Here is a 113,327-nt window from a genome sequence, read left to right on the forward strand (position 1 = left end):
TGGGGTGCTGCTGCGGTCGGTGCTGCTGCGGTCGTCCGTCAGGTGTAACGCCCTCGCCCCGGCCGGGATTCCGGCCGCAGGGTGCCGCCGGTCACCACCCCGACCCCGGTCTGACCCGGCCCACCCCCGGCCCGCACCACACACCCCGCCCCACGCCACCCCGCCGGGTCGGACAATTCGCTCATTCCGGTGGAGGGGTGACGGGATGCCGGGCAGGTGGGGGTATCCCGGCGCGGTGACGCCGCCATGTCGCCGACACGGAGTCGATCAACCTATCGCCGCGTCCCGGTCCGTACCGCCTAGGGTGGGCAGCGTGGCGACTCTTCTCCTCCTGCGGCACGGCCGCACCACCGCGAACGCCGACGGCGGTCTCGCCGGACGGCAGCCCGTCGAGCTGGACGACACGGGCCGGGCCCAGGCGAGCGCGGTGGGTGAGCGGCTGCGCGGGCTGCCCCTCGCGGCGGTGGTGACCAGCCCGCTGGTCCGGTGCCGGCAGACCCTGGAACTGGCCCTGCCGCAGGCCGCGCCGACGGTGGACGAGGGGCTGATCGAGTGCGGGTACGGCAGTTGGGAGGGACAGCCGCTCAAGAAGCTCGCCAAGGAACCGCTCTGGCCGGTGGTCCAGCAGCACCCGAGCGCCGTCGTCTTCCCCGACGGGGAGGCCATGGCGGCGATGGCGGCCCGAGCTGTCGCCACGGTGCGTTCCTGGGACGCCCGGATCACCGCCGAGCACGGGCCCGAGGCGGTCTGGTTGGCGTGCAGCCACGGCGATGTGATCAAGGCCATCGTCGCGGACGCGCTCGGCGTACACCTTGATCTTTTTCAGCGCATCGTCGCGGACCCGGCGTCGGTCACGGCGATCCGGTACACGCCGCTGCGGCCCTTCCTGCTGCGGCTCAACGACACCGGCGGTGACCTGGCCGGGTTGGTGCCGCCGTCGCGCCGGCGTCGGCGGCGGGCCACGCGGCCGGCGGAGTCCGACGCGGCGGTCGGCGGAGGAGCGGGGGCCGGGCGGTGAGGCCGACGGCGGGCGTCCTCCCGGTCGGTCGGCCCGGGTGGCAGGACGGGTGCGGCGCGGGCGCGCGATTCCGGGTCGGTGGGGTGCGCGACGCTGTGGCACGCCGGATAGGGTCGTGGGTATGACCCACCAGGTGCACGCCTTCGAGCCGCCGGAGCGGTTCGTCGCCGGGACCGTCGGGGCGCCCGGGGAGCGCACGTTCTTCTTGCAGGCCCGCGGCGGAGGCCGGCTGGTCAGCGTCGCGCTGGAGAAGGTCCAGGTGTCGTTGCTCGCCGAGAAGCTGGAGGAGTTGCTCACCGAGGCGCAGCGCCGCTTCGGCGTGCAGTTGCCCGAAGCGGTGACGTCGGTGGGCGACAACGACCCGCTGGACACGCCGGTCGACGAGGAGTTCCGCGTCGGCACCCTCGGCCTGGCCTTCGACGTCGACACCGCGACCGTCGTGATCGAGGCGATCGCCGCCGGCGAGGCGGAGACCGAGGTCGAGCTGGGCGGCGACGAGGACGAGGACGACGACGATGAGGACGACGAGGAGCCGGACGAGGACCTGGACCGGCTGCGCGTCCGGTTGACCCCCGAGGCGACCCGCGAGTTCATCGAGCGGGCCCGCCGGGTGGTCAATGCCGGTCGCCCGCCCTGCCCGCTCTGCGGCCAGCCGCTGGATCCCGCCGGGCATCTCTGCCCGCGGCACAACGGTTATCACCGGTGACCTCGTCCGAACTCGAACGTCGGCAGGACGACGTGGCGACGCTACGGCTGCTCCGCGACGGTGAGCTGACCGTCGAAGGCCGCCTGGTCGACGCGTCGAACGCGACGCTGCTCGGTGCGCTCACCCTCGACGGGGTGAGCGCCCGCTGCGTCTACAAGCCGGTGCGCGGCGAGCGTCCCCTCTGGGACTTCCCGGACGGCACCCTCGCCGGCCGGGAGGTCTCGGCGTACCTGGTCTCCCGCGCCACCGGCTGGGACCTGGTCCCGCCGACGGTGCTGCGCGACGGCCCGTTCGGGCCGGGCTCCTGTCAACTGTGGATCGACGAGCCCGACGACGCCGAGCCGCTGGTCGGCTTCGTGCCGGCGGAGGCGGTGCCGCCGCGTTGGTTCCCGGTCGCGGCGGCCCGGGACGACGACGGTGCCGCGTACGCACTGGCGCACGCCGACGATCCGCGCCTGGCCCGGCTGGCGGTGCTCGACGCGGTCATCAACAACGCGGACCGCAAGGGCGGCCACGTGCTGCTCGGCGCGGACGACCGGCTCTACGGCGTCGACCACGGGGTGAGCTTCCACGTGGAGGACAAGCTGCGCACCGTGCTCTGGGGTTGGGCCGGCCGGGAGCTGCCGCCGGACGCCCTGGAGATGCTCGCCGACCTGACCGTCCGGCTCGGCGGGGAGCTGGGCGAGGAGCTGGCCGAGCACCTGACGATCCGCGAGGTCGCCGAGCTGGCGGCCCGGGTGGGCCGGCTGCGCGACGGGGGCCGGTTCCCCCAGCCGCCGCAGGACTGGCCGGCGATGCCCTGGCCGCCGATGTAGCCGTCGGTCCACGCCGCCGACGTAGCCGGGTCAGTGCGAGCCGCCGATGCAGCCGTCGGTCCGGCAGGCCCGCCAGGGCGGTCACCAGGGGCGCGAGCGGTTGTCGCGTTGGTCACCCGTGGCGTGGGTCCGGCGCGCGGGGCGGCTGGCTAGGCTGACGGTCATGGAGTCTTGGACGGGACATGAGGTGCCACGGCTGCCCGGCAGGGGCGGCCCGCTGACATTGTTCGACTCGGCGCGACGCGGTGCCCATCCCAGTCGACCTGGCGACGTGGCCACCATGTACGTCTGCGGCATCACCCCGTACGACGCCACGCACCTCGGCCACGCCGCCACCATGATCACCTTTGACCTGGTGCAGCGGATGTGGCTCGACGCCGGCCTGACGGTGCGCTACGTGCAGAACGTCACCGACATCGACGATCCGCTGCTGGAGCGGGCCGAGCGCGACGGCGAGGACTGGAAGGTCCTGGCCATGCGGGAGACCGCGCTGTTCCGCGAGGACATGGAGGCGCTGCGGATGATCCCGCCGGCGCACTACGTCGGCGCGGTCGAGTCGATCCCCGACATCGCCGACAAGGTTCTCACCCTGCTCAAGGACGGGGCCGCGTACCGGCTCGACGACGGCACCGGGGACGTCTACTTCGACATCGCCGCCGCGCCCGAGTTCGGCTACGAGTCCAACCTGTCCCGGGCCGAGATGCTGGAGATTTTCCCCGAGCGCGGGGGCGACCCGGAGCGGGCCGGCAAGCGCGACCCCCTCGATCCGCTGCTGTGGCGCGGCGCCCGCGAGGGCGAGCCGTCCTGGCCCGGCGGCGACCTCGGCCCGGGCCGGCCCGGCTGGCACATCGAGTGCGCGGTGATCGCGCTGAACCTGCTCGGCGAGTCGATCGACGTGCAGGGCGGCGGCAACGACCTGCTCTTCCCGCACCACGAGTGTTCCGCCGCGCACGCCGAGCGGCTCACCGGCCGGTCGCCGTTCGCGACCCACTACGTGCACGCCGGCATGATCGGCCTGAACGGCGAGAAGATGTCGAAGTCCAAGGGCAACCTGGTCTTCGTCTCCCGGCTGCGGGCTGACCGGGTGGATCCGATGGCGGTGCGGCTCGGGCTGATGGCCGGCCACTACCGCGCCGACCGCACCTGGACCGACGAGCTGCTCGTGGCCGCGCAGGAGCGCCTGGCCCGCTGGCGGCGGGCCGCCGCCGCGCCGTCCGGGCCGTCCGGCGACGACTTCCTGGCGGGGGTACGCGAGCGCCTCGGCGACGACCTGGACACCCCGGGCGCGCTCGCGCTCGCCGACGACTGGGCAGAGCGTGCCCTCGCCGGCGAGGGGACGGACCCCGAGGCCCCGGCCCTCTTTGCCACGACCGTCGACGCCCTCCTCGGCCTCCGCCTCTAACCCCTCACTCACCCCGTGACCCCGCCATCTCGACGATGACGCAAACCTCCTGATCACCGGGGCGGGCGGCGGGGGCGGGGGGAGTAGAGGGCACGGGGGCAGGGCCGGGTCAGCCCAGGATCAGGCCCGGGTCCGGGTCGGGGTCCGGGGTGGGGGACGGGATCTTGTATTCCTCGGTGAGCGTCGTCATCGGGCCGGGCCAGGTGGCCTGGGCGACCTCGATGGGCTTGCGCCGGGCGTCGTAGGCGACGTGCAGCAGGTGCAGCACGGGGGTGTCGGGGCGGATCTGGAGGGTCTCCGCCTCCTCCCGGCTGGGCTGGCGGGCGGTGATGGTGTCGGTGGCGGTGACGTACTGCCGGCCGGTGGCCTCCTCCGCCTCCTGGTAGAGGGGCCGGCCGAACGCCTCGCCCCGCTCCAGGGTGGTGCCGGCGGTGTCGGCCGGCAGGAACCAGGAGGCGCCCACCTCGACGGGGGAGTCCTCGGTGCGTACGAGGTGGCGGCGGCAGAGCAGCTCGGTGCCGTCGGCGACGCCGAACGCGTCGGCCACCTCGGGCGGGGCGGGGGCGCGGCCGACCGAGACGAGCTGTTGACGGTAGCGGGCGGCCAGGTCGGTGTGGTAGCCGCGGAAGCCGCCGTACCGGCCCCGGGAGAGGCGGTTGAGCCGGCGCCGGGTGCCTCTGACGTACGTACCGGAGCCGGGTTTGGTGATCAGGATGCCCTCGACCCGCAGCTGGTCGACGGCGCGCTGCACGGTCTGCTTGGCGACGCCGAACATCTCGGCGATGGCCGGGATGGACGGCAGTCGCTCGCCCGGCCCCCAGTCGCCGCGGCGCACCTGGGCCTTGAGCTGCGCGGCGATCTGCCGGTGCGGGAACTCGGCCGCACCCGGGTTGATCTGCATGGCTCCTCCTGGAGATCACAGCTAGGTTCCTAGGATGCCCTAGGGGATGTGAGCGCGCCACCCCGGACACGCGAAAGCCCCCGGACCGGTCCGGCCCGGGGGCTTTCGGAAGGAGCGTGGCTGCCCGAAGGAGCCGGCTACCAGGAGCCGGCCGTCGGGCCGGCCGAGCCGCCGCGCCGGCGCAGGTACTTCTCGAACTCCTGGGCGATCTCGTCGCCGGTCAGCGGGGTGATGCCCGCGTCGCCGACGCGTTCCTCCAGCTCGCGCACGTATTCCCCCAGCTCGGCGTCCTGCTCGGCGGCTCCGCGCACCCGCTGCTCCCACTCCGCCGCCTCCTCCGCCAGGTCGGCCATCGGCACCGGCAGGTCGAGCACCTCCTCGACCCGGTGCAGCAGCGCGAGGGTGGCCTTGGGGCAGGGCGGGTTGTTGGCGTAGTGCGGCACGTGCACCCAGAACGACACCGCGTCGACCTCGGCGCGCGTGCAGGCGTCGTGCAGCACCCCGACGATGCCCGTGGGGCCGTCGTAGCGGGTGGGGGTGAGCTGGTAGCGCCGCGCCGCCTCCGCGTCGGAGGCGCTGCCGCTGATCGGCAACGGCCGGGTGTACGGCACGTCGGCCAGCAGCGCGCCGAGCAGCACCACCCGTTCGACCTCCAGGCTGTGGCAGATCTCCAGCACCTGCTCGCAGAACGTGCGCCAGCGCATGCTCGGCTCGATGCCCCGGATCAGCACCACGTCCCGCTCGGTGCCCTCCGGGCTGGCCACCATGAACCGGGTGGTGGGCCACTCGACGCGGCGGGTCTCGCCGTCGGCCATCGTGATCGTCGGCCGGCTGACCTGGAAGTCGTAGAAGTCCTCCGGGTCCAGCTCGGTGACCTGCCGCGCCTGCCAGACCTGTTCCAGGTGCTCGACCGCCGCGGTGGAGGCGTCCGCGGCGTCGTTCCAGCCCTCGAAAGCGGCGATGGCCACGGGGGACCGCAGCACCGGCAGTCCGTCGAACTCGGTCATGCCGTCACCTCACCCTGTCGTCGGCGGGCGGTCCCGGGCTGCGGCCCGGTCGTCCGCCTGCCGGGCCCGGTGACGTCCCTGATGTCCTTCACGTCCGTCAGCCTACGTGTCGGGGCCGGATGCGGCCCGTCGGCCGCGCCGGTCCGGCCCGCGGGCTGCCGGTGCGTCGCGGCCCGCCCCCACCGCCGGATCCTCGCACTACCCTGAGTGGGGTGGGGACTTCGCTGCTGGACGTGCTGGCGGAGCGGGTTCTCGTCGCCGACGGCGCGATGGGGACGATGCTCCAGGCGGCCGAGCTGACCCTGGACGACTTCGAGGGACACGAGGGTTGCAACGAGATCCTCAACGTCACCCGCCCGGACGTCGTCCGCGGGGTGCACGACGCCTACCTCGCGGCGGGCGCGGACTGCGTCGAGACGAACACCTTCGGCGCCAACCTGGCCAACCTCGGCGAATACGGCATCGAGCACCGGATCGGGGAGCTGTCCGAGGCCGGCGCGCGGCTCGCCCGGGAGGCCGCCGACGCGTGGGGCACCGCCGAGCGGCCCCGGTTCGTGCTCGGTGCGATCGGCCCCGGCACGAAGCTGCCCACCCTCGGGCACGCCGCGTACGCGACGCTGCGCGACGCGTACCAGCAGAACGCGGCGGGCCTGCTCGCCGGTGGCGTGGACGCGTTGATCGTCGAGACCTGCCAGGACCTGCTGCAGGTGAAGGCGGCGGTGGTCGGGTCCCGGCGGGCGATGGCCGAGGCCGGGCGGCGCGTGCCGCTGATCTGCCACGTCACGGTGGAGACCACCGGCACGATGCTGCTGGGCAGCGAGATCGGCGCGGCGCTGACCGCGCTGGAGCCGCTGGGCATCGACCTGATCGGGCTGAACTGCGCGACGGGCCCGGCGGAGATGACCGAGCACCTGCGCTATTTGTCCCAGCACGCGCGGGTGCCGCTGTCGGTGATGCCGAACGCCGGCCTGCCGCAGCTCACCGCCGACGGCGCGGTCTACCCGTTGACCCCGGTGGAGCTGGCCGACGCGCTGGAGCGGTTCGTCGCCGAGTACGGGGTGTCGGTGGTCGGCGGCTGCTGCGGGACGACGCCGGAGCACATCCGGCTGGTCGCCGAGCGGCTGCGCGGGGCGCGGCCGGGTGCCCGCGAGCCGCGCGCCGAGGCCGGGGTCTCCTCGATCTACCACCATGTGCCGTTCGCGCAGGACGCCAGCGTCCTGATGGTGGGGGAGCGCACCAACGCCAACGGGTCGAAGGCGTTCCGGGAGGCGATGCTCGCCGGCGACTGGCAGGCGTGCGTGGAGATCGCCCGCAGCCAGGCCCGGGACGGCTCGCACCTGCTGGACCTGTGCGTGGACTACGTGGGCCGAGACGGCACCCGGGACATGCGGGAGCTGGCCGGGCGGTTCGCCACCGCGTCCACGCTGCCGATCATGCTGGACTCGACCGAGCCGGCGGTGATCGAGGCCGGGCTGGAGATGCTCGGCGGGCGGTGCGTGGTCAACTCGGTCAACTTCGAGGACGGCGACGGGCCGGGTTCCCGCTACGCCCGGGTGATGCCGGTCGTCGTCGAGCACGGGGCGGCGGTGGTGGCGCTGCTCATCGACGAGGAGGGGCAGGCCCGCACGGCCGAGTGGAAGGTGCGGGTCGCGCAGCGGCTTATCGAGGACCTGACCGGGCGGTGGGGGCTGCGCCGGTCCGACATCCTGATCGACGCGTTGACGTTCCCGATCGCCACCGGCCAGGAGGAGACCCGCCGCGACGGCGTCGAGACGATCGAGGCGATCCGGGAGATCGCGCGGCGCTGGCCGGGGGTCAACTTCACCCTCGGCGTGTCGAACGTGTCGTTCGGGCTGAACCCGGCGGCCCGGCAGGTGCTCAACTCGGTCTTCCTGCACGAGTGCGTGCGGGCGGGGCTGACGTCCGCGATCGTGCACGCCAGCAAGATCCTGCCGATGTCGAGGATCCCCGACGAGCAGCGGGAGGCCGCGCTGGATCTGGTGTACGACCGCCGGCGCGCCGGCCACGACCCGGTGCAGCGGTTCATCGAGGTCTTCGAGGGGGTGGACGCGTCGTCGGCGCGGGCCACCCGGGCGGAGGAACTGGCGGCGCTGCCGCTGGACGAGCGGCTGCGGCGGCGGATCGTCGACGGCGAGCGCAACGGCCTGGAGGCCGACCTCGACGCGGCGATGGCCGGGGGCCGGTCGCCGCTGTCGATCATCAACGACCTGCTGCTGGACGGCATGCGGGTGGTCGGGGAGCTGTTCGGCTCGGGCCAGATGCAGCTTCCGTTCGTGCTGCAGTCGGCTGAGGTGATGAAGACGGCGGTGGCCTACCTGGAGCCGCACATGGAGAAGGCCGACGACGGCGGCAAGGGCCGGATCGTGCTGGCCACCGTCAAGGGCGACGTGCACGACATCGGCAAGAACCTGGTGGACATCATCCTGTCCAACAACGGCTACGAGGTGGTCAACATCGGCATCAAGCAGCCGATCTCGGTGATCCTCGACGCGGCCGAGCAGCACCGGGCCGACGCGATCGGCATGTCGGGGCTGCTGGTCAAGAGCACGGTGATCATGAAGGAGAACCTGGCCGAGATGGCCGAGCGCGGGGTGGCGCAGCGCTGGCCGGTGCTGCTCGGTGGGGCGGCGCTGACCCGGGCGTACGTGGAGGACGACCTGCGGGCGGCGTTCCCCGGTCAGGTGCACTACGCCCGGGACGCGTTCGAGGGGCTGTCGCTGATGGACCGGGTGATGACGGCCAAGCGGGGCGGCGCGCCGGTGGTGGACCCGCAGCGGGAGGCGGCCCTGGCGGCGCGGCGGCAGCGCCGGGAGCGGCAGCGGGCGACGGTCGGGCAGGCGCTGCCGGGGCTGGACGACGCGTCGGTGCGCTCGGACGTGGCGGTCGACGTGGAGGTGCCGACGCCGCCGTTCTTCGGCACGCGGGTGGTGCGGGGGGTGCCGCTGGCGGATTATGCGGCGCTGCTGGACGAGCGGGCGACGTTCCTGGGGCAGTGGGGGCTGCGGGGCGCGCGGGGCGGCAAGGGCCCGTCGTACGAGGAGCTGGTGGAGACCGAGGGGCGGCCCCGGCTGCGGTACTGGCTGGACCGGCTGACCGCCGACAAGGTCCTCGAGGCGGCCGTGGTGTACGGGTACTTCCCGGCGTACTCCGAGGGCAACGACCTGGTGGTGCTCGACGAGGACGGGCGCGCCGAGCGGGCCCGGTTCTCGTTTCCGAGGCAGCGGCAGGAGCGGCGGCTGTGCCTGGCGGACTTCTTCCGGCCGCGCGGGGACGGCCTGGACGTGGTGGCGTTGCAGCTGGTGACGGTCGGGCAGCCGATCAGCGACTACACGGCGAAGATGTTCGCCGGGAACTCCTACCGGGACTATCTGGAGGTGCACGGCCTGTCGGTGCAGCTCACCGAGGCCCTGGCGGAGTACTGGCACCGGCGGATCCGCGCGGAGCTGACGCTGCCGGGCGGCCGTACGGTGGCCGACGACGACCCGGCGGACCTGGCGGGCCTGCTGCGCACCGACTACCGGGGCTGCCGGTACGCGTTCGGCTACCCGGCCTGCCCGGACCTGGAGGACCGGGCGAAGATCGTGGACCTGCTGGGCGCGGAGCGGATCGGGGTGCAGTTGTCGGAGGAGTTCCAGCTGGTGCCGGAGCAGGCGACGGACGCGATCGTGGTGCACCACCCGGAGGCGAGCTACTTCAACGCCCGGTGACTGTCGGTGAAGTAGGGCTCGGCTGCCTCCAGCCGGGGCACCTTGACCCCCAGCCGCCGTGCCTCCGCCAGCGTGTCGCGGCAGATCGCGCGCAGCTCCTCGGGGTTGGCGTGGGCCGTCGTCACCCGGCGCATCGGCGGGAACCGGGCGAGGAGCCAGGCGACTGCCGGTGCGGCCAGCCAGACGGGCGCGGTGAACGGCAGCAGGTCGGCCCGATGCCGCCGCAGCTCGACGCCGCGGGCCTCGACCAGCGGCAGCAGCTCGCGGACGGCGAGGATCGCCTCGCGTACGTCGCCGCGCGTCATCGTGGACAGGGAACCAAGCCGCAGGCTCTGCGTGTGCAGGCCCGCGTTCTGGACGAAGTGGATCGCCAGCCAGCCCCGGAAGTCGGAGTTTTCCCGGACCCTGAGCCCCGCCGCGCGGAACAGCCCGCGTACGGCCTGCTCGCGCTCGGTCGGCGGCCGGTCGAGCGTGCCGAGGAAGACGGCGGGCAGCAGCGCCGCGCGCAGCACACCGTCGTCGCCGAAGCCGCCACCGGCCCCGGGGAAGCCCCAGGCCACCTGCTCCGTGGGGAGGTGGTCGATCGCGGTCAGCGGATCGACCCACAGGTTGTTGAAGACGAGCACCGTGGCCCCGCCGACCCGCGGCCCCAGGAAGGCTGCGGCCTCCGCGAAGTTGTAGTGCTGCACGCTCAGCACGATGAGGTCGAAGTCGTGGTCCGGCTCCAGCGACTCGCGGTAGCGTACCGGCCACTTCTCGGTGACCCGCTTCCCCCACGGCCGGCGTCGCGCGTCGAGCAGATCGAGGTCGATCGTATCCCCGTACGCCGCCGCCCGCCCCGGCCGGACGTAGAACTCGACGTGGTGCCCGGCCCGTTCCAGGGTCCACCCGTAGACCGCGCCGATCACGCCCCGGCCGAACATCAAGATCTTCACGCGCCGCCCCGTAGGCTATAATTGGAGACCGTCTCCACTTCCAAAATATGGAGACGGCCTCCACTTGTCAACATGGGATCCCACGTGACCGACGCCAAGCCGCTGCGCGCCGACGCCCGCCGCAACCGCGACGCCCTGCTCGCCAAGGCGCGCGAACTCTTCGCCAACAACTGCTTCGACCTGCGCTTCGACGACTTCGCCAAGCTGGCCGGCGTGGGCACCGGCACGCTCTACCGGCACTTCCCGACCCGGGAGGCCCTGGCCGAGGCGGTCTACCGCGAAGAACTCACCGCACTGTGCGATCGCGCCCGCGCCCTGCACGCCGCCCTCCCCGCCGACGAGGCGCTGGAGTCCTTCCTGCGTGGCCTCGTCGCCCACCTGCACGCCCACCAGGGCCTCGCCCGCACTCTCGCGGCGCTCATGGCCACCCGCCCGGACACGATGGCCGAGGGCGCCCAGGCCCTGCATCAGGTCGTCGCCGACCTGCTGACCTCCGCCGCCGAGGCGGGAACCGTCCGCGACGACGTGCGCGCCGGCGCCATCATGATCGCCCTCCAGGGCATCTGCGCGGCGTACGACCACCCGGACTTCCGCGCCGACGCGGACCAGGTCGTCACCCTCGTCCTCGCGGGCCTCCGCCACGCCGCGCCCGCGCCATGAGCGACGCCGCCCGGCACCGCCCCTGATTGACCGCGACGGGAGCGACAGTGGCGGTTGGCCGCCGACGTGAAGCTCCGCCGGGTAACGCTGCGGTCAGTGCGTTCGAGTGTACCGTCCGAAATGGCCGCTGGTTGATGCCAGCGGGCATGCCGGTCAGCCCTCGACCTGGGAGTGTCGCTGATGCCCCGTCGTCCCATACCCGTCGATCCGTCGATCGGTGATCGCATCCGGATCCGTCGCGAGCTGCGCGGTTGGAGCATCCGGCATGCCGCCAGCCGTGCCGGCATCTCCCATACATCGTGGTCGCGGATCGAGCGTGGCCAGCAGCGCACCGATCGGTACATGGTGGTAGACCTTGCTGCGGCGCTGGAGTGCTCGGTGGTCGATCTGACCGGGCAGGCGTACACGCCGGCCGATCGGCAGCTCGATGCGGCGCGGATCGATGCCGAACGGGTGTGGCGGATCATGATGGACACGCCGATGGCGGGCAGGCGGGAGCTGCCAGCCACCGTCGAGCAGGTGCGTCGGGAGGCAGGGCTCGTGCGCGCTCTGTACGGGCGGTGTGACTACGCGGGTGCCCTGCGCAGGCTTGTCGACTTGGTGCCGGCGATGCATGGCCTGACCGATCGGCGGGCGGCGTTGGCGGAGATGGTGCCGGTCTACGGGGTTGCGATGGGTTCCCTGCTCAACGTCGGCTATCCGGCTCACGCGTGGCTCGCGGCGGAACGCTGTGCGGAGGCGGCGGGACTGCTGGACGATCCGGTGGCGGCAGGGGTGGCGGCGGCCAACCGGGCGCGGGTGTCGGCCTACTCCGGCGCGTACGGGCCGGCGCGGGCGTGGTGCGACGCGGCGGGTGCCGGCCTGGCGGGCAGCGGGGCGGACGGGGCCCTGGACGTGCTCGGGTTCCTGCATCTCGCGCGGGCCCATCACCTTGCCGGCCTGCGTGACCGGGCGGGCGCGGAGGAGCACCTCGCCGAGGCGGCGCGGATCGCCGCGCACACGGGGGAGACCGAGAGCTGGGATCTTGCCTGGGGCCCACGCAACGTGGCGCTGTGGCGGATGGCGTTTCAGCTCGACACGGGCCGACCGGAGGAGGCGATTCGGACGGTCGCCGGTGTGGACGTGAGCGGCCTGCCGGCGATACGGCAGGTGTACTTCTGGCTGGACATGAGCCGGGCCGCAGAGGCGGTCGGGCGGGGCCGGGACGCGGTGCGGATGCTGCTCGCGGCGGAACGAGTCGGTCTGCAGCACGCGCGTTCGTCGACGTCGGCGCGGGAGACGGCCCGGGCGTTGCTGCGCCGGAGCGCTGCCTCGCCGGAACTGCGGGGCCTGTGTGAGCGGATGAGCATGACCGTGCAGTAGTGGTGCGTAGGCGTTCCAGCGGCCGCATGTGCTGTCCGTAGCGTTCTGATCACGGTTGCGGCTGCTTCGATCTGACTGCCGCCGTGGCCTTGAGCCGGCGCGGCGGTGGCGGTCCTTCCCGGAAACCCCGCCGCGCCCCTTCCCGAAGGGTTGCAGATGGGCGGCACGCAGCGCGATGCAGGGCCGAGCCGGGGCGAGCAGGCGGAGGCGGACGAACGGGAGGCGGCAAGACAGCGGATCCTCGCACAGGCCGAGGCCGAACGGATGCCGGTCGAGGAGACGACCCGAGCGGTGCCGGACCGGCGGTGGCGTCGTGGGAAGCGGTGAGCCGGCGATAGGTCGGCGGGTGGTGCAGTGGCGGGTGCTGCGGCGGATGACGCAGCAGATGCTCGCCGATCGGTTGGGTAAGTCCAAGAGTTGGGTGGACAAGGTCGAACGTGGCGTTCGTGCCTTGGACCGGTTCTCCGTCATCCAGGACGTCGCCGAGGTGCTGCGGGTGGACGCGGCGGTCCTGCTGGGCGATGACGTGCGGCTGGCGAGGACCATCGGGACCGAGGGCGTGCGGGGGGTCCGGGCGGCGCTCGCCTGCTACGACATCCCCGCGGCCGAGCCGGACGCGCGGCCTGGGGGATCGACGGGCGAGCTGCACCGGCGGGTGGAGCACGCGTGGCTGACGTATCAGCACGCGCATTACCCACAGTTGACGCGGCTGGTACCTACCCTGCTCGCCGATGCGCGATCCGCGCACGCCACCGTCGCCGGGGGCGACGTGGCGGGTCTGCTGAGGCAGGTCTACCGGATCGTCGCCTCCCTGCTGGTGAAGCTCGGTGAGCCGGACGTGGCGTGGCTGGCGGCCGACCGGGCGACGGCCCTGTCCGCCGGTGACCCGGTGTGGGCGGCGGTGGCGGCGGTGCCGCTCGGGCAGGCGCTGCGCGCGGCGGGGCAGGGCCGGCTGGCCATGGCGGCGTCGATCACAGCCGCACACCGGATCGCGCCGAGCGTGTTGCACGACGCCCCGCCGCAGGACCTGGCGGTGTGCGGGACGTTGCTGGTCGAGGCGGCTCTCGCCGCCGCCACGTGCGGCGACCACCGCAGCGTGACGGAACTGCTCGACCAGGCCGCCGAGATCGCCGAGCGCGTCGACGGCGGCCAGGACCATCACCGCACCGGGTTCGGGGCGGCGGCGGTGCGGGTGGCGCGGGTTGCGGCGGCCGTGGAGCTGGGCGACGGCGGCGAGGCGGTCGCCCAGCACACGGAGACGGTCAGGCTGCCCGGGTGGCGGCGGCTGCCCGTCGAACACCGGGCCGCGCATCTGGTCGACGCCGCGCGGGCGTACCTCCAGGTCGGTGACCTGCTGGGGGCGGGCCGCGCCCTGGTCGAGGCGGACCGGATCGCGCCGGCCGAGGTCCGGGTGCGGCCGTTGGCGCGTACGGTGATCGCCGAGGTGGCCCGGGGCGGCCCGGCGCCGGCCGGCGTCGCGCACCTGGCCGCGGCGATCGGCCTCATTCGGTGACCGCGCCGTTCCTGTCCCTGGCCCAGATCCGCAACCGGCTCATCCTCACCGCCCGTTGGATCCTGCGCGAGCACCGACCCGCCCCCGACGGCCGCTGCCCGATCTGCCGCACGGTGGGCTGCCCGGCGGCCGCAGCCGCCCGCGACGTCCTCCACGCGGCCACGGAGGTGCAGTTGTGGAATGCGCCGGCCCGTCCGGCCGACGACCGAGGGGTTATGTGAAACGAAAATCACTTCCGTTAAGATGGCGTCGACCTCTCGACGAAGGAGAACCCATGGCCGTACCGAAGCGGAAGATGTCGCGGTCGAACACCCGGCACCGGCGGGCGCAGTGGAAGGCGGCGGTGCCGCAGCTGACCCCCTGCCCGTGCCCGCGCAAGGAGATGGTGGTGCCGCACCGGGCCTGCGCCCACTGCGGGCTGTACAAGGGGCGTCAGGTGGCGGAGCGGCCGTGACCGGACGGCTCCCGGTGACGGTGCTGTCCGGGTTTCTCGGTGCCGGCAAGACGAGCCTGCTCAATCACGTGCTGGCCAACCGGGACGGGCTGCGGGTGGCGGTGATCGTCAACGACATGAGCGAGGTGAACGTCGACGCCGCGCTGGTCCGTGGTGGCGGCGCGTTGTCGCGGACGCAGGAGCGGCTGGTCGAGCTGACCAACGGCTGCATCTGCTGCACCCTGCGCGACGACCTGCTCGCCGAGGTGGCCCGGCTGGCCCGGCTGGGCCGCTTCGACTACCTGCTGATCGAGTCCAGCGGCATCTCCGAGCCGATGCCGGTCGCCGCGACGTTCGCCTTCGGCGTGGAGGGCGGGCAGGTGCTCGACGATCTGGCCAGGCTGGACACCACGGTCACCGTGGTCGACGCGGCGGGCCTGCTGGCCATGATCGAGGCGGGGGAGAGCCTGGAAGCGCGGGGGCTGGCCGCGTACGAGGGTGACGACCGTGGCATCGCGGATCTGCTCGTCGACCAGATCGAGTTCGCCGACGTGCTGGTGGTCAACAAGACCGACCTGGTCGGCGCGGCGGACCTGAAGGTGGTCGAGGCGTTGTTGACCCGGCTGAACCCGGCCGCCCGGCAGGTCCGTGCCGTGCACGGTCGGGTCCCGCCGGCGGAGGTCCTCGACACCGGCCGGTTCGACCTGGAGCGGGCGGAGACCGCGCCCGGCTGGGTCGCCGAACTCAACGGAGGGCACGTGCCGGAGACGGAGGAGTACGGCATCTCCAGCATCGTGTTCCGTGACCACCGGCCGTTTCACCCGCAGCGGCTGTGGCGCCTGTTCGCCGAGGGCGTGGACGGCTACGGGGTCGTGCGGTCGAAGGGCTTCCTGTGGCTGGCCAGCCGCCCCGACGTCCAGGCCTTGTGGTCGCAGGCCGGCCCGACGGGGCGGTGCGACCCGCTCGGCGTCCCGGTGGTGGCGTCGGGACAGTGGCCGCAGGACCCCGACGAGCGGGCCGAGCTGGAGTCCCGCTGGCATCCGGTCTTCGGCGACCGGCAGCAGGAACTCGTCCTCATCGGCGTGCACCTCGACGGCGACGGCCTGCGGGCGGCCCTGGCGGCCTGCCTGCTCACCGACACCGAGATCGCCGCCGGGGAGGACGCGTGGCGGGCGTTGCCCGACCCGTTCCCCCGGTGGGACCTCGGGGACCTGCCCGGCCACGCGGACCCGGTCCCGGCCTGACGAGGGCCGCCACCGGGCAGTCGGGGCTCGTCGAGCAGCAGCGGGGCGGGGTCGGACATCGCCCGGTGGCGGCGCGAGTGGGCTCACCATTCGCGCCGCCACCGGGAGGCGGGCGGCCCGGTGTTCACCCGCCCCGTGGCCCGCGGCGGGCGTACTTCTGGCGGAACTTCTCCACCCGGCCGGCGGTGTCGAGCAGGCGTTGCCTACCGGTCCAGAACGGGTGGCTCGCCGACGAGATCTGCACGTCGATGACGGGATAGGTGTTGCCGTCGTTCCACTCGACCGTCTGGTCGCTGGTGGCGGTGGAGCGGGTGAGGAAGGCGAAGTCGGCGCCCTTGTCGCGGTAGACGACGGGCCGGTACTCGGGGTGGATGCCGGGCTTCATGCGGGTCGTTCCCCTTCGGTGTCGGTGTCGGTGTCGGTGTCGGTGTCGGTGTCGTCGGTCGGCTCCTCCGCCCCGAGGGGGAAGCAGCCGGCGAACGGGTCGGGGTAGGTGCGCCAGGCGTCCTCGCCGTCGGCGAGTTCGGCATCGGTGAGCAGGCAGCCGGCGAGGGTGCGGTGCAGCTCGACGGGGTCGATGTCGACGCCGATGAAGACGAGGTGCTGGTGCCGGTCGCCGTAGTAGGGGTCCCAGTCCAGGGCGGCGGCGATGCGGCGCTGGTCGTCGACGTGTTCCCAGCGGTCCTCGGGCAGGCTGACCAGCCAGTGCCCGAGGGACCCCATGGCCAGGCCGCCGCCGGCGAACTCCCAGGCCACCACCGTGTCGGGCTGGCTGGCCAGCCAGAGGTGCCCGCGGGAGCGGATCACCTCGGCCTTCACGTCCTCCAGCACGTCGTGCAGGCGCTGGGGGTGGAACGGCCGGCGGGCGCGGAAGACGGCGGAGACCACTCCGCAGTCGGGGTCCGGCTCGTGTGCGCCGAGGGCGTAGCCCTGCAGGCCGCGGGCGAGTATCCCCGGGGTTCCCGGACGGTGCCGACGCGTGTGGCGCAGCTGGCTGGTCAACGCGCCGGCGTCGACGAGGTCGCCGTCGACGCGGAGGTGGGTCGCCCACGGGGCCATCCGCCGCAGCAGGACCGACAGCCTGCTGGTGTCGAAGGCGCCGTCCCGCGACTGTCCCCAGAGCACCAGCGTGTCGGCGTACTCGATCTGCCGCACCACGACGTCGGCGAGCGCGCGGTGGTCGTCCTCGGCGGCCTGGATGCCGAGCGTGGTGAGGTCGTCGGTGCTGGACAGGCCGTCGAGCAGGTGTTCGGCGTCGAGGACGGTCACGTAGGAGTCGACGCGGACGAGATCGGTGATCGGCTTGCCGTCGACGAGGCAGTGGGCGCAGGCGGCGGCGACGGCCTCGGGCTCCACCACCTCCGGCAACATGAGCACCAGGTCCCGGCCGGGACGGGTGCGGGCGAGGCGGGCGATGGTGGGCAGCACGTCCTCGCGAAGTGTGCAGGAGACGCAGCCGTGCCGCAGGGCGATCCGTTCGTCCTCGACGATGCCGGCGGCGGAGCGGACCACCCGACGGACGACGCCGTCGCGGATCCGGGCGAGGTCGTGCCGCACCAGCAGCAGCGACTCGTCGGCGGCGAGCAGCGTGCGGGCGACGGCGAAGGTTGCCGCCGGCCAGAACCCGGACAGGACGGTCAGCGACGGGCGGGTATCGGCGTCGGTTGGCGCGGCATGCGGCGGGGCCTGCGGTGACGACGACATCGGACTCCTCTCGACGTAGTTGAAAACGATTGTCATTCTAAGCACACGGCGCGGCCGGGGTGTGCATCGGCCTGTGGGCCCGACGTGGTCGGGGTGCCGAGGTCGAGTCGGGGCGCGACCCGCCGCCCCGGGATCCGGGTCGGGTCCTCGCCCGGTGGCGAGTCGACGGTGGCGGCCCGGTGTGGATGCGGCCGCGCGGCTGGTGTAGAACTGAAAATCATTGTCGTTATTGTTACGGCTCCCACGAAGGAGTGAGCACCGTGTCCCGACGCTGTGACGTCACCGGCGCGAAGCCGAGCTTCGGCAACGCCGTGTCCCACTCCCACCGGCGCACCCGCCGCCGGTGGAACCCCAACCTGCAGCACCACCGCTACTGGCTTCCGTCGGAGCGGCGCTGGGTCAGCCTCACCCTGACGGCCAGGGCCCTGCGGACCGTGGACCGCAAGGGCATCGAGAAGGTCGTCGCCGAGCTGCGTAACCGGGGGGTGAAGGTCTGATGGCCCGCCAGAGCGACGCCCGTCCGATCGTGCGGCTGCGCAGCACCGCCGGCACCGGCTTCACGTACGTGACCCGCAAGAACCGTCGAAACGACCCGGACCGTCTGGTCCTGCGCAAGTACGACCCCGTCGTGCGCCGGCACGTCGAGTTCCGCGAGGCGCGCTGATGGCGAAGAAGAGCATGGTCGACCGGCAGGCGCGCCGACAGGAGCTGGTGGCCCGACACGCCCAGGCGCGAGCGGAGCTGAAGCGGCTGGTCGCCCACCCGGGGACCGACCCCGACGTACGGGCCGAGGCGGTCCGCCGGCTCAGCCGGCTTCCGCGCGACTCCAGCCCCGTGCGGCTGCGCTCCCGCGACCAGATCGACGGCCGCCCCCGAGGAGTGCTGACCCGGTTCGGGCTCTCCCGGGTGCGGTTCCGCGAGCTTGCCCTGCGCGGCGAGCTGCCCGGGGTGCGCAAGTCGTCGTGGTGAGGCCGCCACGTGCGATCCGGTGAGCGTACCGCTGGTGGTCTCGGCGGCCGGTAGGGTGCGGCCGTGACGGACCGGTGGACGTGGGACGAGTCGCTGTTCGCGGGCGCCGCCGCGCACTACGAGCGGGGCCGCCTGCCCTACGCGGCGGGATTCGTGGCGGCGCTGGCCGACGAGCTGGGTCTCGACGGGTCGGGGCGGCTGCTGGACGTGGGGTGCGGCCCGGGGACGGTGACCGTGCCGCTGGCGGGCTGCTTCGCCGGGGCGGTGGGCGTGGACCCCGACGCCGGGATGCTGGCCCGGGCGCGGCTGCGGGCCGCGCGCGACGGCGTGGGCACCATCCAATGGGTACGGGCGCGGGCCGAGGACCTGCCCGCAGGGCTGGGCGTGTTCCGGGTGGTGGTGTTCGCGCAGTCGTTCCACTGGACGGTGCAGGACGCCGTCGCCGCGACGGTGCGGGGGATGCTGCCGCCGGGCGGGGCGTTCGTGCACGTCGCCGACGCCAGGGAGCCGCTGTCGACGGAGGGGCTGCCGGATCCGGTGCCCCCGTACGAGGCGGTCGCCGAGCTGGTGCGCCGCTGGCTCGGGCCGGTGCGGCGGGCCGGTCGGGGGTTCCTGCCGGACGGGACGCCGGGCGGCGAGGAACGGGTCCTGGCCGGGGCGGGGTTCGCGGGCCCCACGCGGCTGCGGGTGCCCTCCGGCGTGGTGGTGCGGCGGTCGGTCGACGACGTGGTGGCGTGGGTGCACTCGCGCTCGGACGGGGCCCCGCACCTGTTCGGGCCGCGGCTGGCGGAGTTCGACGCCGACCTGCGGGCCCTGCTCTCGGCGGCGTCGTCCGGGGGATGGTTCGCCGAGCGGGCGCCGGACACGGAACTGCGGATCTGGCGTACGCCCCTGGGCTGAGGGCCGGCCAGTGGCCGGGTGACGTGCCGCCGGCCGGCGCGGGGGCCGGCCGGCGGCACGCGGTGGGACGGGCCGGTCAGCCGGCCGCGATGGACGCGGCGGCGGCCACCTGCACCAGCGGCCCCTGCACCAGTGGGCCCTGCACGGAGCCGCCGATGCGGCGGGCCTCGGCGAGGAGGTGGGCGCGCCAGCGCCGCCACAGCGGGGTCATCCGGGAGGTCAGCCAGACGACGTCGACGGCGTCGTCGGGCAGGACGGTGCGGATGCCGAGGGCGTGATGGGCGGGGCGCATCGGATCGTCGGGGAGCTTGGCGATCAGCGTCTCGTCGTAGTCGAACAGGTGGGCGGGCGGGAACCCGGGTGGTAGTTCGCCCCCGCAGCCGAACACGGCGATGCGGGTGCCGGGCGGCACGGTGTCGCGCAGCCGGGCCAGTTCGGCGGTGACGTCGAGGGCGCGGACCCGGTTGACGGCCCGGCGGATGGCGGGCAGTTCCTGGCGCAGGTGCCAGGCGCGGGTGTCCTCCAGTTGGGGCAGGTGCCGGGCGAACCAGGCCCAGAGCAGCTCCAGCACCGGTTCGGGGTGCTTGCGCAGGATGGTCAGGACGTTGCTGGGGTCGTCGCCGGTGTCGACGGCGGCCTCCCGGGGGTGGGGGCTGTCCACCGCCCACGCCTCGCGGCTGACCTCGAAGGCGAGCCCGTGGCGGTCCAGGCGCAGCCCGAGTTCGATGTCCTCGCCGCCCCAGGAACGGAAGTCCTCGTCGAAGCCGCCGACGGCGTGGAAGTCGGCGGCCGGCACGGAGCAGTTGAGCGACCAGAACAGCTGCCAGGCCAGGGGGACGCGGGACAGGTCGAAGGCGGTGCTGGCGAAGGTGGCGTGCCGACCGTCCTGGAAGGAGGGCAGCGCGCCGAACGTGCGGACGATCTCCTCGGGGGTGCGGTCGCGGGTCGCGGCCTCCAGCCCGGGGACGGGGTCGCCGGGCTGGTAGCCGAAGGTGTAGCCGAGGACGGCGCGGGGCGGCCCGGGGCGGGCGTGGGCGGCGAGGTGGGCGGTGAGGAAGTCGGGGCCGGGCAGCACGCCGGTGTCGACGAACGCGAGGACGGCGCCGGTGGCCAGCCGGGCGCCGGCGTTGCGGGCGGCGGCGGCTCGGAAGCCGAGGTCGGGCTGGAAGTGGTAGCGCAGGCGGAGCCGGTCGGCGAACGCGTCGACGGCCTGCCGGGTGTCGTCGGTGGAGCCGTCGTCGGCGACGACGACCTCGTATCGCTCGGCGGGCATCCGCTGGCCGGCGAGCGCGGTCAGGGTGCCGCGCAGCAGGGGCGAACGGTTGTAGGTGGGGACGATGACGGAGATCAGTGGCGTTGCGGCGCCAGATGACATGGTGTGACTCCGGTACTCGGGGGCGTCACAACCTATCGACCGATGGCGGTGCCGCACATCAGTCGTGAGGCTTGTTCATTTCCTGCTTCCGGAATGCGGGAAGCCCTGGCCGGCGGGGCATTCCCGCATTGCCGGGCATCATTGCCGGGTATCCACGGTGACCGAAACGGCCCAGTCGCAGGCGGCGCGGCACGGGGCCGGGCCGCGTCCCGAACTGTGGGCGATGATCGCGATTTCTGGCAGGGTTGACCCCATGCTCGCCGTCCTGCGCTCCCGCGTCACCGACTGGACCCTCACCGTGCCCGTGCTGGCCGTGGTGATCCTGGCTCTGACCTGGGGCAGGGAACTGCCCCCGCTGGTCGTGGGGGTGGTCGCGACGTTCCTCGCCGGGGCGGTGCTCGCCGCCGTGCACCACGCGGAGGTGGTCGCCCACAAGGTGGGGGAGCCGTTCGGCTCGCTGGTCCTCGCCGTCGCGGTCACGGTGATCGAGGTGGCCCTGATCGTCACCCTGATGATCAGCGGCGGGGACAAGACGGTGTCGCTGGCCCGGGACACGGTCTTCGCCGCCGTCATGATCACCTGCAACGGCATCCTCGGCCTGTCGCTGCTGCTCGGGGCGCTGCGCCGCCGGGTGGCGGTGTTCAACCCCGAGGGCACCGGCGGTGCCCTGGCCACCGTGGCCACCCTGGCCACCCTCAGCCTGGTCGTGCCGACCTTCACCACCAGCCGGCCCGGCCCCGAGTTCTCCACCCCGCAGCTCGTCTTCGCCGCCGTGGCCTCGCTCGCCCTGTACGGGCTGTTCGTGCTCGTGCAGACCGGCCGGCACCGCGACTACTTCCTGCCGGTCACCTCCGACGGGACCGTCGCCGACGCCGACGGGGACGGGCACGCCGACCCGCCCTCGGCCGGCGCCGCCCTGGCCAGCCTGATCATGCTGCTGGTGGCGCTGATCGCCGTGGTGGGCCTGGCGAAGATGGTGTCCCCGGCGATCGAGGCCGGGGTGTCGGCGGCGAACCTGCCGCAGGCCTTCGTCGGTGTGGTGATCGCGCTGCTGGTGCTGCTGCCCGAGACCCTCGCCGCCGCCCGCGCCGCGCGCCGCGACCGGGTGCAGATCAGCCTCAACCTGGCCCTCGGCTCGGCCATGGCCAGCATCGGCCTGACCATCCCCGCCATCGCGATCGCCTCCATCTGGCTCGACGGGCCGCTGCTGCTCGGGCTCGGCGGCACCCAGCTGACCCTGCTGGCGCTGACCGTCGTCACCGGCGTGCTGACCGTGGTGCCGGGCCGGGCCACCCTGCTGCAGGGCGGCGTGCACCTGGTCCTGCTGGCCGCGTTCGTCTTCCTCGCCGCCAGCCCCTGATCCCTCGCCGCCACCCCTGAGGGCCGCGCGCCGGCCCGGCCCACGCGTGCGGCCCACGGGTGCGGGCCGGTCGACCGCGATCGGGGATGGTCACCGTGTCGCCGGCCGGGCATGATCGACAGGGAGCCGGGGTAGTGGACCGGTCGGACGAGCCGGGGAGGCACTGTGACGGCACGGTCGGGACGTCGGCCCGGCGGCCCGCTGGCCGGGCTGCTGGCCGCGTTGGTGCTGGCCAGCGGCTGCGTGGTCGGCGGGGTGAACGAAGGCGCGCCGCAGCAACCCCTGCCCCGGTCGACCCGCCAGCCCAGCTCGCCGCAGGGGGAGCAGACCCGCGCCGACGGCACCACCAGCGTGGCCGAGTTCCAGGAGGACATGGCCGTCGCGGTGGACAAGGCCGAGATCTACTGGACCGCGCAGTTCCGGGCGTCGGGCCGGCGGTTCCAGCCGGTGCGGCGGGTCGTGCCCTACCAGCGGGAGGGCGAGGTCTCCTGCGCCGGGCAGGCCCTGCCCCGCAACAACGCCGTGTACTGCTCGGCGGGCGACTTCATCGCCTACGACGTCCGCTGGTCCGTGGCGGCGTTCCGGCAGGTCGGCGACGCGTTCCTCTACTACCTGCTCGGCCACGAGTACGCCCACGGCATCCAGGTGCGCCTCGGCATCCGCGCCCAGTTCACCATTCAGCAGGAGCTGCAGGCCGACTGCATGGCCGGGGCGTACATCGGCGGCTCGATCGAGGCCGGTCACCTGCGACTGGAGGACGGCGACCTCGACGAGTTCCGGGAGGGGCTGCTCGCCGTCGGCGACGACCCCGACCAGCCGTGGTTCGCCGAGGGGGCGCACGGCACCGCCGAGCAACGCACCGACCACTTCTTCCGCGGGTACGAACAGGGCCTCGCGGCCTGCAACCTGGGCTGACGGCGCACCCGGCGGGCCGGCCGCCGGGCGGCGGCGGGACCGCCGGGCGTGGACAGGGGCGGGGACCGGGTCCCGGCCGGGGCGGGCCGGCTGCGAGGATCGGGTCGACCCCGCGACGCCTGGAGGACCCCCTGAGCAGCCACCACCCCGCCGCCGTGCTCTTCGACATGGACGGCACCCTGGTCGACAGCGAGAAACTGTGGGACGTCGCGCTGCGCGAGCTCGCCGCCGAATACGGCGCCACCCTCTCCGACGCCGGCCGCAAGGCGCTCATCGGCAACAGCATGGCCGACGCGATGCGGATCCTGCACGACGACCTCGGCCAGCCGCACCGCGACCCGCAGGTCAGCGCGGCGTGGATCGACGCCCGGATCCTGGAGCTGTTCCGCACCGGGCTGCGCTGGCGGCCCGGCGCGCTGGCGCTGCTGCGCGCGGTCCGCGCGGCGGGCATCCCCACCGCCCTGGTCACCTCCAGCGGCCGCCCGCTCGTGGAGGTGGCGCTGGACACCCTGGGCCGGGACAGCTTCGACGTGGTGGTCTGCGGCGACGAGGTGGACGCGGCGAAGCCGCACCCGGAGCCGTACCTGACGGCCGCCCGGCTGCTCGGCGTGCCGATCGCCCGGTGCGTGGCGATCGAGGACTCCCCGCCCGGGGTGGCCAGCGCCCTCGCCGCCGGCGCGGCCGTGCTGGCGGTGCCGGCGGAGGTGCCGATCACGCCGACCGACGGCGTACACCAGCTCGACAGCCTGACCGGCGCGGACCTGGAACTGCTCGCCGCTCTGCTCGGCGAGCCGCCCGCCTGACCGCCGGCCTCCCCGCGCCTGCGTCGATCTCCGTTGACGGTGCTCCGCGTGGCAACTAGGCTCCGCTGCGTGTCCGGCCCCGAGGCATCCAGACGCTAGCCACCGCTGCGCGGTGGCTGGCCCCGACAAGGGCGCGGTGAAGCTCGGCCCAGGCTGAGCCAGCGCGCCTCGTCGCCGTGCCGTCACCCACGCCGCCGCTGTTGCCCGGGATGCCGTAGCCGCCGCCCTGACCTGATCGGGCCCGTGCTGCCGTGGCTCCCGGTCGCCTCGCGCGGCGGTGCCCGGGTTCCCGGCTGGACCGATCCGCCGCGCCGTGGCCCGCCGCGTCCCCGCCCCGCCATCCACCCACGACGCGGTTGTGGAGTCGTCATGCCAATTGTGATCTACATCCTCGGGCTCGCCGTCTTCGCCCAGGGAACCTCCGAGTTCATGCTGGCCGGCCTGATCCCGGACATCGCCGCCGACCTGCGGGTCTCCGTCCCGGCAGCCGGCACGCTCACCTCGACCTTTGCCGCCGGAATGATCATCGGGGCGCCGTTGATGGCCGTGCTCAGCCTGCGCTGGCCCAGACGATGGGCGCTGCTGGTCTTCCTGACCGCCTTCATCGCCGCCCACGTCGTCGGGGCGGTCACCGGCAGCTTCGGTGTCCTGTTGGCCACCCGCGTCGTCGGTGCCGTGGCCAACGCCGGGTTCCTGGCCGTGGGGCTCGCCACGGCGGTCGGCCTGGCCGGGCCACACGCCAAGGGCCGGGCCGCCTCCGTGCTGCTCGGTGGCGTCACCCTCGCCTGCGTCGCGGGGGTGCCCGCCGGCGCCGTGCTCGGAAACCTGTGGGGCTGGCGTACGGCGTTCTGGGCGGTGGCCGCCGTCTCGGTGCCCGCCGCCGTCGCGATCCTGCGCTCCGTGCCGCCCACGCCCCCGGGCGCCCCCCTGCCCGACGCGCGGCGGGAACTGCGCGCGCTGCGCCGTCCCCGACTGGCCGTGACCCTGGCCCTGGCCGCGCTGGTCAACGGCGCGACCTTCTGCACCTTCACCTACCTGGCCCCGCTGGCCACCGAGGTCAGCGGGTACGGCAGGGCGTGGGTGCCGGCGCTGTTCGCGGTCTTCGGCCTGGGATCCTTCGTCGGAGTCACCGTCGCCGGCCGGCTGTCGGACACCCGGCCGATGCGCATCCTGGTGCCCGGCGGCCTGGCCCTGCTCGCCGGCTGGCTGCTGTTCGCGGCGACCGCCGCGATCGCCCCGGTGGCGTTGCTGCTCGTCCTCGTGCAGGGGGCGCTGTCGTTCGCCGTCGGGGCCACGCTGATCACGCTGGTGCTCTACCGTGCCGCCGACGCGCCGTCGCTGGGTGGCTCCTTCGCCACCGCCGCCCTCAACGTGGGCGCGGCCGTCGGTCCCCTGCTGGGCGGCGCCGCGATCGGCGCGGGCCTGGGCTACCGGTCCCCGCTGTGGGTCAGCGCGCTGCTGGTGGCGCTGGCCCTCACGGTGGGACTGGTCCCGGCTGCCCGGAGCCGGGCCCGGACGAGCCCGCCGGGGCAGCCGATCCCGTCGTAGCCCCGGCGGGCCCGGCCGCCCGCCCGCCGCGGTGGGCGCCCGGCCCGGCGCCCGCTGTGGGCACCCGGCCCGGCGCCCGCCGTGGGCGCCCGCCCGGCGCCCGGCGTTAAGAAGGGCCCCCTGCTATGCAGAATGCGTTAACAGGGGGCCCTTCCTTGCACGTCAGTCGTGGGCGATCGCGCCCAGGACGTTGATCCGGGCGGCGCGGACCGCCGGCAGCGCCGCCGCGACGACCCCGATCACCGCGGCCAGGCCGAGGAAGATCCCCATCTGCGACCACGGCAGCACCAGGTCGGTGATCCCCTCGTCCTTCAGCGCGCGGACCACCGCCGCGCCGAGGCCGGTGCCGACGGCGACGCCGAGCAGCGCGCCGAACACGGAGATCACCACGGCCTCCACGGTGATCATCCGCATGGTCTGCGCCCGGCGCAGCCCGATCGCCCGCAGCAGCCCCAGCTCCCGGGTGCGTTCCAGCACCGACAGCGCCAGGGTGTTGATGATGCCCAGCACCGCGATCACGATGGCCAGCGCCAACAGGATCTGGATCATCGTGAGCAGGGTGTCGAAACCGCTGGTCTGCTGCTCGATGTAGCTGGCCCGGTCGGCCACCGACACCTCCGGGTTGTCGGCCACCAGCGCGTCGAGCTGCGGCTGCACCTGCGACACCGGCGTGCCCGGGGTCAGCCGCACCAGCGCCGTGAACGGCTCCGGGTTGGTGAACTCCGGCCCCGCCTGCCCGGGCAGGATGATCGACCCGATGGACTGCTCGTCGGGCAGCACCGCCGCCACCGTGTACGTGTGCGGCCCCTCGCCCCGGGCGAACTGCGCGGTCAGCCGGTCACCGACCGACTTGCCCAGCTCCTTCGCCCCGGACACGCTCAGCGCCACCTGGTCCGGCTTGAGGGTGGCGGCCGTGCCCGACTGCGGCACGGTGCCGTAGATGCGGGCCATCGCGGCCAGGTCGGTCAGCGCCACCACGTACGTCCGGTCGCCGTCGACGATCGCGTTGTCGTTGTAGACGCCCAGCACCGCGTCCACCCCCGGCAGCGCGGCGGCCTTGTCCACCACCGACGCGTCGAACGTGGGCGGCCGGGGCCCCGTCTGCTCCCCGGAGATCACCAACTGCGCGTCGACGGTGCGCTCCGCCGAGGCGGAGATGCTCGACTTCGCCGAGTCCAGGATCACCGTCACCCCGGTCACCAGGGCGATGCCGACCATCAGCGCGGCGGCGGTGATCGCCGTGCGGCGCGGGTTGCGCCCCGAGTTGAGCCGGCCCAGCCTGCCCGGCACCGACCAGGCGAACAACGCCCCGAGCAGCGACACCACCGGGCGGCTGATCAGCGGGGTCAGCAGCGCCACCCCGATGAACGTGAACAGCACCCCGGCCAGGATCACCGTCAGCGTGGCCCCGCCCGCGTTGCCGGTCAGGCCGACGGCCAGCAGCCCGCCGCCGAGGGCGGTGACCACCGCCCCGGACACCGTGACCTTCGTCAGCGGCCGGTCCGGGGTGGCCACGTCCTGCATCGCCGCGATCGGCGGGATGCGCGCCGCCCGCAGCGCCGGCAGCAGCGCCGCGACGACCGTGATCAGCATGCCGACGGTGAACGCGCCGACCACCGCCTGCGGCGGAACGCCGATCCCGGCCAGCTCCAGCCCGCCGGCGAACCGGCCGAACGCCCAGGCCAGCAGCGCGCCCACCCCGACGCCCGCGCCCAGCCCGAGGACCGAGGCGATCAGGCCGACCGCGAGGGCCTCCAGCACCACCGAACCGATGATCTGCCGCCCGCTCGCGCCGATGGCCCGCATCAGCGCCAACTCCCGGGTCCGCTGCGCCACGATGATCGAGAACGTGTTGAGGATCAGGAACGTGCCCACCAGCAGCGCCACCGCGGCGAAGCCGAGCAGCACCTTGTTGAAGAACGACAGCCCCTCCTTGAGGCTGGCCGACGAGGCGGCGGAGAGCTCCTCGCCGGTCTTCACGTCAAAGCCGGCGCCCAGCGTGCGGGCCACGTCGTCGCGCACCGTCTCGGCGCGCACCCCGTCGGCGACCCGCACGGTGACGTTGTTGAACGTGCCGGGCTTGCCGAGCATCAGCCGCTGGGCGGCGGGCGTGGTGAACGCGACCTCGTTCGCGCCGCCGATGGTGTCCCGGCCGCTGCTGTAGCCGAAGACCCCCACCAGGGTGAACTCGCGCCGCTTCGACTCGAACGCGGTCATCGCGCCGACCCGGTCACCCACCTTCACCTTCGCTGCCTTCGCCAGCGCCGCGTTGACCGCGATCTCGTCGTCGGCCTGCGGGCCGCGCCCCTCGCGCAGCCGCACCAGGTCGCTCTCGCCCGCCCAGTTCACGCCGAGCTGCGGCGGACCGAACGAGGTGACCACCTTGCCGTTGCTGCCGATCAGCCGGGCCCCGTCGGCGTTGACCCGACCCGTGGCCGACGCCACCCCCGGCACCGCCCGCACCCGGTCCACCACGTCCGCGGCGAACGGCGTGGACACCTGCTCGCCCTCGCCCTCGCCCACCTCCAGCTTCGGCTTCGCGGCCACGTTGACGTCGACGCCCGCGAACGCGTCGGCGAACACCGCGTCGAAGGACCGGCCGAGGGTGTCGGTGAGCACGAACGCCCCGGAGACGAACATGACGCCGAGCACCACCGCCAGGCCGGACAGGACCAGGCGCACCTTGCGCGCCAACAGGCTCTTCATGGTCGCCCGGAACATCAGTTGCCCACCTCGGTCGCGGCGGGGACGTCCAGCTTCTTCATCGTGTCCAGCACCGTGTCGGCCGTCGGCTCGATCAGCTCCGACACGATCTCCCCGTCGGCGAGGAACACCACCCGGTCGGCGTACGCGGCGGCCGTCGGGTCGTGGGTCACCATGACGATCGTCTGGCCGTGCTCGCGCACCGAGTTGCGCAGGAAGCTCAGCACCTCCGCGCCGGAGCGGGAGTCCAGGTTGCCCGTCGGCTCGTCGGCGAAGATCACCTCGGGGCGGGCGACCAGCGCCCGCGCGCACGCCACCCGCTGCTGCTGACCGCCGGAGAGCTGCGCCGGGCGGTGGTCGAGCCGGTCGCGCAACCCCACCGTCGCGATCACCACGTCGTACCAGGCCGGATCCGGCTTGCGCCCGGCGATCGACAACGGCAGCAGGATGTTCTCCTTCGCCGTCAGCGTCGGCAGCAGGTTGAACTGCTGGAAGATGAAGCCCACCTTGTCGCGGCGCAGCTTCGTCAGCCCCGCGTCGCCGAGCCCCGTCACCGTCGTGTCGCCGATCGCCACCGTGCCCCGGGTCACCGAGTCCAGGCCCGCCAGGCAGTGCATCAGCGTCGACTTGCCCGACCCCGACGGGCCCATGATCGCGGTGAACCTGCCCCGCTCGAACTCGGCGCTCACCCCCCGCAGCGCGACGACCTGCGCCTCGCCGCTGCCGTACACCTTCCACACGTCGCTTGCGCGGGCCGCGGCCTGCGCCTGGCGGCCTGTCGTCGCGGTCACGTCATCTACCTCTTCCGTCGGGTGGGCCGCACCGGCCCCCGCTGGCCCGGTGCGGGCATGTGCCCATCCTCAGGCCCCCGCGGCGCCGAACCCTCCGACTTCGGGCGGACCCACGGCGGATTTCCCGCTGCGGGTGGGCCCCGATTCCGGCTCAGGGTTGCCCCTGACCGCTACGCCCCCGCCTCACCAGGTCAACGGCTACCCCCGGGGCCGCACCAGACCCGACTCGTACGCGAGCACCACGGCCTGCACCCGGTCACGCAGCCCCAACTTCGTCAGCACGTGCCCGACGTGGGTCTTCACCGTCGTCTCGCTGACCGTCAACTCCCGGGCGATCTCCGCGTTGGACAGCCCCCGCGCCACCTGCACCAGCACCTCCCGCTCGCGCTCGGTGAGCGTGCTGAGCGCCCGCGGCGGCGTCGCCGCCGGATCGGGCAGCGAGTCGGCGAAGCGGTCCAGCAGCCGCTTGAGGATCCGCGGGGCGACCACCGCCTCCCCGGCGGCGACCGTGCGGATCGCGGTCACCAGGTCCTCCGCCGGCACGTCCTTGGCCAGGAAACCACTGGCCCCGGCGCGCAGCGCCCCCACCACGTACTCGTCGAGGTCGAACGTCGTCAGGATCAGCACCCGCACCGGCAGCCGGGCATCGACGATGGCCCGGGTCGCGGCCACCCCGTCCATCCGGGGCATCCGGATGTCCATCAGCACCACGTCCGGCAGCAGCCGGCGGGACAGGTCCACCGCCTCCACGCCGTCGCCGGCCTCGGCCACGATGTCCAGCCCCTCCTCGGAGCCCAACACCATCCGGAACCCGGTGCGCAGCAGCGGCTGGTCGTCGGCGAGCAGGATCCGCACCGGCCGCGGCGGCGTCGCGCCCTCTTCGGTCATCTGGGGTCCCCCCGTCGCGCCGGCCCGGCCGGCTGGTCGTGACGCGGCCCGGTCACACCGGCACCGCCCCGAGCTGCTCCACCGGAATCCTCGCGTACACCCGGTAGCCGCCGCCGGGCCGGGCCCCGGTGCGCAGCGTCCCGCCGTAGAGACCCACCCGCTCCCGCATGCCCACCAGCCCGTGCCCGACCCGGACCGCGCCCGGCGCCGGCCCCCGACCGGTGTCGGTGACCTCCACCGCCAGGTACGCCGCGCCGAACGTCAACCGCACCACCGCCGTCGCCTCCCCGGCGTGCTTGAGGGCGTTGGTCAGGGCCTCCTGCACGATCCGGTAGACCGTCAACGCCACCCCCTCCTCCAACGACCCCGGCTCGCCCTCGACCCGCAACGTCACCGGCAGCCCCGCCTCGCGCACCTGCTCCACCAGCGGCTCGATGCCCGCCAGCCCCGGCTGCGGGGCCAGGTCGGCCGCCGGCTCCGCGTCGGTGCGCAGCACGTCCAACAGCCGGCGCAGCTCCCGCAGCGTCGCCCGGCCGGTGTCCTCGATCGTGGCGATCGCCTCGTCGGCGGCGTCCGGGTCGCGGCGCAGCACCCGCCGCGCCCCGGTGGCGAGGACCCCCATCACGCTCACGTGGTGGGCCACCACGTCGTGCAGCTCCCGGGCGATGCGCCGCCGCTCGTCGGCCACCGCCTGCTCGGCCAGGGACCGCTGGTTCTGCTCGGCCACCCGGGCCCGCTCCCGCAGCGCCTCGGTGGAGGCGCGGCGGGCGTGCACCGCCCGGCCCACCGCGTACGCCACCACGGCGACGAGCAGGTTGTTGAGCACCAGGTAGGCCGGACCCACCTCGAAGACCGTGTCGGCGATCGGGTCGAGGACGTTGACCGCCGCCACCGGCACCCACAGCGCCACGGCGGCCAGCGCCGCCGGGTGCGCCCGGTGGTGCGCTGCCATCGTGTACGTCAACGCGACGAAGGTGAGGCTCTGCGTGTTCGGGGCGTGCCCGAACAACACCGGCACCGCCAGGGTCGCCACGGCGGCGGCCACCGCCGGCCACGGCGCCGCCCGGCGCAGCGCCACCGGGGCGGCACACAGCACGCTCCAGCCCAGCGCCGCAGGCAGCGGGCCGGGCCGGAAGTCGACCGGGGTGAGCAGGACGAAGAGGGCGTCCACCAGCACCACGGCGACGGCGAGCAGCGCGTCGGCGGCCAGCCGGTGGCGGCGCAGCCACGCCCTCAACCCTGCGGTCATAGGGGAACGCTAGCCGCCGCCACGCGGGATCGATCGTCGCCGACGGTGAACCCGGTCTCCTCCTCAGGGAGGAGCCTCACTCGTCCGCGCCGGGCGGGCTGGGCCGCGACCGGGCGTCGACCAGCGGATCCGCCGAGGCGGCCGCCGCCGGGAACGGCGGCGGGGTCCCGCCGAAACTCGGGCACAGCGCCCGGTGGTTGCACCAGTCGCACAGCCGGCTCGGCCGGGGCCGGAAATCCTGCCGGGCCGTCGCCGCCTCGATCGCCTGCCACAACGCCACCACGGTGCGCTCGAACCGCGCCAGCTCCTCCGCGTCGGGGGCGTAGTCGCAGACCTCCGCGTCCTTGAGGTAGAGCAGCCGCAACACCCGCGGCACCACCCCGCGGGTGCGCCACAGCACCAGCGCGTAGAACTTCAGCTGGAACAACGCCCGCGCCTCGAACGCCTCCCGGGGCGCGCCGCCGGTCTTGTAGTCGACCACCCGCAGCGCCCCGTCGGGGGCCACGTCCAGACGGTCGAGATAGCCCCGGATCAGCAGCTCGTCGTCGACCACCGCCGAGATCAACGCCTCCCGCTCGGCCGGCTCCAACCGGCGCGGGTCCTCCACCGCGAAGTAGCCCCCCAGCAGCCCGGACGCCGACCGCAGGAACTCCGCCGTGCCGTCGGGATCGGCGGCGTCGAACAGGGCCGCCAGCTCCGGCTGCTCGGTGACCAGCCGGTCCCACTGCGGGGCCACCAGGTCACCGGCCGCCTCCGGGGTGCGCCCGGCCGCCGGCAGGTCGAACAGCCGCTCCAGCACCGCGTGCACCAGCGTGCCCCGGGCCTGCTCCACGCTCGGCCGCTCGGGCAGCCGGTCGATGCTGCGGAACCGGTAGAGCAGCGGACACGTCTTGAAGTCGGCCGCCCGCGACGGCGACAGCGACGCCCGGACCGTCGCCGGCACCTCCGCCGTGGCCCGCGCCTGCTGCTGGTCGATCACCGGTTCCGCCGTCATGCCCGGAAGGTTAGGCCACCGGTCCGACAAGCCCACCGCGCCGCTCCGGCAGGTGCCCGTCGGCGTCGGGTCCGTAGCATCGGGGCGATGGAGCCGCCGCAGACCGACCGACCGCCGCGCCGTCCCACCCGCCCCGGCCTCACCGTCGGCCGGATCCTCGGCGTGCCGCTGCACCTCAACGGGTCGATGCTGCTGCTGGCCCTGCTGGTCACCGTGACCTACGCCGAGTTCGCCCGCCGCCAGCTCGACCTGTCCCAGCTCGGCGCGTACCTGATCGGCGTCGGGTTCGTCGTGTCGCTGCTCGGCTCCGTGCTGCTGCACGAACTCGGCCACGCCCTCACCGCCCGCCGCTACGGCATCGGCGTGCGGGGCATCACCCTGGAACTGCTCGGCGGATACACGGAGATGGACCGCGATGCCCCCAGCCCTCGCGTCGACCTGCTGGTCTCGCTGGCCGGCCCGGCCGTCTCCGCGGTGCTCGGCGCCGCCGCCGTCGCCGCCACGTTGGCGCTGCCCGACGGCACCCTGACCAACCAGCTCGCCTTCCAGCTCGCGGTCAGCAACGTCATCGTCGCGCTGTTCAACCTGCTGCCCGGACTGCCGCTCGACGGCGGCCGCGCCCTGCGGGCCGCCGTGTGGGCGGTCACCCGCGACCGGCACACCGGCACCGAGGTCGCCGGCTGGGTCGGCCGGGTCGTCGCCGTCGGCACCGTCGCGGCGACGCTCGTGCTGACCGTCAACCGGCTGCTGGCGCCCCTCGCCCTGCCGCTGATGCTGCTCGTCGCGGTCACCCTGTGGCGCGGGGCGGGCCAGTCCATCCGGCTGGCCCGGATCAGCCGCCGCTTCCCGCTGATCGACCTGCGCCGACTGGCCCGCCCCGTCCTCGCCGTACCCACCGGCACCCCGCTGGCCGAGGCGCAGCGCCGCCGCGCCGAGGGCGACCGCCCCGACGCCGCGCTCGCCGTCACCGACGGCGCCGGCCGGCCCGTCGCGCTCGTCGACCCCGTCGCCGCCGACGCCGTGCCGCCGGCCCGCCGGCCCTGGATCGCCGTCGACGCCGTCGCCCGCGCCCTCGCCGGCCTGCCCGTCCTGCCGGCCGGCCTCGACGGGGAACGGGTCATGGAGGCCGTGCGGACCCACCCGGGCGCACAGTACGTCGTGACGGCAGGCGAAGATGTCGTCGGCGTTCTGCACATCGCGGACCTGGCGCAGCTCCTGGAACCCAAACGGAAGATGAACACGTGACCGCACATCCCCCCACCCTCCCGGCCGACCCCGACGCGCCGGCGTCCGCCGACACCCCGGCGTCGCCGCCCGTGCCGGCGGCCCACGGCAGCGCCGCGCCGGGCCTCCGCCACGCCAGGGGCCCCTTCCGCCCCGGCGACCGGGTGCAGCTGACCGACCCGAAGGGGCGGATGCACACGGTCACCCTGGAGCCCGGCAAGGAGTTCCACACCCACCGCGGGATCCTCGCCCACGACGCGCTCATCGGGCTGCCCGACGGCAGCGTGGTCACCACCTCCGGCGGCGGCACCGCGTTCCTCGCGCTGCGCCCCCTGCTGTCGGACTACGTCCTGTCCATGCCGCGCGGCGCCCAGGTGATCTACCCGAAGGACTCGGCGCAGATCGTCGCCATGGGCGACATCTTCCCCGGCGCGAAGGTCCTCGAGGCCGGCGCCGGCTCCGGCGCGCTGAGCTGCTCCCTGCTGCGGGCCGTCGGCACCACCGGCGAACTGCACTCCTACGAACTGCGCGACGACTTCGCCCAGATCGCCCGCCGCAACGTCGAGGCGTTCTTCCACGGCCCGCACCCGGCGTGGCGGCTGCACGTCGGCGACGTCGCCGACTGCGCGGAGACCGGCTTCGACCGGATCATCCTGGACATGCTCACCCCCTGGGAGGCCCTCGACATGGTCGAGCGGGCCCTCGTGCCCGGCGGGGTGTTCATCGGCTACGTCGCCACCACCCCCCAGCTGTCGGAGCTGGTGGAAGCGCTGCGCGAGCGCGGCGGCTGGACCGAGCCGCGCGCCTGGGAGTCCCTGGTGCGCGACTGGCACGCCGAAGGGCTCGCCGTGCGCCCCGACCACCGGATGATCGCGCACACCGCGTTCCTCGTCTCCGCCCGCCGCCTCGCCCCCGGCGTCACCGCCCCGCCGCGGCGGCGCAAACCCAGCAAGGGCGCCGAGGCGTACGCGGAACGCAAGCAGGCGCTGCGCGCGGCCGCCGAGGCCCGCCAGGCCGCCGCCGCCCAGGCCGCCGGGGCGCTGCCCGACACGGCGGAGGAGCGTGGGGTGGCCGGATGAGCCAGCCGGGCTTCGGCGGTCAGGACGTGCCGGCGGTCTTCCCCGACTGGTCGCCCTACCCGGATCTCGAATCGGCGGCGCGGGCCTACCTGCGGGACCCGGACGTCGCCCTGGAGGCCCTGGGCGGGGTGCTGCGCGGCGCGTCCGTGCTCGGCTTCACCCTCGAACGGTTCGTCAACGAGGTCAACGGCGTGTGGCAGGAGGTCGTGGTCTGCGACGGCAGCCGCCTCGTGCTCTGGCACGGCGAGGACGTGCCGCCGGGGGAGGGGCCGCCCGGCTCGATGACCTCGTCGCTGCGGGTGGTGCCGGTCTCCACCGTCACCGAGGTCGGCTGCCGGCGGCGGCTCACCCGCACCGACGACGGCCGGATCCGGGTCGACAGCATCGACGTCTACCTGCTGCTCACCTCGCTCGACGAGGCACCGCCCGGCGACGAGATCGGCGGGGTGCCCCGGCACGACGCACTGCGCTTCGGCAAGACCCTCGACGACGGCGGGGCGGGGCAGATCGCCCGGCTGGAGGAGTTCGCCCGGACGGTCGCCGCCGTGGTGGGCCGGCCGCTGCTCTGAGCCCGGCCCGCCGGGCGACGCCGCCCGGGTCGCCCCGCCCGGGGCGACCCGGCGGGTGCCCGGTCGACGCTCAGTCGTCCGCGGCGTCCGGGCTCAGTCGTCCTCGGCGTCCGGGCCGGCGACCTCGACGCCGTCGCCCCGCACCACGTGGATGCACTCGCCCGGGCACTCCTTCGCCGAGTCGATCACCTCAAGGCGCAGGTGCTCGGGCACCCCCACCCGGCTGCCCGGGGCGAGCTGCAACTCGCCGTCGGCACCCTTGACGTAGGCCAGCCCGTCGACGTCGAACTCGAAGACCTCCGGCGCGTACTGCACGCACAGGCCGTCGCCCGTGCACAGATCCTGGTCCACCCAGACCTGCAACTGGTCGGTCGCGACCTCGCTCACCGGCGTACCCCCATGTTCTCCCGTCCCACGACACGACGGTACCCGAACGCCCCGACCTGCCCCCGTGGCCACCCTTGGCGATCAAGGTTCAGTGACGAGGGCGTTGCGTGGGACCGAATCGGCCTCATAGCGGCTAGTGTTAGGGCAGAACGTTCAAGCCCCCCGGGGAGGTGGGACGTGGCACGCAGCGACGACGCGGACTCGCGCGCCGCACGGTGGGAGAAGGAGGCCCACGATCTCTCCACGCAGGTCGCGTTCCTTCAAGAGGAACTCGCTCTGGTGCGGCGCAAGTTGACCGAAAGCCCCCGACACGTCCGGCAGCTCGAAGAGCGGCTGGCGGCCACCCAGGCACAGTTGGCGCGGCTGACCGAGAACAACGAACGGCTCGTGAGCACTCTCAAGGAGGCCCGAGCGCAGATCGTGACGCTCAAGGAGGAGATCGACCGCCTCGCGCAACCGCCGAGTGGCTACGGTGTCTTCCTGGCAGCGCACGAGGACGGCACGGTGGACGTGTTCACCGGTGGGCGCAAGCTCCGGGTGGCCGTCTCACCCTCGCTGGACGTCGCGGAGCTGCGACGTGGCCAGGAGGTCCTGCTCAACGACGCGCTCAACATCGTCGACGCGTTCGGTTTCGAGCGGGTCGGCGAGGTGGTGATGCTCAAGGAGATCCTCGCGGGTCCCGAGGGCGCTCCGGGCGACCGGGCGCTGGTGGTCTCGCACTCCGACGAGGAGCGCATCGTGCACCTCGCCGAGACCCTGATCGGCTCGCCGATCCGGGCCGGCGACTCGCTCATGATCGAGCCCCGCTCGGCGTACGCGTACGAGCGGATCCCGAAGAGCGAGGTCGAGGAGCTGGTCCTGGAGGAGGTGCCCGACGTCGACTACACCGACATCGGTGGCCTCCAGTCGCAGATCGAGCAGATCCGCGACGCGGTGGAGCTGCCCTTCCTGCACGCGGACCTGTTCCGTGAGCACCAGCTCCGCCCGCCCAAGGGCATCCTGCTCTACGGCCCGCCCGGCTGCGGCAAGACGCTCATCGCCAAGGCGGTGGCGAACTCGCTGGCCAAGAAGATCGCCGAGCGGCTGGGCAAGGAGAGGCACACCAGCTTCTTCCTCAACATCAAGGGCCCCGAGCTGCTCAACAAGTACGTCGGCGAGACCGAGCGGCACATCCGGTTGATCTTCCAGCGCGCCCGGGAGAAGGCCGGCGAGGGCACGCCGGTGATCGTGTTCTTCGACGAGATGGACTCCATCTTCCGCACCCGCGGCTCCGGCGTCTCCTCCGACGTGGAGAACACGATCGTCCCCCAGCTGCTCAGCGAGATCGACGGCGTGGAGGGGCTGGAGAACGTCATCGTCATCGGCGCCTCCAACCGGGAGGACATGATCGACCCGGCTATCCTGCGCCCCGGCCGGCTCGACGTGAAGATTAAGATCGAGCGGCCGGACGCCGAGGCGGCCAAGGACATCTTCTCCAAGTACATCCTCTCCGGGCTGCCGCTGCACCCGGACGACCTGGCCGAACACGGAGGCGACGCCCAGGCCACCGTCGCCGCCATGATCGACGCGGTCGTGCTGCGGATGTACTCCGAAACCGAGGAGAACCGCTTCCTCGAGGTCACCTACGCCAACGGCGACAAGGAAGTCCTCTACTTCAAGGACTTCAACTCCGGCGCGATGATCCAGAACATCGTCGACCGGGGCAAGAAGATGGCGATCAAGGAATTCCTCACCTCCGGACGCAAGGGCCTGCGCCTGCAGCACCTCCTCGACGCCTGCGTCGACGAGTTCCGCGAGAACGAGGACCTCCCCAACACCACCAACCCCGACGACTGGGCCCGCATCTCCGGCAAGAAGGGCGAACGGATCGTCTACATCCGCACGCTCGTCTCCGGCGGCAAGGGCACCGAGGCCGGCCGGTCGATCGAGACCGCCAGCAACACCGGCCAATACCTGTAACCACCCCCGACGACACGACCGGGGCCCGCGACAGCGACGTCGCGGGCCCCGTCGCGTCCCCGCACCGGCACGACACCCGCCCCGACGTGGCCGCCCGCCGCGCCCCCGCACCGCGCGACGCGGACTACGCTCGACGTGACGGGGGACCGGGTCGGCGAGCGAAGCGGGTAGGTTGATGAGCGTAAGACGGATCATGGGCACCGAGGTCGAGTACGGCATCTCCGTGCCCGGCCAGGCGGGGGCCAACCCGATGGTCACCTCCTCCCAGGTGGTCAACGCCTACGGGGCACGCCCCGAACTCAACCGGGGCGGCCGGGCCCGCTGGGACTACGAAGAGGAGTCGCCGCTGCGCGACGCCCGCGGCTTCACCTACTCCGGCGCCGCGTACGACCCCGCCGAGGCCCTCGCCGACGAGGACCTCGGGCTGGCCAACGTCATACTCACCAACGGCGCCCGTCTCTACGTCGACCACGCCCACCCCGAATACTCCACCCCCGAGGTCACCAACCCCCTCGACGTGGTCCGGTGGGACAAGGCCGGCGAACGGGTGATGGCCGAGGCCGCCCGCCGGGCCGCCACCATCCCGGGCACCCAGCCCATCCACCTCTACAAGAACAACACCGACAACAAGGGCGCCAGCTACGGCGCCCACGAGAACTACCTGATGCGCCGGCAGACGCCGTTCGCCGACATCGTCGCCTACCTGACGCCGTTCTTCGTCACCCGGCAGATCGTCTGCGGCGCCGGCCGCGTCGGCATCGGCCAGGACGGCGGCGCCAGCGGCTTCCAGATCTCCCAGCGCGCCGACTTCTTCGAGGTCGAGGTCGGCCTGGAGACGACGCTCAAGCGGCCCATCATCAACACCCGCGACGAGCCGCACGCCGACGCCGACAAGTACCGCCGGCTGCACGTCATCATCGGCGACGCCAACCTGTCGGAGATCTCCACGTACCTCAAGGTCGGCACCACCGCCCTGATCCTCACCATGATCGAGCAGAAGGCCCTCGGGCCGGACCTGGGCATCGCCGACCCGGTGAGCGAGCTGCGCGCCGTCAGCCACGACCCGTCGCTGAAGCACCTGATGCGGCTGCGCGACGGGCGTCGGCTGACCGCCCTGGACGTGCAGTGGGCCTACTTCGAGCGGGTCAGCTCCTTCGTGGACGACCGGTACGGCACCGACGTCGACGAGCAGACCGCCGACGTGCTCGACCGCTGGGAGAGCGTGCTCGACCGGCTCGGCCGCGACGCGTTCGAGTGCGCCGACGAGCTGGACTGGGTGGCGAAGCTGCGGCTGCTGGAGGGCTACCGGGAGCGGGAGAAGCTCGGCTGGGGCTCGCACAAGCTCCAACTGGTCGACCTCCAGTACTCCGACGTGCGGCCGGAGAAGGGCCTCTACCACCGGCTCGTGCAGCGCGGGTCGATGAAGACGCTGCTGACCGACGAGCAGACCCGCACGGCGATGACCGAGCCGCCGGAGGACACCCGTGCCTACTTCCGGGGCCGCTGCCTGGCCCAGTACGCCTCCGAGGTGGTCGCCGCGAGCTGGGACTCGGTGATCTTCGACGTGGGCCGGGAGTCGCTGGTGCGGGTGCCGATGATGGAGCCGGAGCGGGGCACCCGCAAGCACGTCGGCGCCCTGTTCGACCGGTGCGTCAGCGCGAAGGACCTGCTGGAGACGCTGACCGGCGGCTGACCCTGCGTGGGCCCGAAAGCCCGCCCCGCGCCAAGCCGGCGCGCGGCGGGCTTTTCGTCGCCTCCGCGAGGTAAGTTCATCGGAGACGATCGTGGAGGAGGCAGCAATGGCCACTCGTGACAGCGGCGGGCAGTCGCAGTCGGGCAAGGCCCGGCAGGGCGAGGAGATCGAGGACGTCACCACCGAGGCGAACCCGGAGGTCGCCGAGCGGCACGCCGAGATCACCGAGGACGTCGACGACCTGCTCGACGAGATCGACTCCGTCCTGGAGGAGAACGCAGAAGAATTCGTGAGGGGATACGTCCAGAAAGGGGGTGAATGATACTATATGTCCGATTTGCCCAGCGCATCGGACAAGAGGTGTCCCCAGTGTGAGCGCCTGCTGCCCACGACCGAGTTCCACCGCAACCGGCGGCGCGCGGACGGGCTGGCTTTTTACTGCAAGAGCTGCGCGGCGGCCCGCTCGGAGGCGAGCCGCCGCAAGCGCGGGATCAGCGCGCCGAAGAGGGCTCCGGTTCCGGTCCCCGTCGGGCTGAAATGGTGTCCCGACTGCGGAGACATCAAGCCGCTTGAGGACTTTCCGCGCACCAGGAAGGCCGGCGGGCGGCACACGTACTGCAAACCGTGCCACAACGCCCGTGGCAGGGAAACGGTGCAGCGGCTCTACGGTGGCACCCGCGAATACCACCTCCGTCGCCGCTACGGGGTGGGGCAGAAGGAGTTCGACGAACTCCTCGCCGAGCAGGGCGGGGTCTGCGCGATCTGTGGTGGCGCGGACCCGCAACATCTGGACCACGATCATCGCACCGGCTGGGTGCGCGGGATACTCTGCTTCAACTGCAACGGCGGTCTTGGCCAGTTCCGTGACAGTCCTACGAGACTGGCCAGGGCGATCACGTACCTGAGAGGAACCACGTGGCAGCGGGCTTTGATCCATCCGGGCGTCTACCAGATGCGTTCACCAACGCGGGGACGTCGTCCTTCACGTCTTTCCTGAGCAGGGTGGCCCCCGAGATGCTGCCCGGCCGTCGGCCGTTGCCGCCCGGCATGGCCGCCGACCTGGCGCCGCACGCGACCACCATCGTGGCCATCTCGGCCGCCGGTGGCGTGGTGATGGCGGGCGACCGACGGGCCACCATGGGCAATCTGATCGCCCAGCGGGACATCGAGAAGGTGCACCCGGCCGACGCGTACTCGCTGGTCGGCATCGCGGGCACCGCGGGCATCGGCATCGAGCTGATGCGACTGTTCCAGGTGGAGCTGGAGCACTACGAGAAGATCGAGGGCGCGATGCTCTCGCTCGACGGCAAGGCCAACCGGCTGGCGTCGATGATCCGGGGCAACCTGGGCGCGGCCATGCAGGGCCTCGCGGTGATCCCGCTGTTCGCCGGGTTCGACCTGGCCGCCGCCGACCCGGCGCGGGCGGGGCGCATCTTCAGCTTCGACGTCACCGGTGGCCCCTACGAGGAGACCGGTTACGACGCGATCGGCTCCGGTTCGATCTTCGCGCGGTCGGCGTTGAAGAAGCGGTTCCGGGCGGGCCTGTCGGTCGATGACGCGGTGCGGCTCGCGGTGGAGGCGCTCTACGACGCGGCCGACGACGACACGGCCACCGGTGGCCCGGACCTCACCCGCCGGATCTACCCGGTGGTGATGACGGCGACGGCGGAGGGCACCCACCGGCTCACCGACGCCGAGACGGCCGCGATCGCCGAGGCCGTGGTGGCCGGCCGGATGGAGAACCCGGGCGGCTGAGCCCCGCCTCCGCCTTAGTCAGCAGTCGTCGTCAGCACAGCGCCCAAAGGAGAACCGCCGCCGTGGCCATGCAGTTCTACGCCTCGCCCGAGCAGATCATGCGCGACCGCTCCGAGCTGGCCCGCAAGGGCATCGCCCGGGGCCGCAGCGCGGTGGTCGTGAGCTACTCCGGCGGGGTGCTCTTCGTCGCGGAGAACCTCTCCAGCACCCTGCACAAGGTCAGTGAGATCTACGACCGGATCGGCTTCGCCGCCGTGGGCCGGTACAACGAGTTCGAGAATCTGCGTCGCGCCGGGGTCCGGATGGCCGACCTCAACGGCCTGAGCTACGACCGGCGGGACGTGACGGGTCTGGCGTTGGCCAACGCGTACGCGCAGACCCTCGGCGCCATCTTCACCGAGCAGTCGAAGCCGTTCGAGGTGGAGATCTGCGTGGCGGAGGTGGGGGCGACGCCGGAGGCCGACGCGCTCTACCGGTTGACGTACGACGGTTCGGTCAACGACGAGCCGGGCCGGATGGCGATGGGTGGGCAGGCCGAGGCGATCTCCGGTGTGCTCAAGTCGCAGCACCGGCCGGACATGTCGCTCGGTGAGGCGGTCCGGGTGGCCGTGGCGGCGTTGGGCAGCGTCGGCGGTGAGGGCGGGGCGGCGCGGACGATCGCGGCCCACCAGTTGGAGGTGGCGGTCCTGGACCGGCACCGCAAGGGCCGGACGTTCCGGCGGATCACCGGTGCGGCCCTGACCGCGCTGCTGGACGCCGAGGCGGAGGAGTCGAAGGAGCCGGCGACCGAGGAGCGTCCGGAGACCCCGGCGACGCCGACGCAGGAGGCGGGGAAGCCGACGACGTCGGCGGGTTCGGCGGACCTGGAGGGGTAGCGCGGGTCCGACACGCCCGGGGCGTGACCGTTCGGCAACAGTGATCACCTGGCCGGCCACCCAGATGGGTGGCCGGTCGCGTGTGTCCGGGTGGTCAGCCCTGCCCATTCGGGGCCGGAGAGGACTAATGTCAACTCATGGAGCGGCGAATCTTCGGCCTTGAGACCGAGTACGGCGTCACCTGTACCTACCGTGGGCAGCGGCGGCTGTCCCCCGACGAGGTCGCGCGGTACCTGTTCCGTCGGGTGGTGTCGTGGGGCCGGTCGAGCAACGTGTTCCTGCGCAACGGTGCCCGGCTCTATCTGGACGTGGGGTCCCACCCGGAGTACGCGACGCCCGAGTGTGACTCGGTGGTGGACCTGGTGGCCCACGACCGGGCGGGGGAGCGGATCCTGGAGGGGCTGCTCATCGACGCGGAGAAGCGGCTGCACGACGAGGGCATCGCGGGTGAGATCTACCTGTTCAAGAACAACACGGACTCGGCGGGGAACTCGTACGGCTGTCACGAGAACTACCTGGTCTCCCGGCACGGCGAGTTCGGCCGGCTGGCGGACGTGCTGATTCCGTTCCTGGTGACCCGGCAGTTGATCTGCGGGGCGGGCAAGGTGTTGCAGACGCCCCGGGGTGCGGTCTACTGCCTGTCGCAGCGGGCGGAGCACATCTGGGAGGGGGTGTCGTCGGCGACGACGCGGAGCCGGCCGATCATCAACACCCGCGACGAGCCGCACGCGGACGCGGAGCGGTACCGGCGGCTGCACGTCATCGTGGGTGACTCGAACATGAACGAGGTCACCACGCTGCTGAAGGTCGGTTCCGCGGACATCGTGCTGCGGATGATCGAGGCGGGGGTGGTGATGCGGGACCTGTCGCTGGAGAACCCGATCCGGGCGATCCGCGAGGTGTCGCATGACATCACGGGCCGGCGGAAGGTGCGGCTTGCCTCCGGCAAGGAGGTCAGCGCGCTGGAGATCCAGCAGGAATACCTGGCGAAGGCGACGGAGTTCGTGGAGCGCCGGGGCGGGGACCAGACGGCCAAGCGGGTGGTGGAGCTGTGGGGCCGGGTGCTGCGGGCGGTGGAGACCGGTGACCTGGAGCCGGTGTCGCGGGAGATCGACTGGGTGTCGAAGCTGCGGCTGATCGAGCGGTATCAGCGCAAGCACGACCTGCCGTTGTCGCATCCCCGGGTGGCGCAGATGGACCTGGCGTATCACGACCTGCGGCGTGGGCGGGGCCTGTACGGGCTGTTGGAGCGGCGCGGGGAGGTGGACCGGGTGGCGACGGATCCGGAGATCTTCGAGGCGAAGGAGACGCCGCCGCAGACGACGCGGGCGCGGCTGCGGGGGGAGTTCATCCGGCACGCGCAGGAGAAGCGGCGTGACTTCACGGTCGACTGGGTGCACCTGAAGCTCAACGACCAGGCGCAGCGCACCGTGCTGTGCAAGGACCCGTTCCGGGCGTACGACGAGCGGGTGGAGCGGTTGATCGCGAGCATGTGATCCGGTGGGCCCCCTCGTGCGGCGCTGGTCGTGGCGGGAGGGGGCCGTCCGGGTAGGCTGGCGCTGCCATGATGTCTGAACCTCCGGGGCGCGAGCGCGGCGCCGAGAAGTTGAATTGGATCGACCGCCGCCGGGAGAAGATCCGCGCGGAGGTGGAGCGGAACCGGCGCGGCGAGTACACGGTGCCGACGTGGGTGTTGGCCGCGGCGTTGGTGGTGATCGTCGGCGGCTGGCTGGCGTTGATCTTCCTGGCCTGAGGTCTCCCGCGCCGCCTGGCCACAGCCGCACAGAGCCAGGCCGTAGCCGCGCCCGGCCGCCGCGCTGCCCGGCCGTAGCCGGGACGACGGCGAATCAGCGGGCGAGGGCGGCGGCGCGCCGGCCGGCGGCTGCGGCGGCGAGGAAGTAGGCGTGGTCGGCGTCGAGGCCGCGGCCCATGGTGGACAGGGGCACGGGGCTGGCGCGCAGCGCGGCGTCGAGCCCGTCGGTGGGGACCCGGACGATGCGGTGCCGCCCGGCGAGGGGGGCGAGCGCGGCGTCGATGTCGTCGGCCAGGGCGGCGGGCAGGTCGTCGGGCACGACGAGGTCGGCGGGGGCGAGGGCGACGCGACCGTACGCGGTGAGGCTGTGGTGGGACACGCCACGGTGCCGGGGGCGGGGGTCGGCGTCGGAGATGCGCAGGGAGCCGACGGGTTTCCCGCCGAGGGCGGCGACGGCGTTGACGGCCTCGCCGACGGCCACGCCGGAGTAGCCCCAGCGGGTGCCGGTGCCGAGGTTGCCGGGACCCTGGGCGCAGATGACCACGTCGGCGGCGAGCACGTGCCGGGCGGCGAGCAGGCCGCTGTGTACGGTGGTGGCCTCCAGGTCGCCGCCGAACGCCTGCCCGACGCTGACGGTGCCGGCGAGCCGGCCGCGCAGCCCGTCGAGGGCGCGGGAGAACCAGGCGGGCAGCGCGCCGCCGTCGGTGAGCAGGTAGGCGACGCGGGCGTCGGGGGCGTCGGCGTGGATGCCGGCGAGGATGGCGGGCAGGGCGGAGTGCAGGTCGGCGGTGACGACGGGCAGGCCGGCGATGTCCTCGGCGGCGGCGAGCACCTCGCGGTGGGGGCTGGCCTCCTCGTCGACGCCGAGCAGGATGGGTTGCAGGGGCGTGTAGCGGGCCTTGACGAGGTGCCCGGCGTCGCGGGTGTCGCCGGCCTGCGGCGGGTCGGGCGGCAGCCGGTCGGGCAGGGCCACGACGAGCGCGTACCCGCCGGTGCCGAGGCCCATGAGCAGCGCCCCGGCGTTGAGGAGCACCCGGTCGCCGGGCGCGGGGCGGCCGACGAGGTGCGGGTAGGCCAGGGCCCGCATGGTGGTGCCGTCGGCGAGTGTGACGTCCAGTTCGATCGCGCCGGTCCACTCCCGCCGCAGCGCCGTCACGGTTCCCGCCCGCCATCGCACCATGCGGTGCACGCTAGCGGTTGCCGGGCGCGGGTTGCGGCGGCGGGGTCAGCGTGGCGGCTCGTCCTGGATGTGCCGGGTGCGCCGGTTGCGGGTCTCGGGGCGCGACGGGGTGGGGTCGAGGAAGACGTACCCGATCTCGGGGTAGCGGGCGGTGAGGCGGCGCTCGGCCTCGTCGGCGGCGGCCTCGATGTCGGCGCCGGTGGCGTCGTCGCGGAAGTCGACCTTGGCGGCGACCAGCATGTCCTCGGGGCCGAGCTGCATGGTGAGCAGCGTGTCGATGCGTTCGACGGCGGGCAGCCCGTCGAGTTCCGCCGCGATCTCGTGGCGCAGCCGCTCGGGCACGGAGCGTCCGACGAGCAGCGAGATGTTGGCCTTGGCGAGGGTGATCGCGACGACGAGCAGCAGCAGGCCGATGGCGATGGAGGCGAGGCCGTCGTAGAGTTCGTCGCCGGTGAGGTGGGACAGGCCGAGGCCGACGGCGGCGAGCAGCAGGCCGATCAGGGCGGCGCTGTCCTCCAGGAAGACGGCCTTGACGGTGGTGTCGGCGGTGAGCCGCAGGAAGCGCCGCGGCGTGGTGTTCCAGCGGCGTGACTCGGCGCGGATCTGCCGGGTCGCCCGGGCCAGGGAGACCGACTCGACGGCGAACGAGACGGCCAGCACGACGTACGCGACGAGGTAGTTGCCGCTGTGTTCGTGCACGAGGATGGTGGTGACGCCGTGGGTGATGGCGAAGCCGGCCCCGGCGACGAAGGTGAACAGCGCGGCGAGGAACGCCCAGACGTAGCTCTCCTTGCCGTACCCGAAGGGGTGGCGGACGTCGGCGGGCCGTGCGCCGCGGCGCAGCGCGAGGTAGAGCAGCGCCTCGGTGGTGGTGTCGGCGACGGAGTGCGCGGCCTCGGAGAGCATCGCCGCGGAGCCGGAGATCAGCCCGGCGACGAGCTTGGCCACGGCGATGGCGAGGTTGGCCGCGCCGGCCACGACGACGGTGCCCACGCTCTCGGTCTTGACGTCCGCTTCGGGCATGGGGCCACCCTATGGCCGCCCGGCGGGGCCCGCAGCGGTGCCGTTGCGGTCACCCAGGGTGAGTGTTGTGGCGTTGCCGCGACGCGCCCGGATTGGGTGCACGCCCGCGCGGCGCGGGCTGCTAGCGTGCACACGTGTCGCGGACCCGCACCGAACGCCTGGTCAACCTGGTGATCTGCCTGTTGTCGACGCGACGGTTCCTGACCGCCGCGCAGATCGCCGCGACCGTGCCCGGTTACGAGCACGATCCGGACGACGCGAAGGATCACGAAGCGTTCCAGCGCAAGTTCGAGCGGGACAAGGCCGAGCTGCGTGAGCTGGGGGTGCCGCTGGAGACGGGCACGGCGAGCGTCTTCGACTCGGAGCCGGGTTACCGCATCGCCCACCGGGAGTACGCGCTGCCGGACATCCCGCTGGAGCCGGACGAGGCCGCGGCGGTCGGCATCGCCGCCCGGTTGTGGCAGCACGCGGGGCTGGCGGCCGCCGCGTCGTCGGGGCTGGCGAAGCTGCGCGCCGCCGGGGTGGATGTGGACCCGCAGGCGACCCTGGGCCTGGAGCCGATGGTGACGGTCGATCCGGCGTTCGCGCCGTTGACGGCCGCCGCGCGGGACCGCCGCGAGGTGAGCTTCGACTACCGGGCGCCCGACCGTGACGACCCGACCCGCCGCCGTGTGCAGCCGTGGGGCGTGGTCTGCTGGCGGGGCCGGTGGTATGTGGTGGGGCACGACCTGGACCGGGCGGCGACCCGCTGTTTCCGGCTGTCGCGGGTGGTGGGCGCGGTCCGGGTGGCCGGCGCCCCGGGCGGCTTCGAGCCGCCGCCGGGGCTGGATCTGATCAGCCACGTGGCGCGCTGGTCGGGGCCGGTGGAGCGCACGGGCCGGGCGACGGTCCTGGTCCGTCCGGGCCGCGCGGCGGGGCTGCGTCGCTGGGCGGTCGACAGCGGTTCCGGGCCCGCGGGGGACCGGCTGGTCCTGCCGTACGCGGACGCGGAGTCCCTGGCCGCCAAGTTGGTGGGGTACGGCCCGGACGTGCGGGTGCTCGACCCGCCGGAGGTGCGCGAGGCGGTGATCCAGCGGCTCAAGGAGATCGCCGCCCGGCACGACGAGCTGACCGTGACCGGAGGTGCCCGATGACCCGCCCGGCGACCCGTCCGGCCGCCCGCCCGACCGGCCCGCGTGCCGGCGGCAACCGGGCGTCGGCCGACCGGCTGGCCCGGCTGCTCAACCTGGTGCCCTATCTGCTGGCCCGGCCGGGGATCGAGATCGCCGAGGCGGCTGGCGACCTGGGGGTGACCGAGCGGCAGCTGCGGGAGGACCTGGAGCTGCTGTGGGTGTGCGGGCTGCCCGGTTACGGCCCGGGTGACCTGATTGACATGGCGTTCGACGGCGACCGGGTGACCATCACCTACGACGCGGGGATCGACCGGCCGCTGCGGTTGACCCCCGACGAGGCGCTGGCGCTGGTGGTGGCGTTGCGGATGCTCGCCGAGACGCCGGGGGTGGCCAACCGGGAGGCGGTGGAGCGGGCCCTCGCGAAGATCGAGAACGCGGCGGGTGACCTGGTCGGCGCCCCGGTGGAGGTGCGCCTGCAGGCGGACAGCCGGCGGGTGGAGCAGCTGCGGGCCGCCGTGGGGCGGGCCCGGGCGCTGCGGATCACCTACTACACGCCGGCCCGGGACGAGACGACCGAGCGGGTCATCGACCCGCTGCGGATGCTGATGGTGGGCGGCCGGGCGTACGTGGAGGCGTGGTGTCGCCGCGCGGAGGAGGTCCGGCTGTTCCGGGCCGACCGGATCGACGCGGTCGTCGAGCTGGACGAGCCGGCGGTGGTGCCGCCGCAGGCCCGGCCGCACGACCTCACCGAGGGGGTGTTCCGCCCGTCGCCGGACCTGCCGTTGATCACGTTGCGGATCGGTCGGGGCGAGCGGTGGATCACCGAATATTATCCGTGCGAGCGGGTCGAGCGCGGCGACGGCGACCAGTGGCTGGTGTCGCTGCGGGTGACCGACCTGGGCTGGGCCCGCCGGTTCGTGCTGGGCCTGGGCCCCGGGGTCGCCGTGGTCGCCCCGGCGGAGCTGGCCGATCAGGTCCGGGCGCAGGCGGTCGCGGCGCTGGAGGCGTACGCCAGCCCGGACGGCGCGCCGTCGGGTGACCCGGCGGGGTCCGCGTCGCCCCGGTAGGCTGGCCGCCGTGGTGAAGTGGATCGTGGTCGCGGTGGTGCTGTTCGCGTTCGTGGTGCTGGCGCTGGCCGTGCGGCCGGTACTGGTCCGGCTGCCCCGGCTGCGGCGGGCGGCGATGGCGTTGCAGGGCCGCCAGGCGGAGGCGGAGGCGCTGCGGGTGTCGGCCGAGGCGCTGCAGGAGCGCGCGGAGGCGATGCAGGGGCAGGTGGAGCTCACCCAGCGCCGCCTGGCCGTGATCAAGGCGAAGCGCGGCCACTAGATCGACCCGGGCCGCTGCGCGTGCGCCCGGCGGCCGGCGCGGGGGCGGGTATCCGCAGGTGGGATCCGGGTCCGGGTGGTTGACGGGACGCGCGGAGTTGGTCAACACTTCACCAGCCGGTCGAAACCACCAGCGTCCGGCGGGTGGCAACGGCCCTCAACGGACGTACGATGGGCTCCGGTAACACCCCCACGACGACACAGAGCGACTGGAGCTTCCCATGGGTGCCCTCAAGCCGTGGCACATCGCCGTACTCGTGGTCGTGATGATCCTGCTCTTCGGCGCGAAGCGGCTTCCCGACGCGGCCCGCTCGCTGGGCCGTTCGCTGCGGATCATCAAGGCCGAGACGAAGAGCCTGCACGACGACGACCGCGATCTGGCCGAGAAGGCCGACGCCCAGGCCGGCTACCAGCCGCTGCCGCCGAACGCCGCGCAGCCGCAGCCGCAGCAGCAGTATGCGCAGCAGCCGTACGCGCAGCCGCAGCAGCAGCCGTACGCCCCGCCGCAGGCTCCGCAGCAGCCGGTCATCGACCCGGTGCAGCGCGTCCGCGACCACTGACCGAGGGGCCCGACCACCGTGGCCTTCGCCCTTCGTAAACGCGGACCGAGCAAGTTCGAGCAGGCCGCCGACGGTTCCATGACGCTCATGGACCACATCCGTGAGCTGCGCTCCCGGTTGTTCCGGGCGTCGCTGGCGATCATGGTCGGCTTCGGCTTTGGCATCTGGCTGGCGACTCCGGTGCGGCTGCTGTTGTCGAAGCCGTACTGCGACCTGCCGGCCTCGATCGACCCCGACACGGGCAAGTGCAACTTCGTCCAGCTCGGTGTCGCCGACGTCTTCCTGCTCAACCTGAAGATCGGCCTCTGGGTCGGGTTGGTCATCGCCGCCCCGGTCTGGCTCTACCAGCTGTGGGCGTTCATCGCGCCGGGTCTGCACCGGCACGAGCGGCGGTACGCCTACGTCTTCACATCGCTGGCGGCGCCGCTTTTCGCCGCAGGCGCGGTACTGGCCTTCTTCGTCACCACCAAGGGGCTGGAGTTCCTGCTCAACGTCTCCGGTGACGACATCTCGACCAACCTCGAGGTGACCCGCTACATCTCGTTCGTCACCAACCTGATCCTGTTGTTCGGGGTGGCGTTCGAGTTCCCGCTGATCGTGCTGATGCTCAACTTCGTGGGGCTGGCCAGCGCGAAGCGGCTGCTCAGCTGGTGGCGGGTCGCGATCTTCGTGTTCTTCGCCTTCTCGGCGGTGGTCACCCCGACGCCGGATCCGTTCGGTATGACGGCTCTGGCAGTCTGCCTGTCCGCCCTGTACTTCGCTGCCGTGGGTGTCGCGTTCCTCAACGACAGGCGGCGCGGGCGGGGCAAGGAGATCTACGCGGGGATCGCCGACGACGAGGTGTCGCCGTTGGAGCTCAATGACGACCGGGTGCCGCCCAGCCAGCGAATCGAGGCCTCGGACCCGATCGGGGCTCCGGAGCCGGTGGCCGCGCCGGCGCCGATCGACCGGCGCTACGACGACATGACCTGACGAGGCTGACGACGCGAAGGCCCGCCCCGGAAGTTCGGGGCGGGCCTTCGTCGTGCCGGGGGTGCGACCCGTCGGGCCGGCAGTGGCGTCGTGAGGCGTCGTGAGGCGCCGTCAGGCGAGCAGGACCTGGCCGTCGCGGACCGACACCGCGACCGGCGGCAGCGGCGAGCCGGCCGGCCCGCCGCGCACCGACCCGTCGGCGATGTCGAATGTGCTGTTGTGGCAGCCGCAGACGATGGTGCCGTCGGCGACGCGGGTGACGGTGCAGCCGGCGTGGGTGCAGGTGGCGGAGTACGCCTTGACGGTCTCCTGCGTCGGCCGGGTCAGCACCACGCCCCGGTCGGCGAGGATCCGACCGCCGCCGACGGGCAGGTCGGCCACGGCGGCCAGCGCCGCCGCCTGCCCACCGGCGGGGGGATCGGCGTCGGCGTCGGCCGGGTCGCCGCTGCCGGCGGGCTCGGCCACCGGGTCCCCGCTGGCCGGCGCGTCGCCGACGGGCGGGTCGGCCGCCACCGGGGCGGCGACGGGCTCCCCGTACGTCTGGCAGCCGGTCAGCAGGGCGGTGACGCCCGCCGCGCCGGTGGCGCACAGGACGGCCCGGCGGGACGGGCACGGCCGGTACTCGTAGGTCATCGCGCTGCTCTCCTCGCTGCGTTCGGTGCCGACCGGCGGCCTGCTGGCGGTGCCGACGAACGACCCTCTGCCGGTGCCGGCGGGCGGCGTCACCGGGTGATCCCGAAGGTGGTGAAGTACCACAGCGACGAGGTCAGCCAGATCGCCGTGAGGGCGACGAAGACCGCCCCGCCGGTGACGGGCAGGACCCAGCCGGCCAGTCCCGGCTTCGGCAGGGCCAGCATCTTCGTGGTGAACATGCCGAAGAAGAAGCAGCCGAACAGGGAGTGCGCCAGGGTGCGCAGGTCGTAGGCGGCGAAGCCGAGGGCGTACAGGCAGTGCACGGCCACGGGCACGGCGAGCAGGAACGCCACCCGGCCGGACCAACGGTGGGCGACGCCCGCCCAGGACGGGCGGAAGCCGCCGAGCCGCCCCCACATCGCCAGCGCCGACAGCACCTGCACCACGGCGAGCGCCATCGCGCCGCTGCCCAGCCACACCTTGACCTGCATCGGCCCGGTGAAGCCGGCGACGTTGACGGCGATGCCGGTGGGCTGGTGCAGTTTGGCGTAGACGCCGGTGGCCACGGCGACCGCCGCGCCGGCGAGCACCGGCAGCAGCAGCGAGGCCGTCCGGGCCGGCTCGGTCTCGGCGGCGAGCCGCGCCGCGAACGCGGCGGGATCGGGCAGCACCCGCAGGCCCCGATCGTCGTCGGGGCCCCGGTCGTCGCGGGACCGGTCGGCGTCCGGCCCGCCGTCGCGGCCGGCGCGCCAGGTGTCGACCTCGGGCCGGGCCTTCTTGCGGCCGGCGTCCCACCGGTCGCCACCGGGGCGGGCACCCGTCCCGGTGCCCCACACGTCGACCTCCGGCCCGGTGTCCGGGCCGGCGTCCCACGCCCCGGCGCGGGGGGCGTCGTCGCGGCCCGGCCTGCCGGCGCGGGGCGCGTCGCCGGCGTCGCCGATCCACCCGCCGGCCCGTGGGCCGTCGTCGTTCCCGCCGTCCCAGGCGCCGGCCCGGGGCGCGTTGTCCGCGTCGCCGCCCCACACGTCGACCTCGGGCGGGGTGTCCCAGTCGACGCGGGGCGGGGCCTTCGTGCCGCTGTCCCAGGCGTCGCCGGCCGGGGCGACGTCCGTGCCGGCGCGCCAGTCGCCGCTGGTCACCGGCCGGGCTCCGGCGCGGGGATCACCGGCCGGGCGGTGACGGTCAGCCCCTCGACGATCGTGGTGCCGAACGCGGGGTCCAGCGGCGGCGCCGGGATCGGCCGGCCGTTCCAGGTGAGCACGCCGATCTGGGTGCCGTCGGGCCGCAGGATCCAGCCGCCGTCGACCCCGGCGTCCCGCAGCTGCGGGGTCGCCCGGTAGACCACGGGGGCGGTTCCCGCCGTGGCCTTCGCGGTGAACGTGGTCGTGTCGCCGCCGATGGTCAGCTTGCCGGTCGCCTCGGAGCCGTCGAACGTCCCGGTGAGCGTGGCGTCCTTGCCGTCGAGGGCGAGTTTGCCGTCGGTGGCCGTGCCACGCAGCCACAGCTCCATGTCCTTGCCGTCGCACACGTACGCCTCGGCGGCGCCGTCGCGGGAGGTGATGGCGATGGTGGCGCCGTTGTTCAGGCGGCCGGTCCAGCTCGCGTCCACCTTCTGTTCGGGCGTCCCGGCGGCCGGGACGTCCGTCGCGCCGGGGGCCGCCGCCGGGGGCACCGGGGCACCCGGGGACAGCTCGGGCGGTTGGCTCCCGGACGGCGCCGGCGGCGCGTCGGCGGCGCTGGCCGGGGGCGCGGCGTCCACCTTCGGCGGTGCGGCCGTCGGTGCCGCCTGCGCGCTCATCGCGAACAGCACGGCCGCCATTCCGGCTCCGGTCACCAGCGTCAGCAGCGGGGTCATGCGCTTCATGGGGCAGCTCCCTTCACCGGAACGTACGGGGTTGGCCCGCCGGTCGTTCAACGCGACGGCAGATTGCTTCGGCGACGATTCCCGCCGGCCCGACGCGGGGGCCGTCCCGCGCGGGCCGGCAGGCCGGTGCCGGGGCGGGCGAGCGGGCGGTACGGTGCTCGCCGTGACCGCAGCCGACCACCCTGCCCCCGGGCCGCGTCCCGACGGTCCCGTCGCCGTGCTCGCCAACCCCACGGCCGGGCGCGGGCGGCACCGGGGCCTGCTGCCGCGCCTGCTGGACCGGCTGGCGACGGCCGGCCGTCCGGTGCGGCTGCTGGAGGCGGGCACGGGCGCGCAGGCCGAGGCGGCGTGCCGGGCCGCCGTCGCCGCCGGGGCCGCCGCCCTGGTCACCGTCGGCGGCGACGGCACGGTGCACCGGGGCCTGCAGGCGGTGGCCGGCACGGGTGTGCCGTTCGCTGCGGTGCCGGCCGGCACCGGCAACGACTTCGCCGCCGACACCGGCTTCCCCGCCGATCCGCTCGCCGCCGCCGAGACCGTCGCCGCCGCGCTGCGCGAGGGCCGGACCCGACCGGTGGACCTGGCCCGGCTGACCGGCCCCGGCGGCGAAACCCGGTGGTACGGGGCGGTGCTCGCCGCCGGCTTCGACGCGATCGTCAACGAGCGGGCCAACCGGATGCGCCGCCCGCGCGGCCCCCGCCGCTACGACCTGGCGATCCTGGTGGAGCTGGCCCGGCTGCGCCCGCGCCGCTACACCCTGCGGCTCGACGGCGAGCCCCTGGAGTGCGACGCGGTGCTGGTGGCGGTCGGCAACTGCGCCAGCTACGGCGGCGGCATGCGGATCTGCCCCGACGCGGACCCGACGGACGGCCTGCTGGACGTGGTGGTCGGCGGCCGGTTCGACCGGCGCACCCTGATCCGGGTGAAGCCGCGCATCTACCGGGGCACCCACGTGCGGCATCCGCTGGTGAGCAGCCACCGGGCCCGCACCGTGGAGCTGGCCGCCGAGGGGATCACCACGTACGCCGACGGGGAGCGGTGCCTCGACCTGCCGGTGACGGTGACCGCCGTGCCGGGCGCGGTGCGCCTGCTGCGCTGAACGGGACGTGGGCGCGGTGTGGGGCAGGCGCGGCTACCAGCGGTTGCGGGCCTCCTCGGCCCAGCCGACGAGCCCGTCGAGGTCGACCCGCTCGCCGTCGTCGGTGGCCGCCCAGCCGGTGAAGTGCCCGAAGCACTGGTGCGTCTCGTTGGCCACCACGCCGAGGTTGGTGCGGGCGGCCCGCTCGTGGAACGGGTGCAGCGTCACGTCCACCCGGTCGCCGGTGATCCGCCACGGGCGCAGCCAGTCGGACCGGTCGTACGTCCAGCGCAGCTCGTCGCCGATTTTGTGCAGCCGACCGGCGACGAACAGCCCGTTCTCGGTGCTGCCGGTCCCGTCGGTCCACTTTCCGCCGAGCTGGACGGCCCGGCCGGGCCCGCTGCCCGCCGCCCAGTTCCAGGCGACCGAGTACGGCCACCGGCCGCGGCCGTGGTCGAGCACGGCGAACGAGTCGTCGGCGGGGACGTCGTGCCACGCGCCGCCGACGCGCAGCCGGCCGTGCACGGGCCGCCCGACGTCCTTGACCGTGTACTGGAACCGCCGCTTGCCCCACGGCACGACCACCCCGAGCGACTCGTGGCCGGCGGGCAGCGGCATGGCCAGGTCGACCTCGACGTCGCCGGCGGTGGCGCGCAGGGTGGTCCCGTCGGGGCGCTGGTCGACGGCGACGGTCACCGGCCCGCGCGCGGTGACGGCGCCGACGCCGCTGCGCTCGGGCAGCGTCACCCCGCGCGCCAGCGGCACCACCGCCTCGGTGTTGACCTCCTCGCCGGTGGCCCGGTCGAGCACGTAGACGCTGTGCACGCCGGCGTAGTCCAGCGACGACACGACGACCCCGATCACGTGGGCGGGGGTGACGACGCCCCAGTACTCCCAGCGCTTGGTCCGCCCCCAGCCCCGCAGGTTCGCCCGGTGCAGGGGGCGGCGGGTCCAGCCGACCGCCGCCGGGTCGAGCCGGCCGTCGGGCAGGCAGAGGTCGACGGGGGCGGTGATCTCGCGTTCGTGCGTCATGGCGGGAGGTTACCCGCCGGTACGCGGGGGTGGTGCGTGGTCCCGCCGCCCCCGCGTACCGGGGCCGGTCAGTGGATCGGGTTCCAGCCGTCCGAGCCGGCCAGGTAGCGCTGCGCCGTGTAGGTGGGCGCCTGGGCGTCGGTGAGCTGCGGGCGGTCGGCGGTGACCGTCGCGCCGGGGCCGCTGTTGCGGTACTCGAAGAACCGGGCGTCGCGCCACGAGAACCCGGACATGTCCGTCCACGGGGAGTCCTTGACGTGTGCCCCGAGGACGCTGTCGCGGAACACGACCTGGCCGATCGCGTTGACGTCGCCGCTGGGGTGCCACGGCCGGCCGAGGTGCACGCTCTGGGCGGCGGCCGAGTCGGTGGTCAGGGTGCAGCCGACGAACAGGAAGCCGTACGGGTTGCTGATCATCGTGGACGGCGCGGTGACGTACCCGTTGTTGCTCGACGACCCGCGGTCGAGCGACCTGATCTCGCAGCGGTCGAAGACGCCGGTGCCCCGGCCGAAGATGAAGTCGACGTCGCCCTCGACGTAGCAGTTGCGGAAGTACGCGCGGCCGATGGTGCTGCTGTTGGCGCTGTTGTGGTAGAGGGTGTCCTGGTTGCCGAGGAACCGGACGTTGTCGAAGACCAGCCGGTCGGCGCGGGTGAGCACGGCGACGGCCTGCTCGGCGCTGTAGTCGTGCGCGGCCTCGTCGAAGCTGTTGGCGAAGGTCAGGTGCCGGGCGGTGAAGTCGCTGCCGTCGATGGTCACCGAGGCGCTGCCCGAGGTGCCGTAGGTGCCGCCGTCCGGCTTCGGGGTTCCCGAGGCGTTGTCGTAGGTGATGACCACGTCGCGGGCGTCGCCGGTGGAGCCGACGAGGGTGAGGTGGGGCTTGTCGGCGGGGATGGTGACCAGTTCCCGGTAGGTGCCGGGCCGGATGACGATGGTGCGTCCGATGGTGTTGCCGGCGGGCACGGCGTTCACCGCCGCCTGCACGCTGGTGTAGGTGCCGCTGCCGTCCTTGGCGACGACCACCGTGCCGGTGGCCGGCGGGGTGCCGGTGGGCGTCGGGGTCGGCGAGGCGGGGGGTGTGGTCGTCGGCGTCGCGGTGGGGGTGGCCGTCGGTGGCGTGCCGGTCGGTGGCGTGGTGGGGGTGGTGGTGCCGCTGGTGACCGTCACGTCGTCGTAGCGGGCGGTGGCGTAGCGGGTCTGCACGCCGATGCGGCCGGTGGCGATGCTGCCGGTGCCGGAGCCGACCTGGACGCCGTCGACCCACCCGCGCACGGTCGACCCGGTGGCCTCGATGCGCAGGGTGTACCAGGTGCCGGTGGCGACGGTCCGGGAGAGCGTGCCCAGGGTGGTCGCCGCGCCGCTGCGTACCGCCTCCAGCCGGACCTGGTTGCCGGGCAGCAGGGCCAGCCGGTAGTAGGTGGTCGAGCCGGAGGCCCGGGCGAGCAGGGCCACGGCCCCGTCGGCCGGCAGGGTCAGGGCCTTGACCCGGGCCTGGACGGCGTAGTCGGCCCAGGACGACGTGCCGGCGAACAGGCGCGCGTTGTCGGTGTCGGCCTTGGCCTGGTGCAGGGCGGGGCTGTCGTCGGCGACGACCGACCAGGTCCCGCCGGACTTCGACCAGCCGGCGGTGTCGCCGTCGGCGAAGTCGTCGCTGAACAGCGTGGCGGCGTACGCGGACTGGGCGCCGCCGAGCTGGGTCAGGCCGAGCAGGACGGTGGTGAGTGCTGCGGTGGCGACGGCGAGCAGGGACCGTCGGCGGCGTCTGCGCATGGTGGAGGAACCTCCGGGGGACGGGGTGGGGAGGTCGGCGGATGCCGTGCGTGAAAGCGCTTTCCTGGCGCACCGTAGCCCGGGTTCTCATGCCTGTCAATGAACGCGTCGCCCCGCGCGCGGACCTGAAGCGAACCGTAAGTGGGATCCGGCAGGGTGTCGGTGTCACCACGAGCGCCACCGACACGGGAGCCCCGATGCGCAAGCTGATCAACTCGACCTACGTCACCCTCGACGGCGTGATCGAGAATCCCATGTGGACCATGCCGTACTTCGACGACGAGGCCAGCGCCTTCGCCGGGGCGCAGACCGACGCCGCCGACGCGGTGCTGATGGGCCGCGTCACGTACGACGGCATGTCCGTCGCCTGGCCGGCCCAGGACGAGAGCGACCCGACCACCGGCGCCGCCTACTTCAACAACGTCCGCAAGTATGTCGCCTCGACCACGCTGACCGACCCCACCTGGAACAACACCCGGGTGCTCCGGGGCGACCTGGTGGCGGAGGTCCGCAAGCTCAAGGCCCAGGAGGGCAGGGACATCATCCAGTACGGCTTCGGCTCGGTCACCGCGCAGCTGGTCAGGGCGGGCCTGGTGGACGAGGTGCGGTTCTGGATCCACCCCGTCCTCACCGGCGGCGCCAGCATGACGACGCCCCTGGCCGACTTCACGACGTCGTTCGAGCTGATCGACACCAGGGTCATGAAGAGCGGCGTGGTCATCGCCTCGTACCGGCCAGGGCCGGTCGGGTGACGACCGCCCCGGCCCCGGCCCGGGCTCGGGCCTCGTCCGGGCCCAGCCGCCCACCCTCGGCGAACAGCGCGTCGAAGCGCTCCCGCCCGAGCGTGGCGGCGAGGCGCCCGGCCACCCGGTCGGTCTCGGCGCGCTCCGCCGGCGCGGCCGGGGCCTGCGCGGCCAGCCGGGCAGCGGCGGCGGCCCCCAGCAGCGCGGCGGCGACCTCGGGCGGCCCCGCCGCCGACGCCATCCCCTCCAGGGCGGCGGCGGCATCCCGGGGCGAACCCATCGCCCGCGCGGCGTCGAACGCCTCCAGGTGCAGGGCCAGCCCGGCGGCCCGGTCACCGCCCTGCTCGGCGGCGTAGCCCAGCTCGACGAGCACCATCGGCAGGTAGAGCGCGGGCCGCGCCTCGCGGCGACCCCGCTCGGCGACGCGCGTCAGGTGACCGGTGGCCGCGTCCAGGTCGCCCGCCCTGCGGGCGGCGATGCCGAGGCTGGTCTCCGCGAAGACCAGCGCGGCCGGGGCGTCCTGCTCCGCCGCCAGCGCGTATGCGCGCCCGGCCAGCTCCCGGGCGCGCCCGTGGTCGCCGGTCTGCACCGCGAGCCACGCGAGCCAGGACAGCTTGCTGCCCACCTCCGGCCGCAGGGACAGCTCCTCGGCCCAACGCAGCCCCTCCCGGTGCAGGGCAGCCGCGCGCTCGTGCTCGCCGCGCATCTCGGCCAGGCCGCCCACCCAGTCGGTGGCCTGCAACCGGCCCCACCGGTCGCCGATCGCGGCGAACAGCGCCGCGCTGCGGCCCCCGGCGCGTTCCAGCGCGGCGAGATCACCGGTGGCGTGCGCCAGCTTGGCCCGGGAGCAGAGCACCGCGGCCTCGACCCAGGCGTCGGCGCAGGCGACGGGCAGCAGCTCCGCCGCCAACGCCAGCTCGCTGCGGTCGATCAGCGCGTGCGCGACGAACCACGCCGCCCGGCCGTCGACCGCGCCGGCCAGCGCGGCGCGGACCTCGCCCGGCACGATCGGCTCGCCCCGCAACAGCGCGAAGCCGACCCGCCACGGCGCGGCGCGGGCCTCCTCCGCCGGCTCGCCGCGCGCCGCCAGCGCCCGTCCCGCCTCGGTCAGCCTGCCCCGCAGGAACCAGTACCAGCTCAGGGCCGTGGCCAGGCGCAGCCCGCCGCCGTGCGTCAGCGCCGCGGCCAGGTTGCCCGCCTCGGCGTCGAGCCGGGACAGCCACCGCCGCTGGTCGGCGCCGCGCAGCTGCGGGTCCGCGCGTTCGGCCAGCTCCGTGTAGTAAGCCGCGTGCCGGGCCCGGACGTCGTCGGCGTCCGTGAGCCGCTCGGCGCAGAACGCGGCGACGGACTCGAGCAGCCGGTAGCGCGGGCCGTCGGGCCTCTCGTCCAGCACCACCAGCGAACGGTCCACCAGCCGGGTCAGCGCGTCGACGTCGGCCCCGCACACCCGTTCGGCCGCCTCCGCCGGGCAGCCGTCGCGGAACACGACGAGCCGGGCCAGCACGCGCCGGTCGGCCTCGGCCAGCAGGTCCCAGCTCCAGCCGATCACCGCCGCCAGCGTGCGCTGCCGTGCCGGCACGTCGCGCTGCTGCGTGGTGAGCAGCCGGAACCGGTCGTCGAGGCGGTCCACGACGCCCCACAGGCCGAGTGCGCGCACCCGGGTCGCGGCCAGTTCGAGGGCCAACGGCAGGCCGTCCAGCCGACGACAGAGCTGAGCGACGGCGGGTGCGGTCCGCTCGTCGAGGCGGAATCCGCGCTGCCGCGCGGCGGCCCGGACGGCGAACAGCCGGGCCGCCGCCGAGCGCCGGACCGCGTCGACGTCGCCGTCGTCCTCGGGCAGGGCCAACGGCGGCACCTCCCACAGCAGCTCGCCGGTCAGGCCGAGGGGTTCCCTGCTGGTGGCCAGCACGGTGACCGCGGGCGCGTCCCGCAGCAGCCGGGCCACCAGCGTGGCGACCGCGTCGACCACGTGCTCACAGTTGTCGAGCACGAGCAGCACCCGCCGGTGCCGCAGCGCGGCGCAGAGCCGGTCGGCGGCGGGAACGGCGGCGCCCGGCGGCTCCCGCAGGCCCAGCGCGTCGAGCACCCGGTCGGCGACGCGCGGGTCACCGGCCGGCAGCGGGGCCAGCTCGACCAGGCAGCCGCCGTCGGGCCCGGCCGGCTCGCGGGCCACCTCGGTGGCCAGCCGGGTCTTGCCGACGCCACCCGGCCCGACCAGCGTGACCAGGCGCCGCCCCGGCAGCACGGCGCGCAGCTCCGCCAGGGCCCCGGCCCGCCCGACCAGCTCGTCGAGCCGAGCCGGCAGGCTGTGGCGCACGATCGCGGCGCGCGGCGGCGCGCTGAGCCCGGAATCCTGGGCGAGGATCCGGCGGTGCAGGGCGACCAGCTCCGGCCCCGGGTCGAGCCCCAGCTCCGTGGCGAGCCGGTCGCGCAGGGCGGCGTAGCTGTCCAGGGCTTCGGACTGCCGGCCCGCCGCGTACAACGCGCGCAGCTGCAACGCCCGCAGGCCCTCCCGCAGCGGATGCCGGGTCACCAGCTCCGCGAGGTCGGCGGCGACGAGGTCGTGCTCGCCCCGGGCCAGGCGGGCGGCGGCGAGCCGCTCGTGCACGGCGAGGCGCTGCTCGGCCAGCCGGGTCGCCTCGGCGTGGACGAACCCGGCGTCGGCCACGTCGGCGTACGCGTCGCCGCGCCACAGCGCGAGCGCGGCGGCCAGCCGTTCGACGTCGGTCGACGCGGCCAGCTCGGCGAACCGGTCGGCGTCCACCGCCCGGGTGCGCAGCAGGTAGCCGGGCGGACGGGACTCGACCAGGCCGCGGGCGCCCGGCTCGGCGTCGTCGAGCGCCCGGCGCAACTGGGACACCCGCACCTGCAGCGCGCCGCCCGGGTTGGCCGGCGCGTGCGAGCCCCAGATGTCGTCGATCAGGCGGTCCGCCGACACCACCTGGTTGCGGTTGGTCAGCAGGACGGCCAGCAGCACCCGGACCTTCGCGCCGGGCACCAGGACCGGCTCGCCGGCGTCGGTGGTGACGGCGAGCGGCCCGAGCACCCCGAACTGCACGGCGGCCATCGTAGTGGCGCAGGCCGACAGGAAGCGGACCGTCAGCGCCGGGGCGTATCTCCGGGCCGGAGAGGCCCGATCAGCCCGCACCGCGCGTGGGGGAGCGGGCCACGCCGGCGACGACGCCACCGGCGCGACCCGCTCACGATCCGCGGGCGGGACCTAGCCGTTGGCGACGAGCCGCCAGCGGTTGTCGGCGCTGCCGTTGTCGGAATCCTGTACGGCCTGCGCGCCCTGGGCCGTGGAGCCGTTGAGGATGCCGAGCAGCTTGCCGCTGTTGACGTTGCGGATCTTGTAGGTGCCGTCGCCCTGGCTCAGCAGGGTCCAGAGGTGGTCGGCGGTGCCGTTGTCGGCCCACTGCAGGACGCGGGCGTTGTCGGCGGTGGACATGTTCTCGACGCCGAGGACCTTGCCGCTGTTGACGTTGCGGAACTTGACGTTGCCGCCCTCGGTCACGACGACCCAGTTGTGGTCGGCGGTGCCGGTGTCGCCCCACTGGAGGGCGAGCCCGCCGTCGGCGGTGGACATGTTCTGGATGCCGAGCACCAGGCCGCTGCCGACGTTGACCAGCTTGTGGGTGGTGGTGCCGGTGCCGCCGCTGACGCTCCAGTAGACGGTGTAGTTGTAGCCGTGCGCGTCCTGGAACGGCGCGAGGTTGACCGTGGCGCCGTTGGCGGTCGCGGTGAACGCGAGCGAGCTGGTGCTCGTCCGGGTGACCGACGTGGCGTTGAGCGAGGGCAGGGCGTTCAGGGTGGTGTTGCCGTAGTTGCCGGCCAGCACCATCGGGCCGTAGGTGACGGCGGCCACCGCGGCGTTGTCGTTGGCGGGCGAGAGCACGACCCGCATCGGCAGCCGTACGGTGACGGTGTCGCCCGCGGCCCAGGTGCGGGTGACCGTGGCGTAGCCGCCGGGCGTGGTGTCCACGCTCTGCGTCGCGCCGTTGACGGCGATCGTCGCGCCGGTGGCCCACGCCGGGATGCGCACCCGGATGCTCCACGAGCCGCTCATGGTGCCGGAAAGGCTCAGGGTGGTGGTGTCGCCGACCGGGTAGTTGGTGCTCTGGGTGACCGTGATGCCGCGCTGGGACCAGTTCAGCGTCGACGGCGCGAACAGGTTCACGGTGAGCGTGGTGCCGTTGTAGAAGTAGATCGAGTCCATCAGCCTGGTGTTGACCTCCAGGCCGGTGCCCTGGCAGCACCAGAACGAGTTGTAGTCGGTGCTCCAGGTGCCGCCGCCCCACGCGGGGCCCACGCCCCGCCGGCCACCGGGCTTGAGCGGGGTGAAGTAGGTGACGTGGCCGTGGCCGTCGGCCGGGTTCTGGGCGCCGATGACGTGGTTGGCCAGCGCGCGCTCGAAGAAGTCGAAGTACGCCGCCCGGTTGGGGTCGATCAGCCACAGCTCCCGGGTCAGCTTCAGCATGTTGACGGTGTTGCAGTGCTCGCACGTGTCGTTGGTGAGATAGCCGGAGATCGCATTGGGCGGGCGGAAGTGCTCCGCCTGGCTGTTGCCGCCGATGACGTACGTGTGCGCGTTGACGGTCATGTTCCACGCGTTGCTGGCGATGTCACGGTACCGCGTGGTGCCGGTCGCCTTGAACTCGCGCGCCGCGCCGATCCACTTCGGCACCTGCGTGTTGGCGTGCAGCCCGTTGAGCTGGTCGGAGTTGCTGGCGAGCGGGTTGAACACGGCGGCGTGGTCGAACCGCTGGGCGACGGTGAGCCAGCGGCCGTCGCCGGTGTACTGGTAGAGATCGGCCAGCGCCTCGTTCATGCCGCCGAACTCGGTGCCCAGCATGTTCTGCATCTGGCTGGAGCTCAGCCGGGACGTGCGGGTGTCGACCCAGCCGGCCAGGGCCAGCAGAACGGTGCGGGCCTGGGTGTTGCCGATGTAGCGCCAGACGTCCAGCAGGCCGATGAGGGTCTTGTGGATGCAGTAGTAGGGCACGTTGCCGTTGGACAGCGTGCGCGCCTCCAGAGCCGCGAAGTCCGACTCGGGGAAGCCGGACAGGTAGCCCGCCGTGAACCCGGCCGCGCCGTTGTTCGCCTGGCACTTGGCCAGCTCGGCGACCATGTAGTTCGCCTTGTCCCGGCAGGTGGTGTCGCCGAGGACCGCGTACGCCTGGGCCCAGGCGGTCAGGAAGTGCCCCTGCATGTGCGTGCGGAACGGGAACGACGGAGCGTCCCAGCCGCCGTTGGACGCGGCGCCGTTGGTGGACAGCCGGTGGTTGGCGCGGAAGTTGTAGAGCAGCCGGTCGACGTCGACGAACCGCAGGTAGCTCAGCGTCCGGTTCTGGTTGTCCAGCCAGCGGCCGGCGGTCAGCCGCACCTGGCCCAGCTCGAACGGGTACGCCGAGACGCCGGTGTCCGGTCGTGCCGGCGGCACCACCAGCGCCGCGGCGGCCGGTTGCGCGCCGGCGAACGTGGTGCCGGCCGCGGAGGCGACGGCGGTCGCGCCGGCGGCCTGCAACAGCCGTCGTCGGTTGATGGACAGGGACATCGGACCTCCAAGGGGTGCCGGGCCAGGGACGGGGAACTGCGGCCCGAGGACAGGTCGTCGAGCCCGGCACGCCGCCGGGCCCGACCGGAACAGCTCGCGTTAACGTTCACATGTGACGACAGACATATTACGTTCGACGCCTGGATTGATTCAAGGTGATGACTATACCGAGGTTCTTACGGCCACGATGTGGGCGCGTTTGCGCGGGTAGACGGCCACCGTGCGTGGCTGTGAGGGTTGATGCCGCCGACGCGGGCCAGGCCACTGGGGGCTCGCCGTCGGGCGGGCCGGGATGTTACCGCTATCAACCCATGGTGGAGGGGCGCCGCCGCGGCACGGCCGGCACCGGGCTCACTCGGGGGGCGGGGCCACGCTGCTGCGCGTGATCAGCGTCGGGGAGACGGTCTGCCGCAGCGTGCGGTCGACGCCGGACTCGATCTGTGCCAGCAGCAGGGTGAGGCTGGCCTTCGCCACGGTGTCGAAGTCGGGCCGGACGGTGGTCAGGGGCGGGATGAAGTAGGCCGCGTCCGGCACGTCGTCGAAGCCGACGACGCTGACCTCCTCCGGCACCCGTCGGCCGTGCTCGTGCAGCGCGTGCAGCACGCCCAGGGCGAGATCGTCGTTGGCGGTGAAGATGGCGGTCACTCCCGGCGTCCGCGCCAGCATCTGCCCGCAGCGGTACCCCGACGCCGCCGACCAGTCCGCCTGCAACACGGGGGGCGCCTCCGCCCCCGCCGCCCGCAACGTCTCCCGCCACCCCGCGATCCGGCCGGCGCTGTCGAACCAGTCGCCCGGACCGGAGACGTGCCAGACCGTCCGGTGGCCCGCGTCGAGCAGATGCTGGGTGGCCAGCCGGCCCCCCTCCACCTGGTCGATGGTGACCAGCGGCTCCGGCCGGCGGGGGTCGCCGTCGACGGTGACCAGCGGGATGTCGGTGGGCAGGCAGTCCAACGCCTCGGCGGCGGACTCCACGGGCGCGATCACCACGATCCCGGCGACCCGGTGCGCCAGGTGTCGTTCGACGACAGCGGTGATGGAATCGCGGTCCAGGTTGCGCACGCTGCCCACGCTGACGGCGAAGCCCGCCTCGGCCGCGGCGAGCTCGAAGGCCGACAGCAGGGACGCCGGGCCGTAGAGCGTGGTGTTGAGCGCCACGACGCCCAGCACCTGGGACCGCCCGGTGACCAGCGCGCGGGCCGCCCGGTTGGGGCGGTAGCCGAGCTGGCTGATCGCGGCCTGCACCCGCAGCCGGGTCTGTTCCCGGACGTTGGGGTGCCCGTTGAGGACGCGCGACACGGTCTGGTGCGACACCCCGGCGAGGCGGGCCACGTCCCTCATCGCAGGACCGCGTGCGGTCATCCCACCCACCTCTCCGTGCGCCCGTCCGGCCCGTGGGGGGCCGGTTGGCCGGACCGATGCTTCGTCGGGCATCGACCTCGGGGCACGCAGACATACCGCCGTGGACAACGCCAAATCAGCGAGAGTCTACGCGGCGGTGGTGTCGGGTGGGCTGGAGAAAACGGCCGGACTGCGGCGGCAAACCGTGATGTTCGTCATCACGGATCGCGGACGGGCGCCGAGCCGGTGGCGGGTGGCCTGGAGGGGCACCTTCCTTCTTCGCCGTGCCGCCGTGCTCGGCGGCCTGTGCGCATGGGACGGGTGGTATCGATCGGTTCGGATGCTACCGAAACAAGTCGGCGACGACAAGGAGAGGTTTCCGAGGAACCCCGGGGCGTCGGTCACCAGGTGCCGGGAGCGGCGGTGCTGTCGCGTACGACGAGCGTGGTCGCCAGCTCGACGCGGGTCTGGGGGAGGCGCTGGTTGGTGGCCAGGGCCAGCACCATCCGGGCCGCGGCGGCCCCCATGTCCGTCAGCGGCTGCTGCACCGACGTCATCGTCGGGCCGCACAGCCTGGTGTGCGGGATGTCGTCGAAGCCCACGACGCTGAGATCCTGCGGGATGCGTCGGCCGGTCAGGCGGGCGGCCTCGTAGACCCCCAGCGCCTGCAGGTCGTTGCCGCACAGCACCGCCGTCGGGGTCGGGTTGAGGCGCAGCAGGTCCTGGCCGAGGCTGAGACCGTCCTCGAAGGAGAACCAGGTGCCCGTGCGCAGCAGCCTCGGCTCCAGCCCGACCCCGGCGGCCTCCATCGCCGCCCGGGCACCGTCCAGCCTCGCCCGGGCGCAGAGCCGCTCGGTCGGGCCGGTGATCACGGCGATCCGGCGATGGCCCAGGTCGAGCAGGTGCCGGGCGGCCTCGAAGCCGCCGCTCCAGTTCGTCGCCGTCACCGAGGGGACGGTGTGCAGGGGCAGCTCGTCCGTCGGATCCAGCACCACCAACGGGATCGCGCTCGCCCGCAGCAGGGCGTGCTGCTCGGAGGTGAAGCCGAGGTGCACCGCGATCACCCCGGTCGGTCGTCGCGCCAGCAGGTCGCGGGACCAGAAGCGCCCCTGCGACAGCTGCCGCCGGGCGTCGGTGAAGCCGACGGCCAGCCGGTGCTCGCCGGCGACCTGCTCCACCCCGTGCATGATCGCCACCGCCAGGTTGCTCTGCATCCCGTAGAAGACCACGTCCACGATTGCGCTCGGGGTGCCCAGCTCCGGCCGGCGGTAGCCGTGCTCCCGCAGCAGCGCCTCCACCCGGGACCGGGTCTGGGCGGCGACCCCCGGCCGCCCGTTGAGCACCTTCGACACCGTCGGCACCGACACGTCGGCGAGGCGGGCGATGGTGGTGAGCGTGTGTTCCCCCCGCCTGCGCCCGCGCCGCTCGGCGCCCGCCGTGCCGTCCGTCCGCTGCGGCACGGGCGCGGCGGCCGGCGGGCGGGCGGCCGGCGAACCGACCGCCGCCGGGCCGGCCTGCGCGCGGACGCTCGGCCGGCGCTGCCGGCCTGCCGTGTCGAGCAGCTCGGCCCGCACCGCCTCGGCCGCCTCGGCCGCGCCCGGCCCGGCCGGCACGGTCCGGGTGAGATAGCGGCGTCGCTTCGACACGGGGTCGATCCCGGCGTACACCCGGACCCGCAGTGACCCGCTGGGTAGCTCCTCGATCTCGCCGCGCGCTCGGCGGTGGCGCCCGGGTTCGTCCGACATGGAGCCAGGCTACTCCGTGCTGTCTCCACGTCGATGCCATGGCTCCATGGCTCCATGCGGGCGGCCATGCCCGCCCTCTCGACCCGCCGCCGCGCAGCCCCGTCCCGACTCAGGCGGGACTGCGCACGAACGACTCCTCGCTCCACGCCCCGTCGTCGTACTCCAGGCGGACGGTCAGCCGGTCGTCGTCGCAGCGGTAGGTGCCCGTGTTCTCCTCCGGCCCCACAGGCAGGTCCGCCTCGCGGTCACCGACCCTTACCACCGTCTCGACGCCCGGGTCGACCTGGTCGTACTGGCGGTACCGCCCGCCGGCGGTCGACCAGCGGTAGGTCTGCACGCCCCGCTGCGTGTATCGCACGGGCTTTCCGCCGAGCGTGCCGCGGGCGGCGGTCAGGTCGTAGAGGTCCGTCGCCGTGCCGTCGGCACGGTAGGCGGTGGCGGAGCCGTCCTCGGCCCCGCTGGCGAGGTCGAGGGTGGCGTCGCGGGTGAGGCCGGCCATACCGCCGAGCAGCGAGTCGGCCGCGACGAGCAGGTGGTAGCGGCCGTCCGCGAGCCGCCACACCCCGACCAGACAGGGGTCCCGGCTCACGGTCGCGGTGGCCGTCGGGCGGAGGAGCACCGGCACGACCGTGCCGGCGGCGAGCCCGGCGGCGAGCCCGGCCGCCGTCCAGCGCCGGCGGCGCGCGGAGCCGGCCAGCCCGGCGGCCAGGACGGCCCCGACGGTGGCGGCGAGCACCGCCACCGTCGGGGCGACGACGAGGGCGTGGGTGAGGACCCGGTCGACGGCGACCCGGTCGACGACCGGGCCGCAGCCGATCGCGGCGTCGGTCACGCAGTACACCAGGGTGTCGGCGGTCAGGATGGCCGGGGCCAGCAGCAGCCCCGCCGTGAGGGCGGCGAGCAGGGCGTGCGGCACCGACAGGCGTCGGGTGGCGACCACGGCGACGGCGATGGTCAGCTCGACGAACGTGACCGGGACCAGGGTGTGCCCGTCGACCACGGCCGCCGTGGTCGTGGCGCTGAGCCCCGGGTCGCGCGCGACCAGGCCGAGACCGAGCGGCGTCAGCGGCACCAGCAGGGCGCCGACGCCGCCGGCCACGACACCCAGGCGCACCGCCCGCCGGCTGGCGCGGCGGGCGGCCAGCGCCGGATGCAGCAGCGCGAGCAGCGGCAGGACGAACAGGTACGGCGCCTGGGCGGAGACGGTACGCAGGAGGAAGTCGAACAGGTCCACCAGGGTCAGCGGGGTGACCGTGTCCGGATGCCCCTCGCGCGCGGCGACCAGACGCAGCATGGTGGTCGCACCGTCGAGGGTCGCCTTGTCCAGCACGAGCAGGGACGCCACGTAGCCGGCGGTGAGCACCGAGGTGGCCGACACCGCGCCGGCCCAGGCCAGCCGGGTCCGGCGGGTGTCCGTCGGCGCGACGCGTCGCAGGTACGCCCGCGCGCCGCCGGCGACCCACCGGCCGAGCAGCGCCCCGCCGACGATCCACAGCAGACCGAGGGTGACCTCGATCCACCAGGCCCGGTCCTGGTCGCGGTACGCGGTGACCCAGGACAGCCGGCGGCCGACGGCCAGGCCGCAGGCCAGGGCCGCGCCGAACGCCGTGCCCGTGGCGGCGGCGGTGCCGGTGTGCCGCGCCCACCAGGCGCAGCGCCACAGCGCGCCGGTGGTGACCAGCGCGAGCGGCACGCCGAGCAGCAGCCCGGCGGCGACGGCCCCGCCGGTCAGCTGGTCCAGCCCCGGCAGCTGCCGGGGCAGGCTGGACATCAGGTCCACCAGGGGCGGGGCGGCGATCCCGGCGGCGAGGCCCGCGCCGAGCGCCTCGACCGGGCGGGCGGCGAACCGGCGTCCGGGGTGTGTCAACGTGTCGACCCGGGCCTGGGCGAGCGGATGGAACCGGAACACCGAGCCGAGGCGGGCCCACCGGCCGCTCCGGCGGCGGTCGGCGGCGAGCAGCGCCCGCGCGGCCGCCCGGTCGTCGCCGGTGAGGCGGGCGTCGGCGGCGAACTCCCGGGCGCGCAGCACCGACCACACCGACACCTGCACGATCAGCGCGAAGGCGGCGAGTCTCCAGCCGTCGGCGAGCAGCCGTCGCACGGGCACGGAGCCGACGTAGTTGACCGCGACCGGGACGAGGACGGCCAGGGGGAACGCCCAGGACTGGGCGATGGCCAGCCGGGTGAGGTGGACGTCGGCGTTGCGCACGTGGGCCAGCTCGTGCAGGACGACGGCCCGGAACAGTGGCGGCGCGGTCCGGTGGGCGTGCACGAGGCCGAGGTCCAGCCGGACGTACCTCAGGGGACCGGCGCCGAAGGTGTTGCCGCTGACCCGGGCGGACCGGGACACCACGAACACCGGCGGCCGGCGTAGGCCCGCCTCCCGGACCAGGCCGGCCAGCGCGGACCGCAGCGCCCCGGTGCCGGGGACCCGGTCGAGTCGGCGCAGGTCGCGCAGCCAACGCTCGCACCAGGGCGCGGCGAGGTAGACGGCGGCGGTCGCCGCCGCGAGCACGGCGAGCCCCACGGCCATCTGGCGCAGCGAGTCCCCCCGCAGGGTGCCGAGGCACTGCTGCACCGCGGCCAGGCTCTCCTCGTTGACCGTGCCCGTGCGCACGTCGACGGGGGCCGGAAGGCCGCTGAGCCCGGCGAGGCACTCCGCGCGCTGCCGGGTGGCCTCCCTGTCGACGAGCACGGTCTGCCAACCGAACATGCTCGTGCCCACCACCGCGGTCACCGCGGCGACGAACCGGCCGAGGGTGGCCGAGGGCAGCGGGGGCGCGACCGCGCCGGCCGGCCCGGAGCCCTCAGCCGCCGTCGGCATCGCCACCGTCGACGCCGAAGCGCTGCTCGAACGCGTCGCGCACCGCGTCGCGCAGCAGCGCGACCTGGTCCTCGGTCAGCTCCCAGGCCGGGTCGCGGGCGGCGGCGGTGACGACCTCCTCGATGCGCAGCAACTGCCCGGGCCGCAGCCGCAGCGCCGGCGGCGGGGGGAGCGCGGTGGACCGCCGGGCCCGCCAGCGCAGGCGCAGGGTGCGCAGGCCGCCGCGGACGGCGTCGGTGGCGTGCTCCCGCACGCCGTCGCGCAGGGCCTCCAGCGCGATGCCGGTGAGGACCAGCACGTACGGCAGCAGCGGCGCGACGGCCTCGTCGAAGCCGCCGCCGCCGGCCTCGCCGCCACCCACCCGCACCAGCCGGGCCGGGTCCCGCCGCCAGTGGCCCGGACGGCGCCGGTAGGCGGGCGCGAGGAAGGCCAGCAGCGGCTCCTCGTCGGGCGCCACCGCCCGGATCGCCAGGCGGACCAGCTCGTCCTCGGTCCCGTCGGCGGTGGCGTGCCACTGTGGGGTGCCGGTCATCGTGCTCCCGTCCTCCGGCGGATCACCCGCCGGTTTCCCGCGCCCACCGTACGGGGATTCGCGGCGGTCGGAGGTCGGCTACCGGACAGCGCGGGCGGTCGGCCCGGCCGGTCAGGGGACGAGGCGCTTCTCGAACCAGTGGTGGGCGTAGCGCTCGGTGTTGAACGGCTCGACCTCGCGGTACCCGGCGGAGCGGTACAGGGCGAGCGCCTCGGTGAGGTTGCGGTTGGTGTCCAACCGGACGGCGGTCCAGCCACGCGTGGCGGCGTACCGCTCCAGCTCGTCGAGCAGCCGCCGGCCGACGCCGAGGCCGCGCACCGCCTCGGAGACCCACACGCGTTTGATCTCGGCCGGCGCGCCGGGGTGCAGCTTCACCGCGCCGCAGCCGACGGGCTCGGCGTCGAGGGTGGCCAGGAGGAACACCCCGGCGGGTGGGGTCAGCTCGTCGTCGCCGAGCGGGCTGCTCAGCGCGGGGTCGAAGCCGTCGTCGAAGCGCCGGGCGACGTCGCGGGCGTAGGCCCGTACGCACACCCGCGCCCGCGGGTCGCCCGGCGGGCACGGCTCGATGGTCACCATCGACGCGACGAGCAGCCGCTCCACCTCGGCCATCGCCGCGACGAGCCGGGTGCGGCGGGGCCCGGTGAGCGGTTCGAGGATCGACCAGGCGAACGCGTCGGAGCGCTCGTCGAGCGTGGACCACTCGGCCCGGCCGGCGTCGGTGAGGGTGGCCTGCCGGACGCGGCCGTCGCCGCCGGCCGGCGCGACGGTGACGAGCCCGTCGCCCTCCAGGGCGCGCAGGAGCCGGCTGAGGTGCCCGGAGTCCAGGCCGAGTCGGCTCCGCAGCGCCGCGACCTCGGCGCCGTCCGGGCCGATCTCCCACAGCAGGCGCGCCTGGGCGAGGGGCCGCCCGCGCGCCATGTACGCGTCGTCCAGCGCACCTACCCGTTGGGTCACGGTCCGGTTGAACCGCCGTACCGTCGCGACAAGCTCCGTGTCCATGTGCCTGACTTTAGTCAGGTAAATCTCGGGCGATCCGGCGGGGTCGGCCCGCCGCCGCCGGGTGGACCGGGTCACTGCGGCGGCCCCGCGACGGCGGCCAGGACGAGGAAGCCCACGCCCAGCGGCACGTCCAGCAGCATGCAGAACTCCGCCAGCGACCGTGGCACGACCTCGGCGCGCCGGTAGTGGACCACGTCCCAGATCCCGTGCCCGGCCAGCGCGAGCCCCGCCAGCACCAGCCCGACGCGCGGGTCGACGAGGACGGCGGTGACGGCGAGCCCCCCGTAACCGAGCAGAGCCGCCGCCTGGGTGGCCAGCGGTGCGCGCGGCACCCCGCCGGCCAGGCCGGCGACGACCAGCAGCGCCGCGACGACGCCCACGCCGGCCCACCACGGCACCCCCGCCAGTTCGCTCGCCACCACCACCATCCCGCCGCCGCCGACGCCGGCCCAGGCCACCCAGGGGCGGCCCAGCGAGGCGGCGCCCAGGTAGCACAGGGCGGCGACGGCGACCGTGATCGACAGCCCCTCCCGGTCGGCCCCGGCCGCCAGCGTCGCCGTGGCCACGGCCAGGCCGAGCAGGCTCGGCCAGCGGCGGAGCAGAGCGGGCCGGCGTGCCGCGTCGGCCCGGGTGTCGGTCGGGGGCGCGGCACCGCGGTCGGAGATGTCCATGGCTGCGATGGTGGCGCAGGACGCGGGCCGGACCCGAGCGGTGCGGATGGGTCCGTCCGGATTCCTGCGGCCCGTGTCCGATCGCCTGGGCCGTGCGCGGTCGGCCGCCCGGTCTGCCGCGGAGCCGGCCACCCCCGCACGGCCGGCCGCGGTGTGCTCCATAGGGTGGGGGGATGCAACCCGTCGTGCGCGCGCTCCAGGTCCTCCAGGCGCTGTCCGGCCGGCCTGACGGCATGACCCTCCAGGAACTCCACCTGGCGCTCGACATCCCACTGGGGAGCATGCACCGCATCCTCGCCGTGCTGCGCGAACAGCGGTTCGTCAGCCGGTCGCCGATCGATCTGCGCTACTTCCTCGGTCCGGCCGTCCGCGATCTCACCGAGAAGAACGTGCGCGGTGCCGGCGGCATGCAGTCGCTCACGACCGTCGTGCGCGAGCTGTCCCAGGCCACCGGCGAGACGGTCTTCCTGACCGAGTTGCACGGCAGCGAGGCCGTCTGCGTCTCGTTGGTGGAGGGCACCTATCCGCTCCGGCTCTTCGTGCGCCTGGGGCAGGTCATGCCGCTGAACGCGGCCGCGGCGGCCCGGGTGCTCCTCGCGTACCTGCCGCCGACGGTCGCCGCGGAACTGCTCGGCGCGAGCGTGCTCGGCGAGTTCACGCCGTCGAGCCCGCACACCGTCGACGCCGTCCTGGAGCGCCTGCCGGTCATCCGGGACCGGGGCTACGACATCGCCGCCGACGAGCTCGACGAGGGCGTCTGGGCGGTCGCCGCCCCGGTCTTCACCTCGACCGGTCGGGCGACCGCCAGCGTGACGCTCGCCGGTTCGTCCGGCCGGTTCGCCGCCGACGCCGTCCGGAGCGCGACCATCCGGAGCGTGACCGAGGCCGCCGCCCGGATGTCGGCGCACCTCGGCTGGACCGCCGGGGAGTAGTCGGCCCGCCCTCTCGCCGCCTCCCGGCCGTCGCGGCCGGCGGCGCGCTCCCGATGGAGTTGGTGCCGGCCTCGGTGGTGCCCATCTCCTCATGCCTCGCCACCGGGTGGTCTGCTGCCGGCACGCCGCAGCGAGCCCGGTCCGCCACGCCGGTGTCGGACGACACAGCCCCGATCGCCGCCCAGGAGGGGCGGGATCGGGGCGAAGGGGATTCATCGCCTCTGGTGCGCAGGCGCGATGCTGTGGAAACATGCCTTCCATGAGATGGAAGGAGGGTGCGGCGATGGAGAGTCCTGATCCCCCGGTGCAAGACCTCTCGGGACGCATCGTGTGGCTCTGCGTGGGCGGCGCGTCCCTGCTGCGCAGCGGCGACCAGGAGATCCGCACGGGATACCTCAAGACCCCGGTCGACGAGGTCCGGGTGTGCCGCGCCGGGCTGCCGGGCGACGAGCAGGTGTACGAGACCCACGGCGGCCCGGACCGGGTGGTCCTGAGCTACTCCACCGAGAACTACGAGTTCTGGCGGGCCACCCTCGGGCTCGACCTGCCGCAGTACGCGGCCCTCGGGGAGAACTTCACCACCACGGGCCTGACCGAGTTCGAGGTGCACGTGGGCGACGTCTTCGCCGTCGGCGAGGCCGTCGTCCAGGCGGCGCAGCCCCGGTCCCCCTGCCACAAGGTGGCCGCCCGCCACCGCCGTCCCAGGTTCACGATCGAGGTCGCCCGCAGCCACCGGACGGGCATCCTCTACCGGGTGCTCCGGGAGGGTGTCGTCCGCGTCGGCGACACCATGCGCCTCGTCGCCCGCGAGCCGCACGGCTACTCGATCGCCGACGCCAACCGCATCCTCATCGACCGCAGGGACATCAGCGGCGCACACGCCCTGCTGCGGGTCGACTCGCTCGCCGAGGCGAAGAAGGCCGAACTCCGGGACCGGATCGCCGCCGCACCCACCGACCGCAAGGAGCTGTCATGATCCGTGTGCACGTCGACCTCGACCTCTGTCAGGGCTTCGCCAACTGCGTGATGGTCGCGCCGGAACTCGTCGACCTCGACGCCAACGGCAAGGCGGTGGCGCTGCGGGAGAGCTTCCCCGACACGGACGAGGGAGAGCTGCGCGAGGCGGCCGAGTCCTGCCCGGCGGTCGCGATCCGACTCGAACGGACCACGCCGTGACGGGCGGAACGGTCATCGTCGGCGCCTCCCTGGCCGGGCTGCGGACCGCGCAGCACCTTCGGGCCCTCGGCTACGCCGACCCGGTGACGCTGGTCGGCGCGGAGCCGCACCTGCCGTACGACCGGCCGCCGCTGTCCAAGCAGATGCTCCTGGGGGAGTGGCCCGCGAGCCGCACGCACCTGGTGACCGAGGGGCAACTCGCCGAGCTGCGGGTCGACGCCCGGCTCGGCGCGGCGGCCACGGGCCTGGACCGCGACCGCAGGCTCGTCACGCTCGCCGACGGCGGCCTGATCCCGTACGACTTCCTCGTCGTCGCGACCGGCTCGCGCCCCCGCGAGCTGCCCGCCCCGAACGGCGGCCCGCACGTGCACACGCTGCGCACCCTCGACGACGCCCGGCTGATCGCGGCCAGGCTCGGCCCGGGCCGGCGCCTGGTGGTGATCGGCGCCGGCTTCATCGGCTGCGAGGTCGCCTGCGCCGCCGTGGCCCGCGGCACCACCGTGACCCTGGTGTCCCGCGAGCCCGCCCTGCTGCCGCAGTTCGGCCCGGACGTCTCCAGCTACCTGGCCCGGCTGCACCGCGACGCCGGGGTGCGGCTGCTGCTCGACGCGCACGTCCGTTCGGTCGGGCCGGCCGGCGGCGACGCCGCCTCGGTGGTGCTCGCCGACGGGACGGCCCTCGACGCGGACGTGGTCGTCGTCGGCATCGGCGGCGTCCCGAACGTGGAATGGCTGGCCGGCAGCGGCCTCGCCGGGCCGGACGGCGTCCCGGTGTCGCCGCACGGACAGACGGCCGACCCGGCGGTCCTCGCCCTCGGCGACGTCGCCGCCTGGCCGGGCCCCGCCGGCCGGGGCCGCCGCCGCTCGGAGCACTGGTCGCACGCCGTCGAACAGGCCAAGACCGTCGCCCGGGTCCTGGTCGAGGGGGCGTCCTTCGACCCCGGGACCTTCGTGCCGTACGCGTGGTCCGACCAGTACGGCCACAAGCTCCAGACCGTCGGCGAGGTCCCGGCCCGGCCGGGCCGGATCGTGTCGGACAACTGGCACCCGACGGACGGCCGGCGGCACTGCCTCTACCTCGACGACCGGGGCGAGGTGGTGGGCGGGCTCTTCGTGGACGATCCGCGGGGCGCGGGGCAGCTGCGCCGGGCCCTGCAGCGGGCCGGCGCGCCGTCCGGCCCCGGCGCCCACGACCTGCGGCCCGCGCCGGCCTGAGGGGTCCCGCGACGCACACCGGCCCGGGGCCGACGGACCTGCACCGCAGGCGCCGTCGACCCCGGGCCGGTGACCGCTACGCCCGGGACCCGACCTGGTCCGACCAGCCGTGGTACGCCGCGAACATGGTCCGCAGGAGCCGGTCGTTGTCGACCGTCTTCACGATCCGCACGGGCTTGGCCCGGGAGATGTCGAGCCCGACGTGCAGCCGCAGGTTCTCCCGCGTCCAGGCGACCGGGCGGCCCCGGGTGAGCGTGCCCCGGGTCTCGACGTCGACCATCATCTCCTCGACGGTGACGATGCCCGGGTCGACGAGCAGCGCCACGGCGAGGGGGTCGTGCAGCAGGCAGCCGCCGATGTCGCGCCAGGCCGCGGCCAGGTCGATCCAGGGGCGGGTCGTCTGGACCACGTAGCGGGCCAGCGCGGAGCGCTCCGCATCCACGAGGTCGAGGTCCTCGTGGCGCAGCAGCGTCTGCGACGTCGCGTCCAGCGGGAGCAGCGTGACCGGGCACCCCGAGGTCAGCACGGCCCGGGCCGCGTCCGGGTCGATGCCGAAGTTCAGCTCCTGCAGGAACCCGGGTACGTCGAACGCGCCCCCCATGACGACGATCTCCCGGACGACCTCCGGCAGGCCCGGGTCGAGCTGCAGGGCCTGCGCCACGTTCGTCAGGGGACCGATCGCCACGATGGTGATCTCACCCGGGTGGGCGCGGACGTGCCGGACGATCTCCGCCGCGGCGCCGAACGCCGTGCCGGGGTCGTGGGGGTCCGGCGGCGGCACGGCGGACCATGCGGCGCGGACCGCGTCGCTGCGGGTGACCTGGTCCTGCCGGCTGCGCCAGGGGCCGCTCGGCTCCAGCAGCGCGGTGCCCGCACCGGCGTACACCGGGATGTCGAGCCCGACCAGGTCGACGAAGGTGCGGGCGACGGCGTAGCCCTGGTCGCGATGGGTGTTGCCGGACACGACGGTGATCATGTCGAGCTGGATGGCGTCGGAGGCGACGGCGAGCGCCAGGGCGAGCCCGTCGTCGATGTCCGCGCCGGGGACGCCGTTGCCCGGGTCGCAGTCGACGATGATCCGTCGCCGCGACGGCGGGCGGCCGGCGCTCACTCCCGCTCCCCGGTGGAGGCGAGCGACGAGGCGAACTGCCGCTGCGCGAAGAGGAGCACGAGCAGCGGGACCACGGCGGTGAGGGTGGCGGCGGCGAACATCTGGCCGTAGTCGACACCGGACTCCTGGGCGAAGTCGGCGATGGCCACGGGCGCGACCCGCACGGCCGGCGCCGGGGCGATGAGCAGCGGCCACAGGAACGACTGCCACTGGAAGACGAACAGGATCAGGCCGGCGCCGACCATCGACGCCCGCGACAGCGGCAGATAGATCCGCAGGTAGATGCCGAACCAGGACAGCCCGTCCATCCGGGCGGCCTCGCTGAGCGAGGTCGGGATGCCGAGGAAGAACTGCCGCAGCAGGAAGATGGCCAGGCCGTTGCCGACCGCCGGCAGGATCAGCCCGACGAGCGTGTTCTGCAGGTCGGCCTCGCGGAACGTCGACGCGAGCGGGATGGCGATCGCCTCGAACGGCACCAGGAAGCTGACGACCATGACGCCGAACAGCGCCGCGCGCCCAGGGAACGGGATCATCGCCAGCGCGAACGCGGCCAGCGACGACACGGCCAGCCCGAGGGCCACGCTGACCGTGGTGACCAGCACCGAGTTCAGCAGCGCGAGGGTGAAGCTGCTCTCCAGCACCGCGCGGTAGTTGTCCAGCGAGACCGTGGAGGGGACCACCGTCCGCACCGAGACAGGGGAGAGGTAGCGGAAGATCTCCTCGCCGGGGCGCAGCGAGGAGACGACGGCCCAGAGCAGGGGCGCGACGGCCAGGGCGGCGACCGGTACGACGAGCCAGAGTGTGCGGCGTCCGGTGCGCCGTTCGTGGCGTCTCGCGACGATGTCGGCCATGTCTAGTCCCTCCCGGGCAGCAGCCGGAACTGCGCGGCTACCACCACGATGACGATGCTGACGAGGACGACCGTCGCCGCGGCGGAACTGCCGGTGTCGGCCAGCGTGTAGGCGCGTTCGAAGATGAAGTTCATGATGAGGTTGGTCGATCCCTCCGGCCCGCCCTGGGTCAGGATCCGCACCGGGGCGAAGACCAGGAAGTTGGCGACCGTGTCGGCGACGAGGACGAACAGCAGCGGCCGGCGGATGCCGGGCAGGGTGATGTGGACGAACTGCTTCCACCCGCCGGCGCCGTCGAGGTCGGAGGCCTCGTAGAGGCTGCGGGGGATCTCGTGGATGCCGGCGACCAGGAAGGTCATCCAGTAGCCGACCCCGACCCAGCTGCACAGGATGACGATCGACATCAGCGCGGTGTCCGGGCTCACCAGCCACGGCACGGCCGGGATGCCGAGGGTGCCGAGGAGGCCGTTGAGCGGGCCGTCCGGGCGGAACAGCACGCCCCAGACGATGGCCGACACGGTCTGCGGGATCGCGATGGGCAGCAGGATCAGCGTGCGCCAGAGGCCCACCAGCGGAATGTGCCGGGTGAGCAGGACGGCCAGGAACAACGCGACCGCGATCTGGAACGGGTTGATGACCAGCGAGAACAGCAGGGTGACCTTCAGCGAGCCGAGGAACGCGGGGTCGCCGAACAGATAGGTGAAGTTCGTCAGCGAGAACTCGCCGAGCCGGTTCGTCACCGCCGAGGTGACCGCCTCGACGGACGGGACGAGTCGTAGGAAGACCAGGCCGGTCAGGGCCGGCAGGAGGAACAGTCCGGCGGTGCCGAGCGTCCGCAGGCGCGCGCGGTTGCGGCTGCGGCCACCTCGGGGGCGCGGGGGTGCTTGTGTCACGTTCGTGTCTTTCCGACTAGGGCCTGCCGGGCCCCGGGCGGCGCGACCCGCCGCCCGGGGCGGGCGCGCTACTTGTACTGGGACAGCTGCCGGGCGAGGGCGTCCTGCGCGGTGGCGAGGATCTGCGCCGGGTCGCCGCCGTTGCGGATGTCGGCGAACGCCTTGTTCACGATCGTCTCGAAGTCCACGTACCCCACCGAGGACGGCCGCCGGACCGCGTGCTCGTCGGTGTCGGTGGTGAGCAGGGTGCCGTACTGGGTGGTCTGCCGGGGGGCGATGCCGTCGATGTAGTGGATGTACTTCGGGTACGCCTTCTGGTTCACCGGGGGCAGGTTGAACTTCGTCGACGCGGACGTCGCGCCGTCCGTGGACAGCGACAGGTAGCGGGCGAACTCCTGCGCTGCGGTCGGGTGCTCGCTGACGTTGCTGACCCCGACGGCCCACGAGTCGGTCGGCGTGACGACCTTTCCACCCGCGGCGTACGGCAGCGGGGCCATGCCCCACTTGTCGGCGAGGCCGCTCTTCTGCAGGTCGGTGATGCGGGCCGGTCCGGCGACGTAGAAGGCGACGGAGCCGTTCTTGAACAGGTCGGGCATCTGGGCGGACGCCAGGCCACGGGGAGACAGGCCGGAGGAGTAGAGCTTGCCGTACCAGTCGCCGAAGGCGCGCCACTGCGCGGTGTCGACGGCCGGGGTGAGGTTGCCGTCGCCGGCCAGCCCGGCGCCGCCACCCATCGACATGATTACGGGCTGGAGGGCGTAGTAGGCGTCGACCTGCTCGAAGGCGAAGCCGTACTGGGCGCCGGCGGCCTTGGCCTTGGTGGCGGCGGCCAGCGTCTGGTCCCACGTCCAGCGGCTGGCGTTGTCGGGCCCGGGCTCGGCGATCCCGGCCTTGGCGAGCAGGGCCTTGTTGTAGAAGAGGAAGTTGTCGCTGGTCCACAGCGGGTAGCCGTACTGCTTGCCGTCCCAGGTGACCGAGGAGATGCCGCCCGCGGTTAGGCTCTCCTTCATGGCCGGGGCGTCGGCGGAGACGTCCTTGAGGAAGCCCTGGGCGGCGAGGCTGGGCAGGCGCGGCGGGTCCACCGCGATGACGTCGATGGAGGTGTCCTTCGAGCCGAGCCGCGCCTGGGTCTGCGCCGCGATCTCGGCGAAGGGGATGATCTGCACCTCGACGTCGATGTTCGGGTGCTCCTCGTGGAAGGCCGCCACCGCCTCGTCGAAGACGCCCTTGTGCGGGGTGACGAACGTGATGGTGGCGTCCGCGTTGGGATCGTCGTTGGCGGAGGAGCCGCAGGCGCTCAGCGCCAGGGCGGCGACCGCCAACGAAGCGCCGGCGATCCGGCCGACCTTCTTTGTCATGGTATGGTCCTCTTTCGATAGGGGGCCCCGGGTGTCGCCACCGACTGCCATCTGAGTCGACACCTGGTGGTTCTCTCTGTGATGTGTGGTGCAGCCGCAGGAGCGGCGACGGAGGAGTTCGGTGTCGCACACGATGTGCCTCCGCTCCTCCGGGCTCGTGGGTCGCGTCAGGGCGACCGCGTGCCGCGCGATCTCGGCCAGGGGCTGGCCGACGGTGGTCAGCGGCGGCACGCTGAACATGGACTGTTCGGTGCCGTCGAACGTCACGACGGCCAGGCCGCTCGGCACCGCCACCCCGGCGTCGGCCGCTGCGGCCAGGACGCCGAGCGCCTGCATCTCGTCGGTGACGAGCACCGCGTCGGCCGTGCCGCGCTCGAACAGGGCGACGGCCGCCTGGTAGCCGCCGGCCCGGGAGAACGGCGCCTCGAAGAAGAGGCTCTCGTCGTTGGGCAGGCCGTGAGCCTTGAGGGCCTTGCGCCACCCGCCGATCCGCTCGACGGACGTGAACAGGTGCGACGGGCCGGCGATGACGGCGATGCGGCGGTGGCCGTGCGCGATGAGGTGTTCGGTGGCCATGGCGGCGCCGTCGAAGTTGTCGACGACAACTGAGGCGATGTCGGAGAACCGGTCGCGCCGGTCGAGGGCGACGACCGGTATCCCGGCCCGGATCGCCGCCTCGACCGGCGAGTGGTGGCCCACCCCGACGTACAGCAGGCCGTCGACCTGGCGCTCGACGAAGCTGGCGATCAGCCGGGCCTCGCGTACGGCGCTCTCGGCGGAGTTGCCCACGAGGAGGACCTGCCCCTCCCGGAAGACCTCGTCCTCGATCGCCCTGGCCAGGGCGGAGAAGAACGGGTTGGACACGTCCGGCACGACCAGGCCGAGCACGCCGGAGCGGCCGCCGGCCAGGGCCTGGGCGATGGCGTTGGGTCGGTAGCCGGTGCGCTCGATCGCGTCGAGGACGCGCTGGCGGGTGGCCGGCGCGACCGCGCGTGGCCCGTCGTTGACGACGTAACTGACGACCGCCACCGAGGTGCCCGCCTCGCGGGCGACGTCCTGCCGGGTCACCCGGCGTGGTCCGGTCATCGCGGTGCCGCCTCGCGGCGCAGCACGTCGGCGGCCTGCTCCCGGGTCGGGTAGGCCGAGGCGGCGCCGGGCCGGCCCACCGCCAGGGAGGCCGCCGCCAGGCCCCAGCGGGTGGCCTCCGCCAGGGAGTGCCCGTTCGCGAGCGCGGCGGCCAGCGTCCCGGTGAAGCAGTCGCCGGCGCCCGTGGTGTCGGCGACCGTGGCGGGGAACGCCGCCAGGTGGCGTGCCGTCGGCCCGTCCGCGAGGACCGCGCCCCCGGCCCCGAGGGTGACGACGACCGACCGGGCGCCGGCGGCGACGAGCTGGCGGGCCGCCCGGATCGCGTCGTCGACGTCGACGACGCGATCCGGGCGGCCGTCGAGCAGTTCGAGCAGGTCGCCGGCCTCGTGCTCGTTGACCACGAGCGGATCGGCGTGACGCAGCGTCTCGGGGGCGACCGGGACGACCGGGGCCAGGTTCAGCACGAACCTCGTGCCGGCCGCGCCGGCCGAGTCCGCCGCCCACGCGAGGACCCGGGGCGGCACCTCGCCCTGGACCACCACGACCGTCGGCGGTGCCGCGTGGTCGCGGAGGTTCGCGTCGACCGTGGCCCGGTCGATCCGGTCCACCGGCCCGGGCTCGACGACGATCAGGTTCTCGCCCGTCGCCTCGACCACGACGGTGGCCCGCCCGGTGTGCCGGCCGGGGACGACGCCGACCTGCGCGACCGAGACACCGTGGGCGACCAGTTGGTCCCGGACGAACGCCGCGCTGGCGTCGTCGCCGACGGCGCCGAGGAGTGCGCAGGACACGCCCATCCGGGCGATGGCCACCGCCTGGTTGGCTCCCTTGCCGCCGAGCCCGTCGCGGGCGCCGCCGGAGAGCACCGTCTCGCCCCGCCTCGGCAGTCGGGGGACGGCCAGCGAACGGTCGTGGTGGACCGAGCCGATGACCAGGGCTTTTGGTGTCGCCCGCACCAAGTTGATCATTAGGGCGTTCCTTCCGGCCGGCGTGAGGTCCCGTAATCTACGCGCGTTGAATCGGCGCCGTCAACGGTTGTGGAAGAGTGGTTTCCAAACTGGTTTCGGCTGCTGGCGCGCCGGCCGGAGGTCAGGAGCCGGCGGGTGGCCGAGCGGCCCCGGGCGCTCCCGGCCTGCCATCGAGGCCGGTCGGCGACCCGGCGCCGGCACACCCGCCCCCGCGCCCGTCCTGCCCGGCCTCGCCATCGCACAGGGCGGCGACGTCGCGCGCGGTGGCGACGGTGGCGACGAGGTCGGCGCGCGGCTGCCGCAGGAATCCCTGGGCGGCCATCTGGTCGAGCTGCCGCAGGAACGGGTCGAAGAAGCCCTGTGCGTCGAGCACCGCGCACCGGGCCCGGGTGAGGCCGAGCCGCCGCAGGTTGACCGCCTCGGTGATCTCCTCCAGCGTGCCGGGGCCGCCGGGCAGGGCGACGACGACGTCCGACAGGCCCAGGATGCGGGCCCGCCGGGTGGGGCGGGAGGTGGCGACCTCCACCCGGGTCAGCCCCGGATGGGGGGTCTCGTCGCCCTCGCCGGGCGGGGCCAGGATGCCGGTCACCCGGGCGCCGTGGGCCAGCGCCGTCCGGGCGGCGAGCCCCATGACGCCGTCCGCGCCGCCGCCGTAGACGAACTCGCAACCGGAGTCGGCGAGTGCTGAGACCAGCGACGCCACGGCGTGGTGCAGCTCCTCGCGTCCGCTGGCTGCGCCGCCGTACAGGCCGACCCGCACGGGTCCTCCAAGGGGGTGAGTGGGTGGGGCGGCCGGGTGGGCGGCCCCGAGGGGCCCGCCGACGCTGGGCTTGACACGCCCGACGGGGCGGCCGATACTCCGTAGCCTACTTATGGAAGCAAGCTTTCCGCTAGACGGAAAGCTGCGGCGATTGTGTGACCGAGGGAGTTGGAGTGCAGCCACCAGCCCGGGACCCGGGTCCGTCCGACGCCCCCACGGACCCCCTCGGTGCCGACCCCGGCGTCGACCTGTCCGTGCGTATCCGGGGCCTCGCCCTGGCCTCCCCGGTGATGCCCGCCTCGGGCTGTTTCGGGCCGGAGCTGGGCCGGCTGCTCCCCATGCGGGAGCTCGCCGCCGCCGTCACCAAGACGGTCTTCCTCCAGGCCCGCGCCGGCAACCCGGCGCACCGGCTCACCGAGATCCCGGCCGGCGTCGTCAACAGCGTCGGCATCCCCAGCCGAGGCCCGGGCGGCTTCCTCACCCACCAGTACCCCGACTACCAGGCGCTGCCCGCGCCGACGATCGTCAGCATCGGCGGCCACGCGCCCGCGGAGTACGAACAGGTCGCGGAGCAGCTCGGCGGGGCCGGAGCCGGATACGAGCTCAACGTCTCCTGCCCCAACCTCGACACCGACGGCCGGGACATCGGGTCCGATCCCGCCGTGCTCTTCGAGACCGTGGCCCGGGTCCGGGCGGTCACCGACAAACCGGTCATCGCGAAGCTGCCCGTCATGGTGGCCTCCATCGCCGAGTGCGCCCGCGCCGCCCAGGAGGCCGGTGCCGACGCGGTCTGCGTGGCCAACTCGGTCCCGTCGCTTCCCCTCGAACCCGGCAGCCTGCGGCCTGCGCTCGGCAACCGCGTCGGCGGCCTCACCGGCCCACACATCCGCCCCATCGTCCTGCGGCTCGTCTGGCTCGCGGCCAAGGCCGTCGACGTGCCCGTCATCGCCTGCGGCGGGATCGCCACCGCGGACCACGCCCTGGAGTACCTCTCCGTCGGCGCGTCGGCCGTGCAGGTCGGCACCGCCAACTTCAGCCGCCCCACCGCCATGGTCGACGTCGTCCGTGGCCTGCGCTCCCGGTGCCACGCGGCGGGCGTCACCACGCTGTCCGCCCTGCTGCGCACCGATCTCACGCTCGCCTGACCCGGGGCGAGCCAGCCCAGCCCGCCGCGCCCGGCCGCCGCCGCGCGCCGACCAGGAACGAGGAGACCATGCCCGAACTCGCCGACCTCTCCGCGCTCACCGCGCCGCTGACCCGAACCGACGGCGTCGAACGGTGGTTCGACCTCGGCCACGACCCGTCGGCGTCCATCCGACTCGGCGACGCGCTCGCCGCCGTCCTCTCCGCCCGCGCCGTGACCGCCGTCGTGCACTGGGAAGGCGAGGAGGAGGCGGTGCTCGCCCACGTCGTCGCGGCCGCGATGCGCACCCGCCGGGTCACCGTCGTGCAGGAACGCGGCCTCCTCTTCACCTCCGCCGACCTGCCCGCCAGCTCGACCGTCGCCCTGGTCGCCACGGCGTTCACCAGCGTCCGGGCCCTGGCACCGGTCGACGCGATGATGCGCGAGCGGGGACACCGGCTCGACTGCGCCATCACCCTGGACCCGCCCCGACTGCACCTGCCGGCCCCGCCGCACGGGCCCGCGCCCGACGGTCACTAACCCTCTCCGACAGCCAGGAGCACCATGTCCACCCTCGCCACCGTCCCCGCCCTGCAGCCGGCCCGGCTGGAGGAGACGCTGCGGCGGTTCGCCGCCCTGTCCGAACCCGGACCGGGGGTCTCCCGCCTGGCGTACACGCGCCTCGAACGCCAGGCCCACGACCTCTTCGCGTCCCTCCTCGCCGAGCTCGGCATCGCCGTGTACACCGACGCCGCAGGCAACACCATCGGCGAGCTGGCCCCCGATGCCGAGCCCCGCCCCGGCGCGATCGGCACCGGCTCCCACCTCGACAGCGTCCCGCACGGCGGCGCGTACGACGGGACCGTCGGGGTCGTGGCTGCCCTCGCCGTGGCCGCCGCCGCGAGCGCCGGACCCCGCCCCCGGCACCGCCCGTGGCGGTTCGTCGCCTTCGCCGCCGAGGAGGGCGCCCGGTTCGGGCAGGCATGCAACGGCAGCCGCATCGTCGCCGGCCTCACCGGCGCCGCCGACCTGCGCCAGCTCACCGACCGCACCGGCACGACCATGGCCGCCGCCATGACCGAGTGCGGCCTCGCGCCGGAGCGGGTCGAGACGGCGCGGTGGGACCCCCGGGACTGGCGGGCCTTCGTGGAGCTGCACGTCGAACAGGGCACCGTGCTGGAACACCGGCGGGTGCCCGTCGGGGTGGTCGACACCGTCTCCGGCTCGACCCGGCTGCGCGTCTGCCTGACCGGGGTGGCCTCGCACACCGGCGGCACCCCGATGGACAACCGCCGCGACGCGCTCGCCGCCGCCGCCGAGTGCGTGCTCGACTGCGAACGGCTGGCCGTGGCAGCCACCGACGTCAACACCCGGATCACCGTGGGCGCCCTCACCGTCGAACCCGGCGCGATCACCATCATCCCCGGCCGGGTGGTGTTCACCGTCGACGTCCGCGAGACCGACTACGGCCGGCAACGTGCGGCGGCGCACGCCGTCGGCCAGCGGTGCCGCACCGTTGCGGCGCGGCGCGGCGTCGACGTCGAGGTGGAGGAGCTGGCCGACACCCCGCCGGTGAGCCTGTCCCGCGAGGTGGCGGCGGTGGCCCACGCCGCGGCGACCACGCTGGGACTGCCCGCCGAGGTGCTGGCCAGCGGCGCGAGCCACGACACCCAGCAGATCAGCCGGCTCATGCCGGCCGGGATCGTCTTCGTCCCCAGCCGCGGCGGGCTGTCCCACTCGCCCGGGGAGTTCAGCACCGCCGACCAGGTCGCCGCCGGCGCGGCCGTGCTCCTGGAGACCATGTACCGGCTGGACGCGACCGCATGACCACCCTGCCACCGGCGGCCGTCCTGGACGTGCTGCCCACCCGTGACCGGCCGACGCCCGCCTGCGACCCGGCGGTCGTCGTCGGCCACACGCCGCTCGCGCCGGCCATCCACCGGCTGGTGCTGCGCGCCCCCCGCGTCGCCGCGACCGCCCAGGCCGGCCAGTTCGTGATGCTCAGCGTGCCGCAGGCGGCCGGGGAGCTGATCCAGTTGCCCCGGCCGATGGCCGTGCACCGCCGCCGGCCCGGCGGCGACATCGAGGTGGTCTACAACGTCCAGGGACGGGGCACCGAGGCGCTCAGCCGGGTCCGGCCCGGCGACAGCCTCCTGGTCACCGGCCCCCTCGGCCGTGGCTTCGACCTTCCCGCCACCGCCGGCCCGTTGCTGGCGATCGGCCGGGGAATCGGGGTGTGTTCGTTCATGACCCTCGTCGAGGACGCCAGCGCCGCCGGCGTCCCCAGCACCGTGGTCCTGAGCGCCCGCACCGACGATCGCGTCATCGGCCGGTCCGACTGCGCGGAGCTCGGTGCCGAGGCCCTCGCCGTGACCGACCTCGACGGCACCAGCGCCGTCGAGGCCCTCGACCGCAGGCTGGCCGCCCGGTTCGCCGCCCGGGCACCCGGGCTGGTCGTGGTGTGCGGCTCCCACCGGCTGACCGCACTCGCCATGACCCTCGCCAAGCGGTGGCAGGTGCCGCTGCAGGTGTCCGTCGAGGCCCACATGGCGTGCGGCCTCGGCTACTGCCACGGCTGCGCGCTGCCCCGCCCGGCCGACCCGGGGCGGGAGGGCCCCCTCGTCTGCTTCGACGGGCCCGTCTTCGCCGTGCAGGGGAGCCCCGGTGCGCCGGCTTGAGGCCGTCCGGCTGACGCCGGACGGGCCGCTGGTCGACGTCACCGTCGCCGACGGCGTGATCGGCGCGATCGAGCCCAGCGCCGGGCGGCCGCCAGCCATCGAACAGATCGTCCTGCCCGCCCTGGTCGACCTGCACACCCACCTGCGCGACCCCGGCCACCCCGAGGCCGAGGACCTCCGCTCGGGTACGGCCGCCGCGGCGGCGGGCGGGTACTCGGACGTGTTCGCCATGGCCAACACCGCACCACCCACCGACCGCGTCTCCCGGGTCGCCGACCTGCTGGCGCGCGTGCCACGGGGGACCACCCGCGTCCATCCGGTGTCCGCGGTGACACGTGACCTCGCCGGCCGGCGGCTCGTGGACGTGCCTGCGCTCGTCGCGGCCGGGGTGCGGGTCTTCTCCGACGACGGCCGCTGCGTCGCCGACCCCGCCCTGGTGCGGGCGATGCTGGAAGCCTCCCGGGAGCTCGGCGTCGTCTTCGCCCAGCACGCCCAGGACCCCCTCGCCGCCCGCGCCGGCGTCGTCAACGCCCGGGTCGCGGCCCGGGCGGGCGCGGCACCGTGGCCGGCAGCCGGCGAGGAACGCGTCGTCGACCGGGACCTGTCGATCGCCGCCGACACCGGCGGACACCTGCACGTCTGCCACCTCTCCACCGCGGGATCGGTCGAGCTGATCCGGCAGGCGAAGCGGTCGGGCGTCCGGGTCACCTGTGAGGTGACACCGCACCACCTCGTCCTAGACGACGAGGCGGCGCTGCGCGCGGGCGGGGCGCTCAAGGTCAACCCGCCGCTACGGGCCGCCGCCGACGTGCTGGCCCTGCGCGCCGCGCTCGCCGACGGCACCATCGACGTCGTCGCCACCGATCACGCGCCGCACCCGCAGGCGACGAAGACGCGCGGGTGGGCCGACTCGGCGTTCGGGCTGACCGGGCTGGAGACGGCCCTGTCCATCGTCGCCACGGTGCTGCGCGCACCCGACACCGGCCGGGTCGACTGGGCGCGGCTCACCGAGGTGCTCTCCGTCGTGCCGGCCCGCATCGGCGGGATCGCGCACCGCGCGGGGCGGCCCGTGCGGGTGGGGGAGCCCGCCGACCTGTGCGTGGTCGAGACGGGTGTCCCACGGCCCATCCGCGTCGACCGGCACCGCAGCCGGTCCCGGAACAACCCGTTCGGCGGCTGGACCGTACGCGAGCGGGTCGTCCGTACCCTCGTCGGCGGTCGCGTCGCGCACTGACCGCGACCGCCGACGTGACCCCGGGCCCGCACGCGTCAGCGGGCCGACCCGGCGCGGCGCTTGTTGTAGACGTCGAACGCGACGGCGACGAGCAGCACCAGGCCCTTCACCACCGACTGCATCGACTGGTCGACGCCCATGAGCTGCATGCCGTTGCTCATCACGGCCATGATGAGGCCGCCGACCATCGCGCCCACGACCGTGCCGACCCCGCCGGTGACCGCCGCGCCGCCGATGAACGCCGCGGCGATCGCGTCCAGCTCGAACATGTTGCCGGCGGCGGGCTGCGCCCCGTTGGACCGCGACGAGTAGATGATCCCCGCCACGGCCGACAGGAAGCCCATGTTGACGAAGACCCAGAAGTTGACGGTCTTCACCTTCACCCCGGAGAGCATGGCGGCGGGAAGGTTGCCGCCGATCGCGTAGACCTGGCGGCCGAACACGGTGCGCCGGGTCAGCAGCCCGTACGCGAGGACGAGCACCGCGAGGACGATCAGCACGATCGGCAGGCCCCGGGCGTTCGCCAGCTGCCAGGCGAAGTACATGACGACCGCGCCCACCAGCACGACCCGGGCGACGAACAGCGGGAACGACTCGACCGGCTGCTGGTAGCGGATACGCGCCACCCGCGTGCGGAAGCCGCCGACCGCATACCCGGCGACCGCCACCGCGCCGATGAGCAGGGTGAACGCGTCGAAGCCCTGCCCGCCGAGCAGCCCGTTGAGGAAGCCCGCCGCGATCTGCTGGTATTCGCCCGGGAACGGCGACAGCGAGATGTTGTCCAGCACCCGCAGGGTGAGGCCGCGGAACAGCAGCATGCCGGCGAGGGTCACGATGAAGGCGGGAATGCCGGCGTAGGCGACCCAGAAGCCGTGCCAGGCGCCGACGGCGAGGCCGACGGCCAACGCGGCCAGCACGCCGAGCCACCACGGGTAGCCCTGCTGGATGACGAGCACCGCGGAGACCGCGCCGGTGAGCGCGACCACCGAGCCGACCGACAGGTCGATGTGCCCGCCGATGATCACGATGACCATGCCGATGGCGAGCACCAGGATGTAGGAGTACTGCAGGACGATGTTGGTGATGTTGCCCGGGCTCAGCGAGACGCCGTCGGTCAGCACCGCGAAGAGCGCCACGATGATCACGAGGGCGACGAAGATGCCGCTCTGGCGCAGGTTGCGCATGATCAGCGTACGCGGGTCGCTGATGCCGGTGTGCAGGGCGAGGGCGGGGGCGGCCCCGTCGGCCGGCGGGCGCTGCCCGGGGGAGGAGGATTTGATGTCGGTCATCAGGCCGGTTCCTTGTCCTTCGCCATGAGCTGCATGAGCTTCTCCTGGGTGGCCTCGCCCGCCGGCAGTTCGCCGGTGAGCCGGCCCGCCGCGAGCGTGTAGATGCGGTCGCACATCCCGAGCAGCTCCGGCAGCTCGGAGGAGATGAGCACGACCGCCTTGCCCTGCGCCACGAGCCGGTTGACGATCGTGTAGATCTCGAACTTCGCCCCGACGTCGATGCCGCGCGTCGGCTCGTCGAGGATCAGCACGTCCGGGTCGGTGAACAGCCACTTCGACAGGACGACCTTCTGCTGGTTGCCGCCGGAGAGCTTGCCGACCGTCGCCATGACGCTGGGCGCCTTGATGTTCATGTCGCGGCGGCTGGCCTCGGCGACCCGGATCTCCTCGTTGTCGTGCACCCAGCCGAGGCGGGCGAGCTTGCGCAGCGCCGCCGCCGAGACGTTGTGGCGGATGTCGTCGATGAGGTTGAGGCCGTACCGCTTGCGGTCCTCCGTGGCGTACGCGATGCCGTTGCCGATCGCCTCGGCGACCGTGCGCGCCCGGATCGGGCGGCCGCGCAGGAAGAGCCGGCCGCTGATGTCGCGCCCGTACGACCGGCCGAAGATGCTCATGGCCAGCTCGGTGCGCCCGGCCCCCATGAGCCCGGCGATGCCGACGACCTCGCCGGCGCGGACGGTGAAGCCGACGTCGTCGACCACCGTGCGGTCCTGGGTGGGGTGGCGCACCGTCCAGTTCTCCACCCGCAGCACCTCCTCGCCGGGGGACGACACCCGGTCGGGGTAGAAGCTGTGCAGGTCGCGCCCGACCATGCCGCGGATGATCCGGTCCTGGGTCACCTCGCCGGAGCGCACGTCGAGCCGCTCGACCGTGCGCCCGTCGCGCAGGACGGTGATCGAGTCGGCGATCGCGGTGATCTCGCCCAGCTTGTGCGAGATCATGATGCAGGTGATGCCCTGGTCGCGCAGCCGCCGCAGCAGGTCGAGCAGGTGGGCCGAGTCGACGTCGTTGAGGGCGGCGGTCGGCTCGTCCAGGATGAGCAGCTTCACCTTCTTCGACAGCGCCTTGGCGATCTCGACGAGCTGCTGCTTGCCGACGCCGAGCGCCGCGATCGGCGTCACGGCGTTCTCGCGCAGGCCGACGGATTCCAGCAGGGCCGTCGCGTCGGCGTTGGCGCGGTTCCAGTCGATGAGGCCGCTGCGCCCGCGCCGCTCGTTGCCGAGGAAGATGTTCTCGGCGATCGACAGGTGCGGCACCAGGGCGAGCTCCTGGTGGATGATGACGATGCCGTGGGCCTCGCTGTCGCGGATGCCGCGGAAGTGCACGGGGCGGCCGTCGAAGACGATCTCGCCGTCGTAGCTGCCCGACGGGTACACCCCCGACAGCACCTTCATCAGGGTGGACTTGCCGGCGCCGTTCTCGCCGCAGATGGCGTGGATCTCGCCGCGCCGCACGGTGATCGAGACGTCCTGGAGCGCCGCCACCCCGGGGAACGTCTTGGTGATGGTGCGCATCTCGAGGATGGTGTCGCTCACGGGCATCCTCCCGCTGTTCGGGTCGTCGGGTGGCGTCGCCGGCCGGGCCGGCGTCCGTCGGGCCCGGGCGACCGCCCGGGCCCGACGGAGACCGGGCTACTTCTTGGCCTGCCCGGCCGCGACCTCCTCGGCCGTCCAGTAGCCGGAGTCGACGAGGACGGACTTGATGTCGTCCTTGAAGACGGTCTGGATCGGCAGCAGGTACGCCGGGACGACCTTGACCTTGTTGTTGTAGGTGGTGGTGTCGTTGGCCTGCGGCTGCTTCTCCTGCAGGAACGCCTCGGCGGCGATGACGGCCTGCTCGGCCAGCAGCCGGGTGTCCTTGAAGACGGTGGAGCTCTGCACGCCGTCGTTGATGAGCTTGATCGAGGCGATCTCGGCGTCCTGGCCGGTCACCACCGGCAGCTTCTTGTTGCCCTTGCCGTAGCCGGCGTTCTGCAGGGCGGTGATGATGCCCCGGGAGATCCCGTCGTACGGCGACAGCACGCCGTCCACCTTGGACCCGTCGTTGTAGCTCGACGTCAGCAGGTCCTCCATCCGCGTCTGGGCGACCCCCTGCTGCCAGCGCAGGGTGGCGGCCTGCTCGATCTTCGTCTGGCCGGACTTCACCTTCAGCGCGCCGTTGTCGAAGAACGGCTTGAGGGTGTCCATCGCTCCGCCGAAGAAGTACTGCGTGTTGTTGTCGTCGAGCGAGCCGGCGAACAGCTCGATGGTGAACGGGCCGGTCGCCGTGCCCTTGGAGCCGTCCTTGTTCTGCAGGCCGAGGCCGACGAGCAGCGCGGTGGCCTGGGCGACGCCGACCTTGTAGTTGTCGAAGCTGACGTAGAAGTCGACGTTGGGGCTGCCGAGGATGAGCCGGTCGTAGGAGATGACCGGGATCTTGGCCTGGGCGGCGGCCTGGAGCTGGCCGGTGAGGGCCGTGCCGTCGATCGCCGCGATGATCAGGACGTCCGCGCCCTGCGTGATCATCTGGTCGATCTGCTGCGACTGGGTGGGGATGTCGTCCCCGGCGTACTGCAGGTCGACCTTGTAGCCCTTGGCCTGCAGCTTCTCCTTCACCGAGTTGCCGTCTGCGATCCACCGCTCCGAGGTCTGCGTCGGCATCGAGACGCCGATGGTCAGGTCGGTGGGCTTCTTGTCGGCGGTGTCGCCGCCTCCGCCGGCCCCCTCGCCGCTGCACGCCGCGATGCTGAGCGCCAGCACGGCGCTGCCGAGTGCCATCAAGAATCTTCTGGACACAGGCTTCCCTCCCAGGACCTCGTGCCGAAAGTGCGGAGCGCGTCCACGCCCCGGTCAGTGTTAGCGCTCACATCCGTCTTGGTCAACATGTTTCGGGAAATGCCGGGGTCACGTTCTCGTAACAGCTCTGACCACTTCGGACCGGGATCTCTCGGCGCAGTCCCGACCTGCCGGGACGCCGTCCGATCGACACGTCTGAGACCATCGTGGCCGACCACTGGGGAGGTTCACATGACCAGCAACGTCACCCGTCGGGCCGCGATCGGGCTGGGCGCGGCCGCCGCCGCGCTCGCCGCCACCGGCGGACCCGCCGCCGCCGAGGGCCGGGCACCGGCCGTCCCGGCTCCGGGGATCCGCACCCGCAGCAGAGCCGAGGTGATCCGCCAGACCTATCTGCAGCAGAAGGCCGCGGCCGGTGGCGTGTGGCACTCACACATCGCGATGGTCGACGGCTCCGGCGCGCTCGCCACGGTCGTGGCCGACGACGCCGACCGCGTCACGCACGGCTACAGCGTGCAGAAGCTCGCCGTCGCCGTCGCGGTGATGGACAAGATCGATCGCGGGCAGCTGCAGCTGGACCAGCGGCTCGACCTGACCGCCGACATCATCCTCGGCGGCAGCGGCATCTACTTCCTGCAGACCGTCTGGGGCGACCAGGTCACCGTCGCCAACTTCCTCACCGCGATGCTGCTCGTCTCCGACAACACGGCGGTGCGGATGTGCGGCCGGGTGGTGCCGGCGCTGGAGATCAACGACATCCTCGCCGCGAAGGGATTCACCCACACCCGTGTCGAGCCCGTCGCCAACCCGAACCGGTTCTACCTCGGCGTCACCACGCCCCGCGAGACCCACGACCTGCTGTGGCGGCTGGCCAACAAGACCATCGTGAGCCCCCGGTCCGCCGACTTCCTGCTCGGCATCCTCCGCTGGATCAACGGCTACCACGACGGCATCCGGCACACCATGTCCTCGGCCGAGCGCAGCCGGGTCGCCACCAAGTACGGCGCCGACTACGACGACCTGGGCGCGGCCCGGCACGAGGCCGGCATCATGTTCGACCCGGCGGGCGCGCCCACCCTGACGTACGCGCTGTTCGCCGACTCCCTCGGCGACCTGGACAACTACGGGTCGACCCACCCGGCGGTGCGGGCGCACGCGGTCCTCGGCCGGACCATGTTCGACGCGATCTGCACCACCACCAACCGCACCGCCCGCGCCCGGCACCACGTCCCGCCGTTCCGCCCGGTCAACGGCGGCTGACCCCGCGCCGGCCGGGCCCGCCGCCGCGCGGGCCCGGCCGCGCCGGTCACGGCTCGTAGGCGAGGTTCGGGCGCAGCCAGCGCTCGACCTCGGCGAGGGCGACGCGACGCCGCGCCGCGTAGTCCTCGGCCTGGTCGCGGCCGATCCGTCCGACCGTGAAGTACCGCGAGTCGGGGTGCGCGAAGATCAGCCCGCTGACGGCGGCCGCAGGCGTCATCGCGTACGACTCCGTCAGGTCGATGCCCAGCGTCTGCGCGCCGAGCAGGTCGAACAGGTCCCGCTTCTCGCTGTGGTCCGGGCTGGCCGGGTAGCCCAGCGCGGGCCGGATGCCCCGGAACCGCTCGGCGTGCAGGTCCGCCAGCGCCGGGGCGGCGTCGGGCTCGAACCAGTCGCGGCGGGCCCGCAGGTGCAGGTGCTCGGCGAACGCCTCGGCGAGCCGGTCGGCCAGCGCCTTGACCATGATGGCGCGGTAGTCGTCGTGCTCGGCCTCGTAGCGGGCGGCCAGCTCCTCCGCGCCGTGCACCGCCACCGCGAAGCCGCCCAGGTGGTCGCCGGCCGGCGCGACGTAGTCGGCGAGGCACCGGTTGGCCCGGCCGGCGGGCTTGGCGGTCTGCTGCCGCAGCATCGGCAGGCGCACCCCGGCGTCATCGAGGACGATGTCGTCGCCCTCGGCGTGCGCCGTCCAGAAGCCGTACGCGCCCCGGGCGCGCAGCGACCCGTCGGCGATGATCGCGTCCAGCAGGGTGTTGGCGTCGTCGTACAGCTCGCGGGCGACGGGCTGGTCGAGGATCGCCGGGAACTTGCCCTTCAGCTCCCATGCCAGGAACAGGAACTGCCAGTCGATCATCTCGCGCAGCTCGGTGAGGGACGGCTCGACGACGCGTACGCCGGTGAACGCGGGCACCGGCAGGTCGGCGAAGTCGACCCGCTCGCGGTTGGCGCGGGCCTCGGCGAGGGTGAGCAGCGGCTGGGCGTGCCGGTTGGCGTGCTGCTCGCGCAGCCGCTCCTGCTCGGCCCGGTTGGCCGTGTCGAGGGTCTGCGCCCGGTCGGCGTCGAGCAGGTCGGAGACCACGCCGACGACCCGGGACGCGTCGAGCACGTGGACCGTCGGCCCCTCGTACGCGGGGGCGATGCGCACCGCCGTGTGCTGCCGGGACGTGGTCGCGCCGCCGATGAGCAGCGGCACCCGCAGGCCCCGGCGCTGCATCTCGCCCGCGACGGCGACCATCTCGTCCAGCGACGGCGTGATCAGCCCCGACAGGCCGATCGCGTCGGCCCCCTCGGCCACGGCGGTGTCCAGGATCCGCGCGGCCGGCACCATCACGCCCAGGTCGACGACCTCGTAGTTGTTGCAGCCGAGGACGACGCCGACGATGTTCTTGCCGATGTCGTGCACGTCGCCCTTGACGGTGGCGAGGACGACCTTGCCCTGGCCGTGCCCGGCGGCCCGCTCCTTGGTCATGTACGGCTCGAGGTAGGCCACCGACCGCTTCATCACCCGGGCGCTCTTGACCACCTGCGGCAGGAACATCTTGCCCGCGCCGAACAGGTCGCCGACGACCTTCATGCCGTCCATCAGCGGGCCCTCGATGACGTCGAGGGGCCGGTCGAACAGCAGCCGGGCCTCCTCGGTGTCGGCCTCGACGTGGTCGACGATGCCGTGCACCAGCGCGTGCGTGAGCCGCTCGGCGACGGGCGCGGCCCGCCAGGACAGGTCGACCTCCCGCTTGGTGCCCGACCCGGTGACCGTGGACGCGAAGGTGACCAGCCGGTCGGTGGCGTCGGGCCGGCGGTCGAAGATGACGTCCTCGACGAGTTCGAGGAGGTCCGCCGGGATGTTCTCGTAGACGCTGAGCTGGCCGGCGTTGACGATGCCCATGTCCAGCCCGGCCCGCACGGCGTGGAACAGGAACGCCGAGTGCATCGCCTCGCGCACCACGTCGTTGCCCCGGAACGCGAACGACAGGTTCGAGATGCCGCCGCTGGTGCGCGCGCCGGGGCAGCGGGCCTTGATCAGCGGCAGGGCGTCGATGAACGCCTTCGCGTAGCCGTTGTGCTCGGCGATGCCGGTGGCCACGGCCAGCACGTTCGGGTCGAAGATGATGTCCTCGGGGGCGAAGCCGGCCTTGCCCACCAGCAGGTCGTACGCCCGCCCGCAGATCTGGACCTTGCGCTCGGTGGTGTCGGCCTGGCCCTGCTCGTCGAAGGCCATCACCACGACGCCCGCGCCGTAGTCGCGGATCGTCCGGGCCTGGGCGAGGAACGGCTCCTCGCCCTCCTTCAGGCTGATCGAGTTGACCACGCCCTTGCCCTGCACGCACTTCAGGCCGGCTTCGAGCACGCTCCACCGGGAGCTGTCGATCATGATGGGGATCCGGGCCACCTCGGGCTCGGTGGCGATCAGGTTGAGGAACGTGGTCATCGCCCGCTCGCTGTCGAGCAGGTCGGCGTCCATGTTGACGTCCAGCAGGTTCGCGCCGCCGCGCACCTGCTCGACGGCCACGTCGACCGCGCCCTGGTGGTCGTCGGCCTCGATGAGCCGGCGGAACCGCGCCGAGCCGGTCACGTTGGTGCGCTCGCCGATCATCACGAACCCGGTGTCCGGCCCGATGGTGAACGGCTCCAGACCGCTGAACCGGGTCGCCGGGGTCTCCCGGGCGACCGGCCGTGGCGGCATGCCCCGCACCGCCGCCGCGATCCCGGCGATGTGCGGCGGGGTCGTCCCGCAGCAGCCGCCGACGATGTTGACCAGGCCGTCCCCGGCGAAGCCGCCGAGCAGCGCGCCGATCTCCTCCGGCGTCTGGTCGTAGCCGCCGAACGCGTTGGGCAGCCCGGCGTTGGGGTGCGCGGCGACGTAGGTGCCGGCCAGCCGGGACAGCTCCGCCACGTGCGGGCGCATCTCCGCCGCGCCGAGCGCGCAGTTGACGCCGACGACCAGCGGCTCGGCGTGCGCGATGGAGCGCCAGAACGCCTCCACCGTCTGCCCCGACAGGGTGCGGCCGCTCAGGTCCACCACCGTGACGGAGATCCACAGCGGCAGGTGGGGGGCCGCCTCGCGGGCCGCGGCGATCGCCGCCTTCGCGTTGAGCGTGTCGAAGATCGTCTCCACCAGCAGCAGGTCGACCCCGCCCTCGGCCAGCGCCGCCATCTGCTCCGCGTACGCGGCCTTGACGTCGTCGAACGTGACCGCCCGGTACGCGGGGTCCTCCACCCGTGGCGACAGCGACAGGGTGACGTTGAGCGGGCCGACGGAGCCGGCGACGAACCGCCCGCCCGCCTCGTCCGCGGCCTGCCGGGCGAGCTGCGCGCCGCGCACGTTCATCTCGCGCGCCAGCGCCTCCAGGCCGTAGTCGGCCTGCCCGATGCTCGTGGCCGTGAACGTGTTGGTGGTGGTGATGTCGGCCCCGGCCGCCAGGTATTGCCGGTGCACGTCCAGGATCAGGTCGGGGCGGGTCAGGTTGAGCAGGTCGGGGTCGCCGGTGACGTCGCGGGGATGGTCGTCGCCGATCAGGTCGCCCCGGTAGTCGGCGGGGGAGAGCTTCGCGCCCTGCAGCATCGTGCCCCAGGCGCCGTCGAGCACCACGATGCGCTCGGCCAGCAGCCGCCGTAGCGCCGCAACCGCACCTGAACCGTCGACGGACGAAACCACACCGACCACCCCCGAAGTCTCGGAGGCGCCCTTGGTCCACATGCTCCCAGGTCGAGCGTGGCGGGCCGGGCCCGTCGCAGCGCCTCTCGGCCTGGTAACGGGAGACTACCGGATACCGGCCCAGAACCGTCGAATCGTTCCCACCCAGTGCGACGGCCCGGACGCCACTAGGCTCGACCCGGAGGTGTGGAGATGAAACTCGGGCTGCACTACTGGACGTTCTCGACCCCGGCCGACCCGGCGGCGATCGCGCCGACCCTGGCCGAGACGGCGACCCTCGCCGAGCAGGCGGGGTTCGCGTCCTTCACGGTGATGGACCACTACTTCCAGATGGAGGCCCAGGCCCCGGCCGAGGAGCCGATGCTGGAGGCGTACACGACCCTCGGCTACGTCGCCGCGCTGACCCGGCGGATGACGCTGGGTGTGCTGGTCACCGGCGTCATGTACCGCCACCCGGGGCTGCTCGCCAAGATCGTTACGACGCTGGACGTGCTCTCCGGCGGCCGGGCCCGCCTCGGCATCGGCGCGTCCTGGTACGAGCGGGAACAGCGCGGGCTCGGCGTGCCGGTCGTGCCGGTGGCCGAGCGGTTCGAGCGGCTGGAGGAGACGCTGCGCATCTGCCGGCAGATGTTCGGCGACGACGACGGGCCCTTCGAGGGCCGGCACTACCGGCTGGCCGAGACGCTGAACTCACCGCAGCCGCTGCGCCGCCCGCACCCGCCGATCATGATCGGCGGCGGCGGTGAACGCAAGACGCTGCTGCTGGTCGCCCGCTACGCCGACGCGTGCAACCTGTTCGGCTCCAGCCCCGACGACGTGGCCCACAAGCTGGACGTGCTGCGCGGCCACTGCGCCGCCGAGGGCCGCGACTACGACACCATCGAGAAGACGGCGATCATGATGCGGCCGCCGCTGGCCGACGTCGACGCGTTCGTCGCCGACGTGGCCGCGTACGCCGCGCTCGGGGTGACCGAGGTGCAGGTCATGCCGGACCGGCACCCGGTGGAGTTCACCCGGCGGATCGCCGACGAGGTGCTGCCGAGGCTGGCCGACATCGGCTGACCGACGGGCCGGGCCGCCCGCGCCCGCCAGGCGCGGGCGGTCTACCGGCGCAGCCGCCGGTAGACGGGGGCCAGCCGCTGGTGCAGCTGACGGTAGACGGCGAAGATCTCGTCGTACGTGGCCCGGTGCGCGGGCGTCGGCGTGAACGTCCGGTCGCTGCGCATCAGGCCGGGCAGGTCGGCGAAGTCGACCATCCCGGTGCCGACCGCGCCGATCCAGCCCGCCCCCCGGGCGTTGACCGCCAGGGGGTTCGCGTCGCGCCGGATCTCGACGCCGAGCACGTCGGCGAAGATCTGGCACCACGAGTCCGACAGCGCGCCGCCGCCGGTGATCGCCAGCGAGGTGACCGGCGCGCCGAGGAACCGGTCGACCGCCCGGAACAGCCAGCGGGTGTTGAACGCGACGCCCTCGAAGACCGCCCGCAGCAGGTCGGAGCGGTTGGTGTCCAGCGAGATGTTGAGGAACGCCGCGCGCAGGTGCGGGTCGTCGACCGGGGCGCGTTCGCCGTAGAGCCACGGGGTGTAGATGACGCCGTTCGCGCCCGGCGGCACCGTCGGGATGATCCGGTCGAACGCGTCGAAGATCGTGCCCTCGTCCCGGCTGACGTGCCCGGCGCTCAGCAGCGGGTCGTCGTACTCGACGACCTTGTCGCGCAGCCACGTCAGGTTCGCCCCGGCGGTGGCCTGCAACGCGGTCATCAGGTAGCGGTCGGGGATGGCGCACGGCACGGAGGCGATCCCGGCGACCACGTCGGTCTTCTTCGCCGGCACGTGCGCGGCGACCCACGACGAGGTGCCGAGATACAGGTGCGGCTCGTTGTCGCCGGTCGTGCCCGCCCCGATCGCGGCGGCCGTGTTGTCGATGGCGCCGGCGACCACCCGCACCGACTCCGGCAGGCCCAGGTGCGCGGCGGCGGCCGGCGACAGCGTGCCGATCACGTCGGTGCAGGCGACGACCGGCGGCAGCTTGTCCCGGTCGATGCCGCAGTCGGCGACCAGGGCGGGGGAGTAGCGGACGTCGCCCGGCCGCCGGTTGTCGGTCACCCACGAGGTGAGGATCGAGTCGACGGTGGCCACCGTCCGCCCGGTCAGCTTCAGGTTGATCCAGTCGAGCACGTTGAGGAACGACGCGGTGCGCGCGTACACCTGCGGCATCTCGTCGCGGACCAGCAGCATGTGCGCCGCCGGGTCCTTGCCGGTCGGCGACGGCATGCCGCCGGTGAGCCGCAGCCAGCGCGCGATCCGACGCACCGACATCCCGTGGTACGCGGGGAAGCCGCCGAACTGGCGGCGCAGGTTCGCCGCGCCCCGCATGTCCAGCCAGCTGATGCACGCCGTCAGCGGCTCCCCGGCCGCGTCGACGGCGATGGTCCCCTCGCCCTGGGTGGAGGCGCACACCACGGTGACCGCGCGCAGGTGCTCGGGGTGGGCCCGGCCCAGGTCGGCGGCGACCTGCCCGAGCGCGTCCCACCAGGCGCGCGGATCCTGCTCGGCGCCGCCGCCGGGCAGCACCCGCAGCGGCACGGCCCGCTCGGCCCAGCCGGTGACGGTGCCGTCGGCGGCGACCAGGGCCGCCTTCATCCCCGAGGTGCCCAGGTCGATCGCGAGCACCTGCGGTGCCGTGCCTGCCACCGGCTCAGACTCCTTCGACCAGCGCGAACACCTGGTCGAACCGCGCGAGCGCGTCGTCGATGACCTCGTCGGTGTCGGCCATCGAGGTGTACATCCGCGAGCCGGCCAGGGTGATGATGCCGTGCGCAGCGTACGCCGCGCCCATCTGCTCCATCAGCCGCTTGCGGGCCTTGTTCTCCTTGAGCAGCTTCACCGGGTGGCGCATGTCCAGCAGCATGACGCCGCTGCACTCCAGGTGCACGATCGAGCCCTGGTTGTAGGCGACGTACGGCAGGCCGTAGCGGTCGATGAGCCGCTGCAGTCCCCGGGTGAGCCGGTCGCCGGCCCGCCCGGCGATCACCGGCGCGTTCGTGCGGGCCATCTCCTCGATGGCGAAGTAGCCGGCCGCGCAGGACAGCGGGTTCGCCGACAGGGTCCCGCCGACCTGGATGTGCGCGCCGCTCTTGCCGTCCAGGCCGGAGCCGAAGACCGCCATCACGTCGGCGCGACCGCCGACGCCGCCGGCCATCGGGTACCCGCCGGAGACCGCCTTGCCCAGCACCGTCAGGTCGGGGGTGACGCCGAAGTAGCCGGCCGCGCCGCCCAGGCCGAGGCGGAACCCGGTGACCACCTCGTCGAAGATCAGCAGCGCGCCGAACTCGTCGCAGAGCTGGCGTACCTTGGCGTTGAAGTCGCGCGGCACCGGCCGGGTGCCGGACTCCGGGCCGACGGGCTCGACCACGACGGCGGCCGTGCCGCCCCGCAGCCGGTTCTCGATCAGCTTGCGCCGCAGCTGCCCCAGGTCGTGCGGGAACGCCTCCCGGGTGCGGCTGGTCGCGCCGAACGGGATGCCCTTGGCGTTCATCCGGTAGGTGCCGGGCACCCGCAGGCCGTAGACCATCGTGTCGGACCAGCCGTGGTACGCGCCGCCGACCTTGATCACCATCTTCTTGCCGGTGAACGCCCGCGCCCCGCGCACGGCGGCCATCACCGCCTCGGTGCCCGAGCCGAGCGCCCGGTACATCTCCACGTGCGGCAGGTACCGGTGGATGATCTCGGCGAGCTTCAGCTCGTACTCGTGGAACAGGCCGGTGACCGGCCCGGACGCCCGCACCACCTCCGCGACCCGCTCGTTGACCGGCCCGTAGTTGCTGCCCAGGATCGTCGGGCCGCCGGCCTGCAGGAAGTCGATGTAGGTGTTGCCGTCGCGGTCGACCAGGTGCGCGCCCTCGGCCCGCTCGATGGCGAGGGGGAACGGGTAGTTGAACGCCAGGTTGTGCTGGACGCCGCCGGGGATGCGCCGCTTCGCCCGGTCGGTGATCTCCCTGCTGGCCCGGCACTTGGTGTCGTAGTAGTTGAGCACGTCGAGCAGCGCGTCGTGGCGCAGCCCGCGGATCGGCTGGGCGACCAGCGCCTTCAGCCGGCGCAGCACGTCGTCGACGTCGGGATACTCGCTGATCGCGTACCCGAGCCGGGCCGCCTCGCCGCCTTCCGTCTTCCCCTCGGTGGGCGCGGTGAGCTTTCCCTCGATGGGCGCGGCGAGCGCGGCGGCCGTCGCGTCGGCGCTGGGCGGCTCCTCGTCGGCGGGCACCCGCAGCGGCGGCACCGCCTCGGTGATCTGCGCGGCGATCCGCTTCTCGTCGGCGCGCAGCTTGCCGAAGGCGACCTCGCGGATGGCCGTCGGGATCGTGTAGACCTTCCCGGTCTCGGTGGTCAGCGCCAGCAGGTAGGCGATCGACACCTTCTCCAGCAGCGCCATGTTGAACACCGCCCGGTCCGGGTCGGTGCCGAGGGCCACGATCCCGTGGTTGGCGATGATGAACGCGTTGTCGCCGCCGGCGACCTTCTTCTGCACGTTGCGCGCCAGGAACCCGGTGCCCGACGGGGCGTAGTCGACGATGGCGACCCGCTTGCCGAGGAAGCGCACCTGCTCGTCGGTCAGCGCCGGGATCGGCCGGCGCAGGAAGGCCAGCGCCGAGGCGTACGGCTGGTGGGTGTGCACGATCGCGTTGACGTCCGGCCGCTGCCGGTAGATGTTGGCGTGCATCCCGCACTCGATCGACGGCGCGAGTCCCGTGCCGGAGCCGTCGGGCACGTGCTTGCCGGCGAAGTCGACGATGCAGACGTCCTCGACGCGCATCCGGTCGTAGTCGTAGTTGCTGGGGGTGACCGCGTACAGCTCGTGGCCGGGGACGCGGACCGACACGTTGCCCTCCGTGGCCTTGAGGTAGCCGCGGGCGAGCATGGTGCGGCACATGTCGACGACGTGCTGGCGGGACGTACGGTGCTCCACGGCGCTCTCCTCGGTCGGGCCACGGCGGATCGGCGGGGGTGCCCGTCGCGGTCCATCGTCGCCGGGCGGCCGACGCGGAGCACCGTCCCGCCGGACGCGAGAATCGGGCCCTCGATTGTCACTGCGTGACAAAATCGCGGGATGACCGCCCCCGCCACGCCCTGGCAGCGGCTCCCCGCCGACCTGTCCGCCGCGATGCGACCCCACCTGCCCGCCACCGTCGGGGCGGTCGCCGCGGCGGTCACCGAGGCCACCCCGGCCTTCGCCGCCATCTCCGACGCCAAGTTCGCCCGGGACATGCGCACCGCCGTGCAGGTCGCCTTCGAGCGCTTCGTCGACCTCGTCGGCACCGCCGAGCCCGCCCTGCCGCCGCGCGTGCGGGACGTGTTCGTGGCGCTCGGCGCGGGCGAGGCGCGCGAGGACCGCGGGCCGGAGGCGCTGCTGGCGGCGCAACGGACGGCGGCGCGGCTGATGCTGCGCACCGCGTCGGAGTCGCTGGCCCGGCTGCGCCCCGTCGACACCGCGGAGCTGATCGACCTGTCCGACGCGATCACCGCGTACGTCGACGAGTTGGCCGCCGCGAGCACCGACGGCTACGCCCTGCAACTGCGCGAGCAGGCCGGGGAGGGCGACCGGCGGCGCCGGCAGCTCGCCGAGCTGCTGCTGCGCGGCGACGGCCTGCCCGCCGCCGTCGGGGCCGCCGCCGCCCGGATCGGCTGGCCGCACCTCGACGAGGTGGTGCCGGTGCTGCTTCCGCTGGAGCAGGCCCGCGACGCCCGGTTCCGCTACGGCGCGGACGGCCTCGTGGTCGAACGCGGACGCGACGCCGTGCTGCTGCTGCGGGCCGGCCCGCGCTCCGCCCGACCGCAGCTCGCCGAGGCCCTCGCGGGGCGCGGGGCGGTGGTGGGGCCGGCCCTGGGCTGGGCGCAGGTGCCGGCGGCCCTCCGGCTCGCCGAGCTGACCGCCGGACCGACCGGGGCCGACCCGGGGCCGGTCTTCGTCGACGACCACCTGATCGCGCTGACCCTACGCGGGGAGGCCGGCGCGCTGGCCGTGCTCACCGCTCGCCGGCTGGCGCCCCTGGCGCACCTGCGCCCGGCGCAGCGGGAGAGCCTGCTGGCCACCCTGCACAGCTGGCTGCGGCACTGGGGTTCGCGCGCCGAGGTGGCCACGGAGCTGTACGTGCACCCGCAGACCGTCAGCTACCGCATCCGACGCCTGCGCGAGCTGTACGGCGACGACCTGACCGACCCGACCGCCCGCACGGAACTCCTCCTGGTCCTGGCCGCCCGCCCCACCCCACCCTGACCCACCAGCCCTTGCCCCGCCCCGCCCGCGTCGCCCCGCGTCGGTGATCAAGAGGAAAGTGTCAAGGGTGATCTCGACGGTGACGCAAACCTCTTGATCACCGGGGTGTGGGCGGGGGTGGGGCGGGGCGGGGGTCGGGCGGGGGCCAGGTGTGTAGGAGGGCGTCGAGGGCGTCCAGGATGCGGGTCCAGGTCTCCTGCGTGTCGGGGGCGCTGTGGTCGAACCCGCCTGCCAGCTCCAGGCTGACGTAGCCGTGGAAGACGCTGCCCAGCAGGCGCACGGCGTGCGTCTGGTCGGGCTCGGTCAGGTCGTACCCGCGCAGGATCGACCGGATCATCCGCGCGTGCCGGACGCCGGCGCTGGCGGCGGCCGTGGCCGGGTCGAGCCGGAGCTGGGCGGCGGCGTAGCGGCCCGGGTGCTCCCGGGCGTAGTCGCGGTAGACGTTCGCCAGGGCGGTCAGCGCGTCCTTGCCGGACCGCCCGGCCAGGGCGTCGGCGGCGCGGGTGGCGAGCTCGTCGAGGGCGAGCAGGGCGATCCGGGTCCGGAGGTCCTGGGAGTTTCGCAGGTGCGAGTAGAGGCTGGCGACCGTGACGCCGAACCGCCTGGCGACCGCCGAGACGGTCACCTGCTCGAAGCCGACCTCGTCGGCCAGCTCGGCCCCGGCCAGGGTCAGGCGTTCTGCGGTGAGTCCGGCGCGGACCATGGTCCTCCTCGTTGCTTAAACTCATTAAGCGTTTGCCTAAAGATTTTAGGCAGCCTAGCGTGCCGGCCATGGAGCCACTGACCGAACAACAGATCCGCGCCGCGTTCGTCAACTGCACCAAGGGCGAGTCGAAGCGCCTCTCCGTGCCGCGTGACCTGGCCGAACGCCCCTGGAGCGACCTGGACTACCTCGGCTGGCGGGACCCGCAGGCCCCGGACCGCGCCTACCTCGCCACCGCCCTCGACGGCCGCCCGACGGCCCTCGCACTGCGCTGCCCCAGCCCCACCGCCGCGCAGCGACCGCGCGGCATGTGCTCGATCTGCCTCACCACCCCGGCCGGCGGCGTCTCTCTCATGGTCGCGCGCCGGGCGGGCAAGCCCGGACAGCAGGGCAACACCGTGGGCACGTACATCTGCAGCGACCTCGCCTGTTCCCTGTACGTGCGCGGCAGGAAGGACGCGGGGCCCGGCGCACGCCTCCAGGAGTCGATCACTTTGGAGGAGAAGATCCAGCGGACCGTGGCCCACCTCGCCGCGTTCGTCGCCAAGGTGACCGCGTGACCGGGCGACCGGCGTGATCCGCGCCGGCAGCGGGGCGACCACTCGACCGCACTCCGGCGAGCCGTGACATCGGGCGGGAAAAGCCCGGACGACGCTGCCCCAGGCCGTCAGGGGATCGAGAAGAGACGGTCAGCGGGGTCGACGGTGGCGGGCAGCGTCGCGCCAGGCACGAGGGCTGGGTCGACGGGGTGGTTCACGTCCGCCTCGAACGGGGCGAACCCGGGCCCGCTGATGCGCAGGCGGAGCGTCAGCCCGGGGTCTTCTCCGTCCACGCGGTCCGCCACGGTGAGAACCTCCGCCGTCGCGGCGACGCCCGCGGCGGACAGTTGACGCGCGTCGCGTCGCGACCGGGCGACCACCCGCAAGCCGAAGACACCGAAGCCGACGCAGACAATCGTCATGAACACGTCACCGGCGAGCATGCCCCAGAAGTCCTTGGGCGACGGTGGCGGGTCCATCGTCAGGCCGGCGACGAGCAGGGCCGGCCCGGGCAGGCAGATGGCGAGGAACACCAGCCGGCACAACAGCGCGCCGATCGGACCGATGCGGGCTTCGGCTTGCCGGGGCGTGCTCGTCACCTGCTCATCCTAGTTGGTCTCCCGCGCCATGATCGCCCCCGACCGAACCGTAGGCCGGTAACCCAGTGGACGGTGAACCGGCCATCCGGGAGGGTGGGGTTGTGGAACACGAGATCACCGTCGCGCCCGGCGTCCGGCTGTGGGCCGAGGAACGCGGCGACCCGCGCGCACGGGCACTGCTGCTCGTCATGGGTGCGAACGCCTCGGGCCTGACCTGGCCGGAAGCCCTCCTGGACGCGCTGGCCCGCCGGCACCGGGTCGTGCGTTACGACCACCGCGACACCGGGCGGTCGACGTGGTCCTTCGACGAGGACCCCTACCCGCTCACCGCGCTCGCCGCCGACGCCGTACGGGTCCTCGACGCCCTGGGGATCGACCGTGCCCACGTGGTCGGCATGTCGCTGGGCGGCACGCTGACGCAACTGCTGCTGCTCGACCACCCGGAGCGCGTGGCGACGGCCACCCTCATCGGCACCACCCCCCTCGACGGTGGCCCGGCCGACGGGCCCGGGATCGCCCCCGAGCTGCTGGCGCTGTGGGAGACCATGCTCGAACCACGGGACCGCGACGCCGAACTGGCCTGGCGCGTGCGGCACTGGCGCGTCCTCAACGGCGGCGAGTCGCCCTTCGACGCCGAGGAGTTCCGGCGTCGGGAGGAGCGCATCATGGCGCACGCGGGGCGGCACGAGAACCCGGCCGCGCACGCCCGCGCGGACCAGGGTGGCCTCGACCGCGCCGGCGAGCTGGCGGCGGTCACCACCCCCGTCCTCGTGGTCGACTCCCCGGCCGACCCGGTCGCCGGCACCGCCTCCGCGCGGCACCTCGCGACGCTGCTGGGCAACGCCCGGCTCGTCACCGTCCCCGGGCTCGGCCACGCCCTGCCGGAGGTGATCGCGCCCCGGCTGGCCGAGGTGATCCTCGACCACACGACCTCCCCCGGGAGCTAGCCGACCAGCGCGCGGGTCGCCGCGTAACCCAGCGTCGCCGCGCCCAGCCCGGCGGCGACGCTGGTCAGCGCGTTCACCAGCGCGAGCAGGCGGGAGCCGTCGCGGGCCAGGCGCAGCGTCTCGTACCCGAAGGTGGAGTAGGTGGTGAGCGCGCCGCAGAAGCCGGTGCCGAGCAGCGCGTTCACCGCCGGACCCACCGGCGCGGCGACCAGGGCGCCGAGCACCAGCGAGCCGACCACGTTCACGGTCAGGGTGCCCCAGGGGAACGGCGAGGCGTGCCGGGACTGCACGGCCCGGTCGGTGAGGTAACGCAGCGGCGCCCCGACGGCCGCGCCGAGGGCGATCAGCAGGACCGTCACGACGGCCCGCCGTCGGCCCGTGCCCCGTCGGCGCCCGGGCGCCCCGTCGCCGTCTCGCCCTCTCGCGCGCCGGTCGCGCGGCCGAGCAGCCGGCCGGCGGCGGCGTCGCCGACCCAGACCGCGGCGACCGCCCCCAGCAGGGTGGCGGCGAGGTACGCCAGCGCGGTGCCCGCCGCACCGGCGGCCGCAGCCTGCCGCACGTCCACCACGTACGTGGAGAAGGTGGTGTAGCCGCCGAGCACGCCCACGCCCAGGAACGGTCGGGTGAGCGGCGGGACGCGGCCGGTGGTGACCACCGCCATCAGGGCGCCGATCAGCAGGCATCCGGACACGTTGACGCCGAACGTCGCCCAGCCGAACCCGGTCGGCGGGTGTGGGAACGCCGCCTGGACGCCCGCCCGGGCGAGCGCGCCGAGCACGCCCCCGGCCGCGATGACGCCGAGCACGACCGCCGGGTGGGCGCGCAGTTCACCCCGGTCGGCCGGCACCCGCAGGTCGACGTCGGGGTCGACCCGGCGCGGGGTCGGTTCTGTCACCCTCGCCCTCCCGCCAGCCGCCTGGGCGTACGAGCGCGAGCCTACCCCCGCCGCCCCGCCGGAGGGCCCCTTGATCGTCTGCGGGAAACGGAGAGTGCGGCCGGCGTGTCGTCTCCTTTCCGCGCAGACGATCAAGGGGCGGCGCGGGGTGGCGCGTCAGTGCAGGGCGGCCACCGCCGCGTCCGCGCCGCCCCGCCACAGCGTGCCGGCCTCGGTGAAGCCGGCGGCGGTCAGCGCGCCGAGGTGCCAGGAGACCGGCGGGTTCCACTCGGGGCTGTGCCCGGTCGGGTAGATCTCGTGGCGGCGCCGCACCAGCGGACCCAGCACCGGGTCGGCGCCGGCCCGCGCCCACCAGTCGGACCAGGACAGGGCCGCGCCCGCGGCGTACCGGGCGGCGCGTCGCTCCCGGGCGCGGGCCGTCAACCGGTCGGTCAGCGTCGGCAGCGCGTCGTCGGGCATCCGGTCGGCGTTGACGAACAGCCCGCCCGGGCGCAGCAGGTCGCGCAGCTCGCCGTAGAGCTCGGTGAGGCGGTCGGCGGGCAGCCAGTGCAGGGCGGTGGCGGTGAGCACGGCGTCGTAGTCGCGGTGCGGCAGCCGGCCGGGCCAGTCGGGACGGGCCAGGTCGGCGGCGAGCACGACGGCCCGGTCGCCCAGCGACGCGCGGGCCAGGGCGAGCAGGGCCGGGTCGAGGTCGACCAGGGTGACCCGGGCCCGGGGGAAGCGGGCCAGGGCGCGCAGCGTGATCGTGCCGGTGCCACCGGCGAGGTCGAGCAGACGGGGCGAGTCCGTGTCGACCACGGCCTCGACGGCGTCGAGCATGGCGGCGAGGCGTTCCTCCCGGTCCGGCATGAACCCCTCCTGCTGCCGGTCCCAGCTCTCCTGCCAGGCCGCCGCCGTCGCGGCGAGCCCGGAAACGGCGGGGTCGGGGTCGGCGGGGTCGGAGACGGCGAGGTCGGCGGAACCCGCGGTGATCGTCGCGGGGCGCCCGGCGGCCGCCTCGCCCACACCCTCGCTGATGTAAGGAGTCATGCGCATCAGGCTAGTTACGCCCTCAGTCGACGTCCAGACCTTGTTGCCAACTACTGGCAACAAGGGGGGAGTGTCGTTCGCGGTCTCCGTCCCTGTTCAGCACGGTTTCGACCGGGTCGGGGCGGGGCACATCACGGGTGAGATCGACTATCGAGAGGGGGATCGTGATGGCGGAGACCAGCACACCGACCGGCACGCGCCCGTCCGTCAGCGCCGACACCGGGGGTGGCCGCAGTCGCGGCCCGGCGGCCGGCCCACCGTTCCGTAAGCCGCGATGGCCCAGGGCGTACGCCTTCGCGCTGGTCACCGGCGCGCTCTTCCTCTTCTCGTGGGTCGGCCAGTTCCTCTTCCAGCTCGTCGTGCAGCGCAACGAGGCGAGCCAGCACGGCCAGGCGTTCGCCTGGTCCGAGTTCCTGCCGCAGTTCTTCGCGAGCACCTTCGAGAACTGGCAGTCGGAGTTCCTCCAGTTGATCTGGCAGGCCGCCGGGCTGGCCCTCTTCTACTACTGGGGCTCGTCCCAGTCGCGGGAATCCGACGACCGGATCGAGGCCAAGCTGGACGCGCTGCTGCGCGAACGCAACCTGGACCCGGAGAACCCGTGACCCGGCCCACCCCGCGCGCCGGTTGACCTCAACCCCGCTTCACCTCCGACGCTGTGCGCACACGGTCGAGCGACACAGAGGTGCGGGATGCGAGTGGTCGAGGTGGCCCGGTTCGGCGGGCCGGAGGTGCTGACCCTGACGGAGGACCCCGACCCGTCGCCCGGGCCGGGCGAGGTGGTCGTCGAGACGGCGTACGCCAACGTGCTCTGGATCGACACGGCGATCCGCGCGGGCCGGGCCGGGCAGTGGTTCCCGGTCCGGCCCCCGTACCGCCCCGGGTCGGGGGTTTCCGGCACGGTGAGCGCGGTGGGGCCCGGCGTCGATCCGGCCTGGGCCGGCCGGCGGGTGGTCGCCCGGACCGGAGCGGTCGGCGGCTACCTGGACCGGGCCCCGGTGCCGGTCGACAACGTCCTCGCCGTGCCTGCGGCGGTGTCGCTGCGGGACGCCGCGGCCCTGCTCACCGACGGCGCCACCGCGTTCGCCGTGCTCGACCTGGCCGGCGTGCGCCCCGGCGACCGGGTGCTGGTCACCGCCGCCGCCGGGGGAGCGGGCGCGCTGCTGGTCCAGGCGGCGCGGGCCGCGGGGGCCCGGGTGGTCGCGGCGGCCCGGGGGACGGCCAAGGGGGACGCGCTGCGTCGCCTCGGCGTCACCGACGTCGTGGACTACTCCGCCCCGGACTGGACCGACCGGGTACGCGCCGTCCTCGGCGGCGTCGACGTGCTCCTCGACGGTGCCGGCGGCGCGTACGGCCGGGCCGCGCACGACCTGGTGGCAGCGGGCGGACGGGTCTGCGCGTACGGCGCGCCGGCCGGCGGCTTCGCCGTCCCCGAACCCGCCTCGGCCCGCGCCCGGGGCATCGCGGTCACCGACATCGGGGCCCTGCAGGCGGCCGGGCCGCAGACCAGGCGGGCGCACCTGCTGGCCGCCCTGGACGCCGTCGCGGCCGGCCGGGTGACGCCGCTGGTGGGGCGGACGTTCCCGCTGGACCGCGCCGCCGACGCGCACCGCGCCGTCGAGGACCGGGCGGCGGTCGGCAAGACCCTGCTCACCCCGTGAGCGGGACCGCCGGGCGAGCCGCCGCGCTGCCCCCGCGTCCCGCCCGGCCGGGCGGGACGGGCGCGGCCAGCGGCGGCCGGGTCACCGCCTGCCGAGCGGGACCGCCTGGGCCGGGACCGCCGGCGTCGGCGCCGCCGGGATCGGCGCGGGCCCACCGGGGCGGGCGGCCAGGCCGCCGAGCAGGGCACCCAGCAGTGCGGCGAGGACGACGACGCCGCCGGTCACCTCCGGCGTCCAGCGGACCCCGGCGGCCAGGGCGAGGCCGGTCAGGTGCCCGGCGACCAGCAGCCCGCCGAGCAGCGCCCCGGCCAGCGGCAGCCGCAGCGGCGCGGCCGGGCCGCGTACCGCGTCGAGCCGCCAGAGCAGCGCGTCGGCGAGGGCCGCCCCGCCCAGTGCCCCCAGCGCGGCCCACGTCTGCGTCGTCGGGAACTCGTGCATCACCAGGTCGTACAGCGCCACCCCGGCGACCAGGGCGGCGCCCGTCCCGACGGTCGCGTGCCGCCGGTGGACCAGCAGGAACGGTCCGACCAGCAGCAGCGTCGTGAGCAGGTACGCGTCGACGCCGAGCACCGCCTGCTGCTGGGCGCCCAGGCCGATCGTCCGGGTCGGCGCGAGGGTGAGGAACGCCGACGCGTAGGTGAGCAGGATCGACGGTGCCATCGCGCCGAGCACGAGCGACGCGACGCCCGTGACCGATCGCGCGCCGCCCTCGCCGCCGGCCCACCACGAACGCAGGGGACTGGTCACCAGCAGCACCGCAGAGGCGTCGAGCAGCAGGTGGCTCGGGCTGAACGCGGCGTCGAGGCCGACCTCCACTCCCAGCGTCTCGTGCCAGGCCAGGTCGGCCAGCCCGGCGAGCAGGAAGGTCACCGCCGCGATCGCACCCACCCGGTAGCCGGCGGGCCAGCCGTCCCGCCACCACCGGGGCGCGCCGCCGCGCCGCCGGTACGCCAGCCAGAACGTCCACGCCGCCGTGGCGACGAAGCCCGCGTAGAGCAGCCCGTGCCACGGGGTGAAGAAGCCCTCGATGGTCTCGATGATGTTGGTGTGCGCCCAGCCGTCGGACATCGCCCCGGCGGTGAGCACCGCGCCGAACAGGACGGTGACGAGGTCCTCCCGGCGGGTGGCGGGTGGCACACCGGGGGAGGTGACTGCGGACGGTGAGGTGTCGTGGCGGACTCCGCTGCTGGTCATCGGCGGTCCTCTCGGGAGAAGGCAACTCAGCGTCATTGTGCGGCTCCCGTGGGCGACGGCCCGGGATCGGCGGCCGTTCGCGTCGGGCGCGTCGCGCCACCGTCCACATTTTGGGACGCTGGCGCGTCGGCAGCGGCCCGCCGCCCGGACTCGCGGCCCCACCGCCGCCCGGCGGCCGCCTACCATCGGCGGATGCGCGTCCTGGTGGTCTCCGCGCCGTTGATCGGGCACGTCTTCCCGCTGCTGCCGCTGGCCCTCGCGCTGCGCGACGCCGGTCACGAGGTGCTCGTCGCCACGGGCGCCGAGGGGATGGCCGCCGCCCGCAGCGGCCTGCCGGTGCGCGACGTCGCGCCGGGCTTCGACTTCGGCCGGATCGCCCGGTCGGTGCTGCTGCGCCATCCGCTGGTCGGCCGCGCCGAGGTCGCCGGCACGGCCGGCACCCGGGGCGCCGCGCTGCTCTTCGGGCAGGTCAACGACGAGCTGGCCGACGGCCTCGTGGCGCTCGCGGAAAGCTGGCCGCCCGATCTGGTGCTCTACGAGCCCTTCGCGGTGGCCGGCGCGCTCGCCGCCGCCCGGCTCGACGTCCCCGCCGTACGCCACGAGAACTCCCTGTTCGACGGCCGGGAGCTGGTCCGGGTGACCACCGCCCGGCTGGCCGGGGCACTGCGCCGGCACGGCCTCGCCGGGCTGCCGCCCCCCGTCGCCGCCCTGGCCATCGCCCCGCCCAGCGTGGCCACCCAGGACGGCTGGCCGCTGCGCCACGTCGCCTGGGCCGGCGGCGGGGAGCTGCCGCGCTGGCTCGCCGAGCCCGGCCCCCGGCCCCGCGTGCTGGTCACCCGCAGCACGATCGCCGGCCCGGTCGGCGCCGGCCTCATGCGCGCCGTGCTGGCCGCCGCCGGCCGGGTGGACGCCGAGTTCGTCCTGGTCCGGCCCGGTTTCCGGCGGGCCCGGCGACTGCCGGCCAACGTCCGGGCGGTGGGCTGGATCCCGCTGGCGGCCGCCCTGCCGGCGAGCGCGGCGCTGGTGCACCACGGCGGCTCGGGCAGCGCGTACGGTGCGTTCGTCGCCGGCATCCCGCAGTTGGCGACCGCGGGGCCGGGGGACCGTCGGCACAACGCCGGGCTCATCGCCGCCCGGGGGGCCGGCCTCGCCGTCCCGGCCCGGCGGGTCACCGCCGAACTGCTCACCCGGCTGCTCACCGACCCGGCGCTGGCCGGGGCCGCCCGCGAGGTCAGCGGCGAGATCGCCGCCATGCCGGCACCGGCGGACCTGGTGTCCCGGCTGGAGACGCTGCGCTGATCCCGGGCCTGGCCCGGCCGGGTGCTGCCCCAGCCCTGCCCCCGACCCCCGGGGGGCCGCAGGCTGCCGTCGGGTGACCGGTCGCCCGGGCGCGCCGGCCGGGCCGGTGCCGTCGGCCGCAGCCGCGCCGGGGCCGGATGCGTCGTCGGCCGCGTCGGCCGCGTCGGTGCCGTCGCGCCGGCGCGACGGACGACGGCCGCCAGGACCGCCCGGGGCAGCCGGTCGCGCGCCACCCGACGCAGCGCCGGGTCGGCGACGTCGTACCCGCCGCGCGTCGTGGGACGCAGCAGCCCGCGCGCGGTGAGCCGGGACATGGTCCGCTCGGCGTGGCCCGCCGGCCAGCCGAGGGCCCGGTCGACCGTCGCGGCGGCGACCCCCGGGCCCAGCGCGGCGGCGACCATCAGCGCGGCCCGCTCCTGGCCGTCGCAGGCGTCCAGGCCGGCCGCGGCGGCCGCGAGCACCGGCTGCGGCGGCTGCGCCGGGTCCAGGTCGTCGGCCAGGTGCCGCACGTACGCCTCGGCGCGCCCCGGCAACCCGGCGACCAGCGGCAGCAGCCGGGTCGCCAGGGTCGCCGGCCGCCCGGCCCGGACCAGCAGGCGGCGCAGCAGCCGCCCGGTCTCCACCGCCGCCAGCGGGGGCAGCGGCACCTCGTCCTGCCTGCCCTCGGGGCCGGGGCGGTCGCCGCTCCACTGCGGACGCCGCGTCGTCACCACCGCCAGCGGCACCCGCCGGGCGACGGCCGCCGCGAACAGGGCGCGCAGGAACCGGTCCGTCGCCGGGGCGGCCCGGTCGGCGTCGTCGAACGCCAGCACGACGGGCTGCCGGTCGGCCAGGCGCAGCAGCACCTGCTGCCACACCGCCGCGCCGACCGGCGACGCCCCGTCGAGCAGCCCTTCCAAGGCGACCACCGTGGACAGCGCCCGCCCCGCAGGGACCACGCCGTCGAGCGCCGCCAGCAGCCGTCGGCGTACGGTCGCCGGCGTCTCGTCGGCGCGCAGGCCCGCGAACGCGCGCAGCAGGTCGGCGACGGGCTCCAACGGCCCCTCGGCGCGCGGCGGGCAGGCGGCGGCGTACCAGCGCACCGGAGCGCCGTCGACGGTGGCGACCGCGCGGCGCAGCTCGTGCAGCACCCGGCTCCGGCCGCTGCCGGCCGCGCCGACCAGCGACACCCAGCGCGGGTCGCGCTCGCGGGCGGCCCGGACCACCCGGTCCCGGGCGGCGGCGAGCTGCCGGCGGCGGCCGACCAGCCCGCCGTGGTGGCGGACCGGCTCGGGACGGGCGGCCCCGACGGCGAGCGCCACGTCCATGGGCAGCGACTTGCCGGCGACGGCCAGCGGGCCCAGTGCCCGGTGGACGATCACCCCGGCGGTGGCGCGGCGGGTGGCCGCGCAGACCACGACGCCGCCGGGCGGGGCGTGTTCCTGGAGGCGGGCGGCGGCGGTGATCACCGCGCCGCTGGCCATGCCGTGCGCGCCGTCGCGGATGGCCGCGACGTCCACCAGCGCCTCGCCGGTGGCGACACCGACCCGCGTGCGCAGGGCCGCCACGCCGGGCAGGGCCCGCCCGTCCAGGGCGCGCTGGATCTCCAACCCGGCCCGCACCGCCCGGTACGCGTCGTGGCCGTCGGACTCGCGGGCCCCGAACAGGGCCATCACGGCGTCGCCGACGTACTTCTCGACCACGCCGCCCCAGCGGGCCAGCACCCCGACGACGGTGTCGAAGTAGGCGCTCTGCAGGGCCCGGACCTCCTCCGGGTCGAGCCGGTCGATCAGCGCGGTCGAGCCGACGATGTCGGCGAAGAGCACGCTGACCGTTCGTCGTTCCTCGGGCACCGGCCAGTCGGCCGGCGTCGACGACTGGGTTCCCGTGACGATCGTGGACATGGGCATCGCACCGCCTTTCCCCCCGCTTGGTGCCTGACGACCTCAGGAGACTCCCACCACCGGTCCGACGGGGGATCGGCAGAACGACGTATGTCGGCCTACCGCAACCTTTAGTCGCAATGTCGACGCGAGGCGTACCAGTGGGGGCGAAGACCCGTAGAACGGTCCGGGGACCTGTGACTAGGCTGCGAACCATGGCCAGCGATGTGGACCTCGCACCACTCGTCGGCCGTGCCGACCACCTCGCGACGCTGCGGTCCGCGCTGCTCGACGGCGTGGGTCCGGGGCAGACGGCGGCGGTGTTCGTCACGGGCGAGAGCGGGGTGGGCAAGACCCGGCTGCTGCGCGAGGCGGGCGACCGGTTCCGCGCCGGGGGCGCGCTCGTGCTCACCGGCACGTGCCTCGACATCGGCGACTCGTCCCCCCTGCATCCGTTGCTGCAGGCGTTACGGCGCTTCGACGCCGAGCTGACGGCCTCGCACGCACGGACGTCGTCGGCGGTGCGCGGGCTGTTGCAGATGTTCGCCGCCGAGACCGCTGGCCCGGACGGGGCGGGCGCCCTGCTGGAGCGGGTCTCCCGGGGGCTGCACCTGGTGGCTCAGGGGCGCCCGTTGGTGCTGGTGCTCGACGATCTGCAGTGGGTCGACCGCAGCACCCGGCAGTTGCTGCTCTATCTGCTGGCCGGGCTCGGTGACCTGCAGTTGTCGGTGCTGGCGGCGGTGCGGGCGGAGTCGTTGCAGGGCGCGCACCCGCTGCGGCGGGTGCTGACCGAGCTGCGTCGGCTGCGGTCGGTGCGGGTGGTCGACCTCGCCCCGCTGGACCGGGCGGGCACCGAGCAGTTGGCCGCGGCGGTGCTGGGCGGGCCGCTGGGCGCGGAGGCGGCGGAGTCGCTGTGGCAGCGCAGTGGCGGGAACCCGTTCGTGGTGGAGGAGCTGGCGCGGGACCTGCGAGAGGGGCGCGACGGGCTGTCGGAGACGCTGCGGGAGGTGTTCCTGGCCCGGGTGGACGCGTTGCCGCAGGCCGCGCACGCGGTGGTGCACGCGGTGGCGGCCGGGGTGGAGCCGGTGGCGCACTGGCTGTTGGCGGAGGTGACCCGGCTGCCGGAGGGGGAGCTGATCGAGGCGGTGCGGGCGGCGGTGGCGCACCGGTTGCTGGTGGGCGACGACGACGGCTACCGGCTGCGGCACCGGTTGGTGGCGGAGGTGCTCGCCCACGAGCTGCTGCCCGCGGAGCGCTCGGCGCTGCACCGCCGCTACGCGGAGGCGCTGACGACGGCCCCGGCGGAGTTGCACCAGGCGCGGCTCGCGCACCACTGGCGGCTGGCGGGGGAGCCGGCGCGGGCGCTGCCGGCGGCGGTCGCCGCAGCGCAGGAGGCCGAGCGGCTGCACGGCTACGCCGAGGCGCACCGCCACTGGTCGGTCGCCCTGCAACTGGCCGGCCCGCCGGCCGCCGGGGTCGCCCCGGCCGGCGGCGGGCTCACCGCCGACCGGGCGGAGCTGCTGCGCCACGCCGCCGAGGCGGCGCACCACTGCGGCGAGCACGCCCGCGCGCTGTCCCTGCTGGAGGAGCTGGCCGACGCCGAGGACGCGCCCCCGGCCTGCGCGTTGCACATCCGGCGGGCCCGCTACCTGGCTGCCGCCGGCCGGTCCGCGCCCGCCGAGGCGGAGTACCGGCGGGCCCTGGCCGCCGCCGACTGCACCTCGCGGGAACGGGCCACCGCCGCCGCGCACCTGGCCGAGCTGCTGCTGCACCTGGGCCGCTACGCCGACGCCGGCGACCGGGCC

General features: G+C 74.1%; 101 protein-coding genes and 1 pseudogene (1 of these 102 running past the window's edge). 56 read left to right on the top strand and 46 right to left on the bottom strand.

What is annotated here, in order from left to right:
- Nucleotides 1–304: 304 nt before the first annotated feature.
- From ACVMYR_RS25430 to mshC, 4 genes are all read left to right on the top strand, one after another.
- Nucleotides 305–1,018 (top strand): histidine phosphatase family protein, encoded by a 714-nt coding sequence (locus ACVMYR_RS25430; protein ID WP_077939959.1) that lies wholly within the window; start codon nucleotides 305–307, stop codon nucleotides 1,016–1,018.
- 121 nt (nucleotides 1,019–1,139) lie between these two features.
- The gene (locus ACVMYR_RS25435; protein ID WP_077939960.1) at nucleotides 1,140–1,724 is read left to right on the top strand and encodes a DUF3090 domain-containing protein; all 585 of its coding nucleotides are present in this window, start codon (nucleotides 1,140–1,142) and stop codon (nucleotides 1,722–1,724) included.
- Nucleotides 1,721–2,539, top strand: a complete 819-nt coding sequence (locus ACVMYR_RS25440; protein ID WP_077939961.1) for an SCO1664 family protein — start codon at nucleotides 1,721–1,723, stop codon at nucleotides 2,537–2,539. Before ACVMYR_RS25435 ends, ACVMYR_RS25440 begins: the two co-directional genes overlap by 4 nt.
- Nucleotides 2,540–2,702: 163 nt before the next feature.
- Nucleotides 2,703–3,941 carry a cysteine--1-D-myo-inosityl 2-amino-2-deoxy-alpha-D-glucopyranoside ligase gene (gene mshC, locus ACVMYR_RS25445; RefSeq protein WP_077939962.1) on the top strand — a complete coding sequence of 413 codons (1,239 nt, stop codon included), beginning with the start codon at nucleotides 2,703–2,705 and terminating at the stop codon, nucleotides 3,939–3,941.
- Nucleotides 3,942–4,050: 109 nt separating this feature from the next.
- Here mshC and ACVMYR_RS25450 read toward each other — a convergent pair whose 3' ends face one another.
- Nucleotides 4,051–4,842 (bottom strand): GntR family transcriptional regulator, encoded by a 792-nt coding sequence (locus ACVMYR_RS25450; RefSeq protein WP_228986836.1) that lies wholly within the window; start codon nucleotides 4,840–4,842, stop codon nucleotides 4,051–4,053.
- A 137-nt stretch (nucleotides 4,843–4,979) separates the two neighbouring features.
- Complete coding sequence (locus ACVMYR_RS25455) at nucleotides 4,980–5,849, bottom strand: PAC2 family protein (protein ID WP_043968784.1); 870 nt, start codon at nucleotides 5,847–5,849, stop codon at nucleotides 4,980–4,982.
- A gap of 212 nt (nucleotides 5,850–6,061) precedes the next feature.
- On the opposite strand from ACVMYR_RS25455, the gene metH (ACVMYR_RS25460) reads away from it, so the two are divergent.
- The gene (gene metH / locus ACVMYR_RS25460) at nucleotides 6,062–9,577 is read left to right on the top strand and encodes a methionine synthase (protein ID WP_457122957.1); all 3,516 of its coding nucleotides are present in this window, start codon (nucleotides 6,062–6,064) and stop codon (nucleotides 9,575–9,577) included.
- Here metH (ACVMYR_RS25460) and ACVMYR_RS25465 read toward each other — a convergent pair.
- A complete protein-coding gene (locus ACVMYR_RS25465) occupies nucleotides 9,559–10,512 on the bottom strand; it encodes a ketopantoate reductase family protein (RefSeq protein ID WP_457122958.1) in 954 nt (317 codons plus the stop codon). The genes metH (ACVMYR_RS25460) and ACVMYR_RS25465 overlap by 19 nt on opposite strands.
- A gap of 72 nt (nucleotides 10,513–10,584) precedes the next feature.
- Here ACVMYR_RS25465 and ACVMYR_RS25470 point away from each other — a divergent pair, with 72 nt between their 5' ends.
- The 7 genes from ACVMYR_RS25470 to ACVMYR_RS25500 all read left to right on the top strand — a co-directional run bounded on the left by ACVMYR_RS25470 (nucleotide 10,585) and on the right by ACVMYR_RS25500 (nucleotide 15,724).
- Entirely contained in the window at nucleotides 10,585–11,172 is a 588-nt protein-coding gene (locus ACVMYR_RS25470; RefSeq protein ID WP_457122959.1) for a TetR/AcrR family transcriptional regulator, read from the top strand.
- A gap of 213 nt (nucleotides 11,173–11,385) precedes the next feature.
- Nucleotides 11,386–12,534, top strand: a complete 1,149-nt coding sequence (locus tag ACVMYR_RS25475) for a helix-turn-helix domain-containing protein (protein ID WP_457123034.1) — start codon at nucleotides 11,386–11,388, stop codon at nucleotides 12,532–12,534.
- Between the two features lie 156 nt (nucleotides 12,535–12,690).
- Nucleotides 12,691–12,861 (top strand): hypothetical protein, encoded by a 171-nt coding sequence (locus tag ACVMYR_RS25480; RefSeq protein WP_457122960.1) that lies wholly within the window; start codon nucleotides 12,691–12,693, stop codon nucleotides 12,859–12,861.
- Entirely contained in the window at nucleotides 12,848–14,047 is a 1,200-nt protein-coding gene (locus ACVMYR_RS25485; RefSeq protein ID WP_457122961.1) for a helix-turn-helix domain-containing protein, read from the top strand. Before ACVMYR_RS25480 ends, ACVMYR_RS25485 begins: the two co-directional genes overlap by 14 nt.
- The gene (locus tag ACVMYR_RS25490; protein WP_457122962.1) at nucleotides 14,044–14,268 is read left to right on the top strand and encodes a hypothetical protein; all 225 of its coding nucleotides are present in this window, start codon (nucleotides 14,044–14,046) and stop codon (nucleotides 14,266–14,268) included. The genes ACVMYR_RS25485 and ACVMYR_RS25490 overlap by 4 nt, the downstream gene beginning before the upstream one ends.
- Nucleotides 14,269–14,321: 53 nt before the next feature.
- Nucleotides 14,322–14,501, top strand: coding sequence for a 50S ribosomal protein L32 (gene rpmF, locus ACVMYR_RS25495; RefSeq protein WP_077939967.1), 180 nt, complete (start codon nucleotides 14,322–14,324; stop codon nucleotides 14,499–14,501).
- On the top strand, nucleotides 14,498–15,724 hold the full coding sequence (locus ACVMYR_RS25500; protein WP_077939968.1) for a GTP-binding protein: 1,227 nt from the start codon (nucleotides 14,498–14,500) through the stop codon (nucleotides 15,722–15,724). The genes rpmF and ACVMYR_RS25500 overlap by 4 nt, the downstream gene beginning before the upstream one ends.
- A 124-nt stretch (nucleotides 15,725–15,848) precedes the next feature.
- On the opposite strand, the gene ACVMYR_RS25505 is transcribed toward ACVMYR_RS25500, so the two are convergent.
- Both ACVMYR_RS25505 and ACVMYR_RS25510 read right to left on the bottom strand, forming a co-directional pair.
- Nucleotides 15,849–16,109, bottom strand: coding sequence for a type B 50S ribosomal protein L31 (locus ACVMYR_RS25505; RefSeq protein ID WP_077939969.1), 261 nt, complete (start codon nucleotides 16,107–16,109; stop codon nucleotides 15,849–15,851).
- Entirely contained in the window at nucleotides 16,106–17,428 is a 1,323-nt protein-coding gene (locus tag ACVMYR_RS25510; protein WP_457122963.1) for a CobW family GTP-binding protein, read from the bottom strand. The genes ACVMYR_RS25505 and ACVMYR_RS25510 overlap by 4 nt, the downstream gene beginning before the upstream one ends.
- Nucleotides 17,429–17,688: 260 nt before the next feature.
- On the opposite strand from ACVMYR_RS25510, the gene rpmB reads away from it, so the two are divergent.
- The 4 genes from rpmB to ACVMYR_RS25530 all read left to right on the top strand — a co-directional run bounded on the left by rpmB (nucleotide 17,689) and on the right by ACVMYR_RS25530 (nucleotide 19,297).
- Nucleotides 17,689–17,925: a 50S ribosomal protein L28 gene (gene rpmB, locus ACVMYR_RS25515; RefSeq protein ID WP_077939976.1), complete on the top strand. Its 237-nt coding sequence runs from the start codon at nucleotides 17,689–17,691 to the stop codon at nucleotides 17,923–17,925.
- Entirely contained in the window at nucleotides 17,925–18,092 is a 168-nt protein-coding gene (rpmG, locus tag ACVMYR_RS25520; protein ID WP_396788470.1) for a 50S ribosomal protein L33, read from the top strand. Before rpmB ends, rpmG begins: the two co-directional genes overlap by 1 nt.
- Nucleotides 18,092–18,397: a 30S ribosomal protein S14 gene (gene rpsN / locus ACVMYR_RS25525; protein ID WP_457122964.1), complete on the top strand. Its 306-nt coding sequence runs from the start codon at nucleotides 18,092–18,094 to the stop codon at nucleotides 18,395–18,397. Before rpmG ends, rpsN begins: the two co-directional genes overlap by 1 nt.
- Nucleotides 18,398–18,460: 63 nt before the next feature.
- Entirely contained in the window at nucleotides 18,461–19,297 is an 837-nt protein-coding gene (locus tag ACVMYR_RS25530) for a class I SAM-dependent methyltransferase (RefSeq protein ID WP_457122965.1), read from the top strand.
- A gap of 76 nt (nucleotides 19,298–19,373) precedes the next feature.
- Here the strand turns inward: ACVMYR_RS25530 and ACVMYR_RS25535 are convergent, their stop codons facing one another.
- Nucleotides 19,374–20,672: a glycosyltransferase gene (locus ACVMYR_RS25535; RefSeq protein WP_228986838.1), complete on the bottom strand. Its 1,299-nt coding sequence runs from the start codon at nucleotides 20,670–20,672 to the stop codon at nucleotides 19,374–19,376.
- Nucleotides 20,673–20,925: 253 nt separating this feature from the next.
- On the opposite strand from ACVMYR_RS25535, the gene ACVMYR_RS25540 reads away from it, so the two are divergent.
- From ACVMYR_RS25540 to ACVMYR_RS25555, 4 genes are all read left to right on the top strand, one after another.
- Nucleotides 20,926–22,032 (top strand): calcium:proton antiporter, encoded by a 1,107-nt coding sequence (locus ACVMYR_RS25540; RefSeq protein ID WP_077939978.1) that lies wholly within the window; start codon nucleotides 20,926–20,928, stop codon nucleotides 22,030–22,032.
- Between the two features lie 165 nt (nucleotides 22,033–22,197).
- The gene (locus tag ACVMYR_RS25545; RefSeq protein WP_043968802.1) at nucleotides 22,198–22,947 is read left to right on the top strand and encodes a neutral zinc metallopeptidase; all 750 of its coding nucleotides are present in this window, start codon (nucleotides 22,198–22,200) and stop codon (nucleotides 22,945–22,947) included.
- A 155-nt stretch (nucleotides 22,948–23,102) separates the two neighbouring features.
- Nucleotides 23,103–23,750, top strand: coding sequence for an HAD family hydrolase (locus tag ACVMYR_RS25550; RefSeq protein ID WP_457122966.1), 648 nt, complete (start codon nucleotides 23,103–23,105; stop codon nucleotides 23,748–23,750).
- A gap of 369 nt (nucleotides 23,751–24,119) precedes the next feature.
- A complete protein-coding gene (locus ACVMYR_RS25555; RefSeq protein WP_457122967.1) occupies nucleotides 24,120–25,298 on the top strand; it encodes a Cmx/CmrA family chloramphenicol efflux MFS transporter in 1,179 nt (392 codons plus the stop codon).
- A gap of 162 nt (nucleotides 25,299–25,460) precedes the next feature.
- Here the strand turns inward: ACVMYR_RS25555 and ACVMYR_RS25560 are convergent, their stop codons facing one another.
- From ACVMYR_RS25560 to ACVMYR_RS25580, 5 genes are all read right to left on the bottom strand, one after another.
- Nucleotides 25,461–28,019 (bottom strand): ABC transporter permease, encoded by a 2,559-nt coding sequence (locus ACVMYR_RS25560; protein WP_457122968.1) that lies wholly within the window; start codon nucleotides 28,017–28,019, stop codon nucleotides 25,461–25,463.
- Nucleotides 28,019–28,792, bottom strand: coding sequence for an ABC transporter ATP-binding protein (locus ACVMYR_RS25565; RefSeq protein ID WP_077939983.1), 774 nt, complete (start codon nucleotides 28,790–28,792; stop codon nucleotides 28,019–28,021). Before ACVMYR_RS25565 ends, ACVMYR_RS25560 begins: the two co-directional genes overlap by 1 nt.
- Before the next feature lie 198 nt (nucleotides 28,793–28,990).
- On the bottom strand, nucleotides 28,991–29,680 hold the full coding sequence (locus ACVMYR_RS25570; RefSeq protein ID WP_077939984.1) for a response regulator: 690 nt from the start codon (nucleotides 29,678–29,680) through the stop codon (nucleotides 28,991–28,993).
- A gap of 52 nt (nucleotides 29,681–29,732) precedes the next feature.
- The gene (locus ACVMYR_RS25575; RefSeq protein ID WP_077939985.1) at nucleotides 29,733–30,929 is read right to left on the bottom strand and encodes a sensor histidine kinase; all 1,197 of its coding nucleotides are present in this window, start codon (nucleotides 30,927–30,929) and stop codon (nucleotides 29,733–29,735) included.
- A 76-nt stretch (nucleotides 30,930–31,005) separates the two neighbouring features.
- Nucleotides 31,006–31,923, bottom strand: coding sequence for a RecB family exonuclease (locus ACVMYR_RS25580; protein WP_077939986.1), 918 nt, complete (start codon nucleotides 31,921–31,923; stop codon nucleotides 31,006–31,008).
- A 153-nt stretch (nucleotides 31,924–32,076) separates the two neighbouring features.
- On the opposite strand from ACVMYR_RS25580, the gene ACVMYR_RS25585 reads away from it, so the two are divergent.
- Genes ACVMYR_RS25585 through ACVMYR_RS25595 form a run of 3 tightly spaced genes read left to right on the top strand, consistent with a single transcriptional unit; the run spans nucleotide 32,077 to nucleotide 34,795 of the window.
- Nucleotides 32,077–33,168, top strand: a complete 1,092-nt coding sequence (locus ACVMYR_RS25585) for a M50 family metallopeptidase (protein WP_396788640.1) — start codon at nucleotides 32,077–32,079, stop codon at nucleotides 33,166–33,168.
- Nucleotides 33,165–34,226 (top strand): tRNA (adenine-N1)-methyltransferase, encoded by a 1,062-nt coding sequence (locus ACVMYR_RS25590; protein WP_431894710.1) that lies wholly within the window; start codon nucleotides 33,165–33,167, stop codon nucleotides 34,224–34,226. The genes ACVMYR_RS25585 and ACVMYR_RS25590 overlap by 4 nt, the downstream gene beginning before the upstream one ends.
- On the top strand, nucleotides 34,223–34,795 hold the full coding sequence (locus ACVMYR_RS25595; protein ID WP_043968814.1) for a hypothetical protein: 573 nt from the start codon (nucleotides 34,223–34,225) through the stop codon (nucleotides 34,793–34,795). Before ACVMYR_RS25590 ends, ACVMYR_RS25595 begins: the two co-directional genes overlap by 4 nt.
- 93 nt (nucleotides 34,796–34,888) lie before the next feature.
- On the opposite strand, the gene ACVMYR_RS25600 is transcribed toward ACVMYR_RS25595, so the two are convergent.
- Nucleotides 34,889–35,182 (bottom strand): ferredoxin, encoded by a 294-nt coding sequence (locus ACVMYR_RS25600; RefSeq protein ID WP_043968816.1) that lies wholly within the window; start codon nucleotides 35,180–35,182, stop codon nucleotides 34,889–34,891.
- A 177-nt stretch (nucleotides 35,183–35,359) separates the two neighbouring features.
- Here ACVMYR_RS25600 and arc point away from each other — a divergent pair, with 177 nt between their 5' ends.
- From arc to ACVMYR_RS25640, 8 genes are all read left to right on the top strand, one after another.
- Nucleotides 35,360–37,141, top strand: a complete 1,782-nt coding sequence (arc, locus tag ACVMYR_RS25605; RefSeq protein WP_043968817.1) for a proteasome ATPase — start codon at nucleotides 35,360–35,362, stop codon at nucleotides 37,139–37,141.
- 175 nt (nucleotides 37,142–37,316) lie between these two features.
- Entirely contained in the window at nucleotides 37,317–38,834 is a 1,518-nt protein-coding gene (gene dop / locus ACVMYR_RS25610; protein ID WP_077939988.1) for a depupylase/deamidase Dop, read from the top strand.
- A 106-nt stretch (nucleotides 38,835–38,940) separates the two neighbouring features.
- Nucleotides 38,941–39,156 carry a ubiquitin-like protein Pup gene (locus tag ACVMYR_RS25615; protein WP_036375672.1) on the top strand — a complete coding sequence of 72 codons (216 nt, stop codon included), beginning with the start codon at nucleotides 38,941–38,943 and terminating at the stop codon, nucleotides 39,154–39,156.
- 6 nt (nucleotides 39,157–39,162) lie between these two features.
- Nucleotides 39,163–39,831 (top strand): endonuclease VII domain-containing protein, encoded by a 669-nt coding sequence (locus tag ACVMYR_RS25620; RefSeq protein WP_077939989.1) that lies wholly within the window; start codon nucleotides 39,163–39,165, stop codon nucleotides 39,829–39,831.
- Nucleotides 39,750–40,589 (top strand): proteasome subunit beta, encoded by an 840-nt coding sequence (gene prcB, locus ACVMYR_RS25625; RefSeq protein WP_043968823.1) that lies wholly within the window; start codon nucleotides 39,750–39,752, stop codon nucleotides 40,587–40,589. Before ACVMYR_RS25620 ends, prcB begins: the two co-directional genes overlap by 82 nt.
- 62 nt (nucleotides 40,590–40,651) lie before the next feature.
- Nucleotides 40,652–41,464: a proteasome subunit alpha gene (prcA, locus tag ACVMYR_RS25630; RefSeq protein WP_077939990.1), complete on the top strand. Its 813-nt coding sequence runs from the start codon at nucleotides 40,652–40,654 to the stop codon at nucleotides 41,462–41,464.
- Between the two features lie 137 nt (nucleotides 41,465–41,601).
- On the top strand, nucleotides 41,602–42,960 hold the full coding sequence (gene pafA, locus ACVMYR_RS25635) for a Pup--protein ligase (protein ID WP_043968825.1): 1,359 nt from the start codon (nucleotides 41,602–41,604) through the stop codon (nucleotides 42,958–42,960).
- 68 nt (nucleotides 42,961–43,028) lie between these two features.
- A complete protein-coding gene (locus ACVMYR_RS25640) occupies nucleotides 43,029–43,217 on the top strand; it encodes a hypothetical protein (RefSeq protein ID WP_077939991.1) in 189 nt (62 codons plus the stop codon).
- Nucleotides 43,218–43,311: 94 nt separating this feature from the next.
- On the opposite strand, the gene ACVMYR_RS25645 is transcribed toward ACVMYR_RS25640, so the two are convergent.
- Complete coding sequence (locus ACVMYR_RS25645; protein ID WP_457122969.1) at nucleotides 43,312–44,397, bottom strand: DUF3866 family protein; 1,086 nt, start codon at nucleotides 44,395–44,397, stop codon at nucleotides 43,312–43,314.
- A 45-nt stretch (nucleotides 44,398–44,442) separates the two neighbouring features.
- Nucleotides 44,443–45,420 carry a cation diffusion facilitator family transporter gene (locus ACVMYR_RS25650; protein WP_043968829.1) on the bottom strand — a complete coding sequence of 326 codons (978 nt, stop codon included), beginning with the start codon at nucleotides 45,418–45,420 and terminating at the stop codon, nucleotides 44,443–44,445.
- 134 nt (nucleotides 45,421–45,554) lie between these two features.
- Between ACVMYR_RS25650 and ACVMYR_RS25655 the strand changes: the two genes are divergently transcribed.
- From ACVMYR_RS25655 to tatC, 5 genes are all read left to right on the top strand, one after another.
- A complete protein-coding gene (locus tag ACVMYR_RS25655; protein WP_043968830.1) occupies nucleotides 45,555–46,553 on the top strand; it encodes a helix-turn-helix transcriptional regulator in 999 nt (332 codons plus the stop codon).
- Entirely contained in the window at nucleotides 46,550–47,599 is a 1,050-nt protein-coding gene (locus ACVMYR_RS25660; RefSeq protein WP_077939993.1) for a helix-turn-helix transcriptional regulator, read from the top strand. Before ACVMYR_RS25655 ends, ACVMYR_RS25660 begins: the two co-directional genes overlap by 4 nt.
- Before the next feature lie 10 nt (nucleotides 47,600–47,609).
- Nucleotides 47,610–47,858: a hypothetical protein gene (locus tag ACVMYR_RS25665; RefSeq protein ID WP_077940027.1), complete on the top strand. Its 249-nt coding sequence runs from the start codon at nucleotides 47,610–47,612 to the stop codon at nucleotides 47,856–47,858.
- Nucleotides 47,859–48,078: 220 nt separating this feature from the next.
- Nucleotides 48,079–48,417, top strand: a complete 339-nt coding sequence (tatA, locus tag ACVMYR_RS25670; protein WP_457122970.1) for a Sec-independent protein translocase subunit TatA — start codon at nucleotides 48,079–48,081, stop codon at nucleotides 48,415–48,417.
- Between the two features lie 18 nt (nucleotides 48,418–48,435).
- Nucleotides 48,436–49,389: a twin-arginine translocase subunit TatC gene (gene tatC / locus ACVMYR_RS25675; RefSeq protein WP_396788461.1), complete on the top strand. Its 954-nt coding sequence runs from the start codon at nucleotides 48,436–48,438 to the stop codon at nucleotides 49,387–49,389.
- Between the two features lie 111 nt (nucleotides 49,390–49,500).
- On the opposite strand, the gene ACVMYR_RS25680 is transcribed toward tatC, so the two are convergent.
- From ACVMYR_RS25680 to ACVMYR_RS25690, 3 genes are all read right to left on the bottom strand, one after another.
- The gene (locus ACVMYR_RS25680) at nucleotides 49,501–50,115 is read right to left on the bottom strand and encodes a Rieske (2Fe-2S) protein (RefSeq protein ID WP_457122971.1); all 615 of its coding nucleotides are present in this window, start codon (nucleotides 50,113–50,115) and stop codon (nucleotides 49,501–49,503) included.
- Complete coding sequence (locus tag ACVMYR_RS25685) at nucleotides 50,112–50,624, bottom strand: DUF6529 family protein (RefSeq protein ID WP_228986843.1); 513 nt, start codon at nucleotides 50,622–50,624, stop codon at nucleotides 50,112–50,114. Before ACVMYR_RS25685 ends, ACVMYR_RS25680 begins: the two co-directional genes overlap by 4 nt.
- Nucleotides 50,625–51,157: 533 nt before the next feature.
- Nucleotides 51,158–51,886: a hypothetical protein gene (locus tag ACVMYR_RS25690; RefSeq protein ID WP_457122972.1), complete on the bottom strand. Its 729-nt coding sequence runs from the start codon at nucleotides 51,884–51,886 to the stop codon at nucleotides 51,158–51,160.
- A gap of 154 nt (nucleotides 51,887–52,040) precedes the next feature.
- Here ACVMYR_RS25690 and ACVMYR_RS25695 point away from each other — a divergent pair, with 154 nt between their 5' ends.
- Nucleotides 52,041–52,982, top strand: coding sequence for a diacylglycerol kinase family protein (locus ACVMYR_RS25695; RefSeq protein WP_396788458.1), 942 nt, complete (start codon nucleotides 52,041–52,043; stop codon nucleotides 52,980–52,982).
- Between the two features lie 33 nt (nucleotides 52,983–53,015).
- Here the strand turns inward: ACVMYR_RS25695 and ACVMYR_RS25700 are convergent, their stop codons facing one another.
- Together ACVMYR_RS25700 and ACVMYR_RS25705 are read right to left on the bottom strand one after the other, a co-directional pair.
- Nucleotides 53,016–53,993 (bottom strand): DUF2804 domain-containing protein, encoded by a 978-nt coding sequence (locus ACVMYR_RS25700; RefSeq protein ID WP_457122973.1) that lies wholly within the window; start codon nucleotides 53,991–53,993, stop codon nucleotides 53,016–53,018.
- Between the two features lie 68 nt (nucleotides 53,994–54,061).
- Complete coding sequence (locus ACVMYR_RS25705; protein ID WP_457122974.1) at nucleotides 54,062–55,762, bottom strand: pectinesterase family protein; 1,701 nt, start codon at nucleotides 55,760–55,762, stop codon at nucleotides 54,062–54,064.
- 197 nt (nucleotides 55,763–55,959) lie between these two features.
- On the opposite strand from ACVMYR_RS25705, the gene ACVMYR_RS25710 reads away from it, so the two are divergent.
- Nucleotides 55,960–56,514: a dihydrofolate reductase family protein gene (locus ACVMYR_RS25710; protein WP_077939999.1), complete on the top strand. Its 555-nt coding sequence runs from the start codon at nucleotides 55,960–55,962 to the stop codon at nucleotides 56,512–56,514.
- Here ACVMYR_RS25710 and ACVMYR_RS25715 read toward each other — a convergent pair.
- The 8 genes from ACVMYR_RS25715 to ACVMYR_RS25750 form a co-directional block, all read right to left on the bottom strand.
- On the bottom strand, nucleotides 56,480–59,563 hold the full coding sequence (locus ACVMYR_RS25715) for a BTAD domain-containing putative transcriptional regulator (protein WP_457122975.1): 3,084 nt from the start codon (nucleotides 59,561–59,563) through the stop codon (nucleotides 56,480–56,482). The two genes, ACVMYR_RS25710 and ACVMYR_RS25715, sit on opposite strands and share 35 nt — an antisense overlap.
- Nucleotides 59,564–59,725: 162 nt before the next feature.
- A complete protein-coding gene (locus ACVMYR_RS25720) occupies nucleotides 59,726–62,059 on the bottom strand; it encodes a beta-L-arabinofuranosidase domain-containing protein (RefSeq protein ID WP_077940000.1) in 2,334 nt (777 codons plus the stop codon).
- A 351-nt stretch (nucleotides 62,060–62,410) separates the two neighbouring features.
- Nucleotides 62,411–63,418, bottom strand: a complete 1,008-nt coding sequence (locus tag ACVMYR_RS25725) for a LacI family DNA-binding transcriptional regulator (protein WP_043968841.1) — start codon at nucleotides 63,416–63,418, stop codon at nucleotides 62,411–62,413.
- A 380-nt stretch (nucleotides 63,419–63,798) separates the two neighbouring features.
- Nucleotides 63,799–65,142, bottom strand: coding sequence for a LacI family DNA-binding transcriptional regulator (locus ACVMYR_RS25730; RefSeq protein WP_077940002.1), 1,344 nt, complete (start codon nucleotides 65,140–65,142; stop codon nucleotides 63,799–63,801).
- Between the two features lie 109 nt (nucleotides 65,143–65,251).
- Entirely contained in the window at nucleotides 65,252–67,966 is a 2,715-nt protein-coding gene (locus ACVMYR_RS25735; RefSeq protein ID WP_457122976.1) for a M48 family metalloprotease, read from the bottom strand.
- On the bottom strand, nucleotides 67,950–68,498 hold the full coding sequence (locus ACVMYR_RS25740) for a hypothetical protein (protein WP_396788451.1): 549 nt from the start codon (nucleotides 68,496–68,498) through the stop codon (nucleotides 67,950–67,952). Before ACVMYR_RS25740 ends, ACVMYR_RS25735 begins: the two co-directional genes overlap by 17 nt.
- 111 nt (nucleotides 68,499–68,609) lie before the next feature.
- Nucleotides 68,610–69,497 (bottom strand): bifunctional helix-turn-helix transcriptional regulator/GNAT family N-acetyltransferase, encoded by an 888-nt coding sequence (locus tag ACVMYR_RS25745; protein ID WP_396788450.1) that lies wholly within the window; start codon nucleotides 69,495–69,497, stop codon nucleotides 68,610–68,612.
- A gap of 71 nt (nucleotides 69,498–69,568) precedes the next feature.
- Nucleotides 69,569–70,168, bottom strand: a complete 600-nt coding sequence (locus ACVMYR_RS25750) for a hypothetical protein (protein ID WP_457122977.1) — start codon at nucleotides 70,166–70,168, stop codon at nucleotides 69,569–69,571.
- Nucleotides 70,169–70,341: 173 nt separating this feature from the next.
- Here ACVMYR_RS25750 and ACVMYR_RS25755 point away from each other — a divergent pair, with 173 nt between their 5' ends.
- The 4 genes from ACVMYR_RS25755 (at nucleotide 70,342) to ACVMYR_RS25770 (ending at nucleotide 73,490) form a co-directional block, all read left to right on the top strand.
- Nucleotides 70,342–71,100 carry an IclR family transcriptional regulator gene (locus ACVMYR_RS25755; protein WP_457122978.1) on the top strand — a complete coding sequence of 253 codons (759 nt, stop codon included), beginning with the start codon at nucleotides 70,342–70,344 and terminating at the stop codon, nucleotides 71,098–71,100.
- A 259-nt stretch (nucleotides 71,101–71,359) separates the two neighbouring features.
- Nucleotides 71,360–72,076 (top strand): MOSC domain-containing protein, encoded by a 717-nt coding sequence (locus ACVMYR_RS25760; RefSeq protein ID WP_396788448.1) that lies wholly within the window; start codon nucleotides 71,360–71,362, stop codon nucleotides 72,074–72,076.
- The gene (locus ACVMYR_RS25765) at nucleotides 72,073–72,276 is read left to right on the top strand and encodes a ferredoxin (protein ID WP_077940009.1); all 204 of its coding nucleotides are present in this window, start codon (nucleotides 72,073–72,075) and stop codon (nucleotides 72,274–72,276) included. Before ACVMYR_RS25760 ends, ACVMYR_RS25765 begins: the two co-directional genes overlap by 4 nt.
- Nucleotides 72,273–73,490 carry an NAD(P)/FAD-dependent oxidoreductase gene (locus tag ACVMYR_RS25770; RefSeq protein ID WP_457122979.1) on the top strand — a complete coding sequence of 406 codons (1,218 nt, stop codon included), beginning with the start codon at nucleotides 72,273–72,275 and terminating at the stop codon, nucleotides 73,488–73,490. The genes ACVMYR_RS25765 and ACVMYR_RS25770 overlap by 4 nt, the downstream gene beginning before the upstream one ends.
- A gap of 76 nt (nucleotides 73,491–73,566) precedes the next feature.
- Here ACVMYR_RS25770 and ACVMYR_RS25775 read toward each other — a convergent pair whose 3' ends face one another.
- The 6 genes from ACVMYR_RS25775 to ACVMYR_RS25800 form a co-directional block, all read right to left on the bottom strand.
- Nucleotides 73,567–74,601: a nucleoside hydrolase gene (locus tag ACVMYR_RS25775; protein ID WP_457122980.1), complete on the bottom strand. Its 1,035-nt coding sequence runs from the start codon at nucleotides 74,599–74,601 to the stop codon at nucleotides 73,567–73,569.
- Nucleotides 74,598–75,452, bottom strand: coding sequence for a carbohydrate ABC transporter permease (locus ACVMYR_RS25780; protein ID WP_077940011.1), 855 nt, complete (start codon nucleotides 75,450–75,452; stop codon nucleotides 74,598–74,600). Before ACVMYR_RS25780 ends, ACVMYR_RS25775 begins: the two co-directional genes overlap by 4 nt.
- Nucleotides 75,453–75,454: 2 nt before the next feature.
- The gene (locus ACVMYR_RS25785; protein WP_043968850.1) at nucleotides 75,455–76,345 is read right to left on the bottom strand and encodes a carbohydrate ABC transporter permease; all 891 of its coding nucleotides are present in this window, start codon (nucleotides 76,343–76,345) and stop codon (nucleotides 75,455–75,457) included.
- Nucleotides 76,346–76,413: 68 nt separating this feature from the next.
- Nucleotides 76,414–78,789, bottom strand: coding sequence for an extracellular solute-binding protein (locus ACVMYR_RS25790; protein WP_396788445.1), 2,376 nt, complete (start codon nucleotides 78,787–78,789; stop codon nucleotides 76,414–76,416).
- Nucleotides 78,786–79,757, bottom strand: a complete 972-nt coding sequence (locus ACVMYR_RS25795; protein WP_077940013.1) for a ribokinase — start codon at nucleotides 79,755–79,757, stop codon at nucleotides 78,786–78,788. Before ACVMYR_RS25795 ends, ACVMYR_RS25790 begins: the two co-directional genes overlap by 4 nt.
- A gap of 121 nt (nucleotides 79,758–79,878) precedes the next feature.
- A complete protein-coding gene (locus ACVMYR_RS25800; protein ID WP_457122981.1) occupies nucleotides 79,879–80,517 on the bottom strand; it encodes an LOG family protein in 639 nt (212 codons plus the stop codon).
- A gap of 173 nt (nucleotides 80,518–80,690) precedes the next feature.
- Between ACVMYR_RS25800 and ACVMYR_RS25805 the strand changes: the two genes are divergently transcribed.
- The 5 genes from ACVMYR_RS25805 (at nucleotide 80,691) to ACVMYR_RS25825 (ending at nucleotide 85,552) form a co-directional block, all read left to right on the top strand.
- Nucleotides 80,691–81,662, top strand: a complete 972-nt coding sequence (locus ACVMYR_RS25805; RefSeq protein ID WP_457122982.1) for a dihydroorotate dehydrogenase — start codon at nucleotides 80,691–80,693, stop codon at nucleotides 81,660–81,662.
- 68 nt (nucleotides 81,663–81,730) lie between these two features.
- Complete coding sequence (locus tag ACVMYR_RS25810) at nucleotides 81,731–82,180, top strand: hypothetical protein (protein WP_077940015.1); 450 nt, start codon at nucleotides 81,731–81,733, stop codon at nucleotides 82,178–82,180.
- Nucleotides 82,181–82,204: 24 nt separating this feature from the next.
- On the top strand, nucleotides 82,205–83,467 hold the full coding sequence (locus ACVMYR_RS25815) for an allantoate amidohydrolase (RefSeq protein ID WP_457122983.1): 1,263 nt from the start codon (nucleotides 82,205–82,207) through the stop codon (nucleotides 83,465–83,467).
- Complete coding sequence (locus tag ACVMYR_RS25820; protein WP_457122984.1) at nucleotides 83,464–84,318, top strand: iron-sulfur cluster-binding protein; 855 nt, start codon at nucleotides 83,464–83,466, stop codon at nucleotides 84,316–84,318. The genes ACVMYR_RS25815 and ACVMYR_RS25820 overlap by 4 nt, the downstream gene beginning before the upstream one ends.
- The gene (locus ACVMYR_RS25825; RefSeq protein ID WP_457122985.1) at nucleotides 84,305–85,552 is read left to right on the top strand and encodes a dihydroorotase; all 1,248 of its coding nucleotides are present in this window, start codon (nucleotides 84,305–84,307) and stop codon (nucleotides 85,550–85,552) included. Before ACVMYR_RS25820 ends, ACVMYR_RS25825 begins: the two co-directional genes overlap by 14 nt.
- Before the next feature lie 35 nt (nucleotides 85,553–85,587).
- Here ACVMYR_RS25825 and mmsB read toward each other — a convergent pair whose 3' ends face one another.
- The 3 genes from mmsB to chvE all read right to left on the bottom strand — a co-directional run bounded on the left by mmsB (nucleotide 85,588) and on the right by chvE (nucleotide 89,597).
- Nucleotides 85,588–86,841 (bottom strand): multiple monosaccharide ABC transporter permease, encoded by a 1,254-nt coding sequence (mmsB, locus tag ACVMYR_RS25830; protein ID WP_091280631.1) that lies wholly within the window; start codon nucleotides 86,839–86,841, stop codon nucleotides 85,588–85,590.
- Entirely contained in the window at nucleotides 86,841–88,376 is a 1,536-nt protein-coding gene (gene mmsA / locus ACVMYR_RS25835; protein ID WP_091280628.1) for a multiple monosaccharide ABC transporter ATP-binding protein, read from the bottom strand. Before mmsA ends, mmsB begins: the two co-directional genes overlap by 1 nt.
- A 96-nt stretch (nucleotides 88,377–88,472) precedes the next feature.
- Nucleotides 88,473–89,597, bottom strand: a complete 1,125-nt coding sequence (chvE, locus tag ACVMYR_RS25840) for a multiple monosaccharide ABC transporter substrate-binding protein (RefSeq protein ID WP_096761731.1) — start codon at nucleotides 89,595–89,597, stop codon at nucleotides 88,473–88,475.
- Between the two features lie 249 nt (nucleotides 89,598–89,846).
- Between chvE and ACVMYR_RS25845 the strand changes: the two genes are divergently transcribed.
- Nucleotides 89,847–90,875, top strand: a complete 1,029-nt coding sequence (locus ACVMYR_RS25845) for a serine hydrolase (RefSeq protein WP_457122986.1) — start codon at nucleotides 89,847–89,849, stop codon at nucleotides 90,873–90,875.
- A gap of 46 nt (nucleotides 90,876–90,921) precedes the next feature.
- On the opposite strand, the gene metH (ACVMYR_RS25850) is transcribed toward ACVMYR_RS25845, so the two are convergent.
- Complete coding sequence (gene metH, locus ACVMYR_RS25850; RefSeq protein WP_255378747.1) at nucleotides 90,922–94,566, bottom strand: methionine synthase; 3,645 nt, start codon at nucleotides 94,564–94,566, stop codon at nucleotides 90,922–90,924.
- 150 nt (nucleotides 94,567–94,716) lie between these two features.
- On the opposite strand from metH (ACVMYR_RS25850), the gene ACVMYR_RS25855 reads away from it, so the two are divergent.
- Nucleotides 94,717–95,586: an LLM class F420-dependent oxidoreductase gene (locus ACVMYR_RS25855; RefSeq protein WP_457122987.1), complete on the top strand. Its 870-nt coding sequence runs from the start codon at nucleotides 94,717–94,719 to the stop codon at nucleotides 95,584–95,586.
- A 41-nt stretch (nucleotides 95,587–95,627) separates the two neighbouring features.
- On the opposite strand, the gene ACVMYR_RS25860 is transcribed toward ACVMYR_RS25855, so the two are convergent.
- Together ACVMYR_RS25860 and ACVMYR_RS25865 are read right to left on the bottom strand one after the other, a co-directional pair.
- Nucleotides 95,628–97,217 (bottom strand): xylulokinase, encoded by a 1,590-nt coding sequence (locus tag ACVMYR_RS25860; protein ID WP_457122988.1) that lies wholly within the window; start codon nucleotides 97,215–97,217, stop codon nucleotides 95,628–95,630.
- 4 nt (nucleotides 97,218–97,221) lie between these two features.
- Nucleotides 97,222–99,489, bottom strand: coding sequence for an aminotransferase class III-fold pyridoxal phosphate-dependent enzyme (locus ACVMYR_RS25865; RefSeq protein ID WP_457122989.1), 2,268 nt, complete (start codon nucleotides 99,487–99,489; stop codon nucleotides 97,222–97,224).
- 141 nt (nucleotides 99,490–99,630) lie between these two features.
- On the opposite strand from ACVMYR_RS25865, the gene ACVMYR_RS25870 reads away from it, so the two are divergent.
- Nucleotides 99,631–100,797 (top strand): PucR family transcriptional regulator, encoded by a 1,167-nt coding sequence (locus ACVMYR_RS25870; RefSeq protein WP_457122990.1) that lies wholly within the window; start codon nucleotides 99,631–99,633, stop codon nucleotides 100,795–100,797.
- A gap of 97 nt (nucleotides 100,798–100,894) precedes the next feature.
- Here ACVMYR_RS25870 and ACVMYR_RS25875 read toward each other — a convergent pair whose 3' ends face one another.
- Nucleotides 100,895–101,500: a TetR/AcrR family transcriptional regulator gene (locus tag ACVMYR_RS25875; protein ID WP_457122991.1), complete on the bottom strand. Its 606-nt coding sequence runs from the start codon at nucleotides 101,498–101,500 to the stop codon at nucleotides 100,895–100,897.
- A 68-nt stretch (nucleotides 101,501–101,568) separates the two neighbouring features.
- Between ACVMYR_RS25875 and ACVMYR_RS25880 the strand changes: the two genes are divergently transcribed.
- Nucleotides 101,569–102,060, top strand: coding sequence for an FBP domain-containing protein (locus tag ACVMYR_RS25880; RefSeq protein WP_077940035.1), 492 nt, complete (start codon nucleotides 101,569–101,571; stop codon nucleotides 102,058–102,060).
- 107 nt (nucleotides 102,061–102,167) lie between these two features.
- On the opposite strand, the gene ACVMYR_RS25885 is transcribed toward ACVMYR_RS25880, so the two are convergent.
- Nucleotides 102,168–102,638 carry a hypothetical protein gene (locus tag ACVMYR_RS25885; RefSeq protein ID WP_077940036.1) on the bottom strand — a complete coding sequence of 157 codons (471 nt, stop codon included), beginning with the start codon at nucleotides 102,636–102,638 and terminating at the stop codon, nucleotides 102,168–102,170.
- Between the two features lie 101 nt (nucleotides 102,639–102,739).
- Between ACVMYR_RS25885 and ACVMYR_RS25890 the strand changes: the two genes are divergently transcribed.
- Nucleotides 102,740–103,585 (top strand): alpha/beta fold hydrolase, encoded by an 846-nt coding sequence (locus tag ACVMYR_RS25890; protein WP_457122992.1) that lies wholly within the window; start codon nucleotides 102,740–102,742, stop codon nucleotides 103,583–103,585.
- On the opposite strand, the gene crcB is transcribed toward ACVMYR_RS25890, so the two are convergent.
- The 3 genes from crcB to ACVMYR_RS25905 all read right to left on the bottom strand — a co-directional run bounded on the left by crcB (nucleotide 103,582) and on the right by ACVMYR_RS25905 (nucleotide 105,329).
- Entirely contained in the window at nucleotides 103,582–103,944 is a 363-nt protein-coding gene (gene crcB / locus ACVMYR_RS25895; RefSeq protein ID WP_457122993.1) for a fluoride efflux transporter CrcB, read from the bottom strand. The two genes, ACVMYR_RS25890 and crcB, sit on opposite strands and share 4 nt — an antisense overlap.
- Nucleotides 103,941–104,480 carry a CrcB family protein gene (locus tag ACVMYR_RS25900; protein WP_396788428.1) on the bottom strand — a complete coding sequence of 180 codons (540 nt, stop codon included), beginning with the start codon at nucleotides 104,478–104,480 and terminating at the stop codon, nucleotides 103,941–103,943. Before ACVMYR_RS25900 ends, crcB begins: the two co-directional genes overlap by 4 nt.
- 156 nt (nucleotides 104,481–104,636) lie before the next feature.
- A complete protein-coding gene (locus ACVMYR_RS25905; protein WP_228986265.1) occupies nucleotides 104,637–105,329 on the bottom strand; it encodes a class I SAM-dependent methyltransferase in 693 nt (230 codons plus the stop codon).
- Between the two features lie 347 nt (nucleotides 105,330–105,676).
- Here ACVMYR_RS25905 and ACVMYR_RS25910 point away from each other — a divergent pair, with 347 nt between their 5' ends.
- Both ACVMYR_RS25910 and ACVMYR_RS25915 read left to right on the top strand, forming a co-directional pair.
- On the top strand, nucleotides 105,677–106,111 hold the full coding sequence (locus tag ACVMYR_RS25910) for a DUF6766 family protein (protein WP_431894633.1): 435 nt from the start codon (nucleotides 105,677–105,679) through the stop codon (nucleotides 106,109–106,111).
- Between the two features lie 87 nt (nucleotides 106,112–106,198).
- Nucleotides 106,199–107,167, top strand: coding sequence for a zinc-binding dehydrogenase (locus ACVMYR_RS25915; RefSeq protein WP_457122994.1), 969 nt, complete (start codon nucleotides 106,199–106,201; stop codon nucleotides 107,165–107,167).
- A gap of 81 nt (nucleotides 107,168–107,248) precedes the next feature.
- On the opposite strand, the gene ACVMYR_RS25920 is transcribed toward ACVMYR_RS25915, so the two are convergent.
- Nucleotides 107,249–108,361 (bottom strand): hypothetical protein, encoded by a 1,113-nt coding sequence (locus ACVMYR_RS25920; protein WP_457122995.1) that lies wholly within the window; start codon nucleotides 108,359–108,361, stop codon nucleotides 107,249–107,251.
- Nucleotides 108,362–108,670: 309 nt separating this feature from the next.
- Between ACVMYR_RS25920 and ACVMYR_RS25925 the strand changes: the two genes are divergently transcribed.
- Nucleotides 108,671–109,660: a glycosyltransferase gene (locus ACVMYR_RS25925; protein WP_457123035.1), complete on the top strand. Its 990-nt coding sequence runs from the start codon at nucleotides 108,671–108,673 to the stop codon at nucleotides 109,658–109,660.
- Nucleotides 109,661–110,430: 770 nt separating this feature from the next.
- Here ACVMYR_RS25925 and ACVMYR_RS25930 read toward each other — a convergent pair.
- Nucleotides 110,431–111,549 (bottom strand): annotated as a pseudogene (locus ACVMYR_RS25930) (adenylate/guanylate cyclase domain-containing protein); the annotation flags it as partial.
- 188 nt (nucleotides 111,550–111,737) lie between these two features.
- Between ACVMYR_RS25930 and ACVMYR_RS25935 the strand changes: the two are divergent.
- Nucleotides 111,738–113,327, top strand: the 5' portion of a protein-coding gene (locus tag ACVMYR_RS25935; RefSeq protein WP_457122996.1) for a helix-turn-helix transcriptional regulator. The gene runs 1,332 nt beyond the window's last position; the window shows 1,590 of its 2,922 coding nt (coding positions 1–1,590); the start codon lies at nucleotides 111,738–111,740; its stop codon lies beyond the right edge, outside the window.

Source organism: Micromonospora sp. PTRAS2, from assembly GCF_054052245.1.

Coding starts and splice junctions, on each gene's coding strand:
- ACVMYR_RS25740 (WP_396788451.1), bottom strand. CDS start 68,498: ATGACCGGCACCCCACAGTGGCACGCCACCGCCGACGGGACCGAGGAC.
- ACVMYR_RS25710 (WP_077939999.1), top strand. CDS start 55,960: ATGCGCAAGCTGATCAACTCGACCTACGTCACCCTCGACGGCGTGATC.
- rpmG (WP_396788470.1), top strand. CDS start 17,925: ATGGCCCGCCAGAGCGACGCCCGTCCGATCGTGCGGCTGCGCAGCACC.
- ACVMYR_RS25555 (WP_457122967.1), top strand. CDS start 24,120: ATGCCAATTGTGATCTACATCCTCGGGCTCGCCGTCTTCGCCCAGGGA.
- ACVMYR_RS25480 (WP_457122960.1), top strand. CDS start 12,691: ATGGGCGGCACGCAGCGCGATGCAGGGCCGAGCCGGGGCGAGCAGGCG.
- ACVMYR_RS25535 (WP_228986838.1), bottom strand. CDS start 20,672: ATGTCATCTGGCGCCGCAACGCCACTGATCTCCGTCATCGTCCCCACC.
- ACVMYR_RS25815 (WP_457122983.1), top strand. CDS start 82,205: ATGTCCACCCTCGCCACCGTCCCCGCCCTGCAGCCGGCCCGGCTGGAG.
- rpmF (WP_077939967.1), top strand. CDS start 14,322: ATGGCCGTACCGAAGCGGAAGATGTCGCGGTCGAACACCCGGCACCGG.
- rpsN (WP_457122964.1), top strand. CDS start 18,092: ATGGCGAAGAAGAGCATGGTCGACCGGCAGGCGCGCCGACAGGAGCTG.
- ACVMYR_RS25510 (WP_457122963.1), bottom strand. CDS start 17,428: ATGTCGTCGTCACCGCAGGCCCCGCCGCATGCCGCGCCAACCGACGCC.
- chvE (WP_096761731.1), bottom strand. CDS start 89,597: ATGGCACTCGGCAGCGCCGTGCTGGCGCTCAGCATCGCGGCGTGCAGC.
- ACVMYR_RS25905 (WP_228986265.1), bottom strand. CDS start 105,329: ATGCCGGACCGGGAGGAACGCCTCGCCGCCATGCTCGACGCCGTCGAG.
- ACVMYR_RS25570 (WP_077939984.1), bottom strand. CDS start 29,680: ATGACCGAAGAGGGCGCGACGCCGCCGCGGCCGGTGCGGATCCTGCTC.
- ACVMYR_RS25765 (WP_077940009.1), top strand. CDS start 72,073: ATGATCCGTGTGCACGTCGACCTCGACCTCTGTCAGGGCTTCGCCAAC.
- ACVMYR_RS25540 (WP_077939978.1), top strand. CDS start 20,926: ATGCTCGCCGTCCTGCGCTCCCGCGTCACCGACTGGACCCTCACCGTG.
- ACVMYR_RS25575 (WP_077939985.1), bottom strand. CDS start 30,929: ATGACCGCAGGGTTGAGGGCGTGGCTGCGCCGCCACCGGCTGGCCGCC.
- ACVMYR_RS25700 (WP_457122973.1), bottom strand. CDS start 53,993: ATGACGCACGAACGCGAGATCACCGCCCCCGTCGACCTCTGCCTGCCC.
- ACVMYR_RS25745 (WP_396788450.1), bottom strand. CDS start 69,497: ATGGACACGGAGCTTGTCGCGACGGTACGGCGGTTCAACCGGACCGTG.
- ACVMYR_RS25735 (WP_457122976.1), bottom strand. CDS start 67,966: ATGCCGACGGCGGCTGAGGGCTCCGGGCCGGCCGGCGCGGTCGCGCCC.
- ACVMYR_RS25660 (WP_077939993.1), top strand. CDS start 46,550: ATGACCCGCCCGGCGACCCGTCCGGCCGCCCGCCCGACCGGCCCGCGT.
- ACVMYR_RS25810 (WP_077940015.1), top strand. CDS start 81,731: ATGCCCGAACTCGCCGACCTCTCCGCGCTCACCGCGCCGCTGACCCGA.
- ACVMYR_RS25580 (WP_077939986.1), bottom strand. CDS start 31,923: ATGACGGCGGAACCGGTGATCGACCAGCAGCAGGCGCGGGCCACGGCG.
- ACVMYR_RS25435 (WP_077939960.1), top strand. CDS start 1,140: ATGACCCACCAGGTGCACGCCTTCGAGCCGCCGGAGCGGTTCGTCGCC.
- ACVMYR_RS25750 (WP_457122977.1), bottom strand. CDS start 70,168: ATGGACATCTCCGACCGCGGTGCCGCGCCCCCGACCGACACCCGGGCC.
- ACVMYR_RS25755 (WP_457122978.1), top strand. CDS start 70,342: ATGCAACCCGTCGTGCGCGCGCTCCAGGTCCTCCAGGCGCTGTCCGGC.
- mshC (WP_077939962.1), top strand. CDS start 2,703: ATGGAGTCTTGGACGGGACATGAGGTGCCACGGCTGCCCGGCAGGGGC.
- ACVMYR_RS25470 (WP_457122959.1), top strand. CDS start 10,585: ATGGGATCCCACGTGACCGACGCCAAGCCGCTGCGCGCCGACGCCCGC.
- ACVMYR_RS25870 (WP_457122990.1), top strand. CDS start 99,631: ATGACCGCCCCCGCCACGCCCTGGCAGCGGCTCCCCGCCGACCTGTCC.
- ACVMYR_RS25595 (WP_043968814.1), top strand. CDS start 34,223: ATGAGCCAGCCGGGCTTCGGCGGTCAGGACGTGCCGGCGGTCTTCCCC.
- ACVMYR_RS25925 (WP_457123035.1), top strand. CDS start 108,671: ATGGCCGCCGCCCGCAGCGGCCTGCCGGTGCGCGACGTCGCGCCGGGC.
- ACVMYR_RS25705 (WP_457122974.1), bottom strand. CDS start 55,762: ATGCGCAGACGCCGCCGACGGTCCCTGCTCGCCGTCGCCACCGCAGCA.
- ACVMYR_RS25855 (WP_457122987.1), top strand. CDS start 94,717: ATGAAACTCGGGCTGCACTACTGGACGTTCTCGACCCCGGCCGACCCG.
- ACVMYR_RS25875 (WP_457122991.1), bottom strand. CDS start 101,500: ATGGTCCGCGCCGGACTCACCGCAGAACGCCTGACCCTGGCCGGGGCC.
- ACVMYR_RS25725 (WP_043968841.1), bottom strand. CDS start 63,418: ATGACCGCACGCGGTCCTGCGATGAGGGACGTGGCCCGCCTCGCCGGG.
- ACVMYR_RS25920 (WP_457122995.1), bottom strand. CDS start 108,361: ATGACCAGCAGCGGAGTCCGCCACGACACCTCACCGTCCGCAGTCACC.
- ACVMYR_RS25650 (WP_043968829.1), bottom strand. CDS start 45,420: ATGCCCGAAGCGGACGTCAAGACCGAGAGCGTGGGCACCGTCGTCGTG.
- dop (WP_077939988.1), top strand. CDS start 37,317: ATGAGCGTAAGACGGATCATGGGCACCGAGGTCGAGTACGGCATCTCC.
- ACVMYR_RS25690 (WP_457122972.1), bottom strand. CDS start 51,886: ATGAAGCGCATGACCCCGCTGCTGACGCTGGTGACCGGAGCCGGAATG.
- ACVMYR_RS25880 (WP_077940035.1), top strand. CDS start 101,569: ATGGAGCCACTGACCGAACAACAGATCCGCGCCGCGTTCGTCAACTGC.
- ACVMYR_RS25915 (WP_457122994.1), top strand. CDS start 106,199: ATGCGAGTGGTCGAGGTGGCCCGGTTCGGCGGGCCGGAGGTGCTGACC.
- pafA (WP_043968825.1), top strand. CDS start 41,602: ATGGAGCGGCGAATCTTCGGCCTTGAGACCGAGTACGGCGTCACCTGT.
- ACVMYR_RS25450 (WP_228986836.1), bottom strand. CDS start 4,842: ATGCAGATCAACCCGGGTGCGGCCGAGTTCCCGCACCGGCAGATCGCC.
- ACVMYR_RS25620 (WP_077939989.1), top strand. CDS start 39,163: ATGTCCGATTTGCCCAGCGCATCGGACAAGAGGTGTCCCCAGTGTGAG.
- mmsB (WP_091280631.1), bottom strand. CDS start 86,841: ATGACCGACATCAAATCCTCCTCCCCCGGGCAGCGCCCGCCGGCCGAC.
- ACVMYR_RS25560 (WP_457122968.1), bottom strand. CDS start 28,019: ATGTTCCGGGCGACCATGAAGAGCCTGTTGGCGCGCAAGGTGCGCCTG.
- ACVMYR_RS25845 (WP_457122986.1), top strand. CDS start 89,847: ATGACCAGCAACGTCACCCGTCGGGCCGCGATCGGGCTGGGCGCGGCC.
- ACVMYR_RS25760 (WP_396788448.1), top strand. CDS start 71,360: ATGAGATGGAAGGAGGGTGCGGCGATGGAGAGTCCTGATCCCCCGGTG.
- ACVMYR_RS25910 (WP_431894633.1), top strand. CDS start 105,677: ATGGCGGAGACCAGCACACCGACCGGCACGCGCCCGTCCGTCAGCGCC.
- ACVMYR_RS25780 (WP_077940011.1), bottom strand. CDS start 75,452: ATGGCCGACATCGTCGCGAGACGCCACGAACGGCGCACCGGACGCCGC.
- ACVMYR_RS25795 (WP_077940013.1), bottom strand. CDS start 79,757: ATGATCAACTTGGTGCGGGCGACACCAAAAGCCCTGGTCATCGGCTCG.
- ACVMYR_RS25505 (WP_077939969.1), bottom strand. CDS start 16,109: ATGAAGCCCGGCATCCACCCCGAGTACCGGCCCGTCGTCTACCGCGAC.
- ACVMYR_RS25640 (WP_077939991.1), top strand. CDS start 43,029: ATGATGTCTGAACCTCCGGGGCGCGAGCGCGGCGCCGAGAAGTTGAAT.
- tatA (WP_457122970.1), top strand. CDS start 48,079: ATGGGTGCCCTCAAGCCGTGGCACATCGCCGTACTCGTGGTCGTGATG.
- ACVMYR_RS25615 (WP_036375672.1), top strand. CDS start 38,941: ATGGCCACTCGTGACAGCGGCGGGCAGTCGCAGTCGGGCAAGGCCCGG.
- ACVMYR_RS25730 (WP_077940002.1), bottom strand. CDS start 65,142: ATGTCGGACGAACCCGGGCGCCACCGCCGAGCGCGCGGCGAGATCGAG.
- ACVMYR_RS25790 (WP_396788445.1), bottom strand. CDS start 78,789: ATGACCGGACCACGCCGGGTGACCCGGCAGGACGTCGCCCGCGAGGCG.
- metH (WP_255378747.1), bottom strand. CDS start 94,566: ATGTGGACCAAGGGCGCCTCCGAGACTTCGGGGGTGGTCGGTGTGGTT.
- ACVMYR_RS25720 (WP_077940000.1), bottom strand. CDS start 62,059: ATGTCCCTGTCCATCAACCGACGACGGCTGTTGCAGGCCGCCGGCGCG.
- ACVMYR_RS25455 (WP_043968784.1), bottom strand. CDS start 5,849: ATGACCGAGTTCGACGGACTGCCGGTGCTGCGGTCCCCCGTGGCCATC.
- ACVMYR_RS25820 (WP_457122984.1), top strand. CDS start 83,464: ATGACCACCCTGCCACCGGCGGCCGTCCTGGACGTGCTGCCCACCCGT.
- ACVMYR_RS25645 (WP_457122969.1), bottom strand. CDS start 44,397: ATGGTGCGATGGCGGGCGGGAACCGTGACGGCGCTGCGGCGGGAGTGG.